The organism is Staphylococcus piscifermentans, assembly GCF_900186985.1.
GTDB classification, from domain to species: Bacteria; Bacillota; Bacilli; order Staphylococcales; family Staphylococcaceae; genus Staphylococcus; species Staphylococcus piscifermentans.
In genome coordinates this window covers 980415-1095757 of the sequence record NZ_LT906447.1, presented here as the reverse complement: position 1 = coordinate 1095757, position 115343 = coordinate 980415, and the positions used below count along the sequence as shown (strand labels likewise).

Here is a 115343-nt window from a genome sequence, read left to right as displayed (position 1 = left end):
TAAGTATTAAGCGCCTCTCCACCATCTGTATACAGCAGAGTAAGCTCTGTTATAATAATCTTGAATCATATCCATCACCTCTGAACGTTTGCTTCGCGTTTCAAGTGACATTTGTGCTTTCTATCTACTGACTATATTGTAATACACAATTATTTCTAGAGTCTATTAATAAAAAATTACATTATTGTAACATTTGTAAATACAAAAAATTAAGGGGATATTACAATGCAAAAAGTTTACTCAGATATCATGACTTTTCGAGGATCACATTTTGATTTAGGAGTAGAAACAGGTAAATGGATGAAACAAACCCGCTTACTTCAAAATCGAGAAAAAGAATGGAAAAAACGTCTGCCACGTTTTGATATAGATGTTAACGAAACATATGAGATATTCCAAACTTACGCTCCACAAATATGGGAGGAATTAATTGGTATGCGTGAAGTGCTTGAAATACCTATAAGACAAATTGTTTTCAATTTTGCGCACTATCGATTTACGCCGATTAAAAAAGATAGCGGATGCACAGTATTTTTAGGAAATGATTATCTTGTCAGGAATTATGACTATCATCCTGCTACTTATGACGGCCGCTATTTACTGTATCAACCTTATGATGGCGGTTTAGCCCAAATCGGACCTACTTCAAGAATTACAGGAAGAATGGATGGACTGAATTCTGCTGGTTTAGCTATGGGATATAATTTCATGCATCGCAAAAAGCCCTCGAACGGGTTTGTGTGTTATATGATTGGAAGACTGATTTTAGAACTATGCAAAGATACAGATGAAGCCATACGATTATTGAAAGAACTTCCACACCGCAGTTCGTTTAGTTATATCGTGATGGATAAAAACTTGAATCACGCAATTGTCGAAGTCTCTCCCCGTGATATCAGTGTACGATATGATCGCACTTGTACTAATCATTTTAAATTATTAACTCATGAAAATAGAAATTATACTAAAGAATCTAAAGAGCGACTCGGTCGTACTTTAAAGCAGACAAATATCCACATGGATAAAGCAAAAGCTTTTGAATTATTTAATAACCCATCTTATGAAATTTATAGCAAATTATTCAGTAGTTGGTCTGGAACAATTCATACCAGCTTGTACCAACCTGAAACTATGCAAGCTTGGTTAGCTTTAGGGGAAAATGGTGTTCCTATCCAAATTGACTTTGCTAGATGGTTAGAAGGTAATGAACTTGATATGACAACAATTGAAGGTGTTATCGACACTGATATACAATTTGCCTCTAAATAATAATAAGGGACAAGACGAACCTTAAATAAGGCTTTATCATCTTGTCCCTACTCTATTAATTAATTTTTATATCACCGTGATTAGTGTAAAACTCAAGAACGTTCTCGCCATTGCCGACCTTCTCATCCTTAAAGTACGGGTTATTAATGACCTTTTTCCCATCGGATGGATTTAATTTTAATAACGTATCTTTAGGCACATTTTTATACGAGAAGCTGATACTTCCTTTTTTGGCAAATGATTTTAAATCACACGCATCAGCCATCTTGTTTAAAGTGATGTTTCCGTTCTCAATTATAAATACACTGTCTTGTACTATTGATTGCGTACCTGCAATTGAACCATTTTGAATTTTGACATTACCATTTTTTAACGTCGTTCGATCAAAGTCTAAATCCGTAGACTCTGCTTTGACCTCTATGTTGTCAAAGCGACTTTTAATAAAATTAATATTAGAAACATTATTCCAAATTGTAACTGTCTCAGCTGTTAATTTATCTGTTACAATATTTCCAGTATCCGTCGAAATATTAATATCTTGCAGTTTTTTCTTTGGCACTTCAATAATCATATTTTGCTTATTCTGCTTAAAGGGATTGATAGTAGGCGCAATATCATTCTTTTGTTTCTCAGAAATTTTTAAAATACCATTGTGAATTGAATAGTTAATTGGCTTTTCACCATTGTAATTCAATTTCAACTTATCCCCTTGAACAATTTTAATATTCGCCTTTTTACCACTTATCGTAATATCTTGAACTTTTTCATCAGTAAAAGTTTTATGTACTTTTTCATTAGGTAAGATATTTTTGTCATGCACAAACCAAACCAGAGAGCCGAGTGAAAAGAAAGTAATAAATATGACAATTCCGATTATCAATAATTTCTTCATCCTTGCATGCTCCCTTTTATTAGTTTTAAGTTCCATCGTAAATATTTTAAAATTAATTTATACAGAATTTCAGCTAATTTAAATATTAAAACAATAAATATAATACCTAGGCCCAAATAACCAATCGAGAATAAGAAGTCACTAAATAGAAAATGTGAAAAGCCATCTAAAATGTTTGCAAATGCCATAATAATCGGTGATAACAGCAAGACAAGTGAAATAAGCAGCATAGCAAGCATAATAATTACTACAAAAATCAAAGGAATTAATATAATCACTAAAGTCAGCAATCCTATACCCACAGTTGCTAATACTGCTTTGGTAACATTTTGAGCATTAGGAGCGCTTTCTGCATTATCAATTGCATGCTGAGCATAAATCTCTTTAGCGATTTTTTTAGGAGATTCCATACTTTCTAAAATTTCAACTTCAGAACGTCCTTTTCGTTCTCCTTCATAAAATATATCTTCATAATGAAACATAATTCGATCTTGTTCTTTTCTGGGCAACCATCTCAATTCGCTTTCTAAGTCATTTAAAAATGTAATTTTGTTCAATTGGTCCACCTCCCAGATTTCCCTATATTATACTTTAAACTCACAAAGCTTTAAAATATTTAAACTTTAAAAACATATAAAATGTTTATGGTCTATGTACTAAATAATAAATTTTTCTAACAAAAAAAGATGACGCCTTGGATTATCGAAGTACGCCACCTTCAAAAATAAATTTACCATTTATAAAATTCAATTCGGCGAATTTCATCATTTTGATATAAAACTTTCAAATTAAGATGGTTATCTTTATCTGAGTAAGTTAAAGTTTTATAATCATTTTTTCCCTTACTCAATTGATAGCCGCTTCCTAATGCTTGTATTACATCATCGATAGAATCCCCTACTGTGAAATTTTGATTTGTTCCAATTTTATTATCTTTAATCAGCATAATCCCTTTAATGCGTTGTGATTTTTTATCCACTTTCACCATAAAATCAGGGTGCTTTTCATTATAATAAAATTTGTAGCGATCGACTTGAATCTCGTGATTCACTTTAAATCCTTTTTCATTAAATTTTTCATTTACTTTTAAATTATCAATTTTCAGTTCAGATAAGTCGACTGATTTTGTATTATTAATATACCCTGATATTAATAGAGTTACTACACTGATTACTATAAATACAGTCATTGCAACCAGCTTATTTCTCATAGAATTCACCACTTTCTTTAATTTAATTAAGTTTGTTCTATTTTCCTCTCTATCATACTACTTTTTTATTATTTACTCTCTAAATTGTGCTATGTAATCATTTTTTTCACAAATAATGAGGGTTTTAACCACAAACTTTAAATATTTGAATTTTCTAAACTTTTCCTTTTTATTCCTTATTAAAAATTGCTATAATATTTATAATATACGAAGGGGGTATGAGCATGGCAAATTTAGAAACGTACTATAAAAACAGCCAAGATCTAAGCACGTACATTGAGCAAATGAACGAAAATAAGGAAGCATTGTTAAAAATTTACAATGATTTTTCAGTACCGCAAGATGATGAACGTATCAATAAAATTAAACATAAAGATTATAACAAAGTACTTGTAATTTCAGAAGATTGGTGTGGGGATGCCATGATGAATATTGCAATTTTGAAGCACATCAGTGAATTATTAAATTTAGAAGTCCATGTCTTTCACAGAGACCAAGACACTGATTTAATTGATCAATATTTAACTAATGGCAAATCACGCTCAATTCCAATCTTTATATTCTTAAACGATAACTTTGAGCAAGAAAATGTTTGGGGACCACGCGCAACTTCTGTTCAATCTTTTGTAGAAAAAACACGTAAAGATTACTTACCAAGCAAAGAAGATCCTGATTATGAGGAAAAAGCACAGCAAGTACACACGGTAATTGCTAATCGTTTCAAAACAGATTCTAATCTTTGGAAAGATGTGTATAATTCAATCATTGATAAGTTACTCAACCCTTAAAGCATAGATAAAGCCGGAATGCAGCATAGCTGATTTATTCCGGCTCTTCCAATTATATATCTTTGCGTGAGATGTACAATGCATTTGCGATAAAGAATACCACAATCGATGCTGAAGAGATAAACCATTGCCAATGTGAAAATGTATAACTGCCAGAGGTTGTTTTGCTGGTTAAGTAACTAAACGGAATATATTTTAAAGATTTTTGAATATCATCTCCGATTTTTGGAATCATAGGTATGAAAGGTTCTGCAAATGGCACAATTAATATTAAGAAAATACCAAGTGCATAAATAAGTGCTGGTTTAGGTACAATTAAAGAAATCAAGAACAGCAACAAACCAAAGAATAAGAAGAAAATCAAATAGAACCATAAAATTTGTATAAACTTCTCATCCTTGAGATCCGGCCCTTTCGTAACACTTTGGACAATATATACAAACAAATCAAGTATACCTGTCATTAATAAAGCGATAAACATAATTGAAATTACTTTAGCAATAAAGTATTTAACACGACTGCTGACTTTATTCAAATAAAGCTGAATCGTACCTTGTCCAATATCTCTCGTAATTGTTTTAATCACAAAGAGTAATCCTACTATAGAGAAGAACCAACTACCCGCTGACATAATCGTATTAGCATTAACTTTATGCATTTGTTGATTAATCAAAGCTGTAATACCGATTAACGGTAAGAGAGTTAAAATGAATGCCAAATAAGTGAGCGGACTTTTTAAAATACTAATTATGTCAAATTTTACTAATTGAAAGATTTTCACTTTTTCTCACCTCTTTGATTAATATTAAAGTAAGTATCTCTTAATGAAGTTTTACGTGTCTCGATATATTCAGGGAATATTTCTAAACCTGCCAAACCTTTTAATAAAGGCTTATAGTCTTTTATAGCTTTAAGAGATATTTCTCCTGATTCTTTGTGACTCTGTAGAATTTTAAAGTGCACAGTTAAGAAATCTAATACTTGTTTGAACTGTTCATTTGTCAAATCATGGCCTAACATTAAAACAGTTGTATCTTGAGGTGTGCCTTGTGACATATCAACATCTTGAACAAAATGACCGTCACTTAGAAAAACAGCTCTATCACAAATCAATTCAATATCTTCCAGTTTATGACTTGAAATTAAGATATGCATATTTAATTCTTTTACAAGCTTTTGAATTGTTTCTAATACGTCTATTGAACCATCAGGATCCATACCATTTGTAGGCTCATCCAAGATTAAATATTTCGGTTTGTTCATTAATGAAACTGCAATTGCTAACTTTTGTTTCATCCCCATTGAGTACTTTTTAACTTTCTTTTTGATATAAGGTGCCATACCGAATGCATCGATAATCTTTTGAGCATAGGCCTTATCAAAGCCTTTACCTAAAACTTGTGCAAATATTTTCAAGTTATACAATCCCGTTTTATTGTCATAAAGTTTAGGATGTTCAATTAAATAACCTACTCTATCCTCAGGAGATAAATCTACCTTTCCTTTATAATTAATAATATTGCCATTCATAATTTTCATTAAAGTTGTTTTACCAACACCATTCTTACCAATTAATCCAACAATACGACTGTCGTCAAAGTTAAAATCAATATCATTCAATACTTTGTTATCGCCATATTGCTTGGTGATATGTTCTAATTTCATTAAAATTACCTCCTTTAATGTAGTTGTTTCGCTTTTTTAATTCGTTTCAACTGCTTTAAATAAGTAAAACTAAAGAAAGCTAAACTTAGAATCAATAACAAAATACCCGAGCCATTTATAAAGTTATTGATAAAACTATCTGTCATTTTCGCAGGTTTTGTAATACGGACTACACCAAACATTACAAAGGTAATTACAAACGGCATAATAAGATTCATCACAACTACAAATCCCCAATAGGGTATAAAATCTCTTCTGATTTCAGAACACTTAGGAAACGCAATCGCGTGTCCTATTAAATTTATTGCAATGAAAAATAAAGGAGTAGTCATATTTACACCATTAATTTCCCCGCTTGCCGGAATATCATAATAGCAAAGTAAAATTAGAGCGCCAGCTAGAGACATAATAACAGTGGTTAAATAATGCGCATCGGTTTGTTCTTTAGCGCTAAAGGGCAAGCTGTGATTAAAATAATAAGATTTGTTTCCGCCCAATTTAAATTGCAACCTAAAGGCGTTCCCGCAATCAAAAAGAGAAATAAACATTATAATTACAGCAATAATTGAATAAAAAAAGCCTCCAATCATTGTATTTTTATCAATAAACAAGTGATATATAGGCGAGATTACCAGTAAAATCAAATAGAGTATCAATGATGATTGCCTTAGTTTTAAATTACGTATAATGAGTTTTTTCATAGAATATCACCTAATTTAATCGTATCTAATCCACTTTGTTCGATATTCACCATTAATTCTTCAATGCTAGGTTGCTTAATTACTACTCGATTACCGAATAATTCTTTAAATGCTTCTGCTTCTCTAGTTAAACCTTCATAACCTGTTTGCTTTATTTTCAAATTGATAATATAACTCATTAGTTCTTCATCAAGGTCTTCGATATTCCCACGTATAACTTGATATTTATTCAATAAAATATGTTTTTGTTCATCAAAGATAATTTCACCGTTCTTAAGATAAACAAGATGATCTGCTATTTTTTCAATATCTGAGATAATATGTGTAGAAAAGAAAACCGATTTTTTCTCATTTATTAATTCATCTTGAATAATTTCAAGCACTTCATTACGAGTTACTGGATCTAAACCCGCTGTCGGTTCATCTAGTATATAGAGTTCTGCATGATGACTGAAAGCAATCGCAAATGAGAGTTTCATCTTCATTCCTGTAGAAAAAGTCTTGATTTTCTTATTTAAAGGTAGTTGAAATTTTGCGATATATTTTTCAAATAATGCTTTATCCCAAGTGCTGTACATCAGACTAAAGATTTTTTCGCACTTCGTAATATTCCATTTTTCATTTAAATATAACTCTGAATAGATAAAGCCTATTTTTTCTTTGATTTCTTTTTCAAAGTTCGGCATTTTTGCGCCCAGCATATGAATAGTACCGGAGTCAGGTGAAAGAAGATTCATAATCAAACGAATCAATGTTGTCTTCCCTGCACCATTTGAACCAATAAAACCAGTGACATAACCTTTTGGCACGTGAAATGAAATATCACTAAGTTCAAAGTTGCTAGTCTGATATGTAAGATGCTTTACGTCAATGGCGTTTTGATTCATTCTCTTTCCTCCTCATAAATCAGCGATAAAATTTCAGTCAGTTCATCAAGCGACATGCCAATTGTCTTTGCTTCTTTGACTAATGACTTAGTCAAATCTTCAATCACTATAAATTGTTTTTCCTTCAATATCGCGTTATCTTGTTCTTTGACAAAAGTGCCTCTCCCTCTCACAGTGGTCACAAATCCATCTTTTTCCAGATCTTCGTAAGCACGTTTAGTTGTAATTAAACTCACACTTAAATCCTTTGCCAGTTCTCTCATAGATGGAAGATGTTCGCCAGGTGAAATGTAGCCTTTAAGAATATTCTCTTTGATTTGCTGCTTGATTTGTTCATAAATCGGATATTCACTATTATTATTAAGCAGTATTTTCATATAACTCCTCCATAACTGTATATACACAGTATACACACATATATACACGATGTCTACAATTTATAATGCTTTTAATGCTAATTTAGTAAAATCACCTCTCAAAGTGTGTATAAATAATATATACACTAATAAAAAAAGTAACCGCATTTAAAATATAAATGCAGTTACTTTTTATTGAACTTATCTCTTTCCCTTTTTCTTCTATCGTTATTGCGACTAATAAAAGCGCAAATCATAAACATAATTGCTGCAAGCATTAATTTGATGCCCGAACCTTCCTGATGGGCCGTTTGAAAATAGATACTTACCGCAAAACATAGCAACGCAATAACAACGAAGATTTTTGTTAAATGTTTCATTTTTTCACCTCAAACAAGTTGATTATAACAAATATTTTCTGTACGTACATATCTTGCAACAATTCATGAAAGCTATTTCATTTTCTTCTTTAGATAAAAAAATGTGTCAATTTGGCAGAAATTTCTATAACTATACTTTATATTTCTACGTATTCAAGATAAGATAGTAATAAATTAAGACTTAAAAAGTGAGGCTGAATTTATTATGAACCCATTAGCACTAGACTTAAATGAGCAACTGACTCAATCCAATCCTGTCATTTTGGATATGCTTTCTGATTTAGGAAAACACATGTTTTATCCCAAAGGTATTTTATCTCAATCAGCAGAAGCAAAAACTACTAAGTACAATGCGACAATTGGTATGGCTACCGATGATAACGGAAAACTTTATTCTCAAACTATCTATGATTTATATCAACATCTTGATCCAGATGAAATTTTTCCATATGCACCGCCTCAAGGTATTGAAGAATTACGTGGTCTTTGGGAAGAGAAGATTCTACAAGAGAATACTGATTTAACACAAAAGCAGATTTCCAGACCTGTCGTAACTAATGCATTAACACATGGATTATCTTTATTAGCAGATTTATTTGTTAATTCAGGAGACACTGTATTATTACCTAAACAAAATTGGGGAAACTATAAATTAATTTTCAATACACGTCACGGTGCCGAATTACAAACTTATTCAATTTTCGATGAAGATAATCATTATACGACTGATGGGTTCGTAAATGCACTTAAGAACTACAAAAATGATAAAGTGATTTTATTATTAAATTATCCTAACAACCCAACTGGATATACACCTACTGCTGAAGAAGTTAAGTCACTCACTGAAGCAATTAAAGAGCTTGCAGAACGCGGAACTAAAGTTATTGCTATTATAGATGATGCATATTTCGGTCTTTTCTATGAAGATGTTTATACTCAATCTATTTTCTCGGCTTTAACACAAATCGACTCACCTAATATCTTGCCTGCTAGATTAGATGGAGCCACTAAAGAGTTCTTCGCATGGGGATTACGTGTCGGCTTTATCACTTTCGGAATTCAAGATGAGATGACGAAAGCGGTACTTGAAGCTAAAGTGAAAGGTTTAATTCGTAGCAATATTTCTAGCGGACCAATGCCTTCACAAAGTGCTGTCAAATATGTGTTGCAACCTGAACATCGCGAACAATTTGATAAAGATGTCCAAAAACACATAAATACACTTAAAGAACGTTATGAAGTTACTAAATCAGTTGTGTATGATGAAAAATACAAAGATGCTTGGAAAACGTATGATTTCAATTCTGGCTATTTTATGGCCATTCAAGTTAATGGCGTCAATGCCGAAACATTACGTAAGCACCTTATTGAAAAATACTCAATTGGTACAATTGCTTTAAATGATACTGACATCCGCGTCGCATTCAGCTGTATCGAAAAAGATGATATCCCACATGTTTTCGATTCAATTGCCAAAGGTATTGCGGACTTGAAAGCTTAATATTTAAAATTACTGATTGTATTAAATAGCAAACTCCCTATAAAGCTTTAACTGCTTTATAGGGAGTTTTTTAGTTCTTATAAAATATTCTTACTACTAACTTACTTCCATTCTTTCGGCACAATAAAACCTTTATATTTATTTTGTTTCTCATACCCATTTTAAAATTCTTTAAATTTCAAGTTATACTTGCCAGGTTTCACTCTATTTTGATTTAAATTAACAGTTCCTGCATCTTTATCGATTTTTACCCAGCCTTCATTTTTCAAAATAAACAATATGCCTTTCTAAACTGTTCTTTATGAGTTCCGACACCAAAGCAATCGCGAAGATTTGTCTAGTACAAATTTCTGAATATTTACAAAATTTTCTTGGTAGACGAGACAGAACCTGTTAAAATATATAAATATTACTAAATTGCAATGCAATATATAATGGAGGATGAACATATGATTTCATTTGAGAATGACTATTTAGAAGGCGCACATGAAAAGGTTTTAGAAAAAATTGTCGAAACGAACTACATACAAGAACCAGGCTACGGTAACGATTCATTCAGTAAAGAAGCTATTGCAAAAATTAAAGAAGTAATTGATCAACCAGATGCATCTGTGTATTTTTTAAGCGGCGGCACACAAACAAACCAAGTAGTTATCGATGCGGTTTTAAAGAAATATGAGGGTGTAATCGGAGCAGATACAAGCCATATCAATGTACATGAGGCAGGTGCAATTGAGTTTTCAGGACATAAAGTACTTACACTCCCATCTAAAAAAGGAAAAATCACGGCAGCTCAAGTACAAAAATATATCAACGACTTGTATGAAGACTCTAACTACACACATATGGTCACGCCGGGGATGGTTTACATTACTTATCCAACAGAATACGGCACACTCTATACAAAATCAGAACTTGAGGCATTATCTCGCATTTGTAAGAGCTTCAACATTCCTCTTTATATCGATGGTGCACGTTTAGGTTATGGTTTGGTAAGTGCTGACGCTGATATAGATATTAAAGATATAGCTCGCTTAGCAGATATATTTTACATAGGCGGCACTAAAATTGGGGCATTGTGCGGAGAAGCCATTGTATTTTCTCATCAATACAAACCTCAACATTTCAATACTGTTATCAAACAACATGGTGCACTATTGGCAAAAAGCAGACTTGTGGGTGTGCAGTTTTCAACTTTATTTACGAACAACTTATACTTTGATATCAGCATTCATGCTGTAAAAATGGCGATGAAGATTAAAAAGGCTTTTGTAAATAAGGGTTATCAATTATATATAGATTCCCCTACTAATCAACAGTTTTTCTTAATTGATAATCATACAATTACTGAACTCAGCAAAAAAGTAAAATTTACGTGCTGGGAAAAATATGATGAGGAGCACAAAATTGTACGCTTCGCTACAAGTTGGGCTACACGTGAAAAAGATATAGATTTTCTTATAGAACAGATTTAAAGATATTTTTTGTTGGAGAGCGGGATAGTTATAATATTAAATGTAAATTATTTCTGTCCCAGCCCGCCATCTCCTACTAGGATAAAGAAAAACGTGAAGCAAGCTCTCATTATCTATTCATTTACCAGCATCCGTTCCAAATCTAAAATATAAACAAAGTGCTATTATCGGAATCAGGAAAAACCTTTTAAATATTATATAACTCAAAATCAATATTATGAAGTAAGCTATAAGAGTAAAGATTATAGTACTCACTAGACCAATAAATTGATTTCCATCCTCTGATCTAGAAATGTGAAGCGAATATATAAACTCTCCTACATAATTGAGGGAAATTAAAAATAAGTTTTTACAAATATAAAAGGTACATCCTATTGATATAAAAAGTGCTAAAAGTTCCACATTCTTTATCTCCTTTTTCTCTTTATATATCTTAAATTATACATTATAATTTAAGTCTAGCCACGCATATTATCAAAAAATAAATTATTTAAAACCACTAGAGTTAGTAATAAAAAAGGCGTTTCTCAAAAGATTTGCTAATCTTATGAGAAACGCCTTAAAAAATTATTCACATAGTTATACCATTGTTAAACGTAAACGTTATAATACCAATACTTTAGCATCTATTTTACATCATACCAGGCATTCCGCCCATTGCTGGGCCGCCTGCATCATTATTTTCTTCAGGAAGTTTTGCTACTACTGCTTCTGTAGTTAAGAACATTGCGGCTACACTTGCTGCGTTTTGCAATGCTGAGCGTGTTACTTTAGTAGGATCTACGATACCTGCATCTAACATATTTACCCATTCATTTGTTGCGGCATTATAGCCTACACCTGGATCAGCATGTTTAAGTTTTTCAACAATAATTGAACCTTCTAAACCAGCATTTTCAGCAATTTGACGAACTGGTGCTTCAAGAGCTTTCAATACGATATTGATACCTGTTTCAACATCGCCTTCCGCTTCAATGTCAGCTACTTGTTTATAAACATTCACTAATGCAGTACCGCCTCCAGCTACGATACCTTCTTCAACAGCTGCACGTGTTGAGTTTAATGCATCTTCTATACGAAGTTTACGTTCTTTCAATTCTGTCTCACTAGCAGCCCCTACTTTGATTACAGCAACACCGCCTGTTAATTTAGCTAAACGTTCTTGTAATTTTTCACGGTCGAAATCAGAGTTAGTTTCTTCAATTTGTGATTTTAATTGTGATACTCGTGCATCAATTGAATTTTTGTCTCCGTCACCGTTAACAATTGTAGTGTTATCTTTAGTAACCTCAACTTTGTTAGCAGTACCTAACATATCAACAGTTGCATCTTTCAAGTCATAGCCTAAATCATCAGTAATAAATTGTGCACCTGTTAAGATAGCAATATCTTCAAGCATAGATTTACGACGGTCGCCGAAACCTGGTGCTTTGACTGCTACTGCAGTGAATGTACCGCGCATACGGTTTAACACGATATTTGTTAAAGCGTCACCTTCAACTTCGTCCGCAATAATTAAAATAGGACGATTAGATTGAACAATTTGTTCTAATAAAGGAAGAATATCTTGGAATGAACTAATTTTCTTATCTGTAACCAAAATATAAGGACGTTCTAAATCTGCTTCCATTTTTTCAGAATCTGTCACCATATAAGGTGATTGATAGCCACGGTCAAATTGCATACCTTCTACCACTTCTAATTCTGTATTGAAACCATTAGATTCCTCAATACTGATAACGCCATCATTGCCTACTTTATCCATAGCTTCAGAAATGTATTGACCGATTTCTTCATCTGCAGCTGAGATTGCACCAACTTGCGCAATTTCATTTTTATTTTCAACTTTTTGAGATTGATCATGTAAAGCTTTAACCGCTTCTGTTACTGCTTTATCAATACCTTTACGTAAACCTACCGGATTAGCTCCGCTTGTTACGTTTTTTAAACCTTCTTGAATCATAGCTTGTGCTAATACCGTTGCTGTAGTTGTACCGTCACCAGCAATTTCATTTGTTTTATTTGCAACTTCTTGAACTAATTTAGCTCCCATATTTTCATATGGATCTTCAAGTTCGATTTCTTTAGCAATAGTGACACCGTCATTTGTAATTAAAGGTGCGCCGTATTCTTTGTCTAGAACGACATTGCGTCCTTTAGGTCCGATTGTAACTTTAACCGCATTCGCAAGTTGATCTACTCCGCGAAGCATTGATTGACGTGCGTCTTCAGAAAATTTGATTTCTTTAGCCATATATTGTAGCCTCCTGTGTAAGTGTGATTGATATTATTTTTATTGAACGATTGCAAGAACTTCTTCTTCGTTAATTACAAGATATTTCTCTTCTCCTACTTGCACTTCACTGCCAGCGTATTGTTCAAACACTACTATGTCTCCTTCTTTGACCTCTGGAGTTACTCGCTCACCATTATCTAATAATCTACCTGGTCCAACAGAGATTACTTTACCTTCATTTGATTTCTCTTTAGCTTTATCAGTTAATACAATACCGCTCTTAGTTGTTTGTTCACTTTCGACTCTTTTAATAATCACGCGATTTCCTAATGGTTTTAGCATGAAACGTTCCTCCTCTGATATGTTGCATATTGCATTTCAAATCTTTAATTTTATTGTTTATTAATCAGTTGCTTTAGCACTCTCAATTCAAGAGTGCTAATTCACTTCTTATATTAATCAACATTGGTCAAAACATCAAGCATTAAGAATTATATTTTCGTCTATCCTTCTTTTAGTATAGAATAGAAGTAATTATAAATTTGGAGGCTTGAAACTTATGTCACGATTATGGTTTTCAATACTTACCCTAATCGTATATGCTTGTGCATTATTCGGAGTTCAAGGTTTTTACAGTGCAGGTGTATACAAGGGACTGCAAGGCAAATCCTTAATGCTTGCTACATCCTATACGCAAGTTGGTTTAATGGTTGTCGCCGCAATTTTAATATTATGGATGAATAACCACGTAAAAAATCCTACACATCTCGATTTGGCCAACGATAAAGTAAAGAAACGTTTCGTTATACCGTGGGCCCTCGTAGGATTAATCGTCGTATTGGTTTATCAAGTGATTGCATCATTGATTAACCAATTTGTTTTTAAAGTGGATCAACCGAGTCCCAATACTACTGGCATCATGAAAATGATTCAAGAAGCTCCGATTTTCATTATTCTAGTGACTATTGCAGGTCCTCTTCTAGAAGAATTCGTTTTCCGAAAAGTTATTTTCGGAAATATCTACGAAATACTGAAAGGTAATAAAGTGGTTCGTTTTATCATTGCCGCTACGGTAAGTTCGGCCTTATTTGCTACGGCGCATAACGATCCGTCATTTATTATTGTTTACTTCGGTATGGGCTTTATTTTATCCGGATTTTATATTTATACTAAACGCATTGCTGTGCCAATATGTATTCACATTCTGATGAACAGCTATGTTGTGATTATACAATTCTTGTTTGCCGATAAAATAAAAGAAATGCAAGAATCTATGCAGATGATTCTACATATTTTTCTTACTTAATATTATCACCTGATATACAATTCAAACGTATATCAGGTCTTTTATATAGAAAAAAACTGCCAAAGTTATCAACTTTGACAGTCCTCATCAATTTAATCTTCTTTTTCTTGATTATCATCATTTCTGCGATGAATAAACATTAAAATAATAAACCATATAAACGCTGCTCCGAATGTTGCTAACAATGTAGCGATTAGACGAGGGTGACTTTTTTCAGTATTTTCACTTTCTGTTTTAGTTTCTTTTTCCTCTTTTTGAGTGTTATCAATTTTTTCTGAGTAATCTTTAGCATTGTTAGTTGACCCTACTTCGAAATTAGCACTTTTCTTAGTACGTTTTAAATCAGGCATTGAACCAATATCTCCAGTAATCAAGCCTAATACTTGCACATCTAGATTATCGTAATATTGTTGGGCATCTGCAGGATTGAAAAATTGATATTTAAAATAACCAGTACTTTCTTGAAGGTTATTTAAATCCCTATTACTCGCAAAATTTTGATGTTCTAAAGCACTATGAATATCGCCTTCAGTGGTTTTACTATCTTCACTCATGCGGCTCACTTGATTGATTACAAACGGATTATATTTAAAGGATCCCGTTACGATATGTCCAAAGCGATTGCCTGCTAAGTTCATAGTGGTAAAAGGCACTAGATATTGACTGGCCTTATGGATTCTCTCATCAGATGCTTTTTGCTGAGTTGGAGACTGAGTCAAGTTATTATATAAGTTGCCTTTCCATGAATTGCGACTCGTACTCTTTTCATTTTGCTGTTCAGTTGTTCCGCTCGTTTTTGGAAAAGGATAGCTATCCCAATTTCTAGTTGGAATTTTATTAGAATTATTCGGTGATTTTGCATTTCCACCCTTTTCTTTATATTGATTGTTTTCTTTTCTGCCAGTTGTATTTGTAGTTTGCTGGCTATTCTTATTCCAGTCAGGTTGAGGACGAGGCGTTGGTGTTTGATGATTCTGAGATGGTACTTTCGGATTTTGATTCCCTTTTGGTGGGTGGGGTTGTTTAGGCTTGTTCGGTGATTCTGGTTGTTCAGTACCTTTATTTGGTTGGGCAGTTCCTGTGCCCTCTTTTTCAGAACCATCATTCTTAACATGCGTTGAGTGACTGCCGCTACCACCTTTACCGTCATTCGGGTCTACATTGGATGAATTCCCCTCACTTTTGCCCGGCTGTTGATTCGGTTTTGTGGTTTCATTGTGTTCTCCAGTGTTTGTAGGATGCGTATTTCCATTTCCTTGTCCATTGGAAGACGCATTCGGGTGATTAGGTTCTCCAGCATTTTCATCTTTAGTATTATTTGCAGGAGATTTTGATTCATCAGGTTGATGCCCTTCAGAACTTTTACCTGCACTATTGTTCTCGTTATTAGTTGATGCATTATTCGTATTGGTATTAGGTTTTGGACCTGCTGCATTCTCATCTGTTTTTTCAGAAGGGTTATTAGAATTTTGTGTTTGATTTCCGTTTGTTTCGTTATTTGATGTTTCTTGAGCACCTGAAGAATTTGGATGTGACGCTTCCTCTTTGTTTGGAGTACGATCATCATCGGCTGTGCTTGCTGGGTTATTATTTTCGTCTTGTTTTGGTACATTAGTTGCTGGATCAGATGCGTCATTATTTATTTCTGGCTTGTTTGGAGGTTGAACATCTTGATTCTGTGTATGTTGGCTATTTTGACTCGAATTTTGTCGTGATACATCATTATTATCCTCTGTCGTCATATTAACTTGCGGAACTTCATTATTATTTTGAGCTTCTGCAGCTGAAGCATTAAGATGTGCAAATGGGAAAAGAAATCCAATTGCTGCTACTGAAATTGATAGATTTTTTATAATTTTATTTTTCATCACAAAAAGCACCTCCCTTCTTACAAAAATATAGTAATCAATTTAAGTATATAAGAAGATGAAGATAAATTCTATAAGTTGGATTGATTGAAATGAACTATTAATATTATTAATAGTTTGTAATATTTACTATTGTATGCAAGAGTAATTTGAATATTTGCAACATTGGAATTTCAGTCTGTAATTTAGTAAAGTGAATATAAAAGTGAGGGAGATGACGCAAAATGAAAATTCAACTTTTCCAATTCAATATTCAACCTGCAGAGACAAAAGCCAATCAGAAAAAAATTGAAGCTCTGTTTTCAGAGCAATTAGACTCAGATACAGAAATCGCAGTCATACCCGAAATGTGGAATAACAGTTACGCTTTAGATAAATTGGAACAATTAGCAGATCAAGATTTACAAGAGAACTTTCCTTTTATCCAGAAATTAAGTCAGCAATACAATGTCACAATTGTTGCGGGATCAGTTTCAAATAGCAGAAACCAACAAGTCTATAACACCGCATTTACAGTCAGTAATACAGGAGAACTTCTTTATCAATATGATAAAATTCATCTTGTGCCGATGCTAGATGAACATCTTTTCTTAAACGGCGGACAAGAAGTCCCCTATGCTTTTCAGCTGACTCCAAATGTCAAAGCATCTCAAATTATTTGTTACGATTTAAGATTTCCTGAAATCGCGAGACATCCCGCAGTTAATGGAGCGGATATTCTCTTCTATGTAGCAGAGTGGCCTAAAGCTCGTTTAAATCATTGGAGAACGTTATTACAAAGTAGAGCCATTGAGAATGACAGCTTCGTCGTTGCTTGCAATAGTTGTGGGTTTGAAAAAGACGGCGGAACAGAATATGCAGGTCATTCTATGGTAATCACTCCGAATGGTGAAATACTAGCAGAGGCTGGCGAACAAGAAGAAACTTTAACAGTGGATATTAATCTAGCTGAAGTAACAAAACAACGTGAAAATATTCCAGTGTTCGAAAATCGTAAGCCTTCCCTTTATAAATATGATAATTAAACGCAAAAAATGCCCGTGAGTTTGGGAGGAACTCACGGGCTATTAAACTTATTATTAAGGGAATGTTTACAGTTATTTTTCTATCTATTTTTGGGGATGTTATTAATTATGAAAAATTTTAGTGAATTTACCGATATATGATAAATTTAATGATGCTCACGATAATTTTTAATATAACGTCTCTATTAAAATTTCTATCCAATAGATGCGTTATTAGGAATAGGAAGGAAATGCAAGGACAAACATCCCTTCCTACTAATAATTAAACAATTTAGTGCTTATACTCAAAGGACAATAAATAAAAGGGATTATTTTTTAGTGAATTTGTTTACTGTTTCGATAATTAATTTTACGAAATCACCGATTGTACCTACGATATCGCCTGCCATGTGACATACCTCCTTTAAATATTTTTTAATGGTCAGTCAGTTGGGCATCCCGTTTTTTCTTTGCGAAGAATATCAAACGAGAATGCTGAAACTATGTTACTTTACATACAATCAATCTTGAGATAACGCATTACTTAGCGTATTTTTTTACAGTGTCTAGAATCAAGTTAACAAAGCTTTTAACTGTGTCTACAATGTTGCCTGTCATCTCGACGCCTCCTCTCAAATTTGAGGTTAAGACATATACGAGATATGTCTTTAAGTAAATTCTTCCTTCACTTCTTATCACATCTCTGTGATACATCTTTATTAAAACATCTTGTTTATATTTTTTGTTAAAAATTCCCTAAATAACTGTTTTTCCTACAAAACTGTATGGAAAATTATGTTAAAATATCGATATTAGCAATAATAATACAGTTAGGAATTATAAATGAACAGTTAGGCAATAAATGAAAATTATATACGTTAAAATTGTATAATGTAAGCGAGGAGAGTGAGGCTATGCAAAAGGCTTTAGAAAGACGTATAGATGCTTGGGCGCAAGCCTTGCAAAAAAGAAATAATTTAGATCGAATTGCTTACTTAAAAATCAAATTAGGTCTTGAAGTTTTCTTTAATAATCTTTTTAAAACGATAGTTGTTTATGGACTTGCTCTTCTATTCCATGTTTTCTTATACACTTTAACTGTTCATTTAAGCTATTTCATTATTAGGCACTATGCACATGGCGCGCATGCGAAATCAAAACTTGCATGTTATATAGAAAGTATTATCTTATTTGTAATTTTTCCGTGGATATTGATTTCTATCGATATACCACCAATTTTTATGACAGTAATGGCAGCGGTTGCATTTATATTGATATGTATCTATGCTCCATCTGCGACGCTTAAACAGCCTATTCCAGATCACATGAAGAAAAAGAAAAAAATTATGGCTATTAGTATAACTGTTATTTTGCTCATTGGTTCGTTCTTTATCCCACAACCTTTTAATGAGCTTGTACAGTTAGGTATCGTTTTAATTGGTGCTGCACAATTGCCTATCTTTTTTCCAAAACAATCGAAAGGATGAATTTTATTATGGATATTTTAAATGGTATTTTTAAACTTTTCGCTTTTATCTTTGAACAAATTGGCAACATTGCTAAATATAATCCTTGTGTTGGATTTTTTGATGAACCAGAAGTACCTAGCGAATTATTAGATGAACAAAAATAAGTTTTTTCTTATTTAGAAAGTGTGAAAAAACATGGAGCTTTTAAACGGCTTATTTATAGCGGTTTTTCAAGAAGTTATGCTTTTCATAATTGCCAAAATAATTTTAAACATGAAATATGCAGCTAAGGATATATTATATATCTTGCTTATCATTTTAATTGGTAGTTTTTGTTACTACTTTTTTAATCGATTTGCTTTATTTATAGTAATCATAGCTGCTATTTTGTATTTTTATAAAAAAGTAAAACTATACTCTTTTCTTACTATAATTGGAAGTATATTAATTTTATATCTCAGTAGTATGTCTACTCTATTGATATTTTTATTATTTGATATACGTAGTTTAAATATAATTATAGTTAATTTAATCTATATATTAATTTTTGTATCTGTATCAATAGTTTGTTCTTTTTCACTGAGATATCTTATTAAAATTTTGAGACAATCTTATTTATCGACCAATAAAATCTACATAACACTTGTAGCATTATTTCTATTCTTTACATTTGTGATGCTTTTTACTTTTATGCCATCAAGTATTGATAAATCAAGTACATTTAAACTTGTAATTATAGTATATGTGGCATTTATTTTAGCAATAGTTATACTGGTTATTGTCATATCTATCTCATTACTCCGTGAAATGCGTTACAAACGTCAAATGCAAGAAATTGATAATTATTACAAATATACAGTACGCATTGAAAAAATTAATAATGATATGCGTAAATTCAGACACGACTATGTCAATATTCTATTATCTATGTCCGAATTTATCCGAGATGATGATATGGAAGGTTTGAAAACTTATTTTGATAATAATATCACGCCTTTGAAAGATAATATTCAAACTAAATCATTTAAGATAAATGGTATTGAACATTTACAAATACGTGAACTTAAAGGCTTACTAACCAGCAAGATTATTCAAGCTCAAGAAAATAATATTCAAGTAAGCGTAGAAGTACCAGACGAAATTAATGAGATTTCATTAAATATGATTGATTTATCAAGATTGGTTGGAATTATATTAGATAATGCTATTGAAGCTTCTTTAGAAATTGATAATCCTTTAATTCAAATTGGTTTTATGAAAGAAGAAAACTCAGTAATTATTATTATTATGAACAAATGTGCGAAAGATATTCCTAAAGTGCATGAACTTTTTCAAGAAGGTTTTTCAACTAAAGGAAATAATAGAGGATTAGGATTATCTACATTAAAAGAAATATCCGAAAGTAAGGAAAATGTCTTATTGGACACAATCATTGAAAACGATTACTTTGTTCAAAAACTAGAGATTATCAATACGAAACGTAAGGAGTGAGAGAATGAAAATTATTATCTGTGAAGACGATCTGCAACAACGTTCTCATATCGAAGAGATTATCAATAATTATATTATGATTGAAGAAAAACCATTAGAAATTGTTCTATCAACTGCAGATCCTTATGAAGTGCTGGAATATGCAAAAGAAACAAACGAAATTTGTTGTTATTTCTTGGATATCCAATTAGATGCAGATATTAATGGTATTAAACTCGGTAGTGAGTTGAGACAATATGATACGATGGGCAGCATCATATTTATTACAAGTCACAGCGAACTCACTTATCTTACTTTTGTTTATAAAGTGGCTGCCATGGACTTTATTTTCAAAGATGATCCAAGTGAAATGAAATCACGTATTATCGATTGTCTTGAGACTTCTTTGACACGTTTGCAACTTCTCTCCAAAGAAAACAACGTAGAGACTATTGAATTAAAGAGAGGCAGCAATTCAGTATATGTGAATTATGATGATGTCATGTTCTTTGAATCTTCTTCTAAATCGCACCGGTTAATTGCACATTTGGATAATCGGCAAATTGAATTCTATGGCAGTTTAAAGGAACTGAGCAACATAGATGACCGCTTCTTCCGTTGCCATAACAGCTTCGTGATTAACCGCAACAATATTGAAGAAGTGATTTCTAAAGAACGCGAAATCCACTTCAAAAATGGTGAGCATTGTTATGTATCAGTACGTAACCTTAAAAAAATATAAATTTAAAAGCCGGTTGAGTCCTAAAATAAATGTCTCAGCCGGCTTTATGTTTGTGCAGTAAGGTTCAAACCATATTTTTTTATCCAAAAATCGATTTTAAGTTATATTTTGTAAACTTCAAATACACTTGGCCAGATTCAGTTCCCGCTTTAATGCCAGTACTATTTTTATCAGGGAATATACGGGAAGACATTACTCTTTCTCCGTTGTTGCAAAAGATTTCGATACTAGAAGAATCCACGAATATTCTCAACTGTTCAAGCGGCTTTGCAAGCTGAGCTGAACACTTTGTTCCATAAGCTTCATTCGGTAACGCCCCACTCTCACTGCAGTCTAAAGTGACTAATCTAGAATGTGTATTATAAGTAATGAGCGTAGAATTTTTTTTAGAAGTTCTAAGTTCAAAATATATTTCTGTCGCTTCATTTTCCAATATATCAATCAACATTTCGAACTGCTCGCCCTCATATGGATGCAATTGTTTCGTGAATTTATTCGCATAACCTAAAGCAGTTTCTTCATTATATCTGAGTGCTGTATAGGCTGGATGTGGACATTGATATAATTTGCCTTGTTCGATGGAGAGCGTTCTCGGTATGGATAAACAAGGTGCTGTATTAGCTTGGTTCAGTTCTTCGATTTCACCATGTGCTTTGAGTAAGCCGATCAAGACTCTGTTACCCGCTTCATCTTCAAAAGTTTGAGGAGCAGTGAAACCAAATCCATCATCCAATAATTTATAGTCACCATGATTCATGGTTAATCTTTCAAAATCCAAATGTCCTAATAAGAAACCTGAATGGATTTGCTTATCTTCATGATGCACAGTAAACATCAATATATCATAGCCGCTTAGTGTAAAATAGTCTGGTGAAGTCCAAGCTTGTCCAAAATCTGCTAGTTTTGTTTTAATAGGCTTTACATATTTCCAACTCAAAGGATTTTCAGCGTTGTAAACTAATATTCTCCCTTGCTTTTCTTCAGTTTGTGCACCAAATAACGCATAAAATTGGTTATCTTTTGAAAAAACTTTCGGATCTTGCAAGGTAGGCAAGAATCTTTCAGGTGGATTTTCAATAACTGGTTTTGGAAATTTATTAGCTTGGTGATGGTTATTAATAAATGCTAATAATTGATATGGAACAATCGCTTTATCCCCACTAGTACCTTCACCCGTATAAAGGTAGTGCAAGTTATCTTGATATACAAAAATACTGCCTCCTTTAATTCCATATTCATCAAAACGATTATCTGGTTGTAATACACTGCCATCCGCTTCAAAATGCACTAAATCAGTTGATTCATATTGAAATCCATAACTTAAGCCTTCTTGAGAATAAAATGGATACCACTCATGAGAAATATAATATTTACCATTGTGATATAGCATTCCATTAGGTTTACCTGCTGCTCCGAATGGAGGTTGCAGATGAAATGTTTGTGTATAGGAAGATTGACTGACTTGCTGCTTCATTTCTGTCAGTGCTTCCGTAGAGGTTTGTTCTATACGTTGTAATGATGTTTCATTTGTCCATGGTTGCATGAAGGTAATCCTCCTGTTTCGTACGATATTAGTTATTATCCATATTTTAGCATATTTCACTGTTAGCTTATATGTCATTTTTAACCTTAAATATTAAAACTATATGCTCTTAATAAATTTAAATATGCAAATAGAAAAAACTCCCCTTGCAAATGATAACATTCTTTATTATTATAAAGCTTATTAACATTATCGGAAATGAGGGGATTTAATGCTATGGATGATTATTAGTGGACTTCTGGTCGGAAGTTTACTCGGATTTGTTATGCAGCGTACACGTTTCTGCTTAGCTGGAGGCTTCCGTGATATGTACGTTCAAAAAAATAATAAAATGTTTTATGCTTTATTGATAGCGATATCAGTTCAAGCAATCGGTTTACTTGTCTTTACAGCTATTATCGGCAAACCTTTAGATAACGGTACCTTTCCTATCGCAGGGACAATCGTCGGTTCATTTATCTTCGGTGTAGGGATTGTACTTGCTGGCGGTTGCGCTACTGGAACTTATTATAGAGCTGGCGAAGGATTAATCGGCAGCTGGCTGGCATTATTTTCATATGCTGTCTTTTCAGCAATTACTAAAGCTGGTGTGCTAAAACCAGTCATGGAAAAATTAAATTCTAAAACGAACGTGAATGCAGATATGTCTACAAGCACTGGTATTCCTGCTTGGATTTGGGTAATTGCAATCGTCGCTATAACTGGTTACCTGGTAGTCAGAACTTTACGTAAGCCTAAACCTAAAATTGCAGTTCCAAAATTAAAACAACGCTATACAGGCGGGCGTCACTTCTTCTTTGAGAAGAAATTCCATCCTTTCATTGCTGCCATTGCAGTCGGATTAATAGCTTTACTTGCATGGCCGATGAGTTACTCAACTGGACGTGAAGGCGGATTAGGTATTACAACACCTTCTTCTAACCTTGTACAATTTATTTTGTCAGGTAAAACTTCTTTCTTAGACTGGGGAGTGTTCTTAGTACTTGGTATTTTCATCGGCTCATATATCGCAGCCAAAGGATCCAGAGAATTCGCTTGGAGACTTCCAGATAAGAAAACATTGCGTAACAGCGTTATCGGCGGTGCCTTTATGGGATTCGGCGCTTCTGTAGCTGGCGGATGCTCAATCGGAAATGGTTTAGTAGCTACAGCAGCTCTATCATGGCAAGGCTGGATTGCTTTAGCTGCTATGATTTTGGGTACATGGTTTATGAGTTACTTCTTATTCGTCAAACCTATGAAGGCCGCACAAAAGTCTTCTCATCAAAATGCAGCACGTCCTGCAGCACAATCATAATTTGAAACTTATTAAGGAGTGTTTACATGTTATACGAACTCGGTACAGTAGGAATGGTTTGTCCTTTCCCGCTAATTGAAGCACAAAAGAAAATGGAAGAGTTGCAAATCGGTGATGAGTTGAAAATTGACTTCGACTGCACACAAGCAACAGAAGCGATTCCGAATTGGGCAGCTGAAAAGAATTATCCAGTAACCAATTATGAACAACTTGGAGATGCTTCTTGGACAATTACAGTTCAAAAAGCTTAAAAATTTATTAAAATAGAGAATGGATATCATTCCACACTCAAATAAAATGAGCTGGGACTTCGTATGAGGTCCCAGCTCTATTTTTAATAACAATAGCTTTGCCGAGGAGAATTGACCGAATAATTTTTGTTAACATTATTTCCGTCTCGATACTCCTCTTTTTTAGCTATTATTTCGTAAATTATTCATAAAGAACAACAAGGATTGTAATTCAATCCCTAAATCTATTTGATGAACTGATACATCATCTGGGACATCAATACGTACGGGTGTGAAATTCATGATTCCTTTGACATCACTCTGCACGAGTTGGTCAGCAGCCTCTTGTGCTGCGGGCCCTGGTGTTGTAAGTATGACGACATCCAAATCAGCCTTTTTCAAGACTTTTTGAAGATCTTGCATATCATTCACAATAACATTGCCGATTTGTTGGCCTATCACCTCATCACGAACATCAAATGCCTCAGTAATTAGCATTTCATCATGAATAGAGAAATTATATGAGAGCAAGGCCTTACCTAAGTTCCCTACTCCCACCAAACCAATTTTAATGGTGTCTCGCTCACTAATTTTACTCTTGAAAAATTCTAACAAACTTTCAACATTATAACCGTAACCTTTCTTACCTAGTTCTCCAAAGTAAGAAAAGTCTCTTCTGATCGAAGCAGAATCGATATCTAAGGCCTCGCTGATTGTCTTAGAATTAACACGGTCAATGCCTTTTTCATGAAGTTGATTGACAAGTCTGTAATAAAGCGGCAAACGTTTTAAAGTCGCACGAGGAATATTATTTTTTTGATTACTCATCTATGTTTACCCCCACATCTTTTGAACTATTTCTCAATTTTCCGAGGATACTGCCCAGAAATAGCTGTTCTTTAATACGTTCTCAACGGACAAATTGATATATGCAAATAGTTTTTGTTTTATATTGTTATTACATTAATCTTCCTAAACAAGAAGGAATAAAGCATTTTTATTAACTAAGTATACCTTATATACCTCCTAAAATAAATGACTGTAAAAGTAACTTTCTATGAACAATTTAATCAATAACCATATAAATTACAGTTAAATTTGTCACTTATTTTTCAGCAATGTAGTTATCATTATACGATTAAATATATAATTTGAACACATGATATCCTAAGAAATTTAATACAATTGAATATTCACTTTCGATTTCAATGCAAATACGTATTATTTTCCTATCCAGAAAATCAAGAAGATTTGATAGGCATATTCAAGTTTAGCACTTATAATGGAGAGTAAGTGATTAAAAGAGCCAAGAAAGGAGGACTACGAGATATTCTACATATACTTTATCTCGTAAATAATACGGCATGATATTACTACAGTTAAATGATGTCTCTAAATCTTTTGATGGAGAAGAAATCTTTAGTGATGTCCATTTCGAAGTGAAGAGTCATGAGAAAATCGGTATTGTCGGTCGCAATGGTGCCGGCAAATCTACCTTAATGAAAATCATTGCTGGTGTGGATAATTATGATGAAGGTCATATTTCAAAAATCAAAAATTTAAAAGTAGGTTATTTAACACAACAAATGACTTTAGATACAAATCATACTGTTTGGGAAGAAATGTCTAAACCATTTGCGAAACTTAAGCAAATGGAATCAGATATGCAAGCAGAAACAAATTGGTTAGCTGAACATGCGGATGCCTATGAAACTGAGACATTTAAAGAACATATGGCTAAATATGAATCCCTCTCTAACCAATTCGAACGCCTAGAGGGTTATCAATATGAAAGCAAGATCAAAACTGTGTTACACGGTTTAGATTTTACAGAAGAGGACTTCCATCGACCAGTCAATGACTTCAGCGGTGGGCAAAAAACACGTTTATCTTTAGCTCAAATGTTATTAAGTGAACCTGATTTATTATTACTAGATGAACCAACTAACCATTTAGATATGGAAACGACACAATGGTTAGAAGATTACTTAAATTACTTTAAAGGCGCTATCGTGATTATCAGTCACGATCGCTTCTTCCTCGATAAAACAGTCAACCAAATCTATGACGTAGCTTTAGGAGCCGTCCAACATTATGTTGGTAACTACAGTAAATTCATTACACAACGTGACCAATATTATGAAAAACGCATGCAAGAATATGAGCGGCAACAAGCTGAAATCAAACGTCTTGAAACGTTCGTGGAAAAGAATATTACACGTGCTTCGACTAGCGGAATGGCAAAAAGCCGACGTAAAGTATTAGAAAAAATCGAACGTATAGACAAACCCATGTTAGATGCACGAAGCGCTAATATTCAATTTGCTTTCGATCGCAATACCGGCAACGATGTCTATCATATTCGCAACTTAGAAATCGGTTATGACCATCATCCTGTGACTTCCCCTATAACACTTGAAGTCACAAAAGGCGACCATATTGCAGTCATCGGACCCAATGGTATAGGTAAGTCTACTTTTATCAAAACAATTGCTGAGCGTCTTCCTAAAATCAGTGGCGAAATCAGTCATGGTGCCAATTTACGAGTCGGTTATTATGATCAAAAACAAGCTGAATTCAAATCAAACAAAACCATTCTGGATTATGTATGGGATCAATACCCTACTATGCCAGAAAAAGATGTACGAGCAGTACTCGGTCGTTTCTTATTTGTGCAAGATGATGTAAAAAAAGTGATTAATGATTTATCAGGTGGCGAGAAAGCACGTCTTCAACTTGCCCTACTTATGTTAGAAAGAAATAATGTACTTATCTTGGATGAGCCTACAAACCATTTAGATATAGATTCTAAAGAAATGCTAGAACAGGCACTGCAAGATTTTGAAGGGACACTGATTTTCGTTTCGCATGATAGATACTTTATTAATCAACTTGCAAATAAAATTTTCGATATGGATGAAACTGGTGGCACAATGTATGCGGGAGATTATCAATATTACTTAGATAAAACTGAAGAGAAAGCTGCTTTACAAGCAAAGGCTGCAGCTGAACAAGCTGAAGAGAAAACATCTAATAATACTACCAACTCTTATTCAGAACAGAAAGCCCAAAAACGAGAGCAGCGTCAAATTGAACGTCAAATCGAAAATTGTGAAGCAGAAATTGAAGCCTGCGAACAAAAAATCGCAGAAATTGATGAGCAATTGACCCAGCCCGAAATCTTCAGCAATCCTGAAAAAGCTGGACAAATGGCTGAAGAGAAAAACCATACCGAACAACAGCTCGAACAAATTATGAAGCGATGGGAAGAATTACAAGAAAAAATAATTTAATCTATAAAGGTTACCAAGGACTAAAAATGATTACTTCATTTTAGTCCTTTTTTATTACAATTCCTTAACAAAATTATCAACATTAAAAATCCCTTAACATCAACTATCCACAGAGTTATCCTAGTTATCCACAAGTAATAAGTTACTTATTCCTCATCTATTCACACTGCTTGTTACGCTTATACACACTCATTACCATACTTATCCACACTTTATGCACTGTTTGTTGATAAGTACGCATGTTCGCTATTGACAATTGTAAAAGCTTTATTAAATTAGTTAAAACTGTAAATACTTAAAAAAGCGGAAGCTTGAACCAATTAATGGCCCAACTCCCGCTTTATCAATAATCATTATTTTTTATACTAGTCTTTATGACTGGTTAAATGAAAAATCTTCAATATCCAGACTGCTATGTCCGTTCAATTGCATATCGCTTCTCATGCCAGCTTTATATAGATAATGACCTGCTGCACCTATCATTGCTGCATTATCTGTACATAACTTAGGGTTCGGTATCGATAATTTGATTCCATGGTCAGCACATGCTTTTTTCAATTCAGTGCGCAACCCTTTATTACTTGCTACTCCGCCTGCTACAATCAATTGCTTAACATGATAGGTTTCACAAGCTTTTATAGCCTTTCCAACTAAAACTTCTACGACACTGTTTTGGAAACTTGCCGCTACGTTTTCAGGAATAATATCTTCGTTTTTCTGTCTTAAATTATGCAATTTATTAATCACTGCACTTTTCAAACCGCTGAAACTGAAATCAAAGCTCTCAGGTTCCAACCATACACGAGGGAAATCATAAGTATCTTCGCCCTCAGCAGCCAATTTGTCTACTTGTGGGCCGCCAGGATAAGACAATCCAATTGTACGTGCTACTTTGTCATAGGCTTCACCTACTGCGTCATCTCGTGTTTCTCCAATGACTTCGAAGCTCAAATGATCTTTCATATAAACCAACTCAGTGTGCCCGCCTGATACAATTAAAGCCATTAAAGGAAATTCAAAGGGTTCCTCTAAATTATTGGCATAGATATGGCCAGCAATATGGTGCACAGGAACTAGAGGTTTGTCATATGCAAAAGCGAGTGCTTTAGCTGCATTGATTCCAATTAATAAAGCACCGATTAATCCAGGACCTTCTGTCACTGCTACCGCATCAATTTCCTCCATAGTTACCTCTGCTGTTTGCAACGCATCTTCAATCGTAGCGGTTATGCCTTCCACATGGTGACGACTTGCCACTTCTGGTACCACACCGCCAAAACGTTTATGACTTTCAATTTGACTTAAAACTGTGTTGCTTAAAATTTCTTTACCATTCTTTATAACACTGGCACTTGTTTCGTCACAACTAGATTCAATCGCTAATATTAATGTTTCTTTATTCATTTTAAATCCACCCACATCACGAGTGCGTCCTCACCTTCTCCATAATAATTCTTACGCTTGCCGCCATAATTAAATCCTAAATTTTCATATACATGCCGTGCCGTACCATTTTCAACTCTCACTTCTAAACTCATTACGTTGCAAGTTTGTCGTGCATAGCTCATCGCATACTTGACAATTAATTGACCTAAACCGTATCCTCTCATGCCTTCTGCAATCGCTACTGTCGTAATTTGTGCTTGGTCTACCACCGTCCACATTCCTATATAACCGATGATTTTATGGTCAAATTCCATCACAAAATAACGCGCAAATTTATTACGTTCCACTTCATGATAGAAAGCATCAATCGTCCACGAACTATCATCAAAACACATACGTTCTAAATCATAAACTTGCGGCACATCTTCCAAAGACATCAAACGAATATTTAAATGGTCTAAGACTTCTGATTGTTCAGCCAATTGCGCTCTGCCTCTGATAGTTTTAAATAATCCGGATGGAATGTGTGAATATTTTCAGGCTCATGAATCAAATCTATCATCTTAGAAGCTTGGGGAAGTGTTTCAACCAGTTTGCCATCAAGCAATGGTTTTATTTTTTCCAAATCATTTCCTGTAAAAATAAAGTCTTTCTGACTTTCAATCAAGTAAGTATTTAAATCTTCAATAGTCATATATTGATCTTCCAGTACAGTTTCCAATTGCCCGTTTCGATAGCAATACACACCAGTATAGACCGCTTCACGTCTCGCATCCATTACTGGTACAATCAACAATCCTGGTTGCAGATCCGGCAACGTGGCAGCCAGCGCTTCCAATGAAGAAACGCCGTATAACTTCGTTTGCAATGCATAAGCCAATGTCTTAGCCGTGGTTACTCCAATGCGCAAACCCGTGTAAGAACCCGGTCCTTTAGCTGCGACAATAGCATCTAGTGCTCGTTTGTCGATTCCTGCCTCCTGCAAAATACTTTGTATAGCGGGCATCAACTGAATAGAATGATTGCGCTTTAAATTCGTTGTATGTTCAACCAGAACATTATCATCTTGCATCACAGCAAGCGACATCGGTTTATTCGATGTATCCAGCAGCAAATAATTCACGTTCCACTTCCTCCTTCATCTTGTCATATCGTTTACCACTCGCCTCAATTGAAATTACACGTGCCGTTTCATCCAGCGTTTCAATATTTATGCATAAGAAATCTTCAGGCAGAAAGTCAGCAATAAATTCACTCCACTCAACAACCGTCAAAGCATGATCATTGAAGTATTCATCAAATCCAAGATCCTCTTCAGCATCTTCCAAACGATAACAATCCATATGATGAAATTTCATATTCGTGCCTTTATAAGATTTTATAATATTGAAGGTCGGAGAATTGATAGTACGTTTCACACCCAAATGCTTACCGATAAATTGACTTAAAGTCGTCTTACCCGCACCTAGGTTGCCTTCTAATAAAATTAAATCCCCTGGTTCAACAAACGACACCAAGATTTCAGCAAAACGATTCATTTGATCAATAGTGTTGATTTTAATCATCTTAAATCTCCTATAAATCTGTATGATACAGAAAATTTTTATCCCCTATATTGTAACACGTCAGGCAACACCCACTGAATAATTTAAACCATTTTCACTTCGTAAAAGAAACCTTTTGAAGAGATGGATTGAATTTGAAAGTTAACCTAATTTTGAAAAAATTCTCACAAAAGTATTGACATCATATCTCACATGTAGTAAATTAAATTTATCAAATTTTTAGACAATTCAAATTAATGATATAAACCATTCGAAAGGAGCAAATTAAAATGACTAATACCACATCAGTAAATACGCGACCAACAACAACAAATATTTTAGTCATTTTAATTATTTGCTAGGACTCGAACTTTAGTAATTGTAACTACTAAATGTTTAAGTCCTATTTCCGATTGAATGGGACTTATGAACGTCCCAATTATTGTTGGGACGTTTTTTTATTTGAATCTACGGGGGGAATCTTTGTGAGAAGCGACCAAATCAAAAAAGGAGATCAACAAGCTCCAGCAAGAAGTTTACTTCATGCTACAGGACAAATTAAAGAACCAACAGATATGAATAAACCATTCGTTGCAATTTGCAACTCTTATATCGATATCGTTCCAGGACATGTTCATCTCAGAGAATTAGCGGATATCGCTAAGGAAGCCATTAGAGAAGCGGGTGCTATCCCCTTTGAATTCAATACAATCGGCGTAGATGACGGTATCGCTATGGGACACATCGGAATGCGTTATTCATTACCATCCAGAGAAATCATTGCAGATGCAGCTGAAACTGTCATCAATGCACACTGGTTCGACGGTGTCTTTTACATTCCGAACTGCGACAAAATCACACCGGGCATGTTAATGGCAGCAGTCAGAACAAACGTCCCTGCTATCTTCTGCTCAGGCGGACCCATGAAAGCAGGTTTATCTACACAAGGTAAAGCACTCACACTTTCATCCATGTTTGAAGCAGTCGGCGCATTTAAAGGCGGTTCTATGACACAGGAAGAGTTCTTGGATATGGAACAAAATGCCTGTCCGACTTGCGGGTCATGTGCCGGAATGTTTACCGCTAATTCAATGAACTGTTTAATGGAAGTGCTTGGACTAGCCTTACCATATAACGGTACAGCATTAGCAGTTTCAGACCAAAGACGTGAAATGATTCGACAAGCTGCTTTCCAATTAGTAGACAATATCAAGAATGACTTGAAACCAAGAGATATCGTCACTAGAGAAGCATTAGATGACGCCTTTGCTTTAGATATGGCGATGGGTGGTTCAACGAATACAGTATTGCATACTTTAGCCATCGCAAATGAAGCGGGTGTCGATTATGATTTGCAACGTATTAATGAAATCGCAAAACGTACACCTTATCTTTCTAAAATAGCCCCAAGCTCATCTTATTCGATGCATGATGTGCATGAAGCTGGCGGTGTACCTGCTATCATTAATGAATTAATGAAAAAAGAAGGCACATTACATCCAGATAGAATCACAGCTACAGGAAAAACTTTACGAGAGAACAATGAAGGTAAAGAAATTAAAAATGAGGACGTTATCCATCCATTAGATAATCCTTATGACAAAGAAGGCGGACTATCAATCTTATACGGTAACTTAGCACCTAAAGGCGCAGTCATTAAAGTCGGCGGCGTTGACCCTGAAATCAAAGTCTTCAGAGGCAAAGCAATATGTTTCGATTCACATGATGAAGCAGTTGAAGCTATCGATAATCACACTGTAAGAGAAGGACATGTCGTAGTTATCCGTTACGAAGGTCCTAAAGGCGGACCAGGAATGCCGGAGATGCTCGCACCTACTTCATCTATTGTAGGACGCGGTCTAGGCAAAGATGTTGCTTTAATTACAGACGGCCGCTTCTCAGGTGCTACTCGCGGTATCGCTGTAGGACATGTTTCACCTGAAGCTGCTTCAGGAGGTCCAATCGGATTAATTCATGATGGTGATGATATTACTATCGACTTAACAAATAGAACATTAGATGTTGAAGTTTCAGATGAAGTATTAGAACAACGCAAAGCAGAAAGAAAACCATTTAAAGCGAAAGTTAAAACAGGTTATCTTGCACGTTACACAGCACTTGTAACCAGCGCCAATACAGGAGGCGTTATGAAAGTACCAGATTATTTAATCGAGGAGTGATGCTTTATGTCTAACCCACAAATGACAGAACATACAAATGTTGCACAAAGCACTCAAGCAGAACGACTGAACGCTGAAACCGCACCTACTAAAAGAAGCGGTTCAGAGTTGTTAGTCGAAGCATTATTGAAGGAAGGAACTGAACAAATCTTCGGTTATCCAGGTGGTGCTGTACTTCCTTTATACGATACATTTTACGACGGCAAAATCAGACATATCTTAACAAGACATGAGCAAGGCGCAGTTCACGCTGCTGAAGGTTATGCACGTGTTTCTGGCAAACCTGGTGTTGTGGTAGTAACCAGCGGTCCTGGTTCTACCAACGTTATCACTGGAATTGCGGATGCGTACAGCGATTCATTACCACTCGTAGTCTTTACCGGTCAAGTTGCTACACCAGGTATCGGTAAAGATGCGTTCCAAGAAGCGGATTTACTTTCCATGACTACACCGATTACCAAACACAATTTCCAAGTGAAACATCCTGATGAAATTCCAAGTGTAGTCCATCAAGCATTTCATATTGCGAACACAGGTCGTAAAGGCCCTGTAGTAATTGATTTCCCTAAAGATGTAGGCATTTTGAAATCAGAAGCTGAGGTCACTGATGAACTTGATTTACCAGGCTATCATTTAGCAGATACACCTGAACCTTCAGATATCGATTATGTATTAGCAAAATTAAAAGATGCTAAGAAACCAGTACTATTAGTCGGCGCTGGTGTCAGACATTCTCAATCAGGGCCGCAACTTACTGAATTTGCTGAAAGGCATCAAATCCCTGTAGTAACAACTTTACATGGTTTAGGTACAATTCCTTTTGAAAATCCCCTATTCTTGGGAATGGGTGGTATGCATGGATCTTATGCAGCCAACATGGCATTGTCAGATTGCGATTTATTGATTAACTTGGGCAGCCGTTTCGATGACAGACTAGCAAGTAACCCAAACGAATTCGCGAAACATGCAACTATTGTACATGTAGATATCGATTCTTCTGAAATTGATAAAATCATCAAAACAGACTTAGGTATTGTAGCTGATTGCAAACTTGTTCTTGAATCATTCTTACAGGGCAGCAATCATTATACAGACCACGAAGCTTGGGTTGATTATTGCTTGAAAAATAAAAAAGATCATCCTTTCGCTTATACAGATGAAGAAGCTGATGTCTTCAATAAACCTCAAAAGGCGATTGAATATATCGGCGAACTCACAAATGGTGAAGCCATTGTGACAACAGATGTAGGTCAACATCAAATGTGGGCAGCTCAGTTCTATCCATTTAAAGATCATAACCAATTTGTAACCAGCGGCGGATTAGGTACTATGGGATTCGGTATTCCGTCAGCAATCGGTGCAAAACTAGCATCACCAGATAAAACGGTTGTTTGCTTTGTCGGTGACGGCGGTTTCCAAATGACTAATCAAGAAATGGCCATCCTTAATGAATACGGTTTAGACATCAAGATTGTACTAATCAACAACGGTACGCTCGGTATGGTAAAACAATGGCAAGATAAATTCTTTAATCAACGCTTTTCACATTCGGTATTCAACGGACAGCCAGATTTCCAAAAATTATCTGAAGCCTATGGCGTTAAAAGTTTCTTAATTGATGATCCGTCACAATTAGAGTCAGAACTCGATGCGGCATTCTCCTACAAAGGACCCGCTCTAATTGAAGTCAGAATTTCACCAAAAGAACCTGTATTGCCTATGGTTCCTAGTGGAAAAGCTAACCACGAAATGGAGGGTGTACTATGAGACGCACATTCAAAACACAAGTATTAGATAAATCAGGTACTTTAAATCGTTTAACCAGTACGTTTTTACGTAGACAATTCAATATTGTAACGCTGAGTGTAACACCAAGTACACAACCTGGTATTTCAGATTTAACTTTTGTAGCTGAACTTGATGAAGTCAATCATGTTCAATCTCTAATCCGTCATTTAGAGAAACAAGTGAATGTTTTAACTGTACAAGATGTTACAGATACAAGCACTTACAGCGTAGAACTATTATTAGTCAAAGTAGCAACACCTTCTGATAACGAAGTTTTATATGATTTAATCCAACAAAATGATGCGCTAGTGTCAGTATTGAAAGAAGAAGATGGTTTTACCTACTTGCAAGCGGCAGGCAACGAAGCTTCTTTAAATCAATTGCTCGAACAACTATCATCATTAGAAATAGCACAAGTTTCTCGCACAGGAACAGCAGCTTTATTATAATTTGAATATTTAGAATATTCAAATTGAAAAACAACAAAATTTGGAGGAATTTATTATGACAAAAGTTTATTATGATGAAACAGTAAAAGAAGATGCTTTAAAAGGCAAAAAAATTGCAGTAGTTGGTTATGGTTCACAAGGCCATGCCCATGCACAGAACTTAAAAGACAATGGTTATGACGTTGTAATCGGTATCCGTCCAGGACACTCTTTCGATCGTGCTAAAAAAGACGGCTTTGACGTTTATCCTGTTGCTGAAGCAGTAAAACAAGCAGACGTTGTAATGGTTTTATTACCAGATGAAATTCAAGGTAAAGTTTATGAAGAGGAAATTGCTCCTAACTTAGAAGCTGGTAACGCATTAGCCTTTGCCCATGGATTTAATATCCATTTCGATGTAATCAAACCACCTAAAGATGTAGATGTATTCTTAGTAGCTCCTAAAGGACCAGGACATTTAGTAAGACGTACTTTTGTTGAAGGAAGCTCTGTACCTGCCCTATTTGGTGTCGGACAAGATGCAACTGGCAATGCTTTCAATTTAGCCTTAAGCTATGCTAAAGGAATTGGCGCAACTAAAGCCGGTGTTATCGAAACTACATTCAAAGAAGAAACAGAAACTGATTTATTCGGTGAACAAGCTGTTCTTTGCGGCGGTGTTACTCAATTGATTCAAAATGGTTTTGAAACTCTTGTTGAAGCAGGCTATCAACCTGAACTTGCTTATTTTGAAGTATTACATGAAATGAAATTAATTGCTGACTTGATGTATGAAGGCGGTATGGAAACAATGCGTTATTCAATTTCAAACACAGCTGAATATGGTGACTATGTTTCAGGTCCACGTGTTATCACTCCAGATGTAAAAGAAAATATGAAAGCAGTATTGACTGATATCCAAAATGGTACATTTGCTAATAACTTTATCAAAGATAATGAAAATGGATTTAAAGAATTCTATAAACTACGTAAAGCAGCTCAAGGTCACCAAATTCAAGGCGTTGGTAAAAAACTTCGCGAAATGATGCCTTTTGTTGAAAACAAAACTATTGAAGAATAATTAAAAAATCAGGAGGTTGTTTATTATGAGTCATATTCAAGTATTTGATACAACACTAAGAGATGGAGAACAAACACCAGGGGTCAGCTTTTCGTTCGATGAAAGATTAACAATTGCTAAACAATTAGAAAAATGGGGAGTCGATGTAATCGAAGCAGGCTTTCCTGCATCGAGTCAAGGAAGTTTCGACTCGGTCAAAGCTATATCTGAAACCTTAACTAAAACAGCAGTTGTCGGCTTAGCTCGATGTAAAAAAAGCGATATTGATGCAGTATACGAAGCAACAAAAAATGCTAAGTACCCACAATTACACGTATTCATAGCATCTAGCCCTATCCACTTAGAGCATAAACTTAAAATGACTCAAGAAGAGTTGCTAGAAGCAATTACAGAAAATGTAAGTTACGGCAAATCTTTATTCGATGTAGTACAATTCTCTCCTGAAGATGCCACACGTACTGATTTAGATTTCTTAGTCAAATGTGTGCAAACTGCTGTAGATGCAGGTGCATCAATAATCAACATCCCTGATACAGTCGGGTACAGTTATCCTTCTGAATTTGGAAATATTTTTAAAGTACTTAATGAAAAAATCAAAGCTGAACACGAAGTTATTTACAGTGCTCACTGTCATGATGATTTAGGTTTAGCTGTAGCAAATAGTATGGCTGCAATTGAAAACGGAGCAATGCGTATTGAAGGTACTATAAATGGTATTGGCGAACGTGCTGGTAATACTGCCCTAGAGGAAGTCGCTCTTGGTTTGTATGTGCGTAAAGATCATTATGGCATTGAAACTAATTTGAAATTAGATGAAACCAAAGCAACGTCTGATCTAGTTGCAAGCTTTGCAGGTATTCGTGTTCCTCGTAATAAAGCAGTTGTCGGTCAAAATGCTTTCAGTCATGAATCTGGAATCCATCAAGATGGTTTCTTAAAACATCCTGAAACTTACGAAATCATGACACCTCAACTTGTAGGTATTAAATCATCTGAATTACCGCTAGGCAAATTGTCAGGTAAACATGCCTTTGCAGAGAAATTGAAACAATTAGGTTATGATATTTCTCCTGAAAAACAAGTGGAATTATTTAAACAGTTCAAATCAATTGCTGATAAGAAGAAAAATGTTTCAGACCACGATGTACATGCTCTTGTTCAAGGTCACACTCATGAAACAAATGCTGCTTATCAAGTAGAAACTTTGCAACTCCAATTTGTTTCTGAGGGCGTGCAAAGTGCTGTGGTTGTATTGAAAGATCACGAAGGTAAAGAATACCCTTCGGCAGCTATCGGCACAGGTTCAATCGTAGCAGTTTACAATGCTGTTGACCAAATTTTCAAAGCGCCATCTGAATTGTTAAATTATCAAATCACTTCAGTAACTGAAGGTTCAGATGCTCAAGCACAAGTAAACGTTGAAATTCGTATTGATGGCCGTATTTATTATGGTATCGGTGTCGATCACGATGTCTTGTTAGCATCATGTAAAGCCTATGTAGAAGCTAATTCAAATCATCTAGCTGAGACAGCGAGAGAGGACGGCGTTGTTTCATGAGTTATCGCGTAACAGCTTTGCCCGGCGATGGTATTGGTCCTGAAATTTTATCAGGTACTTTAAAAATTTTAGAAAAACTCAGTAATAAATACAATATTGATTATCAAATAGAAACACATGATTTTGGAGGAGCCGCCATAGATAACTATGGCGATCCTCTTCCAAAAACTACTTTAGAAGCCTGTGAGAAATCTGATGCTATTCTGTTAGGGGCGATTGGCGGTCCGAAATGGGATCAACATCCTAAACGTCCAGAATCTGGCTTACTTGCACTACGTAAAAATTTGGAACTCTTTGCTAATTTACGTCCTACTAAGGTTGTTGAAGGTGCAACTCGCTTTTCACCTTTAAAAGAGGAACGGGTAGCTGGAACAGATTTTGTCATTGTACGTGAATTAACTGGCGGTCTTTACTTCGGAGAACCTAAGCAATTAGAAGAACAGCAAGCAATTGATTCCTTAACTTATACCAAAGCAGAAATTGAACGTATTGCTCATGCTGCCTTTCAATTAGCTGAAAGCAGAAATAATAAATTAACTTCTGTCGATAAGGAAAATGTCTTAGCCTCTAGTAAATTATGGCGTCAAACTATTAATGAAGTTGCTGAAAATTATCCTAACGTAACTGTTGAACATTTACTAGTGGATGCATGCAGCATGCATCTCATCACACGACCTACGCAATTTGATGTCATTGTGACTGAAAATTTATTTGGAGACATTCTCAGTGACGAAGCTTCAGTAATTCCTGGATCTCTAGGCCTCTCACCTTCTGTCAGCTATGGACAAAGAGGCACTAAACTTTATGAACCCATTCATGGTTCAGCTCCAGATATTGCAAATCAAGATATTGCAAACCCGACAGGTATGATTTTGTCATTAGCAATGTGCTGTCGAGAAACATTTGAAAATAATGCAGCGGCTGAAGAATTAGAAAACATTGTATATCAACTTATTAAAGATGGCGTGACCACTCCTGATTTAGGTGGAACAGCGCATACATCTGAAATTTTCAATCAAATATTACAACAACTTTAAAGGAAGTGATTAAGATGGGAGAAACTCTATTTGATAAAATCTGGAATAGACATGTGCTCACTGGCAAAGAAGGTGAACCACAATTATTATATATCGATCTGCATCTTATTCATGAGGTTACTTCGCCACAAGCCTTTGAAGGATTAAGAATTCAGAAGCGGCCACTGCGCCGTCCTGATTTAACTTTTGCTACAATCGATCATAATGTACCTACTGAAGATATTTTCAACATTAGAGATGAAATTGCTGCAACTCAAATTAAAACATTGCAAAATAATTGCGCTGAATTTGATGTAAAGCTCTTTGATAACGGGACTGATCAACAAGGAATCGTACATATGGTAGGCCCAGAAATGGGTTTAACTCAGCCAGGAAAAACAATTGTTTGCGGTGATTCTCATACTGCTACACATGGTGCCTTTGGTGCGATTGCTTTCGGTATTGGTACTAGTGAAGTAGAGCATGTGTTTGCTACACAATCGTTATGGCAGACTAAACCTAAAAATTTACTCATTGATATCAATGGAGAATTGCCTCAAGGTGTCTATGCTAAAGATATTATTTTATATCTGATTAACCAATATGGCGTTGATTTCGGTGCTGGATATGCACTGGAATTCGGTGGTTCTACAATGCGCAACCTTTCAATGGACGCAAGAATGACCATTTGCAATATGGCAATAGAAGCAGGTGCTAAGTATGGTCTCGTTCAACCTGATGAAACAACTTTTGAATATGTTAAAGATAGACCTTATGCTGATCTGACACCAGAAAAATTGGAATATTGGAAAACGCTGTATAGCGATGAAGATGCGCAATTTGATCGTGTCATCAAATTAGATGTTACCAATCTTGAACCGCAAGTAACTTGGGGAACAAGTCCAGAAATGGGCGTAAGTTTCAATACTCCCTTCCCTACAATTGAAAATATAAATGATGAGCGTGCTTATCAATATATGGGACTAAAGCCAGGCGAAAAAGCTGAAGATATCGAATTAGGATATGTTTTCTTAGGTTCATGTACGAATGCGCGTTTGTCAGATTTGGTCGAAGCAAGTAAGTTTGTTGAAGGTCGCCATGTACATCCTAATATCACTGCTATAGTCGTACCAGGATCTAGAAGCGTAAAACATCAAGCTGAATCACTAGGACTTGATAAAATCTTTAAAGAGGCCGGTTTCCAATGGCGCGAACCTGGATGTTCTATGTGTCTTGGAATGAATCCGGACCAAGTGCCAGCCGGAGTACATTGTGCCTCAACGAGCAACCGTAATTTTGAAGGGCGTCAAGGTAAAGGTGCAAGAACACATTTAGTGTCTCCTGCTATGGCAGCAGCCGCTGCAATTGAAGGACGCTTTGTTGATGTCAGAAAATGGGAGGCGGTCGCACATGCTTAAAATTGAACCTATTACAGAATTTAAAGGCAAAGTCGGCGTATTATTTAATGACAATATTGATACAGACCAGATTATCCCTAAAGTCCATTTAAAAGGCGTTTCTAAAACGGGTTTAGGGCCCTTTGCCTTTGATGAATGGCGTTATTTAGAAGATGGAAGTGAGAATCCAGATTTTGAATTGAACCGACCTCAATACCGTGGTTCATCAATTTTAATTACCGGTGATAACTTTGGATGCGGTTCGAGCCGTGAACACGCTGCTTGGGCTCTAAAAGACTATGGTATCCAAATTATTATTGCTGGCAGCTTCAGTGATATTTTCTATATGAATTGTACTAAAAACGCAATTTTACCTATTGCTTTAGATCGAAACGAAAGAGAATATCTCTCTGAGTTTAAAGAACTAGAAATAGATTTACCTAATCAAAAAGTAATAACACCAGATAAAGAAATTCATTTTGATATTGATTCTACTTGGAAAAACAAACTTGTCCAAGGCTTAGATGATATTGCAGTTACATTGCAGTATGATGATGAGATTAAAAAATACGAAGAATCATATCAATAATTACAAGGAGTGAGCGGAAATGACTGTACAAACTGCTGTATCAGCAAAAGATATAGAAGACGCTTTTTTAACATTACAGCCGATTGTAAAACAAACACCTTTAGAAAGAGATCATTATTTATCTTTAAAATATGATTGTAATGTTTATTTGAAAAGAGAAGACTTGCAATGGGTAAGATCATTTAAATTGAGAGGCGCATATAATGCTATAGAAGCATTGACAGACAACGAGAAAGCGAAAGGAATTACATGTGCAAGTGCAGGAAACCATGCACAGGGAGTTGCATTTACAGCGAAAAAGCTTAATTTAAATGCCGTTATCTTTATGCCTGTCACTACTCCTCTTCAAAAAATTAATCAAGTTAAATTTTTCGGTGGAGAGAATGTTGAGATTATCCTTGTTGGTGATACATTTGATGATTGCTTGAAAGAAGCTTTAGAGTACACTGATGAGCATAAAATGAACTTTATCGATCCTTTTGACAATGTTAATACCATTGCTGGTCAAGGTACAATTGCAGCTGAAATTTTAGATCAAGCTGAAGAAGAAAATATAGACATTGATTATCTTTATGCAGCTATCGGAGGTGGCGGTTTAATTTCAGGTGTAGGCACCTATTTTAAAGCAGAATCTCCACACACTAAAATCGTCGGCGTAGAACCGCTAGGAGCAGCAAGTATGTTTACATCGGTAGTATTAGAAAAACATCGTGTTAAATTACCAGCAATTGACAAATTTGTAGACGGAGCTTCTGTTGCTCAAGTAGGCAGAATCACTTATGATATTGCCCAACAAGTTGTAGATGAGTATCTGCAAATTGATGAAGGTGCAGTTTGTTCTACTATCTTAGATATGTACTCCAAGCAAGCAATTATTGCAGAACCTGCTGGTGCACTAAGTGTAGCTGCTTTAGAAGCTCATAAAAATGAAATTAAAGGTAAAACAGTAGTTTGTATTATTAGCGGCGGTAATAATGATATCAACCGTATGAAAGAAATCGAAGAACGTTCTCTTCTATACGAAGAAATGAAACATTATTTTATTTTTAACTTCCCTCAAAGACCTGGTGCTTTAAAAGAATTCGTTAATGAAGTGTTAGGACCTAATGATGATATTACTAAATTCGAATATCTGAAAAAATCCTCCCAGAATACTGGTACCGTAATTATTGGTATTCAATTAAAAAATCACAACGACTTAACGAGATTAAAGGAAAAAGTTAAAGAGTTCGATCCCTCAAATATTTACATCAATGAAAATAAAATGCTTTATTCCTTACTGATATAATTATAATTGACCATAAAGTATTGAAGCTGTATATCTTATACTATTCTTCTTGTAGTGTAAGATATACAGCTTTCTCTATGATAAATACAAAAAAGGCAATAAAAAAAAGACCTCGAACTCGAGATCTCAATGCGGCTCATCGCATCCATTAAATATATAACTTACGATTATACATTCAAAACTAGATAGTAAGTAAAATCAATCTACCAATCAAAACTTGAAATTGGATTAAGTCTTCGATCGATTAGTATTCGTCAGCTCCACATATCGCTATGCTTCCACCCCGAACCTATTAACCTCATCATCTTTGAGGGATCTTATAACCGAAGTTGGGAAATCTCATCTTGAGGGGGGCTTCATGCTTAGATGCTTTCAGCACTTATCCCGTCCATACATAGCTACCCAGCGATGCCGTTGGCACGACAACTGGTACACCAGAGGTATGTCCATCCCGGTCCTCTCGTACTAAGGACAGCTCCTCTCAAATTTCCTGCGCCCACGACGGATAGGGACCGAACTGTCTCACGACGTTCTGAACCCAGCTCGCGTACCGCTTTAATGGGCGAACAGCCCAACCCTTGGGACCGACTACAGCCCCAGGATGCGATGAGCCGACATCGAGGTGCCAAACCTCCCCGTCGATGTGAACTCTTGGGGGAGATAAGCCTGTTATCCCCGGGGTAGCTTTTATCCGTTGAGCGATGGCCCTTCCATGCGGAACCACCGGATCACTAAGTCCGTCTTTCGACCCTGCTCGACTTGTAGGTCTCGCAGTCAAGCTCCCTTATGCCTTTACACTCTATGAATGATTTCCAACCATTCTGAGGGAACCTTTGAGCGCCTCCGTTACACTTTAGGAGGCGACCGCCCCAGTCAAACTGCCCGCCTGACACTGTCTCCCGCCATGATCAATGGCGCGGGTTAGAAATCCAACACAGCTAGGGTAGTATCCCACCAACGCCTCCACGTAAGCTGGCGCTCACGTTTCCAAGGCTCCTACCTATCCTGTACAAGCTGTGCCGAATTTCAATATCAGGCTACAGTAAAGCTCCACGGGGTCTTTCCGTCCTGTCGCGGGTAACCTGCATCTTCACAGGTACTATGATTTCACCGAGTCTCTCGTTGAGACAGTGCCCAAATCGTTACGCCTTTCGTGCGGGTCGGAACTTACCCGACAAGGAATTTCGCTACCTTAGGACCGTTATAGTTACGGCCGCCGTTTACTGGGGCTTCGATTCGTAGCTTCGCAGAAGCTAACCACTCCTCTTAACCTTCCAGCACCGGGCAGGCGTCAGCCCCTATACATCACCTTACGGTTTAGCAGAGACCTGTGTTTTTGATAAACAGTCGCTTGGGCCTATTCACTGCGGCTCTTCAGAGCGTGAACCCTAAAGAGCACCCCTTCTCCCGAAGTTACGGGGTCATTTTGCCGAGTTCCTTAACGAGAGTTCTCTCGCTCACCTTAGAATTCTCATCTTGACTACCTGTGTCGGTTTGCGGTACGGGCGCCAAATCTCTAGCTAGAGGCTTTTCTCGACAGTGTGAAATCAACGACTCGAGGAAAACATGCTTCCTCTCCCCATCACAGCTTGACCTTATGAATGGCGGATTTGCCTACCATTCAGTCTTACTGCTTGGACGTGCACTCCAACAGCACGCTTCGCCTATCCTACTGTGTCCCCCCATCGCTTAAAACGATTATTGGCGGTACAGGAATATCAACCTGTTATCCATCGCCTACGCCTGTCGGCCTCGGCTTAGGACCCGACTAACCCAGAGCGGACGAGCCTTCCTCTGGAAACCTTAGTCAATCGGTGGATGGGATTCTCACCCATCTTTCGCTACTCACACCGGCATTCTCACTTCTAAGCGCTCCACATGTCCTTGCGATCATGCTTCGACGCCCTTAGAACGCTCTCCTACCACTGTCCGAAGGACAGTCCACAGCTTCGGTAATATGTTTAGCCCCGGTACATTTTCGGCGCAGTGTCACTCGACTAGTGAGCTATTACGCACTCTTTAAATGATGGCTGCTTCTAAGCCAACATCCTAGTTGTCTGGGCAATACCACATCCTTTGCCACTTAACATATATTTTGGGACCTTAGCTGGTGGTCTGGGCTGTTTCCCTTTCGAACATGGACCTTATCACCCACGTTCTGACTCCCAAGTTAAATTGATTGGCATTCGGAGTTTGTCTGAATTCGGTAACCCGAGAGGGGCCCCTCGTCCAAACAGTGCTCTACCTCCAACAATCATCACTTGAGGCTAGCCCTAAAGCTATTTCGGAGAGAACCAGCTATCTCCAGGTTCGATTGGAATTTCTCCGCTACCCTCAGTTCATCCGCTCACTTTTCAACGTAAGTCGGTTCGGTCCTCCATTCAGTGTTACCTGAACTTCAACCTGACCAAGGGTAGATCACCTGGTTTCGGGTCTACGACCAAATACTCAACGCCCTGTTCAGACTCGCTTTCGCTGCGGCTCCGCATTCACTGCTTAACCTTGCATCAGATCGTAACTCGCCGGTTCATTCTACAAAAGGCACGCCATCACCCATTAACGGGCTCTGACTACTTGTAAGCACACGGTTTCAAGTTCTCTTTCACTCCCCTTCCGGGGTACTTTTCACCTTTCCCTCACGGTACTGGTTCACTATCGGTCACTAGAGAGTATTTAGCCTTGGGAGATGGTCCTCCCGGATTCCGACGGAATTTCACGTGCTCCGTCGTACTCAGGATCCACTCAGGAGAGAATTGACTTTCGACTACAGGACTCTTACCTTCTCTGGTTCGACTTTCCAGTACGATTCGTCTAATCAATTCTTTTGTAACTCCGTGTAGAGTGTCCTACAACCCCAATGAGCAAGCTCATTGGTTTGGGCTCTTCCCGTTTCGCTCGCCGCTACTCAGGGAATCGAGTTTTCTTTCTCTTCCTGCGGGTACTAAGATGTTTCAGTTCTCCGCGTCTGCCTTCGGACATGCTATGTATTCACATGTCGATAACACAACATAACTTGTGCTGGGTTCCCCCATTCGGAAATCTCTGGATCAACGCTTACTTACAGCTACCCAAAGCATATCGTCGTTAGTAACGTCCTTCATCAGCTTCTAGTGCCAAGGCATCCACCGTGCGCCCTTAATAACTTAATCACGTTATTAATTATGTGAGTAATCTTCTTTGCCGTAGGCAAATCGATTACTAGCGATTCATTTAAATGAATAAAGCTTTTAAAACTCTAATTCACTCGGTTTTGCTTGGTAAAATCTATTTTTACTTACTTATCTAGTTTTCAATGTACAATCATGAATACTCGGATGAGCATTCAAAACTGAATACAATATGTCACGTTATTCCGTCAGTTTCTAATGAAACTGTTCCGTATATATCCTTAGAAAGGAGGTGATCCAGCCGCACCTTCCGATACGGCTACCTTGTTACGACTTCACCCCAATCATTCGTCCCACCTTCGACGGCTAGCTCCTAAAAGGTTACTCCACCGGCTTCGGGTGTTACGAACTCTCGTGGTGTGACGGGCGGTGTGTACAAGACCCGGGAACGTATTCACCGTAGCATGCTGATCTACGATTACTAGCGATTCCAGCTTCATGTAGTCGAGTTGCAGACTACAATCCGAACTGAGAACAGCTTTATGGGATTTGCTTGACCTCGCGGTTTCGCTGCCCTTTGTACTGTCCATTGTAGCACGTGTGTAGCCCAAATCATAAGGGGCATGATGATTTGACGTCATCCCCACCTTCCTCCGGTTTGTCACCGGCAGTCAACTTAGAGTACCCAACTTAATGCTGGCAACTAAGCTTAAGGGTTGCGCTCGTTGCGGGACTTAACCCAACATCTCACGACACGAGCTGACGACAACCATGCACCACCTGTCACTTTGTCCCCCGAAGAGGAAGACTCTATCTCTAGAGCGGTCAAAGGATGTCAAGATTTGGTAAGGTTCTTCGCGTTGCTTCGAATTAAACCACATGCTCCACCGCTTGTGCGGGTCCCCGTCAATTCCTTTGAGTTTCAGCCTTGCGGCCGTACTCCCCAGGCGGAGTGCTTAATGCGTTAGCTGCAGCACTAAGGGGCGGAAACCCCCTAACACTTAGCACTCATCGTTTACGGCGTGGACTACCAGGGTATCTAATCCTGTTTGATCCCCACGCTTTCGCACATCAGCGTCAGTTGCAGACCAGAAAGTCGCCTTCGCCACTGGTGTTCCTCCATATCTCTGCGCATTTCACCGCTACACATGGAATTCCACTTTCCTCTTCTACACTCAAGTTTTCCAGTTTCCAATGACCCTCCACGGTTGAGCCGTGGGCTTTCACATCAGACTTAAAAAACCGCCTACGCGCGCTTTACGCCCAATAATTCCGGATAACGCTTGCCACCTACGTATTACCGCGGCTGCTGGCACGTAGTTAGCCGTGGCTTTCTGATTAGGTACCGTCAAGGTGCGCATAGTTACCTACGCACTTGTTCTTCCCTAATAACAGAGTTTTACGATCCGAAGACCTTCATCACTCACGCGGCGTTGCTCCGTCAGGCTTTCGCCCATTGCGGAAGATTCCCTACTGCTGCCTCCCGTAGGAGTCTGGACCGTATCTCAGTTCCAGTGTGGCCGATCACCCTCTCAGGTCGGCTACGTATCGTTGCCTTGGTAAGCCGTTACCTTACCAACTAGCTAATACGGCGCGGGTCCATCTATAAGTGACAGCAAAACCGTCTTTCATTGCGGAACCATGCGGTTCCGCATATTATCCGGCATTAGCCCCGGTTTCCCGGAGTTATTCCAGTCTTATAGGTAGGTTACCCACGTGTTACTCACCCGTCCGCCGCTAACGTCAGAGGAGCAAGCTCCTCGTCTGTTCGCTCGACTTGCATGTATTAGGCACGCCGCCAGCGTTCATCCTGAGCCAGGATCAAACTCTCCATAAAAGTTTATGATTTGTTTGACTAGCTCATAAAAAAACTAATTTGTTTTAAAACGTCTTAAGACGTTTGTTAATTGGAATTAACGTTGACATATTGTCATTCAGTTTTCAATGTTCATTTAAAATATTCAATGGAGCGGGTGATGGGAATCGAACCCACAACATCAGCTTGGAAGGCTGAGGTTTTGCCATTAAACTACACCCGCAAATGCGTCTTCCTTAATGATATTTGATGCGGCCGAGAGGACTTGAACCTCCACGGGATCTCTCCCACTAGGCCCTCAACCTAGCGCGTCTGCCATTCCGCCACGACCGCTTTGGTTTACTAATCATTAAGTGATTTTATTTTTACAACGTATTTTATTGTAACATCTTTGTAATACGTTGTCAATACTTTTTTAAAACTTTTTATAAGTATTTAAAATTTGTTTCAAAATCTTAATCCCTTTTTTTAGGACATTGACTATCTTATAACATATAACATTCAATGTCAATACTTTTACTGAATTTTTTTAGAGTATTATCAAAAGTTGTTTCTAGTAAGATAAACAAAGAAAAAAAGAATCTGTAATACTTGATTAACTCTTATATCACAGATTCATTATTATATACTATTTGATATATTGATGCAAGCGCAATTTACCTTTACACTTTCCACACACCATTTTCCTAGTATTCACTTTTTTAATTCTCTTAAATGTTGAACCACAACCAAGACACTTATATATATAGTTAGCGCGTTCATCATAACTTTCTACAGCTTTACAAAATCTTGGTGCTCCTACTTTTTCACTTAACATTTTAAAATCATAATCTTTGTGCTGATAGCCTTTTCTTTGAAGGTGAAGATGATAATGGCATAACTCATGTCTGATAATGTCCTCTAATGCTGCTTTGCCGAATTTTTCAAATTGTTTCGGATTTATTTCTATATCATGGGACTTTAATAAATATCTGCCCCCTGTTGTTCTCAATCTTGGGTTAAAATAGGCAGTATGTTTAAATAGCATTCCAAATTCATTTTTTGAAATGCTTTCAGTCATTATTTGCAACTTAGCATTATTCATCGTCTCCTTATTGTTCATTTGGATTTATCATTGTCAATGAAACTTTATGTTTTTCTGCATCTGCACTCAATACCCAAACATCGACAATATCTCCTACATTCACAATGTCCATCGGATTTTTAACAAAACGCTTAGATAGTTGCGAAACATGAACAAGACCATCTTGTTTTACGCCAATGTCTACGAAAGCACCAAAATCAACAACGTTTCTTACCGTACCGCTTAATTTCATACCTTTTGTTAAATCTTCAATTGAAAGAACATTCGATTTAAGAATCGGTGTTTCGTATTCATCACGCGGATCTCTGTTAGGTGCTACTAGAGCAGCAACAATATCTTCTAAAGTCGGCACTCCAACATTCAATTTTTCCGCAGTAGCTTGTATATCTATACCACTCAGTTTATCTTTCAATGCTTTACTGCCAATATCCGCCTCTGTCAGTCCTTCTTCTTCCAACAACTGATATGCAACTTGATAGCTTTCTGGATGAATTGCTGTGTTATCAAGCGGTTCCTTACCATTTACAATTCTAAGAAATCCTATACTTTGCTCAAATGTCTTCGGACCTAGTCTTTTAACTTTGCTGATTTGTTTATGATGCGTTAAAGCTCCGTTTTCTTCTCGATAGTTTATAATATTTTGAGCGATTTGAGGAGATAGACCTGCGACATGCTGTAAAAGAGATTGAGAAGCAGTATTCACATCAACGCCCACTTGGTTTACAGCTGTCTCAACCACGAAATTCAAAGCGTTTTCAAGAGCCTTCTGATTAACATCATGTTGATATTGTCCAACGCCAATTGATTTAGGATCAATTTTCACCAGTTCACTTAACGGATCTTGAACTCGACGACCAATAGAGACAGCACTTCTTTCTTCAACTTGAAAATCAGGGAATTCATTACGCGCTACTTCTGACGCAGAGTATACTGATGCACCTGCTTCATTCACAATAATGAATTGGACATCCAGTTTATGTTTTTGAATTAAATCGGCAATAAATTGTTCTGTTTCACGACTTGCCGTACCATTGCCAATTGCAATCAAGCTTACATCATAATCATTGATAAATTGCAGTAAAATCTGTTCTGCTTCTTTTGTTTTTGATACTGGCGAATGAGGATACATCACACCTTTAGCAACAAATGAACCAAAAGGATTTATGACCGCAAGTTTACAACCTGTTCGAAAGGCAGGGTCTACTCCTAGAATTTGTTTTCCTTTTAATGGGGGTTGGAGTAATAGATGTTTTAAATTTACGCTGAAAACTTCAATCGCATGTGTTTCTGCTTGCTCAGTTAAGTCTGAACGTATTTCTCTTTCAATAGATGGCATAATTAGACGTTTTAAGCTATCTTTTATTGCTTCTTTGATATAACCTGTACCAGCATGATGTCCTTTCACTTCTTGTTGTTCAATTTGTTTTTCAAGTCTATCGGTGTCTATTTCAATTTTAATAGTTAAAACTTTTTCTTTTTCACCACGGTTCATAGCTAAAATTCTATGGTTCGCAACCTTTTTGATTGGTTCTGAAAAATCATAATACATTTCAAAGATATGTTTTTCATCTTCTGCTTTTTTCTTTTTCTGTGTCGTAATAAGTCCCCTTTTTAATGTCTCACTCAATATTTTATTGCGATATTGCGGGTTGTCTGAGATCCACTCAGCAATAATATCTTGCGCACCTACTAATGCTTCTTGGACTGTTTCAACTTCTTCATTAAGAAATTGTGCAGCATAGTCTTCAGGTAGTGCATCAATTTTTTCTTGTTTCAACCACTTAGCTAACGGTTCAAGTCCTTTTCTTTTAGCTTCCGTTGCACGTGTTTTCTTTTTCTGTTTATAAGGTCTATATAAATCTTCCACCCGTTGTAATTTTGTTTGTTTCAAAATATCGGATTTCAGTTCATCTGTCAGCATGCCTTGTTGTTCAATATTATGTATCACTTCTTCTTTTCTTTTTTGCAACTGTTCCATGTAGTGATACTCATCAGCAATCTTTTTAATTTCGACTTCGTCTAATCCGCCAGTGCGTTCTTTACGGTAACGTGCAATAAAAGGCACTGTGTTATTTTCTTCTAATAAAGAAAGTACGGCTGTAATTTGTTTCTTTGAAAAATCGTATTGTTGTTCTATCGTCTGAATTAATTGTGAATCCAATTTGCACTCTCCTAATTTTTGATTACCTTAATTTTATCACAAAAACAAATTGGGACTGAAATACCTTAATTGTATTTCAATCCCAATTGATTTAGTTGATTTAACTCACTTTTTTGCCGCTTGCTGCAGCTTTTTAATTGCATTACGTTGCAATCGAGACACATGCATTTGACTTAAACCGATACGTTCTCCTGTTTCTTTCTGACTTAACCCTTCTATAAATGTACATTGAATGATTTCTCTTTCTCTGTCAGTCAAAATAGGTAAGATTCTTTCTAGAATCATACGTTTCTCAGTTAAATCGTAACCGCCTTCTTGTTCGCCCATTATATCTAATAATGTTACGGTTGAACCATCTTTATCCGCTTCAATAGAGTGATCTACACTCAAGGCATTATAACTTTGCCCCATTTCCATCGCTTCTAATACTTCTTCGTCCGTTACTTCTAATCTTTCAGCAATTTCACTAATTGATGGCGAACGTTCAAGTTCGTTGGTTAATTCATCTGTCGTTTTCTTAATTCTTGGTCCAATTTCTTTAATTCTTCTTGGAACATGAACACTCCAAGTCTTATCTCTTAAATATCGTTTTATTTCACCTATTACAGTCGGCACCAAGAACGCTTCGAACTTTCTTCCGAAGTTAATGTCAAAACGATTAATTGCTCCGATTAACCCTACCATGCCGACTTGTACTAAATCTTCATGATGTGATTGCCCCTTGGAATATTTAAATGCTAAAGATTCAATCAGCTTTTGATAATGTTTAACGAGCTTATCTTGGGCGCCTGTATTTTCATCATTTTGATGTTGTCTGATCCACTCATTGATTTGTTCAGGTGAAATATCGTTAACTGATTTCGACTCTTTCGCCATTATTTCGCACCTGCTCTTTTTTTATATACTTAATCATACTTATCGTTACGCCATTATCTTTGTTGACTTTAACTTCATCCATTAATGATTCAATTAAGAATAATCCTAAGCCGCCTTCTCTTAAGAAATCGATATTCTCGTTTTCTTGGTAAGGGCCTAATTCTTTTTTCTTCTCTTCGTAGTCGAAACTTTGACCTTGATCTGAAACAACTACTCTAATTTTATCCTCAAAAATTTCAAAACACAAATAAATAGAAGCGTCGACATCTTCGCCTTTATAAGCATGTTTGACAGCGTTAGTTACTGCTTCGCTTACAGCAATCTTTGCATCTTCAATATCATCGTATGAAGCACCTGCGCGAGAGAATACACCGGATAAGGTTAAACGAATCAAACTGACATATTCCGCCTCTGCCGGCAGCTTCATTTCAATTACATTCCGCTTGGCTTGCATGTCATTCTACCTCCGTTCCTTCGTTTACGTGCATCAAATCACTTAAACCAGTGATTTCGAATAATCGGCCGATACGATCTGAAGCGCCTATAATATATAATTCTTTATCGTTTTGATTCAAGGCTTTCAATGTACCTACAAACAAACCTAATCCTGTAGAATCCATATAACTTACATTTGCTAAATTAACGTGGACATCATGTGTGCCCTCTTGTTTAATTGGAGTTAATACTTTTTCCAAATCTGGAACCGTATATACATCTAATTCTCCTCCAACTTTGATTTCATAGTAGTCATTATGTTTTTGTGTCTCTATATTTAAGTTCATTAAGTGTTACACTCCAGTCTGTTCATATTTCAATCACTCTTATACCCGTTCGAGTAAAGTGTTAATCATAAATTATTAATTTACACGCTTAATAATTAATATCGTCAAGTCATCACGTTTCCCAGATTTCTGAATACCTAACAATTCTTCATACAAGAGTTGCACAATATCTTGAGGATGAAGATCTTTATATTTATGTATGAAATCTAACAGATAATTTATATCAATAAACTTCCCGTTTTCATCGCGAATTTCAGTAACTCCATCTGTAAAAATAATAATTAAGTCATTTAAATAAATAGGAATTTCTTGTTGTTTATAACGCTCGAGCTGTTTGACGCCAAGTACACGGCCTCTAACAGTTATTTCTTCAAATTCATCTTGTTCGGCACGAAAAACAAAGCCAGGTTCGTGGCCTGCCGAACTGCAATATAACAAATGATTCATTTCTTCATAAAGACCATAGAACATCGTTACAAACATATCTTGGTTTACGTTTTTTTCAACTACGCGGTTCAATCGCTTCAACCCATCGCTTGGTAATTGAGAGTGTCCATATGAATCCATCCCGAATTTAATCATACTCATAGCCAAAGCTGCAGGGATACCTTTTCCGATAACATCTGCTACCGCAAAACTCATCGTTCCGTCTTTATGGTCGATTAAATTAAAGTAATCTCCGCTTACCTTTTGAGCGGCTACAGAAATTACACCAATTTGAATACTATCAAACTGCGGTATTTCTGTTTGGAGCATTGTTTGTTGTAAGCGAGAAGCTAAATCCATTTCTTTGTCATGATAATAAAGCTTATCAACTAATTCTTGATAGTCCTCGTAACTATATCCGTAAGTCTGTGCAATTACCTTTAAAATTTCTAGCGACATCAGTACTTGATCTCTTGTTAATTCTAATTCTACGGCGCATTCTTTATGAATATCTAGCACATCTTCAGCATGAATGTTCTTTTCGAGGATTTCTTCTCCGAAATCTTTGAATTGATTAAGCACAGCTTGCTTGTTGTAGGACTCTACATATAATTGCATCATTCGCAAATATTTACCTTTAAATTCTTCCATCTGTATCGTCCTTCTTTCTATTCCTTTTTAACTTAATAAAGAGCGTAGAGGCCGTGACCACCTATCCATTTGCTGAAAAATGTACGGCTTCTTTTTTTCTATGTAAAAAGAGGCAGAAATCAATCTCAGCATTTCAAGGAACGCAATATTACACTATATGAATAGTCGAGCAATAAAGCTATACGTATACCCTAAGCTGATTTTATTTCTTAGCCTCTTTAAACGTTAAATTCACTTGTGCAATTTTAAAAATTTGAACAAGATTCTAAACCACTATTTTGAATTTATTAAAATCATTTACACTCTTTAACTTTTAATTGCGATGTGTCAAGCCTAAGCTGATTTGAATCGCATTATCAATTTCTTTCATCTTTTCGTCTGATAAATATGTCAGTTTTTCCTTTAGACGTTTCTTGTCGACTGTTCTAATTTGTTCAAGTAAAATAACTGAATCTTTGTCCAGTTTGTATTTACTTTTCTCGATTTCAACATGAGTTGGAATTTTCGCTTTATTAATCCGACCCGTTATTGCAGCTACAATAACAGTCGGGCTATACTTATTTCCAGTGTCATTTTGTATAATTACAACAGGTCTAACTCCCCCTTGTTCAGAACCTTGCACTGGTGATAAATCAGCTAAGTAAACATCGCCTCTCCTCATCATTCATCCTTGTCGAAAGCTAGGTATGATTCGTTGCAATCACAGGCTTCACATTCTACTGAAAATGCCTCCGTTGCGAGGGAGAGATTTAAGTCAGCCATCTGTGCGTAGCCTTCTTTCAGTGACTGTTCTAAACTATAACTTCTATTCTGATTAAAAGTTGACATCGGTAAGACCTCCAAGAATTAAAGAAATACTAAATTAATATTTAAGCTTATAATAACAAATTTCAAAATTCTTGACTATACTATTTTTGTAATTCGTTGACAATATCAAATTCTTTTTCTGGTTCGTAAATTCTCGGAACTCGTCTTCCGATACGGCATAACACTTCATAATTAATCGTTTGCTGTTGTTTTGCAAATGAATTTAAGGATTGGGGACCGTTATGATTTCGGTTCAATAAAGTCACTTTATCTCCAATATTAAAGTTTTCATCCTCAGGTAATGCAATCATCATTTGATCCATACATACTCGTCCAATTATCGTACATTGATGACCATTTACTTCTACCGGCATACCTTGCATCATTCTTGGGAATCCGTCAGCATAACCTATAGGCAAAATGGCAATCTTTTCCTCTTGAGTGGCAGTATAAGTGGAGCCATAACTTACAGTATCGCCTACGTTTAATTGCTTGATATCCATGATTTCAGTTTCCCACTCGGCACATGGATAGAGTTCAGCATTGGTTTGTTCCTCAACATATTTAGACGGATAGTATCCATATAATGAAATCCCTGGACGGACCATATTGCAAATTGGAGCATCGAACAAGATAGTAGCCGCCGAGTTCTGTGAATGAATGTAAGGAGGATGCGGAATTGAGTTCACCCATTTTTCAAAAATTGCATATTGTTCTGCCGTGTGAGGACTCTCTTCATCTGCTTGCGCAAAATGGGTGAATACACCTTCAAAAATTAAATGACGATGCGCTTTAATCATCTCTACTACTTTTTGGTAATCTTCCGCTGATTTCACGCCTAAACGTCCCATACCTGTATCTAATTTCACATGCAGCCATAAATCTTTTTCTAAATCTTCATCAAGAGATTTAATAGCTTCTTCTAACCATGCTAAAGAAGGCACTGTGAGTGCGACACGGTGTTGAATTGCCTTATTGATATCTTTAGGCAATACAACTCCTAAAATTAATATTTTAGTATCAATACCATGCATTCTTAATTCTATAGCTTCATCTAATGTAGCTACTGCAAAAAATTCCGCGCCATTCTTTCTTAAAAAATGACCTACATTTACACTGCCCATTCCATAGGCATTTGCTTTAATTACTGGCATTACTATTTTATTTGGTTGTAGTTTGCCTAGCACTTGATAGTTTTTTAAAATTGCATCTAAATCTACCTTAAGATACGTAGGCCGATAAAATTTATCCGCCATTATTACAACACCTCGTATAATTAATTTATCTTTCAATTTAATTCAACAGTACTGCTATTATATTACATTTTTTCAAGTATGACTTGACTCGTAGCATAATTTTCAGTGTGCGAGATACTTACATGGACTTTAAATCCTTCAAATTTTATAAATGGTCGACCAAACTCGTCATTTAGGCAATTAATATCTTGAAAACTGATTCGTTTTCCTAGACCTGTGCCGAGTGCTTTGCTGAATGCTTCTTTGCAAGCAAAGCGTCCGGCTAAGAACTCAGCACGGCGTTGTTCATGAGAAAAACCGTCAAATTTAATGCGTTCATCATCACTCAAAATTCGTTCTGGCAATTTTGGTTGCCTTTGCAGTAAGGATTTGATTCTATCAATTTCAATCAAATCTATTCCAATTCCATATATCAATCTATTCACCTGATTCCATTTCTTCACTGATTTGTTGAGAACTATGTTTGATATGCTCCATAATTTCTCGTGCTTTTATTTTATCAATTAATATAATCTCAGAATTACCTCCGGCAGTAGAAAGCTTCAAAGTCGCAAGTTCTACTTTACGCATAAGCCAACCTTCTTCTATATCTACATTTTGTATGCGAAACAATGGAATTTGCAAATGTTTTACAAACCACATGCCTTCTTGCACAGTAATAAAATGTGAATGCAGGAGATAACCATGTTGTCGATACATTAACCAAGGACGCAGAATACAATCTATTATAATTAATATTCCTACTAACATCACTGCAATCGCACAGATAATTTTGAAGGCTGTCCCCTCCTGCCAATGAAGCCAGATATAGTTGATGATTAAAGCGGCTGCTAAACATAAAGCAATAATGACGGTACGGATGATTCCTTCAATAAGCAGAACTTTCTTCCCATTAGAGGACATACGATTAAGCTTCATGGTGTTCCTCCTTCAAATACCATATTTTTAATTCCTCAGCTGTCTCAGCTTTTACAAACCGCAAACCTATATTTAAGCTCCCTGCACCTTTTGCAGTAGAAAAATTAAAATGGGCCAACCCCGCTTTTCTCAAAAAGGGATTTTGTCTTTTTTCAAAGCCGATCAATTTATCTTTCATGGCATAGTAATATCTAGTGCGGATTAATTGAGAATATTTAACTACTAACTCATCTGAAGAAAGCAGCATCCCTGAATTTCTGACCATAATCACACTGTTAATGACTGTAAGAATAATTAACAATGTAGCAGGTACAAGCGCCCACATATTCCACAAATAACCTCCTATGATACCACCCGCAAGAAATATTCCGGCTAGAATTTGAGCATTACGTCTGATTCCGCCTTTAGGCAGACCTGTTTCAACTGTAGGGAATTTTAAAGACGGTACTAAATAGTCCAGCATTTCATAGGCTTTATCCCGCTTCATAAAAGGCAGTATCACGACCACTCCTGATGCCGACTCACTTTCTGCAGCACTAGCGCCATCACTTGTGATAACAAAATATATAGATGTATATCCTAGCAGCCGTCGAATGAATGACTGCTTTTCAATCACTGCTTGAATGCGTTTAGTCGGCACAGTCAAACTCTTTACATTCAGTAAACCATGTTTTATTTTCAATTGATGCTTTTCTTCTGCTAACGTATAACCAAAGTATCTTGTAAATTCAATTATAACGCCGATTATATATGCAATAATTAAAATTGAAATAATTATCATTGCAGTAACTAAATAAGCAGCTTTAGCAATATTTTGAAATTGATGAAAGATACTATCCCAAGGAATGACGCTTTGAAGACTGCCAAGAATAGGAGATAGCGTTAAAATTGCAAGCACAATTGACCCGCTAGTAAACGACATAAGCATCAGTTCTTTTAGATTCAACTTAAAAATAGTTTGTTGAGACGTCATTTCTGTTTGTACCTCTTGATCAGAAGCTTCTGTCGTTTCATCAGTCAAATCAACAGAATTTTGGACTTGTTTAATCGATTGTTCAATCCACTGACTTTGTTTCTTAGATACAATTTCGAGTTTAACACTATTACTAGGTACTTTGATTTCAAGAATAACGCCACCAAATAATCTGTTCACCACATCTTGCGACGTATCAATTGATTGAATGCGTTGAATATCTATTTCTTTACGTTTTTTATTGAAGAATCCATAAGTAATAATAAAATGATGCCCTTCTATCCAGTACCTTGTAGTAAACACCTTTGTTGCATTAATAATAAAAGAAAATAAAAAGAGGATTAGCAAAAAAGCAGGCCAAATATATTGTTTGCTATCTGTATAATCAAAGTCTTGGATATTGAAGAAAAATAAAATGATAACAATGAAATTTTGCTTAATTGTTTTAATTAAGCCTGATATGTAGGAAATCGGATGTAATTTTTGTGCCTCAAACATCTGTATCCACCTTTTCTAGAAAATTCATACAATGTCTTTCTAATTCTTTGGTCTTATCTATATGCATTAATGGAAGTTCAATTACCTCTCCTGCTGTTACAATTGAATTTCTACATAATCCGAATCGATTAAGTAATGGTCCTGTTTTTCTTTTTAAAAACTGAATACGCTCTAATTTTACAATTACTTCCTTTTGGAAAAAGAAAGTATGCAGCTTCGTCACATAATTATCTGCAATAATATAATATCTATATTTCAGCAAGATCCAAGGCTGCACTACATAAAATAACAGCTGTACAGCTAGGAGTGCTCCTACAGTTAACACCGTCCATATTGGCCAAGCAAGATAATTCGCGATAACAATGATGCCCGAAGCAATCATTAGCTCTATTACAAACGCTATAGAAAATCTTATGTAATAATAAATCAATACATTTCTAGGACTTTGTTGCCGAAGTTCCATCAAGTTGTTCTCTCCTTACTTTCAATAATCAAGTCTCATCTCGCTATATAACTATAAGAATACCAGATATAATGCTTTTTATAAATTTATTTAAATATAAAAAAACACTGTTTCAATATTATGAAACAGTGTGCGTCGCTTAAACCTGATTATTTTTGCATGTCTGCGAATGTACGGCCTTTAATCGGTTTTTTGTCATTTTTAAATTTCTTGTTATTGTTGTGTTTACCGCCTTTATTTCCTTTACCGCGGCGGTTTTTATTATCAAATTTATTATTTGAACGTTTATTTGGTTTGCCGCCTCTGCGTGGGCCTTTAGAATTATGACGGCCACCTTTACGCGCAAGTGGTTTTTCAAATGTTAATTGAACTTCTACTTCGTCATTTGCTTCTACTAATTCTTGCAATAAAGCAGATACAAGTTCAACATCGTTATATTCATTCAATAATTGAGATGAAATATTTTGTAAGCGTTCTGAATGTTCTTGAGACATCCATTTTTCAACTTTTTCTTTAATATCGTTTTCACGCGCTCTTAAAACTTCTTTGCGGTGTGGCGGGCGCAACGCTCTCATACGACGGTCATTTGTTTGTTCGATCTGACGGATATAATCCATTTCAATCGGATTAACGAAAGTGACTGCGATACCTTTTTTGCCTGCACGGCCTGTACGTCCGATACGGTGAGTATAACTTTCAGTATCTTGAGGAATATCAAAGTTATAAACATGACTGACACCTGAAATATCTAATCCACGTGCTGCCACATCAGTAGCAACTAAAATATCGATTTGATCATTTTTAAATTTCTTCAATACTTCTAAACGTTTCGCTTGTGTGATATCACCATGCAAGCCCTCTGCTTTATAACCTTTAGAAATGAGTGCACTTGTCAACTCATCTACACGGCGTTTTGTACGACCGAAGACAATCGCCAATTCAGGTTGATGTACATCTAAGAAATTAGTAAATGTCTCAAATTTTTCAAGTTCTTTCACAATTGTATAATACTCATCAATTTGAGGATCTGACATTTCGTTATTCATTGTTTTTACAATTTTAGGTGATTTCATAAATTGTTGTACTAAAGTTTGGATCGCTTTAGGCATTGTAGCTGAGAACAACATTGTTTGACGTTGTTCTGATGGAAGATGATCCATGATGAATCTCATATCATCGATGAATCCCATATTCATCATTTCGTCCGCTTCATCAATAATCAATGTTTTAATATCATTGGTTTTCAATGTACGACGATTTAAGTGGTCGATTACACGTCCTGGAGTACCAACCACGATTTGAGGTCCTTTTTTCAAGGCTTTGATTTGACGTCCAATCGGCATTCCCCCGAATACTGTTGCCACTTGAACGCGTTGACCGCGACTAAATGCTCTCAATTGTTCAGCAACTTGCATTGCTAGTTCACGAGTCGGTGCTAAGATTAAGGCTTGAACGCCTTCTTTATCTACTACTTTTTCTATTAATGGGATACCAAATGCTCCAGTTTTACCAGTACCAGTTTGTGCTTGTCCCAAAATGTCTAATCCGTTTAATGCAAAAGGAATACTGTCATTTTGGATTGGAGTCGGTTCTGCGAAACCCATATTACCAAGCGTTTCAGCTGTTTTATCTGAAACACCTAAATCTTTAAATTTTTGCAAATTAATTCTCCTTTATATATGGTCGAGACGACTTTGATGATTGTGTGCTCTCTCATTCGGTCGATATACATCATCTATACGCTTATTTTCATCTAAAAAAATGATAAAAAATGAGCAGGTAAATTTCAAATATTTTCGTTACTTTAATGAGACTTCTCGTAACGACGAGCACCCGCCCCCACCTTGTCTTTAATTTTCATCAACTTCTATATAATACCACCTAGCGCCTATTATAGCAACGAAGCAATTTTCAGTGTTAATATAAAAAAGTTAGTAAAATGATAAGAATTCTTGTAGTTAAGGTCATTATCATCTTACTAACTTATATTTATAAATATATTATTTATTGTTAATTAAAGCATCAGCAATATCTTCTAATTTCATGCCTCGTGATCCTTTAATCAAGATTTTATCTTCAGGTTGAGCTTTTTCGATAATAAAGTGAATCAAATCCTCTTTATCATCAAAATGCTGTGCTTCATTCACATTGGCTTTACCCGCTTCATAAATATGAGCAGCCTCTTTACCATAAGTCAACAGAATATCGATACCCTTATTTTCTAAATATGTTCCAACAGATGCATGCATCTCGGCACTATTTTCACCTAATTCTAAAACATCTGCCAGGATTAGAATTTTACGTCCTTCCATGGCTGCTAAAGTATCTATCGCTGCTTTCATACTAGTAGGACTAGCATTATAGGCATCGTTAATCACTGATATGTCAGAGTCTGTACGATGCAGTTCCATACGCATGCCTGTTAATTTTACTTTTGCAATATTATCTTGAATTTCAGTATATGATAAACCTAATAACTTTCCAATTGTAATAGCAATGGCTGCATTTCTCATGTTATGGGTACCTAAAATCGGTATTTGATAGTGTTCGCTGGCGTTTAAACTAAAAGCAATACCCATAGCATCATGCTGCTCTACACTGCATACTACATCATTGTCCTGAGCTAAACCTATACTGATAACTTCAGTATCTTTTAAAGTTTCGACATGCGGTTTTAATAACGGTTCATCACCATCATAAATAAAGACACCATCGGGCTGTAATCCTGATACAATTTCAAATTTCGCACGGGCTATTCCTTCTCTTGAGCCTAAATCTTGCATATGTGATTCACCAATATTTGTAATCACTGCAATATCTGGTTGCGCAATCTCTGAAAGCAATTCAATTTCATGAAAACCTGACATTCCCATTTCTAAAATTGAAATATCCGTATCTTCATCTAATTGTAAAATTGTCAACGGCATACCTATTTCATTATTATAGTTGCCTTGTGTTTTCTTTACTTTAAAAGCAGGTTTCAAAACACTTTCAATCATATCTTTAGTAGTCGTTTTACCATTTGAACCCGTAACTGCAATGACTTTGGGATTAACATGTTTTAAATAAGCTTTTGCTAATTCCTGTAAAGCTAACATAGTGTCATTCACCCAAATGATAGGACCTTCAACTTCGTGGTCCGGCTTTGCGTTATATTGGTAAAAAGCTGCACCTGCCCCATCTTTCAATGCCTGTACAACAAAGCGATGGCCATCCGTATTTTCACCTTTAAAAGGTACAAATAAATTATTGTCATCGATTTCTCTAGAATCAATCGACACACCGTGTATACTGCGGTCTAAATAACGTTCATCGATTTCACAAGGAATCCATTCTTTGATTTGTTTTAAAGTTACCTCAATCATAACAGCACTACCTTAATCAATTTTATATTTGTTCTTTTGTTTTTCAGCATGTTTTTCTTTAGCTAGATTTATCAATTTAGTAATTAAATCTGCATATGATAAACCCATGTTTTCCCATAAACTTGGATACATACTATATTGCGTGAAACCAGGCATAGCATTCGTTTCATTAATAAAGATTTGATTGTCTTCAGTCACAAAGAAATCAGCACGTAGTAACCCCGCACAATCGGTAGCCTTAAATGCTTCTGCAGCCATATTACGTAAAGTTGTCTGCACTTCAGAATCCAATTCTGCAGGAATAGATAATCTTACTTTGCCATCTAAATATTTCGATTTGTAGTCATAGAAAGCTACATCTTTCACTACTTCTCCTGGTTGAGTTGTTTCAGGATAATCATTTCCAAGCACTGCAACTTCTATTTCTCTCGCTTCAATACCTTGTTCGATTACGAGTTTTCTATCAAACTGGAATGCTTCCTCAATACCAGCTTTCAATTCTTCTTCATCGTTACATTTACTGATACCCACACTAGATCCTAAATTGGCAGGTTTCACGAAAACTGGAAATTCCAATTTATCTTTAACAAGCTTTAAGATATTGCTTTGATATTTTTCATATTCACTACGTAAAAAGCTGACATAAGGGAGTTGAGGCAATCCTCTGTGAGCAAATAACTGTTTCATTACGAGTTTATCCATCGTGCTAGATGCTGCTAATACACCATTGCCGACGTAAGGCAAATCTAAAACTTCAAACAATCCTTGAATTGTTCCATCCTCACCATTCGGACCGTGTAATAATGGGAATACTGCTGCATATGGCTGACCAGAACTGCTGTTAGTAAGTAAATTAGAAATTTCGCCTTCTTCCACTTCAGCAAGACGCAAACTCTCTATATCTTTTACTTCCTCAGTAATGTCTTCTTTTTTCTTCCAAGCACCATCATTTGTAATATAGATGATGTCGACTTGGTAATCATCTTTATTAATTGCATTTAATACATTTTGCGCAGTTAAAATAGACACATCGTGTTCTGCGCTCTTTCCACCATAAATGATGCATATATTTTCTTTAGCCATATTCTTTCCTCCAAACGCATTATTAAACTTTATTTTATCACGATTTTAAGTCAGATTGCATGTGATAGCTGAGTAAATTCTAACTCTGTCTATTTTAAATCTAAGCGAATGATATATAGTACAGCTTAAATAACAAATATGCTATAGTTTGAATTACAGTGATTTTTTAAATTTTTTCACAGTGATGATACTATCTTTTTAAATAAAGGTATATACTAAAGAAAAAAGAAATAGCAATATAAAAGGGGAACTTATCGATGAAAGCTCAACGTCAAAAACCCAGCAAATCATGGCTGCGGCGTATCGATTGGGTACTGATTATCATTTTAGCTATAATGGCCTCTATCAGTGTTTTGTTTATTCAATCTGCTATGGGTGGCGGCCAATACAGCTCTAATTTCAGCATCCGTCAAATTCTATATTACATACTAGGCGGCATCATAGCTTTAGCAATCATGTTGATTTCACCAAAACGTATTATGAAATATACTTACACATTGTATTTTATTGTGTGTATCTTATTGGTAGGTTTACTGATTATTCCGGAAACACCTATTACACCTATTATTAACGGTGCAAAAAGTTGGTACAGCTTCGGCCCTATCAGTATACAACCTTCTGAATTCATGAAAATCATCTTGATCTTAGCATTAGCTAAAATCGTCTCTAAACACAATAAATATACTTTCAATAAGTCATTAGAATCAGACTTTAAGCTCTTTATGAAAATCTTACTAGTTTCAGCATTACCGATGGGTCTTATCTTATTGCAAAATGACTTAGGAACTACATTAGTGTGCTTAGCAATTATCGTAGGAATTTTGATTGTCAGCGGTATCACTTGGAAGATATTAGCACCTATTTTCTTGACGATTATGTTTGTAGGCGGTTTCTTTATTTTATCAATTATTTATAAACCTTCTTTGATAGAAAGTGGCTTTGGTATTAAGACTTACCAATTAGGACGTATTGCTTCTTGGCTTGATCCTTATGCTTACAGCTCTGGAGACGGTTATCACTTAACTGAATCGTTAAAAGCAATTGGTTCAGGACAATTATTCGGCAAAGGTTTGAATCACGGTGAAGTTTATATTCCAGAAAACCACACTGACTTTATTTTCTCAGTGATTGGAGAAGAGTTCGGCTTTCTTGGTGCCGTACTCATTATCATTATTTTCTTAGTTTTACTTTTCCATCTCGTAAGATTAGCAAGTAAAACAGACAACATTTATAACAAAACTTATATTATCGGATTTGTATCCTTGATTTTATTCCATGCAGTACAAAATATAGGGATGACTATTCAGTTGTTACCTATTACAGGTATCCCGCTTCCATTCATCAGTTACGGAGGAAGTTCGTTATGGAGTTTGATGGTGGGTATCGGAATCGTCCTTTCTATTTATTATCATCAACCGACTCCTTATCAACCTGATCTCTTACGATCAAAACCTGCTAAATCTCATAGCAACTAAAAAAACAGGTTATCGGAAAAACACTCATTAGAATGTTTTCTGATAACCTGTTTTGCATTTGTTGAAATAACTTTATTTCAACTTTGATGTTGCCACGGATGTGTTGGGTAATGTATGCATGATCTCTAAGCGTGATTTGGTTTTCTTAATGTTGACACCGAGCGAAGACAATAATTGAACGACATTACGTAATTTATCTGTATTCTTATTCATTATGTTCACCCCATCTTCAAATTACTTATATATAAGTTACTTTTATTCTACCCTAAAAAATATTCATTTACTACATTATTTTTGTAAATTTTTCTGGTATTTAACTTTTTGAAGACGTAAAGCATTGAGTACTACAGATACTGAACTGAATGCCATAGCTGTTCCTGCAATCCAAGGCGCGAGCAAACCAAATGCTGCTACTGGAATGCCAATTGCATTATAGCAGAATGCAAAGAATAGATTTTCTTTAATATTTTTCAATGTTTTCTTACTCATATCTAGCGCTGTATCTACTTTCTGAATATCTCCGCCGACAATCATAATGTCGCCCGCTTCTATCGCAATATCTGATCCCGTACCCATAGCGACCCCGATATTACTTTTAGCTAACGCTGGGGCATCATTAATACCATCACCTACCATCATGACGTTCTTACCTTCATCTTGTAATTGGCCAATTTGGTTAGATTTATCATCTGGTTTAACGCCGGCAATAACATGTGATATTCCTAATTCTTTCGCAATTGATTCAGCTGTTGTCTGTGTATCTCCGCTCAACATAATGATTTCGTATTCATCACGCAAACGATAAATTAATTCTTTGGCTGCTGCTTTAGGTTCATCGCGTAATGTAACCATACCCGCAAACTGCTTGTCTATTGCCGCTAATACAACAGTAGCACCTTGATGCTGGATGGTTTGAATATCTTGTTCAAGCGCATCGTCCCATTCTTCTAACACCGGTTTAATAAAGCTAATAGAGCCGATTTTAATACTTTGTCCATTAATTTCCCCGCTGATACCGTTACCTGCGTGAGTTTGATAATTCTCTACAGGAAGTGCAGCTGTATCTGCATAGTATTCAGTAACAGCTTGTGAAAGCGGATGTTCTGATTGCTGTTCTAAGCTCTTCATCAATACACCAAGTTGCTGGTTATCTGTATTATCTATCACTTTATAAACGCTTGGATGACCTTCTGTTAAAGTGCCTGTCTTATCAAATACAATCGTATCGACGTTTTGCGTTTGTTCTAATGCTTCAGATGATTTAAATAATACACCAAGCTCAGCTGCACGTCCTGAACCTGCCATTATTGAAGTAGGCGTCGCTAAACCGAGTGCACATGGACAAGCAATAACAATTACTGCGATGAAAACTTCCAGACTTGATTGGAAATTAAGTGGTGTTACTAAACCGAACCAAATAATAAATACAACTAACGCAATCATTAAAACGGTCGGCACAAATATTCCTGATATCTTATCTGCTAAGCGTTGAATATTAGGTTTTTCGCCTTGGGCCTCTTCCACAATGCGAATAATTTGATTTAATACCAAATCATCTCCTGTTTCTGTCACTTTTACTTTAATAAAGTTGCCGTGATTCAACGTAGCACCGATGACCTTATCTCCTTCTTCTTTATCAACCGGAATACTTTCTCCTGTTAACATCGATTCATCTACACTGGTTTCACCTGCTATGATTTCGCCATCTAACGGAATATATTCGCCACTTTTAACGAGCAAGATATCTCCTTTTTTCACTTGGTCAACAGGTATTTCAACTGTTTCGCCATTCTTCTCTACACGTGCTTCTTTCACTTGCAATGATAATAATTTATTAATTGCATCACTCGCATGACCTTTAGCTTTAGCTTCAAAATATTTACCTAATAATATGAGCGTAATGAGCACTGCACTCGTTTCAAAATAAAGAGGAATATGATGTTCTCCATAATGAACTATAGCTAAATAAATACTATAGAAGTAAGCAGCTGAAGTACCTAATGCAACAAGTACATCCATATTTGCACTTTTATTTCTTAAAGCACCATAAGCACCTTTATAGAACTGCCAGCCCAAAATAAATTGGACAGGTGTCGCTAAAATAAATTGAAATATTGGATGCATCATGAAATGAGGAAGCGGCAGAAAACTCAAAAAGCTGAAATGGCCTACCATGGTATAAATCAACGGCAAGGATAAAATTAATGCAATAATAAATTTATATTTCTGCTTATCTAATTCCTTTTTCTTTCTCTGTTGGGTTTCTTCAGGCGTTTCAATCGCAATTGGTTCATAACCCAAATTCTTTACTTTTTCAAAAATTTCATTAAGATCAATATCTTGATTGTCAAAGTCCACTGCTGCTTTTTCAGTTACTAGATTAACGTTTGCACTTTCTACGCCTTCCGTTCTATTCAACACACGTTCAATTCTTGCTGAACATGCAGCACAAGTCATGCCTGAAATTTTAAATTCAGCCTTTTCCATATATTTCACTCCTATACCCTATTAAGGTATATTTTTTCTAAAAATAAGGGAGTGGTCAGAAATAAAAAATTTATTTCGGCATCCACTCCAGCTAAGCTATCTGAAATAGAAAACGTATTAGACAAATACATTTCCTAATTCAAATTATTTTACAACATCGTAACCTGCATCATAAATTGCTTTTTCAACTTCGGATAATACTTGGTCTTCATCATTGAATTTCACATCAACAGTATCATTATCAGGAGTAGCATTGACGCTTTCTACCCCATCGATTTTACCGACTGCTGATTCTACCGCTGCTTTACAATGTTCACAACTCATACCTTCAACTTTTAATTGTTTCTCTTCCATTTATAAACACTCCTTTAATTTAATATTTGATAGCCTGCATCATAAATTTCTTTTTCAAGATTATTTAAATTGACAGGTGTTTCATAACTAATACGGATTTCATTGGAATCCATATCTACTTGTACCGCAGAAACGCCAGTCATTTCACTAAGATGTTGATGTAATTTATGTTGTGCTTCTTCAGTTTCTAAACCATCAATTTTTATCACACTATTTTGCATGACAACCTCCATCTAATCTTTAATCAATTTTTGTACGGTTACTAATAATTCTTCCATCGCTTCCTCTGCATGTCCATCATCTACTTTATGCATAATACAGCCTTTCATATGATGATCGAGCAGCTTAACTGCCACACTATTCAATGCTGAACGTGTAGCACGTATTTGCGTGAGTACATCATCACAATAAACATCTTCGTCAATCATCCGATTAATTGCTCTTACTTGTCCTTCAATACGATTGAGACGTGCTTTTAAGTTAGATTTAATTTGTTCAGAATGATGCGCTTTATCATTTTCAGTCATCTTTAAACCTCCGTCCCGATTACTTTCAATACTATAATATACCCTACCGAGGTATACGTCAAACTATACCTATTCCGATTTAGCTGTGTTACAATTAAAAGCATTAATACCAATATTAACCGGGTAGAAACTCGTTGTTGATGGACAATATGGAGGTTCAGAACATGTATTATCTCGACATGCTGTTACAGCAAACTAACCTGGTTTTCAATATTATATTAATTGCATTATTTATTTTGAACTTATTTTTCAGTTTTACAATTGTGTTTTTAGAACGCAGATCACCTGGGTCTATATGGGCTTGGTTGCTCGTTTTAGCATTTCTGCCTATTATAGGCTTCATCGTTTATCTTCTTTTTGGCCGACAAATCCAACGAGAACATATATTCAAAGTCAATGAAGAAGATAAAACAGGTTTAGAAATGATTGTGCAAGAACAAGCTGAAGCATTAAAAAATGATGAATTTTCAAAAGGGAATCATGTCATTGTAAAATATAAATCCATGGTTCAGATGTTGCTTTACAATAACTCAGCTTTCTTAACAACTGATAATGCACTGACCATTTATAACGATGGCAAGGAAAAGTTCGATGCTTTAATTCAAGATATTGAAAACGCTCAAGATTATATTCATATTGAATATTACATTTTTCGTAACGACACCTTAGGCAAACGCATACTGCAAGCACTTGAAGATAAGTTAGAAGAAGGACTCGAAGTCAAAATGCTCTATGACGACATGGGATCCAGAAGTTTAACTTTAAAGGATTTTGATGACTTCAGAAAAAAAGGCGGGCAAGTAGAATCCTTCTTTCCTTCTAAGTTACCTTTGATCAACTTTCGGCTTAATTACCGTAACCACCGGAAAATCGTAGTGATTGATGGAGTAATCGGTTATGTCGGCGGTTTCAATGTCGGAAATGAATATTTAGGCTTATCTAAAAAGTTCGGCTATTGGCGAGATACACATCTGCGTATTGTCGGAGATGCCGTAAATGCCTTACAACTTCGTTTCATTTTAGACTGGAATTCTCAAGCCAAACGACATAATATTGCTTATTCTGATCGTTATTTCCCTGATATCGATACTGGAGAATCTACAGGGATACAAATTGCATCCAGTGGTCCTGATGAGGATTGGGAACAAATTAAATATGGCTATTTAAAAATGATTACTTCAGCTAAAAGATATATTAAAATCCAAACACCTTATTTTATTCCTGACCAAGCATTCTTAGATGCTGTATCAATTGCTGCATTAGGCGGCGTAGATGTTACGATTATGGTTCCTTGTAAACCGGATCATCCATTTGTTTATTGGGCAACGCAAAAGAATGTGGCATCATTACTCGCATCAGGCGTTAAAATTTATCACTATGAAAACGGCTTCTTACATTCTAAGATGATGGTCATTGATGATGAAGTCGCAAGTGTCGGAACTACAAATATGGATCATCGTAGTTTCACGTTGAATTTTGAAGTGAATGCTTTTATCTATGATCAATCTACAGCAATACAATTGAGCGAGCAATTTAACGAAGATTTGAAACTAAGCAATGAATTTACTAAGGAAAAATATAAAAAACGCAGTTTATGGATAAAATTCAAAGAAGGTATTTCTTATCTGATTTCCCCTATTCTGTAAGTATATTAAGGAGTATGAGTTTTAGTGAATCAATATCAGCATATAAAAGAAGCAGAAAAATATATGAAAGCCCACCATAGCGAAGATGCTACAGGCCACGATATTCAACATGTCATGCGTGTGTTAAAAATGGCTTTATTTATTGCAGAGCAAGAAGGAAGCGGTAATCCGTATATCATTCAAATGGCCGCTCTATTACATGACACAGTAGACTCTAAACTGACAGATGAAGATAAAGCTTATGAGAAGCTCGACCATTTCTTAGATCAGATAGATGTAGATAACCAAATGAAACATAAAATTTTAGAAATCATAAAATATATGAGTTATCGTAATGGTGCTAATAATGATAGAACTATGTCTCAAGAAGGATACATTGTGAGAGACGCTGACCGCTTAGATGCTATCGGAGCTATTGGTATCGCAAGAACGTTCCAATTTTCCGGCCATTTTAATGAGCCGATGTGGTCAGGAGAAATTCCAGATAGTCTTTCAAGCGATTGTGATTTAGAGGATCACTCTCCTTCGGCTATTAAACATTTCTATGACAAGCTATTTAAATTAAAAGATTTAATGCACACTGAAACAGCGCAATCCATTGCTCAAGAACGTCATCAATTTATGGAATATTTCGTAGCACAATTCTTTAAAGAATGGGATTTTATGAATTAAAAAAAGACTGGAAACTTAGTCGTCTATAGCGATTTAGCTATGATGACAGGTTTCCAGTCTTTTTATTATTACTTTAAGTTTTGGGCCATAATAATATCTGTTTGAATTTCGTCTCCCATTTTAAATTCGTGCTCTGTAACTTTTTTAAATCCGAAGTGTTCATAGAATTTGATTGCATTTTCATTTTTCTCCCAAACTCCAAGCCAAATGCTTTGTTTTCCTTCTTCCACAGCAAAGTTAATTGCAAAGTTCATGAGCTTTTTACCATAACCGTGATGTTGGTAATTCTTTAAAATATATAACCTTTCAACTTCTAATGCGTCAGAGGCAATATCTTCAGTTTGAGCTGCTCCAACATTTAATTTCAGATAGCCCACAATCTTATCATTATCATACAAAAAATAAAAATATGAATTAGGATGTTCGAGTTCACGTTGTAACTTATCATAGGTAAAAGCATTATTAAGATAATCTTTTAAATTATCCGGATGGTTCATTTCTCTAAATGTATCATCAAATGTTCTAAAGCTGATTGTCTGTAATTCTTTAATATCATCAGTTGTCACTCTTACAATTTTCATTTTCTGGACCCTCCTATATAAATTACCCTTTGATTTCTTATTCCCTGTTTTCAATTTAAATAAAGAAAAAACAGTCGCAACTTTTCGATTACAACTGATTTTCTTTACTCATATTTATTTTTTCTTTTTATTTTTCTTAGAAACGACTTGGGTATTTTTCGTTTTACCACTACCCGATTTGCCATGTTCTTTCTCATAAGCCGCAATCATTGGAGCAACTTCTTCCTTTGCCTTCTTAGAGTAATAACTATTTGCAATATATGTTTGAACTACTAAGAATGCGGCGCTGACTGACCAATATAGACCAAGTGCAGCAGCTGAACTTAATGAAACCCAAATAATCATGATTGGCGAAATAATCATCATCATGTAACTCATTTGTTTTTGCTCAGGCGGCATACTGAAAGTCGAAACATAAGCTTGTATAAAATAAAGCACACCGGCAATAACCGTAATCCAAATATCTGGTTTGGATAAATTGAACCATAAGAAATGAGAATGCTCTGTGATTCCTCCTGGTGAAGGATATTTCAATACAAAGAATAGGCCCATAATAATCGGCATTTGAATCAACATCGGCAAGCAGCCTAACATGCTCTGCATCGGATTCATATCATATTTCTTGTAAACTTCCATCATTTCTTGGTTAGCTGCCATTTTATCTTCTTGTGTACGCGCGCGTTGCACTTTCTCTTTAACCGCATCCATATCCGGTTTGGCGATAATCATTTTTTCACGCATCATGTGGCTATTCTTGTAGTTTGATAACATAAACGGCAATACTATGATACGAATAGCAAGTACTAACACAATAATCGCTAATCCATAATCATTATTAAAATGAGACCCTAGCCAATGAATTATGTTATCCATGTTTTTTACAAACGTATTATAAAAGAAGCCTGTTCGATTCTCAGGTTTAGAGTAATCACAACCAGCAAGAAAAACCATAATCCCTAAAAGCAAAGGCAATAATGCTTTTTTCTTCATTTTTCCACCTCTATTGGTATTATTCACATAAAGATAATTTTACCATATCCCAATAGCAGTAGAAAACAAAAAATATGTGAAATCCTTAACTATTTAAAATATTGTAAGAAATTTTGTACGGTTTCTGTAACGTTAGAACTTCTTGCAATGGCTGAAATGACAGACACCCCATTAGCGGAAGTATCAGCAACTTCTTGTACATTATCTAAAGAAATGCCACCGATAGCTACAATCGGTAAAGCGCCGACTTTACTACGCAGCGTTTCAATCATTCCGGGACCTACAGGTGCACTGGCATCGTTTTTAGAAGGCGTGCTGAAAATTGGACCTACACCTATATAGTCCACATGTGTCAGATCCGATTGTTCTAATTCTTCTAAGTTGCCGACACTTAAACCAATTATTTTACCATTAAAGCGCTTAATGAAAGCGTCTACCGCTTCATCATCTTGTCCTACATGCACGCCATCTGCATTGATTGCTTCAGCTAATTCAACATCGTCATTCACAATAAAGGGTACATCATAAGCTCTGCACAGTTCTTGCAGTTCTTCAGCCAAAGCTACTTTCTCTTTTCCAGTTTTTGCACCTGGGCCTTTTTCACGAAATTGAAATAGCGTAATACCGCCCTCAAGTGCTTCTGTCAAAACTTCTTTAATTGTTCGTCCCTCAGGTATATCTTGAGTTCCGCAAATAAAATAGACCTTTAAATCATCTGCTTTAAACACTTATTCCACCTCTTCAACATGACGGTTTTCGTTCACAGCATCTGCGTCAATACGATAAAGCGCGTCAATAAAGTGCGTTAAGAAAGTACCTGGACCTTTACTGTCACTTAATTGTTCTGCACGTTCAGCCGCAATATTATATACAGAGACCGCTTCAACCAACGTTTCAATTGAAGGATGTGTGTCACGGAACAAGAAGGCACCTACAACTGCACCTAATAAGCAGCCTGCCCCTGTAGTCTTAGCAAGAAAATGAGAACCATTTTCCAATTTAACAACCTTGTCATCTTGGACGATAACATCCGTTTCTCCAGTTAAGATAATCGCCGTTTGATATTCTTGATAAGCTTTCTTAGCAATTTCTACGATGTCGAGATTATCAGCGCTATCTGTACCTTTCATAGTTGCTGAATCATCAATTAATGCCAATATTTCTGAAGCATTTCCTTTTATAACAGTCGGTTTGACTTGCTTTAAAAAGTATTTACAGAAATCTTTACGATACTGTGACGCCCCTACTGCCACTGGGTCAAAAACTAAAGGTGTATCTGTTTCATTGGCAATCTTGCCGTTAGTCAACATCGCATGCTCATGATCTTTAGTTAAAGTACCAATATTGATTAAGACACTGCCTGCTACCGGGTAAAAATCCTTTGCCTCTTGAGGCGCTTCACTCATTGCGGGACTCGCACCTAAACTTAATAAACCATTAGCTGAAAAGTTCTTAACGACATCATTGGTATAACAAATTACTAACGGGTGTTCTGATCTGATTTGATTTAATACATTACTCATCATCTAGTCCTACTTTCTTCATATACGCGAAATGGTTCACAGGTCCTCTGCCTTGGCCGATTTCCGGTGTATATTTAATACTTAAAGCAATAAAATCTTTAGCCTTTTTAACTGCTTCATAAATTGTTTTGCCTTTTGCTAATTCAGCTGTAATAACCGCTGAGAAGGTACAACCAGTTCCATGTGTGTGTTTAGTCTCATAACGTTCACTTTCGAAAACTTCTAACCCCTCTTTTGTAAAAAGGTAATCCTTCGCAATGGCTTTATCCTCAATGTGTCCGCCTTTAATAACTACACCTTTACAGCCGATATCGTTAATAAAGATATCTCCAGCTTTTTTAATTGCATCTTCAGTATCTAGTTTGAAACCTACTATTTCTTCAGCTTCTGGTAAATTCGGTGTAGCCACATCAGCTAACGGCAACAAGATTTCTTGCAATGCATGTTTACCTGCATCATCCATTAAAGAATCGCCGCTTTTAGCAAGCATAACTGGATCGATAACATAAGGAATTTCTGGATGCTTTTTTAAATACTCTCGAATCAATTCCATCATTTCTTTTGTTGCAATCATTCCTGTCTTAATTGCTTGAGGTAATTCATCATCAAACACACTATCTAGCTGTTCTTTAATCCATGATACCTCTAAATTATGAATATGTTGAACGCCTTTGGTATTTTGCGCCACAATACTGGTAATTGCGGCCATTCCATATACACCACATGCATGAAATGATTTCAAATCGGCCATTACTCCTGCGCCGCCTGTAGGATCTGTACCTGCAATCGTTAAAGCTATTTTAGGTTTATTCATACTCTTTCTCCTCCAAATTGCCATTTTTCACTTGTATAAGCCATATTGAAAAAGTTCAATTCGTGAACTGTACTTTGTAAATAATTTTCTCTTACTTCGTTTTTCTCTGCTTCTGACATATGAGCAATGAGTTGGTTCATTAAATCATCTAATACTTCTATTAATGGGTCCATTTCGGTATTATAAAACTCAAACCATTTTGCTAAAATGGAATCTTTATTTAGTTCTGGATCTTTCATAGCACGTTTGGCAATCATTGCGTATACGTAAGGACAAGGTGCCATTGCGGCAATCGCGTACGCAGCATTTTCATGCGCATAAACGTTATAGTACATATGCTTAATATAATGATCACCACTTGGAGGCCAAACCTTTTTTTGAACGATTTCGTTGTAATTCTCACCAATATAATCAGCCATAAATTCATGTGCTTCTACTTCGCCATTCACAATAAATTGAATTTGATCAACTAGAAAGCGTACGCTGCTTAAATCTGGCATTTTAGGGATTAATAGTGCGTAGATATTCGCAAACTCTCTTAAATAAGACGCATCAGCACGTAAATATTGACGTAATGCTTCTTTCTCAATATTTCCTTTTAATAATTCTTGAATGAAATGGTCTTGATAAATTTCATCAATAATAGGTTGTGCGTCTCTTTCTAATGATTCAGCAAAATTCATTTCTAAATCCTCCCAATAAAAAACTGCAAACCTTCGCAGGAATGCAGTAAAATATTTAGAATCTTTATTCTTAATATACTACTTTCCTACGTTGGTACGAACCAAATCAGGTTATAAGGGTCTAGTACAACTATCTCAGCCATAAGGCGCCCCTAGCAGTTTTATATAATTTAATGTTTAATACAGTTTAAATGTATCAAACCCCTTAGTGTTATGCAATATTAAAGAATTGAAAAAGAAAAAGCCGAGACAAAAGTCCCGACTGTAGTTTAAATATTAATATGCCCAGTGGCCTGCACCGTTACCATTATCCCATAAAGTTAACGCTGCTTGGTCTTGAATATGTTCTGGAGCACTAGCTGGGTTAACACCTCTCCAACCTGCTGGCGCTACTGCATCCCATGTAGTTTGTAAGAATTGATATTTACCTGCTGCGCCTGAATAAGGGTTAACAGCATGGATATCACCACGTGATTCACGGTATACAATTGATTGTAATGCTGCAGGAATGTTGCTAGATCCGCCTGAATATGATTGAGTTGGTGCACTATAACTTGTTGATTGTGTGTTATAGCTGTAATTTGAATTATTGTTATAAGATTGTGATTGTTGATTTGTTACCGGAGCTGCTTGTTGTTGAACTGGTGCTGCTTGACTAGTAGTTACGTGATTTGGTTGCTGAACAGTTCCAGCTGCTGCATAACTCCATTCCCAGTGTGTACCATTTGATTCAAAATGGAAGTCATAACCTTTGTATTCGAAATTAAATTCATAAGCACCCGCTTGTACTGGATGTTGATTTAATTCTGCAGGATTATTTAATGCAGTTTCCGCTAATTTAGTTTGTTCTGTTGTATTTAACTCAGCTGCATCAGCGTTATGTGATGCTACTCCTGTTGCTAAAAATGCCGCTGCCGCTACTGATGATGTTACTAATAGTTTCTTCATTTAATAAAAATCCTCCTATAAGGTAAAAACTTTATATGATTAATTTGCTATATTTATAATACCATCTAATAGGATAACATAGGTTACAACAATATAAATAGTTTGTTTCATAAGTTACATATGTATTACAAAAAAGCGGATTCTGTCCTTAAAATAAGAACGGAGTCCGCTTTTTGGATGTAAATTATTTAATTAAATTTATTGATTACAGCGTTATCGGCTTACCACCAACCATGAGATGCACGGAAAGCAGTCGCACTTGCAAGAGAACCATAACGAGAGTTTGCATAGTTAATCATGCCTTTAGTTTGAGCTGCTACTGATCCAGTTCCCCAACCTTCTTTAGTTTGACCTAAGCCTCGATATCCTAATTCGTTTACTGCATTAGGGTTACCGCCTGATTCAGGCATTACAATTGTATTCCACATATCTTCAGTTCCACCTGCAGCTAAGAATTGAGCTTTAGTTGATCCGCCAGTTGAAACTGCTGAAGTGTTATAGCTGCGAGCTGGTGCACTGTAGCTTTGTTGTACAGGAGCACTGTAATTGCTGTAGCTAGTAGTTGATTGAGTTTGGTATGTTTGTTGTGCTACTGGAGCTGATTGTTGTTGAACTGGTGCTGCTTGTGTAGTTGTTGCTTGAGTTGGTTGTGCTGATCCACCATTTGATCCAGTATAACTCCAGCTGAAGTTTGATCCATCTGATTCAAAGTGGAATTCGTTACCATTATATACGAAGTCTATGTTATAAGCGCCTGCTTGTACTGGTGCTTGGTTTAATTGTTGTGGGTTATTTAAAGCTGTTTCAGCTAATTGTTGTTCTGATTGGCTTACTTCTGCTGCATGAGCGTTATGTGAAGCTGCTCCTGTTGCTAAGAATGCGGCAGTGGCTACTGATGATGCTACTAATAATTTTTTCATTTTGAAATAAATCCTCCTATAAGGTAAAAAGTTTATATGATTAATTTGCTGTATTCATAATAGCACCAAAAAACTTATCATAGGTTACAACAATATAAATAGTATGTATCAAATTTTACATGAATATTACAATGAAAAAGCGGACTACCATTCATAGAATGATAATCCGCTAACAAATTTATTGGTATTTCAAAATATAAATATCTCTAAATTATGCAGTTACCCATTGGCTTGGACCAGCTGTGTCATATAATTTTTGAGCTGCTGCATCTTGTACTGCTTCTGGAGCTTCAGCTGCTGGTCTACCTTGATATTCTGCAGGAGCTACTGAATCCCAAGTAGTTTGTAAGAATTGGAATTTACCTGAAGCGCCTGATGATGGATTAGTTGCATGAATGTCGCCACCTGATTCACGTTGAGCAATTGCTTGTAAGTGGCTGTTGATACTGCTTGAACCAGAATCAGCTGATTGTTGCGCTGGAGCTGATTGTTGTGCTGGTTGTTGAGTTTGTGCTTGAGCTGGTTGTTGAGTTTGCTCTTGTGCTGGTGCTTGTTGTTGTGTAGTTTCTTGAGCTGGTTGTTGTTGAGTTGATTGTTGTGCTGGTTGTTGAGTTTGTTCTTGTGCTGGTGCTTGTTGAGCTGCTGGCGCTTGTTGTTGTGTAGTTTGTTGTGCTGGCGCTTGTTGAGCTGCACCGTTTGCATTATAACTCCAGCTCCAGTTAGTACCATCTGAGTTAAAGTTGAAATTGTAACCAGAGTTGTCAAAACCGATATTATAAGCGCCTTCTTGTACAGGTGCTTGGTTTAATTGTTGTGGATTGTTTAAAGCTGTTTGAGCTAAGTGATCTTGATTTACATTGTTATCTTCGGCTGCATGTGCGTTCGCGCCTACTCCTACTGCAAATAATGCTGCTGATGCTGATGAAGCTACTAATAATTTTTTCATTTCAAAAAATCCTCCTATAAGGTAATTGTTTTTTCGTGTGATTAATATCATCAATTTGCAGTTATAACTATATCATCTGAAAACAGGGTGCAGGTTACAGCGAAATAAAAAAAACAGGTGCTCTTTTACGCTTAAATTACGCATTTCTAATTTAATTAGGTAGCTAACGGTATGTATATAGACTTTCATGACAGTGTTCAATAGCAGAAATAACTTTGTAACTATGTAATATACATGTAATTATTCAGATAATTGAATTGTGATTTAGATTAATTTTACACCCAAAATCCCTTCTCGATTTATTGGATTTGCTATGTCAATTCCTAAATAATTACGAAATGAGGCTAAGACATAATATAATTGTCTCAACCTCACTATAAAGGGACAGCTATTAGAATATAAAATAGCTTTAGTGGGGTGTAAGGGGCTAAGAAAAAATAGTTTCACTAAAAAATTATTTCTGTTCCGCTCCCTCACCCTAAATGAGTATTTTTTATAAATTGAGAATTAGAAAGAATGAATGATTGTAATTGAAAATATCTACAATGAGATTTAGAAAGAACTACACATGAATAAGTGAATATGTTTAGAGTTTGTGCTTAAGAATTTGGGATAATTCATTTAGATAGGATGGTGCTATTGGTTTTGTGTATGAGGATTTTGAGTGGCAGTGGATAACTGATTTTCTTGTAAGGCAGGGCTTCCTTCTAAGTTATCAGCTATGTTTGAGTAATTTGAAGTGGAATTTTCATTAGAGTTGGGACTCGATATGAACTTAATAGTTTCAACCACAAGTTCAGTCATAAAATGAGTTTGCTTATCTTTTTCATATTTATATGAACGCATATGTCCTGTTATTCCTACTAGCGATCCTTTTTTAGTGTATTTAGCTATATTTTTTGCTGTTTTACCGAAAGCTTTACAAAAGATATAGTCAACTGCTTGTTGATTCTGACCTTGGTAACTATAATTTCTTTCAGTTGCTACACTAAAACTGGCAATATCACTATCCTCCTTTTCTGCTAGTTGAGGATTACGGGTTAGACGTCCAACAATGACGATTTTGTTTAACAAAGTTTCACCTCCTATGCTTAATATCATATTCACTTTCCTTTAAATAGTCAAAGCACGAAAATTAAATAATTAAAGGGTATTAATACTCATTTTTTACATATCGACTGAAATTTTTGGAGTTTTTGAGCTATACTAGTATTAGTATTTTAATTTTTTGCAGAATTTAAAAAAGATTGGAGTGACTTCCTAATGAAAACATTTAAAGCAGTCAGATTCCAAATTGTCACTGAAAATGGCGGAGTAATTGAATACGAGCTCTATGATGGTGTAATTATTAATAAAGAACAAAGTGGCACTGGCTGGTTATTAGAAATCGTTATTTCTGATAACCACTACGACATGATGAAAGAATATATGGACAATGAAGCTTTACTTGATATTCGTGTAGTCATTACCCGACCATCTAATGATCCTGCACTCTTTGATGCCACAATTAAAAATATCTCTTTATATGAAAATGAAAAAATGTCCGTCATCTTTGATTGTCATGTCTATACACTCAGACAAGTCTATGCTGAAAATTTGTTAGCACAACTTGTAGATGAAGGCTTAGAAGGCGAAGAATTGAAAAAATCATTTAATAGAATGATGCAATCTAAACCGCGCCTTAAAGACGAACGTAAAGAAGAATAGAAAAAGAGCGTTATACTTATCATTTTTTAATGAAAGTATAACGCTCTTTTTTATACGTCTTGAATTGCAAAAGTTAATTCACAACTACAAGCAAGTTGGCCATCAACTGTGGCTTTAGCTGTTCCTTTGCCGATTGGTCCACGCATTTTAGTGATTTCTACTTCTAAAGTTAATGTATCACCAGGTGTCACTTGTCTCTTAAAGCGACATTTGTCAATTCCTGCAAATAAAGCAATTTTACCTTTATTCTGTTCACTGTTCAATAATGCAACAGCACCTGTTTGTGCAAGTGCTTCTGTAATTAAAACACCAGGCATTACTGCATAATCAGGAAAATGACCTTGGAAAAATGGTTCATTCCCAGAAACTTGTTTGATTGCAACGCAACGTTGTCCTTCTTCATATTCAACTACTCTATCAATGAGTAAAAATGGTTGTCTATGAGGGATAATTTCTTTAATTTGATTATAGTCAAAAATAGTTTCCATGTCTTAACCTGCTACTAAAAACATATTCAAATGTTATTAGAGAATTTCTCTTTTCAATGAGGTTGATTTCATTTGAAATCAGGTCTATGAACCTCTCCCAGAGCGTTACTTCCGATGTATCCCACCGTAGTTTGAAACTTTATCCATACATTTAAATTGTGTGATAACCTTTTAGCAGTTTTCCTTTCATTGTTTTATTACACTATCACGGTGTAATCTGCTGCTTGTTTCAAATTAATACTGGCATTGATATCTCTGTCTTTAATCATTCCGCAATGATTACAATGATACGTTCTTTGATTCAAAGGCATAGGTTGTATGTGACCGCAATCAGAACATATTCGGCTGGATGGATAAAATCTGTCGACTTGGCGTAATTCAATGCCGTAATCTCGACATTTGATTTTCAACCATTCAACAATGTAACCGAGTCCGATCTGTTGAAAACTGTTGGCCAATCTTTTGTTTCTCATCATGCCCTTGATGTTTAAATTTTCAATCGTAATAAATTGCGGATTTGTACGGAGAATAGAGAATATGCCTTTGCGTTTGATATCTTTTTTAATATTTTTAATACGTCGGTATAATTTTTGCACTTTCAACAACTGTTTATACCAATTATGAGAACCTTTTTTCTTTCTGGATAATTTTCGCTGCTGTCTTTTCAAAGATTTATCAAGTTTGATGATAGTTTGATTCGTCTTGAAGCTTCTGATTTTTACACCGGAGGGTGTGAATACAGCTTCTTTCAATCCTAGATCAATACCGATTCCGTCTGTCTGTTTCGGTTTAAAAATAGGGAGAGGCGGTTGATCAACTAATACCGACACATAATATCTGTCATATTCTTTAACAATGGTGGCAGATTTTATATTATTTGTGGGGATGTAACCTCTTTCTTTTAATTTAATCCATCCCAGCTTTGGCAATTGGATGCGATGTCGTTGTACATGAATGGTACCAATCAAATAATAGCTTCCGATACCTGATTTCTTTTTGAACTTCGGATAACCTTGCTTATTTTTGAAAAATGTCTGATAAGCACGATGTGCATTCATAATGGATTGTTTGACAGCTTTGCTGGCACTTTGTTTAACCCAATGTTTATCCGGATGGCTTGGAAGATATACATTGTTCATCCATTTGCTGAAGGCAAAACCATTCATATATGATTGCCCGATTTTATATAAATTTTGATTAGTCTCGATAAATTTGTTGTAAATCCAACGGCATGTGCCGATGGTTCGGTTTATGGTCTGACGTTGTTCAAAAGAAGGATTGATTTCGGTTTTATACGCTCTCAGCATATTCTGCCACCTTCTTTTTTCAATCGACCAAAATCATAGATACAACCGCTAAAAACATGGACAGTTACGGTGATGCATTAAAAATTCAAATTGATTTTGTAATGCATCAAGTTGTGATGGGTTTGTAATCCGAATGTATGCTGTATATTTACGATTAGATGGGTTGGAAATAGTACTCCCTAATTTTCCAATAATTTCTCTAGTCTTATTCATTATTGTTACCTCAATTCAATTATAACTATATTCAGAGATATTTACTGCCTTTTAATTACACTTTAGTAACTGTTCTATTCCCCAAAAAGCTGCTTAAAATGCTTCCATGTATGAAAATCAAAAAATTCTAAAGGGTTTTGATGATTGAGCAGATAACCAATTAAAATTCCAATTAAGAACATTACTATCATCAATATAACGATAATTATTATACCAAATCCTAAAGGAATTCGTATCAATTTATAATGTATCGGCTTCTTCATCAAGTGTCTCCTATTCTGATATGCGTTCTATATCCGCACCGAGTGATTTTAATTTACCATTAAAGTCTACATATCCTCGATCCAAGTGTTTTAATTCTGAAACTTCTGTTGTACCTTCAGCAACTAATCCAGCTAAGATTAATGCAGCTCCGGCACGTAAATCAGTAGCTTTTACTTGTGCTCCTTGCAGATTACTTTTACCTGTAATTTTAGCATTTCTGCCTTCTACATTAATTTGAGCATTCATACGTTTGAACTCAGCAACGTGCATAAAACGATTTTCGAAGACTGTTTCTGTTATCACTTTGTGACCTTCTGCGGTTAAGAGTAAAGCCATAATTTGTGATTGCATATCTGTTGGGAAACCAGGATGCGGTAAAGTTTTTACATCTACAGGTTTCAATTCACCTTCTGCAGAAACACGAATGCCTTCTTCTTTATATTCCAAATTAACGCCCATTTCTTCTAATTTATACAGAAGACTTGTCATATGTTCTTTGATTGCACCTCGTACAAACACATCTCCACGAGTAATAGCACCAGCAATAATTAATGTTCCTGCTTCAATACGATCAGGAATAATTGAATGTTCTACACCGTGAAGTTCCTTTACACCATTAATAGTAATCGTGTCTGTACCTGCACCCGTAACATTACCGCCCATTTCATTAATATAATTAGCAAGGTCTACAATTTCTGGCTCACGTGCTACATTTTCCAGCACAGTTTTCCCATCAGCTAAAGCAGCTGCCATAATTATATTTTGAGTAGCGCCCACACTTGGGAAATCTAAATGAATATTTGTGCCTTTTAATCCGTTTTCTGTATCAGCAAAAATGAAACCATTCTCTAAATGAATATCGGCTCCAAGCGCTTCAAAACCTTTAATATGTTGTTCAATAGGTCTGCTTCCAATTGCACAACCACCTGGTAAAGCAACTTTAGCATGGCCTAGACGTGCTAATAATGGACCCATTACTAAAATGCTTGCACGCATCTTACTTACATACTCATAAGGGGCCTCAAAGTTTAATTGGTTTGTAGCATCTACTGTCACACTATTATTTTCTTTGTTGTACTTGATATCAGCATTTAGTGTAGATAATACATTATTAATTGTCACTACGTCGCTTAATTCTGGAACGTTATGTAAGGTACTAGTTCCTTTTGAAGCTAGTAACGATGCAGTCAAAACTGGCAATACTGCATTTTTTGCTCCTTCGACTTGAACTTCTCCTTCAAGACGATTGCCGCCTTTAATTACAATTCTGTCTCTAGTCATTATTACTCCTCCACTTTTTAACTCCTCTGAACATCCTCAATTCAGTCATATTTCTCTCATTATTAATATACTTACATTATATATGGAATTACTTTAGTTTTACACTTAAGCGCTTATTTTCCCAAATACTTCAATTGTGTTGAAAATTGCAACAAGTCGATTATAAAGTTGCTGACCCCTGCCCCGATTACAATAGCAAGAAAGATAAGTAAAACTTGTACTTGTGCAGGGTAGCCTTTTTTAAAAAATTGATCTAACCTCAATGCGTTGAGCGCCCAAAAAGCTACACATATACAAACAACGTGTAATATTAAGTGCGCTATCGCAAACTGCCCTAAATAATCCATAAATTTTGTTCTCCTCAAATGTTTACTGACTAACATTGTACATTATATTGACTCGAATTCATACAATCTTGAATATAATAACTGAATTTCTACAATTCTTTTTCAAATGCCAATTAATTGCAGAAATTAAAAAATAGGATATACCTCAAAATGAGATATATCCTATATTTAATGGTGAGTTATTATTTTAATTCCGAAACTTTAAGACGGTTTTCAGCTCGTTCTAAAGCTCGTTTTGCTCTGTTAATGTCAGTATCTTCGTCATTGTTATTCAAATGTGATTCTGCTCGTTCTTTAGCCGATTCAGCACGTCTGACATCAATATCTTCAGCTTTTTCTGCTGTTTGTACAATTATTGACGTTTTTTCTTGTCTGATTTCTACGAATCCATCACTTACAGCGATGTATTCAATTCCATCTGTATAATGTACTTTAACATAACCTGTTTGAATTGCTGTTACAGTCGGGATATGTCCGTACATAACACCCATGTCGCCGCCGACTGTTTGTAGAACAGTAATTTCAACATTATCTTGGTTATAAACAGAACCATTAGGAGTAACAATATTAACGTTCATTGTGTTCATTAAACTTTACCTCCTAATTTTTAAACTTCAACACCCATGTCTTTAGCTTTCTCTAATACATCGTCCATGCTGCCGACTAAACGGAATGCATCTTCAGGAATATGATCATATTTACCTTCTAAGATATCTTTGAAGTCTTCAACTGTACGTTTAACAGATACATAAGAACCTTTTTGACCAGTAAATTGTTCTGCTACGTGGAAGTTTTGAGATAAGAAGAATTGAATACGTCTTGCGCGTTCAACTGTGCTCTTATCTTCATCAGACAATTCATCCATACCTAAGATCGCGATGATATCTTGTAATTCTCTGTATTTTTGTAATGTAGCTTGTACACGACGAGCAACATCGTAGTGTTCTTGTCCAACAATTGATGGTTCAAGTGCTCTTGAAGTAGATGCCAATGGATCCACAGCTGGATAAATACCCATTTCTGTTAATTTACGTTCCAAGTTAGTTGTTGAATCTAAGTGAGCAAATGCTGTTGCTGGCGCTGGGTCAGTATAGTCATCGGCAGGTACGAATACTGCTTGGATTGACGTGATAGAACCTTTCATAGTTGATGTGATTCTTTCTTGCAATTGACCCATTTCAGTAGCAAGTGTTGGTTGGTAACCAACAGCTGAAGGCATACGGCCAAGCAATGCAGATACTTCTGAACCTGCTTGAGTGAAACGGAAGATGTTATCGATGAATAATAATACATCTTGACCTTTCGCATCACGGAAATATTCAGCCATTGTCAAACCAGATAAAGCTACACGCATACGTGCACCAGGCGGCTCGTTCATTTGACCAAATACCATTGCTGTTTTCTTAATTACGCCACTATCGCTCATTTCAAAGTACAAGTCATTACCTTCACGTGTACGTTCACCAACACCGGCGAATACTGAAATACCACCGTGTTCTTGAGCAATGTTATTAATTAATTCTTGGATTAATACAGTTTTACCAACACCGGCACCACCAAATAGTCCAACTTTACCACCTTTGATATATGGTGCTAATAAGTCTACAACTTTGATACCAGTTTCTAAAATTTCAACTTTAGTTGATAATTCATCAAATGGTGGCGGTTGTCTATGAATTGGTTCACGCGGTACTGATTCAGGAATTGGACCTGCATTATCAATAGGATCACCCAATACATTAAATACTCTTCCTAATGTGTCATCTCCGACAGGAACACTGATTGGACGACCTGTATCCTTAACATCGTCACCACGTTTGATTCCGTCAGTTGAGTCCATAGCGATTGTTCTAACAACATCATCGCCTAATTCAAGTGCTACTTCTAATGTAAGAGATTCAGTAGTGCCATCTTTTTTAGGTACTTCTAGCACTAATGCGTTATTAATCTTAGGAAGTTCGTCATGATTAAATCTTACATCGATTACTGGACCCATGATTTGTGTTACGCGGCCTACACCCATTCTTTTTTTCCTCCTTTAAATACTATTCAAGAGCAGTTGCGCCACCGACAATCTCAGTAATTTGTTGAGTGATTGCAGCTTGACGTGCTCGGTTATATTGTAATGATAAATCGTCAATAAGGTCGCTCGCATTGTCAGAAGCATTTTTCATAGCAGTCATACGCATTGCATGTTCACTTGCTTTAGCGTTTAAGATTGTGCCATAGATCAAGCCTTCTACATATTGCGGCAAAATAATATTTAAGATTGATTCTTTATCAGGTTCAAATTCGTATGAAGACATTTGTCCATGACCTGAACTTGCATCTTCTTTACTTAATGGTAATACTCTTTTTGCAGTCGGTTTGCTTTCAAGAACATTGACGAATTTATTATAGTAAATATTCAATTCATCAATATCGCCGTTTTCATATAAGTCAATTGCTTTCTTAGTCACAGGTTCAATTGATTTAAAACTTGGCTGATCTGGTACATCAGGCAATGCATATTCTACCTCAATACTTCTATTCTTAAAGAAGTCGATACCTACTTTACCTAATACTAACAATTTGTAATCACCTGGATTTTCGCCGCGCTCTTGAATATCTTGCAACACTTTACGTAAGATATTCGCGTTGTATGCCCCTGCTAATCCACGGTCACTAGAAATAACTAAGTAACCGCGTTTCTTCACAGGACGCTCAACTAACATCGGATGATTGGAAGTTGTTTGGCCTGCTACAGCAGTAATTGCATTTTGCAATTTATCCATATAAGGCTTGAACTGATTAGTATTACGTTGTGCTTTGTTCAATTTTGAACTCGCAACCATGTTCATTGCCTTAGTGATTTGATTCATTTTTTTCGTCGATTTAATTCTTGAATCAATATCCTTTAGAGATCCCATTATTTCACCACCTTATTTAATACTTCGCTTCTTTATTATTCAGATACGCTAAAGCTACGTTTGAAGTTTTCAATTGCTTCGTTCATTGCTTCTTTATCAGGCAATGTACCTTTGTCTTTGATTTCATCTAATAATTCTGATGCATTATTCTTAGCCCAGTTGAATAATTCATTTTCAAAACGAATAACATCTTCAACAGGAATATCATCTAAGAATCCATTAACCAATGCATAGATGATTAATACTTCATTTTCGACTGGAAGCGGTGCACCTTGAGGTTGTTTTAATACTTCTACTGTACGTTTACCGCGTTCAAGTTTTTTAGCTGTAAATTCATCTAAATCAGAACCGAATTGAGCAAATGATTCTAATTCACGATAAGAAGCTAAGTCTAAACGTAATGTACCTGCAACTTTTTTCATTGCTTTGATTTGAGCTGAACCACCAACACGTGATACAGAGAAACCAGCGTTGATTGCTGGACGAACACCTGAGAAGAACAAGTCTGATTCTAAGAAGATTTGTCCGTCAGTAATTGAGATAACGTTTGTAGGTACATAAGCTGAGATATCTCCTGCTTGAGTTTCGATAATAGGCAATGCAGTAATTGAGCCGCCGCCTAATTCATCGTTAAGTTTTGCAGCACGTTCTAATAATCTACTATGTAGATAGAAAACGTCACCAGGATATGCTTCACGGCCTGGAGGTCTGCGAAGTAATAATGAAAGTTCACGGTAAGCCGCAGCTTGTTTTGTTAAATCATCATATACGATTAAAACTTGTTTACCGTTGAACATGAATTCTTCACCCATTGATACACCTGCATATGGTGCGATGTACAATAATGGTGCTGGGTCAGCTGCTGATGCAGTTACTACGATTGTGTAGTCTAATGCACCGCTTTGTCTTAATTTTTCAACAGTTGCACGAACTGTTGATTCTTTTTGACCAATTGCTACATAGATACAAATCATATCTTGATCTGCTTGGTTTAAAATTGTATCAATAGCGATAGTAGTTTTACCTGTTTGACGGTCACCGATGATTAACTCACGTTGACCACGTCCGATTGGAACTAATGCATCAATGGCTTTAATACCAGTTTGTAATGGTTCATCTACTGATTGTCTCGCCATAACACCAGTTGCTTTTTCTTCAACTGGGCGTGTTTTATCAGTTTTAATCGGACCTTGTCCATCTAGTGGTTGACCTAATGGGTTAACGACACGTCCGATAAGTTCATCTCCTACAGGTACTTCCATGATACGACCTGTACGTTTAACTTCGTCGCCCTCTTTAATATCTGTATATGGTCCTAAAATAACGATACCAACGTTTGATTCTTCTAGGTTTTGAGCTAAGCCAAGCACACCATTGTGGAACTCTACTAACTCACCAGCCATAACGTCGTTTAATCCGTGAACTAATGCAATACCATCACCAATCTGAATTACAGTACCGACATCAGTTACAGACATCTCTGACTCATAATTTTCGATTTGTGAGCGAAGTAATGCACTAATTTCTTCAGCTTTTATGGCCATCTATGTCACTCCTCTTTAATAAATTATTTCGTTCTGATAAATTTTCTTTCAATTTGAGCAAGATCATTTTGAATGCTTCCATCAAAGACTTTTGTGCCTACTTTAGCTCGTAAGCCACCAATTAGAGATTGATTAATTACATTTGTAATAATTAATTTTGACAACCCTGTTCGTTGAATTAATGCTTCACCGACTTTATCCAATTCTTCTTGAGATAGTTCGTGTACAGATTCAACTGTGGCAAAGTCTTGATTATAATATTGATTGTAAAGACCTTCAAATGCTTTGAACACTTCCGGCAAAATAGATAAATGACGATTTTCAGCCATAACATATAGCGTATTCATCAAATATTGATTTACACCTTTGAAAGATGTTTCTACTAAGCCTTTACGGCTGGCAGCAATATTTTTAGGGTCTGAATCAAAAGCTTTCAATTTATCTTGATTAGGAACTGCTGCTTCATCAACTGCAGCAAATTCTTCGTACATTAAATCTAAAACATCTTTGTCGAGTGACGTTTCATACAGCGCTTGGGCATATTTTTTAGCAACAATTGCCATTATTTATCCCCTACCTCTTTAATGTACTTGTCGATCAATTCTTTTTGATCTTTCTCTGAAATGTCTTTTTGTAAAATTTTAGACGCAATCAGAACTGACAACTTAGAAACTTCGTCGTTGATTTCAGAGATTGCACGTTCTTTTTGGCTGTTGATTTCACTTTGTGCAGTTTCAATCATGCCATTAGCACGTTGATTAGCTTCATGGATAATTTGTTCATGTTGATCACGTGCTTGCACTTTTGCTTCTTCTAAGATTTTTTGAACCTCGTTTTGAGTTTCTCTTAGAGTTTGTCTGTTTTCTTCTTCAAGTTTTTGAGCGTTTATTTTAGCTTGTTCTGCATCATCGATATCTTTGTTGATATCTTGTTCACGTTTATCCATCACAGATTTCAATGGACCCCATGCGAACTTTTTAAGCAATGCTAATAGGATTAAGAAAGTTATTAAAGTTACTAAAGCTGAACCCCATTCAACACCGCCGCCTGCAGCACCAAGAACTAAATTATTTGTAGTCGCAGTCACAGTACTTGGACACTCCTTTCATTCAAAGTCCTCTATTGGCATATAGTGTTAATCTATTACGAAAGAAATGGCGAAAGCCGATTGTTGACTTCGCCGCTTGCCTTGATTGTATTTATTACTGGAATAAAACAATGAATGAAATTACAAGACCAAGGATAGGTAATGCCTCAACTAAACCGATACCGATGAACATGATTGACATTAATTGTCCACGTGCTTCTGGTTGACGTGCTACACCTTCAACTGTTCTAGATACAATAAGACCGTTACCAATACCTGCACCAAGTGCTGATAAACCAATTGCGATTGCCGCTGCGATTAAATTCATATTAAAAAATCCTCCTAAATGTGTTTAAAATATTTAAATAAAACTAGTGATCGTCCGCAATTTTATGGGACATATAAACCATGGACAGCATGATAAAGATATATGCTTGGATTGTACCGATAAAGATAGAGAATCCTTGCCAAGCGATTAAGCCAGGCACACCGATAATCCAACCCCATGCTGCATGACCGATTATCAAGGATGATAATAAGCCGATTAAAATCTCACCTGCATAAATGTTACCGTATAACCGTAAGCCGAGTGTCAATGTATTTGTAAATTCTTCAAATATATTGACAGGTGTTAATGCAAGGAATGGTTGGCCATAGCCTTTGAAGTAGTTTCCAGCTCCACGCATTTTAATACCATAATAATGCGTCAACAGAATAATCATAACCGCTAAAGTTAATGTAACAGTAGCGTCTGCTGTCGGAGATTTCCACCACAATGTATGGTCAATAACAATTGCGAAAGGCAATCCGAGCATGTTACCGATGAAGATAAACATAATCAACGTAACTGCTAAGAAATGGAATTGTCCACCCTTTTTCCAAGCTAAGTTACTTTCGATAATGCCTCTAACAAAGTCAAAAATCCACTCGATAAAGTTTTGTTTGCCGGTCGGACGTTTCTGCAAGTTACGAGTACAAGCTATAGCTATCACTAAAACAATAAGCGAAGTAATGATTACCATTAATATACTTGCTAAGTTGAATTTAATATCCAAACCGAACAAATCCCAAGTAACTACAGGGCTTTTATGTTGCATATAATACTCACCTCTTTCATCCGTTGATTTGTATTACATTTTGTGAAGAAATGGTCGTAAGATGATCAAAATATATGAAATCATCAAACCAATCATTACACCAATAATATTCACTTGGTTTTTAAAGAAAAGCCAGGTGCAGCAGGCTAGAAAAGCAACAAGATATCGCCAAAAACCACCTGTTGATACCTGAGACGTCTCCTCTTTCTGCGCCTTAGATAAATATAATTCAAAGATGTATGTATTGATTAAAGAACCAAATGAACCGATAATAAGGCCAATAATGAAAGGCTTTGGTATTATTAGTGCAATAATAACCAACACTGACAACCAATAAATGTAATATTGAAGATACTTCTTGAAAATAATGTTGAACTGCTTCATTTATTGTGCCTCATTTCACATGGAAATACGAATCATCTGAAAACCATTTCATCCATACAGTTTTAATCATAATATAGCACTCTTGTGCGTGTCAATTACATTCAAAATAAGCAATTCTTATGTTTAATAATTGTCACAAATTAGACACAAAATCCATCTTTTATTCAAAATTGTCTTTATTTTCGCCAAAATCATTCGGTTTCTTATCGGTGAGACCAAAATAGTACTTAATATTGTCACAAATACGTTCAGATGCATGACCATCACCATATGGATTGGCCTTCTCGCTCATTTCTCGATATTTCATACCATCTTTCAACAATAAATCAGTTGTTTGGAAGATATCCGCTTCTTCTGTTCCTACTAATTTAAGGGTTCCTGCTTTGACTCCTTCAGGTCTTTCAGTTGTATCTCGTAATACGAGTACAGGTTTACCTAGTGAAGGTGCTTCTTCTTGAATGCCTCCAGAGTCAGTAAGAATTAAATAAGATTGATGTGCAAAATTATGAAAATCAATGACTTCCAATGGTTCGATCAACTCAATACGTTCATGATTGCCTAGATATTTGCATGCAATTTCTCTGACTTTAGGGTTCTTGTGCATCGGATATACAACGACGACATCGTTATGTTGTTCAACGATTTCTCTCACTGCTTTAAAAATATGTTCCATGGGTATACCGATATTTTCACGTCGATGTGCGGTCAGCAGTATTATTTTCTTCCCTAGATGCTTGGCGATAATGTCAGACTGATAATCCTCTTTAATCGTGGTAGACATCGCATCTATTGCTGTATTGCCAGTAATTGCTATCGTATCAGCCGGATGATTTTCGGCTAATAAATTATCAGCTGCTTGTTGCGTAGGAGCAAAATGAATATCTGCTAAATCACTGACCATTTGACGATTCATTTCTTCAGGGTACGGCGAATATTTATTCCAAGTCCTTAACCCAGCTTCTACATGCCCTATTGCCACTTGATTATAAAAGGCCGCTAAGGCGCTTGCAAAAGTTGTCATGGTATCACCATGGACGAGAATCATATCAGGTTTTTCCTTTTTAATCACCGCTTCTAATCCTTTCAATACCTTCGAAGTAATATCAGAAAGTGTTTGACCTGCTTGCATGATATTCAAATCATAATCTGGACGAATATCAAACGTATCTAATACAGAGTCAAGCATTTCACGATGTTGTGCGGTTACGGCTACAACTGCTTCTAACGTCTCTTCTTTTTTTAATTGTGCGACTAAAGGAGCCATTTTGATAGCTTCTGGTCTCGTTCCGAATACAGTCATAATCTTCTTCATAAAAAAACTACTCCTTAAATATAAAAAGTATGCAGTACTGTTTAACATGCTAATGTCTCCGTCTATAAATGGGCACGATGTTAATAACCTGCATACTTTTTAAGTATTCAACATATTATATTATAAAGACACTAGTTACACCGTTAATATAAAAGAAACGGGAGCGCCTTGCTGTGTCCCAATTATTTTGTACCGAATAAACGGTCGCCAGCGTCGCCTAAACCTGGTGTGATATATGCTTTATCATTCAACTTTTCATCAAGAGCTGCAATAAAGATATCTACATCTGGATGTGCTTCTTGTAATTTTTCTACACCTTCAGGCGCAGCAATCAGGCACATAAAGCGAATATTTTTCGCACCGCGTGTTTTCAAAGAATTAATAGCTTCAATCGCAGAAGCACCTGTTGCTAACATAGGGTCTACTACTACGATTTCACGTTCTTCAATATCTTGTGGCAATTTCACAAAATATTCTACTGCTTTCAATGTTTCAGGATCACGGTACAATCCTACGTGCCCTACTCTGGCAGCTGGAATCAAACTTAAGATACCTTGAGTCATTCCTAAACCAGCTCTTAAAATAGGTACAAATGCTAATTTCTTTCCTGACAATCTTTTCGCAGTTGTTTTGGTAACAGGCGTTTCAATTTCAACGTCTTGAAGTTCTAAATCTCTGGTTACTTCGTAAGCCATCAACATACCGACTTCATCAACTAGTTCTCTGAATTCTTTAGTGCCCGTGTTTGCATCACGGATATAACTCATTTTATGTTGAATAAGCGGATGGTCAAATACATGTACTTTACCCATAACGGTGTTGCCTCCTAGTTTATCTTATTTATATAATGGATGTTTTGAAGTCAAAGCTGCTACACGATCACTTGCTTCTTTTAATTTCGCTTCATTTTTAGGATTTTGAACAACTAAGCTAATAATTTTAGCTACTTCTTCAAAATCTGCCTCTTGGAATCCCCGTGTTGTAGCTGCTGGTGTACCTAAGCGCAAACCACTTGTAACGAAAGGTTTTTCTTGATCGAAAGGAATGGTGTTCTTATTACAAGTGATACCTACTTCATCAAGAGCTTCTTCCGCTTCTTTCCCTGTAATACCGAATGAACCTTTAACATCAACAGCTACTAAGTGGTTATCAGTTCCACCTGAAACAACTCTGAAGCCTTCTTTAACCAATGTTTCAGCTAAGACTTTCGCATTCTTAATCACTTGTTCTTGATAATCTTTGAAATCAGGATTCAATGCTTCACCAAATGCTACTGCTTTTGCAGCGATTACGTGCTCTAACGGACCGCCTTGAATACCTGGGAAGATCGTTTTATCAATTTGTTTAGCATATTCTTCTTTAGTAAGAATCATTCCGCCACGAGGGCCTCTTAGAGTCTTATGTGTTGTTGTAGTAACAAAGTCTGCATAATCAACAGGATTTTGATGCAATCCGGCTGCCACAAGACCAGCGATATGTGCCATATCTACCATTAGTTTAGCACCGACTTCGTCAGCAATTTCTTTGAATTTCTTGAAGTCGATTTCACGAGGATAAGCAGATGCGCCTGCAACAATTAACTTAGGTTTGTTTTCTTGAGCAAGACGACGTACTTCTTCATAGTCAATACGTTCTGTTTCTTTATCTACTCCATATTCAACAAAGTTGTAGAACTTACCGCTGAAATTCACTTTGGCACCATGAGTTAAATGGCCTCCATGGCTTAAATTCATACCTAATACAGTATCGCCGTAATCTAATGCTACTAAGTAAACTGCCATATTGGCTTGAGAACCTGAGTGCGGTTGAACGTTTACATGTTCAGCACCGAATAGTTCTTTCGCACGTTCAATTGCTAATGTTTCAGTAACATCGACATATTGGCAACCACCATAATAGCGGCGACCAGGATAACCTTCAGCATACTTATTCGTTAATACTGAGCCTTGTGCTTCCATAACTGCTTCAGATACAAAGTTTTCAGATGCAATAAGTTCAATGTTGTTATTCTGGCGGTTGTATTCATTTTGAATTGCTTCAAATACTGCTTTGTCTTCCTTTTCGATAAATGACATGACATCATTCCCCCAATTCGATTAGTTATAAAGTATAGTGAGCACGTTCGCCGCCAATCAATTTCGGTCTGGAAGAAGCAATCGTGACAACTGCATCTCCGACTGTTTTGACTGAAGTTCGAACAGGAATGGCAACATGTTTAATGTGCATCCCAATCATAGTTTGTCCAATATCGATTCCACGTGTTGCTGTAATCGCTTCGACTACCATGGGATCTTTCATATGACGATAAGCATATGTGGACATACTGCCTCCAGCATGGACAGCGGGTACAACTGTGACTTCTTCCATTGTAAGTGGATTGAAATGTTCACGTTCGATTGTAATTGCCCTATTAATGTGCTCACATCCCTGAAAAGCGAAAATAACGCCAGTATCATTACTTACTTTCATTAAAGCGTCAAAGATTTGCTGTGCGACATCAATTGAACCAACAGAACCGATTCTTTCTCCAAGCACTTCAGATGTAGAACAGCCGATAACGCAAATTTCACCAGCTTTAAAGAAATCTTGTTCTTGTAATTCATCTAGCAACAACTTCAAATTTTCCATTTAATTCCACCCCTTTGTTTATTGATAATATTGAAATCAAGTAAACAGAGAATATATTTTTCTTGTTAACTTAACTTTAATACAAGCAAACGATGCTTTATGGAATTATTATAACGCATTTGTATCTTAACTTATACTAATTATTCATAGAAAGTCGATGCGATGTTGCAATTCCGTAATCAAATAATAGAGCTCTTTATAAATATTTTGATAGTCGGAATAACTGCCACCGTAAGGATCTGAAACTTCTCCTGGCTGTTCGATATATTCATAAAGCGTATAAACCGGTAATGGTTGCGCATACATCATTTGTATTTGTTGTTTATGATCTGCAGTCATCGTTAAGATTAAATCTGCATCCAAATCTACTTTTCTTAACTGCTGTGCATGTGTCGGAGATGTGAAATTTTCTTCCTTTAAAATTTGTGCAGCATATACAGACAGTGGCTGACTATCCATAGCGAATAATCCTCGAGACATAATCTCATGCTGTGGCATCAACTTTTTTGCAATACTTTCAGCTATAGGGCTTCTGCAAGTATTACCTGTACACACAAAAATTATTTTCATAGTTGAGCAGCTCCTATTTCTTGATTTCCAGTAGCTTTTGCTAAGCGGTTTAAGAAAGCTTGACTTTCATCATTTTCAGGAAATTTAAAAATATAACCTTGTTCAATATTTGTCTCGGTATCTAACTCATGCAGAATTTGATATAAATTATGATTAGCATTTTTCAAATCCAACTCGTCTACACTTAATTCTCTATATATTGCAGTCTTTGGAACATAGTGTTTAAGAGAAGCGGGTACAGCAAATAATGTATTTTCCCAATCCTTATCAGGTGTAATTACTGTATTTAAGTCTGTCAGCATCATAACAGGAGTATCTGGTGAATAATGTTTATATTTCATACCTGGTGCAATGGGTTTTTCAGTATTGAGAATAGTTGTAGTATCGACACTTCCAGGAATAACTTGTTCAATCATTTCCACTGTTATTGCACCGGGTCTGGCTATTCTAAATGGATACTGCGTACAATCTAAGACTGTGCTTTCTAAGCCTTCTTCGCTCTGATCGCCGTTTACAATTCCATCTACCTTGCCATTCAAATCATAAAAGACATGGTCAAAGGTTGTAGGAGATGGACGACCGCTCAAATTAGCACTTGGTGCAGCAATCGGAAGTCTTGTTTCTTTCAATATTACACGTCCGACTGGGTGGCTCGGCATTCTGACAGCAATTGAGGACAAACCGCCAGAAACTCTTTCGCATAAATAACCTTCTTTTAAAGGTAAGATAAAGGAAATAGGTCCGGGCCAGAATACATTCATCAACCGTTGTGCCTTCTCAGGAATTTCAGCAATAAAATCATCCATTTGTGCTGCTTCGTATATATGGACGATTAATGGATTATCTGATGGTCGTCCTTTTGCTTCGTAAATCTTTTTCACAGCCGCATCATCTTTAGCATTAGCACCGAGACCATACACAGTTTCAGTAGGTATTGCGACTAAACCGCCTTTTTTATAAATTTCAGCAATTTCCTTTATTGCTGTTTCAGCTTTTGACGAATCAATATTTTTACTTAAATCCCATATTTTTGTCTGCATCTTTTGACACGTCCTTTCATAATCAGTTTAATGCATAATAAAAAGTTATGCGAGAATCAGGAATTCCAACGTTTTCCCAATCTCCATAACTTTTCTACTTTGATGTCCAATAAAAAGAGACAATTCGATCATTATTATTAATATCTGCAATGACTTCCACATTAAGGTGCGGATATTTATCTTCGATAATTGCTTTTAATACTGTTCCTTGTTCGTATCCGATTTCAAATACCACCAAACTCTTCTCATTCATAACAAATGGCAGCTGTTCAATGATTGCTATATAAACTGCTAAACCTTGGTTATCAGCAAACAAAGCTTGATGCGGTTCGAAGTCTAAAACTGTTTCGGTCATATCAGCAGCTTCAGCAAAGTCAATATAAGGTGGATTTGAAATGAGTCCATCCAAACGAATGTTGCGTTCTACAATCGGCTCTAGTGCATTCCCTTTTAAGAAAGTAACATTTGTATGATGGGCTTTCGCATTTTGCTGTGCTATTTCTAGCGGTCCATCATACAAATCTGTGGCATAAACTTCCAAGTCAGGGCGTAATAGCTTCAGCATCACTGCAAGAATTCCGCTTCCTGTCCCGATATCCGCTACTACTGCATTTTGTTTGCAATGTGTTTGAAAATGCATGAATACTTCTTCGGTTTCAGGACGCGGAATTAAACACCGCTCATCTACTTGGAATTTTTCGCCTAAGAAACTTTGAGTTCCCGTAATATATTGAATCGGTTCTCCCTTCAGCATTCTTTGAACGGCAGATTGGAAAAGTGCATACTTATCATCAGGAATTTGTTCATTCATATGCATCACATAATCAGTGAATGACCACTCAAATAAATCAGTCAGCAGCCATTCTGCACGTTTTGATTCAAACCCTCTTGCTGTCGCTTGTTGTGAAGCTTGCAGCACAGCCTCTCTATAGGTCAACGTTATTCAATTCTTTCAATTTCTCAGTCTGTTCAGACATTGTTAAAGCGTCAATGATTTCCTCTAATTTACCTTCAACAATTTGATCTAATTTTTGAATCGTCAAACCAATACGATGATCGGTTACACGGTTTTGCGGATAGTTATACGTACGAATACGTTCTGAACGGTCTCCTGTACCAACAGCTGATTTACGTTCTGAATCATATTTTTCTTGTTCTTCTTGTAATTTCATATCATAAACACGTGCTTTTAATACTTTTAAAGCTTTCTCACGGTTTTGAATTTGAGATTTTTCTGATGAAGTCGCAATAATTCCTGTTGGCAAGTGTGTAATACGTACTGCTGAGTCAGTCGTATTGACGTGTTGTCCACCTGCACCGCTTGAACGGTAAGTTTCAATTTTCAAATCAGCATCTTTAATATCTACTTCTACATCTTCCGCTTCAGGCAATACAGCCACTGTAGCCGTAGAAGTATGGATACGCCCGCCTGATTCAGTTTCTGGTACACGTTGTACACGGTGAGCACCGTTTTCATATTTCAATTTAGAATAAGCACCTTGTCCATTAATAGTGAAACTGATTTCTTTAAAACCACCGTGGTCACTATCATTCATTTCAATCACTTCTGTTTTATATCCAAGTGATTCACTGTAGCGTGTGTACATACGATATAAATCGCCTGCAAATATAGCCGCTTCATCGCCGCCTGCAGCTGCTCTGATTTCAACTACAACGTTTTTGTCATCATTCGGATCTTTAGGAATCAACAACATTTTCAATTCTTCTTCTAAACCAGGAAGTGTATCTTTCAATTCACTCATATCTGCTTTCAACATATCTACTTCTTCTTTATCAGATGTTTCAGAGAGCATTTCTACAATTTCGTCAATATCTTCTTTATTTTGTTTATATTGACGATATACATCTACAGTCTTTTGAAGATCCGATTGTTCTTTAGAATACTCTCTCAGCTTATTGGAATCGCTGACAACATCTGGATCACTCAGTAATTCATTTAATTGCTCATAACGTTCTTCAACTATATCTAACTGGTCAAACACTATAATTCCTCCTTCTCAGATTCACTCGGCGCAACAATATGATGTGCGCGACATCTTGGTTCGTAACTTTCGTCTGCTCCGACCATGATAACCGGATCATCCGCTTTAGCTGGTCTGCCATTAATGAGACGTTGTGTTCTGCTGGCAGGCGCTCCGCATACTGCACATACAGCTTGTAACTTTGTAACAAGTTCACTCACCGCCAACAATTGCGGCATAGGTTCGAAAGGTCGTCCTCTAAAGTCCATGTCTAAACCCGCAACGATGACACGATGACCTTGTTCAGCTAAATCTTGTGCAATATCTACAATATTATTTTCAAAAAATTGAACTTCATCTATACCTATAACATCAACTTCAGATAAGTCATGTTCTAAAATCTCTTCGGCGCATTGTATATTAATGGCCTCAATTGCATTGCCATTATGAGATACCACTTTTTCTTTGTGATAGCGGTCATCTATTGTCGGTTTGAATACCACTACTTTTTGTTTAGCAAAAATACCACGTTTTAATCGACGAATTAATTCTTCAGATTTCCCGCTGAACATACTGCCAGTGATACATTCAATCCATCCGGAATGATAAGTTTCGTACATTATGCTTTTCCATCCTTTTCAAATCAAAATCATCTCATTATATCATATTTTTAATTTTGATAGCGCACTAATTCCTAATTTAAAAACCGATATAATAAAAAAACTCCCGCCTAAGCGAGAGTTGCGTATAATCGAAATTATTCGTTATTATTTGATGATTTGAAACCAAATTTTTTGTTGAAACGTTCGATACGGCCATCCGCAGCAGCGAATTTTTGACGACCAGTATAGAACGGATGTGAATCAGAAGAGATGTCCAAACGAATTACTGGATATTCGTTGCCGTCTTCCCATTCCATAGTTTCTGATGATGTTTTAGTTGAACCACTTAAAAATTTAAAGTTAGTTGTTGTATCTAAGAAAATAACTTTGTGGTATTCAGGATGAATTCCTTGTCTCATTATTATTTCAGCTCCTTTGCCCTGAACCATCTGGAACAGAGTTATTTGTGAGTTTTTACCCAATACTTAGTAATTATAATTGGTAGCAGTATAAATTGCAACCCATTCTAGAATTCTTCTTTGAGAAATTATTAGATTATCGGTTTGCCTGTCTTTTGACTTTCAACTGCAGCAGCTTGAAGTTGTTCAAAAAATTCTTTGTTCGTTTTAGATCTTTTCAGCTTGCGAATAAAGCGTTCTGTAAAATCTGTCGTATCGCGGAACATATTACGCAGTTGCCATAAGCTGTCTAGTTCTTTTTGATCCACTAACAATTCTTCTTTACGTGTTGAACTTCTCGCGATATCAATAGCTGGGAAAATACGACGTTCTGAAAGTTTGCGATCCAGATGTAATTCCATATTACCTGTTCCTTTGAATTCTTCATAGATAACATCATCCATACGAGAACCTGTGTCTACTAAGGCAGTAGCTAAGATGGTCAAACTACCACCAGCTTCAATATTTCTGGCTGCACCGAAGAAATTCTTAGGTTTATATAAAGAAGCAGGATCTAAACCACCTGATAAAGTACGGCCACTTGGTGGAATGACTAAGTTATATGCACGCGCAAGTCGTGTAATGGAATCCATCAAAATGATAACATCCTCACCGATTTCAACAAGGCGTTTCGCACGTTCTAACAGTAACTCTGCAACTTTCACATGGTGTTGAGGCGGTTCGTCAAATGTAGAGTGTACAACCTCAGCGTCTTCGCTTGAGCGTTCTATATCTGTTACCTCTTCAGGTCTTTCACCCACTAAGAGGATAAATAATTTAGCATCAGGTTTGTTTGTTGATATTGCATTGGCTATTTCTTTTAATAAAGAAGTCTTTCCTGCTTTAGGTGGTGCTACAATTAATCCACGTTGTCCTAAACCGATAGGCACAACTAAATCCATAATTCTAGTCGAATAGTTAGTGGGTACTGTTTCTAATTTGATTCTTTCTTCGGGATAAAGTGGAGTTAAAGCTTGGAAGTGGGGTCTTTTCTTTACTTCCTCTGCGTTATGATCGTTGACGAAATCAACTTGGAGCAAACCATAGTATTTTTCATTATCTTTTGGTTTTCTTACTTTACCAGTTACTTTGTCGCCGAGTTTAATTTCGAAACGACGAATTTGGCTGGCAGAGATATAAATATCTTTTTCACCTTTTGAATAGTTGACCGTTCGTAAAAAGCCATATCCATCCGGCTGGATATCATCTAAGATGCCTTCCATGTAGTAATTCCCATCTTTTTCCATCTGTGCTTCCATAATGGCAAGTACTAATTCTTTCTTATTGAGTTTGCTGTAATTAGTTAGTTTTAATGCTTTAGCTTTCTCAGTGAGAACTTTTGTTGTATTGTTCTTGTACAGCTCATGAAAGGACTCATATTGAGGAGATGTACGCACTCTTTCAGTCATGATTGACACTCATTTCATTATAGATTCTTTATAAATCACTTTTTAACAAGTAATTATACTAGACTTATAATAGCAAATTTTGTTTTTAATTACAAAATCATTCTAGCTGAAAATTAAACTCTTTGGGTAAATTGGACAAAATTTGTCTTATTCTTGCATTTAACATTAAAAAACCGAGGAATTAACCCCGGTTTAATAATCATATTTGCTTAAAGATTTATAATAAACTTATTCATAATAGCCAGCGATTGATTTTACTTCTAGGAATTCTTCGATACCATAATCGCCCCATTCACGGCCAAGACCTGATTGTTTATAGCCGCCGAATGGTAAGTCTGGTTTACGGCCCGCTTCATTAATTTCAATTGTACCTGCTTCAATCTCACGTGCAACTTTTCTTAATGTGTTTAAGTCTTTGCCATATACATAACCAGCTAAGCCATATTTAGTGTCGTTGGCTATTTTAATTGCTTCGTTTAAGTCTTTATAAGTGATGATAGACATTACAGGACCAAAGATTTCTTCTTGTGCAATCGTCATATCATTTTTTACATTCGCAAAGATAGTTGGTTTTGCGAAATATCCTTTATCTAAGCCTTCTGGTTTGCCGACACCGCCAAGTACCAGTTCAGCACCTTCATCGATACCTTTTTGGATATAATTTTCTACTTGATCGAATTGTTTTTTACTGATGATTGGACCCATTTGTACGCCTTTTTCTCTTGGGTCGCCCACTTTAACTGCACTCATTTTTTCTTTCGCAGCTTTAATAAAGTCATCTTTCATTGATTCTGGCACGATTGTACGTGTACCTGCTGTACAAACTTGACCAGTGTTATTATAAACTTTGCCTACTGCCGCTTCTGCAGCGCCTTCAATATCTGAATCATCAAGGATAATATAAGGTGATTTACCACCTAATTCTAATGAAACTTTCTTGAAGTCTTCTGCTGCTTTTTGCATAATCTTAGCACCAGTAGGACCAGAACCAGTAAATGACATCATACGTACTTTAGGATTTTCACTTAACGGGTTGCCGACGCCTTCACCGTCGCCATTTACTAAGTTGAATACACCTTTAGGTACGCCTACTTTATCAAAGATTTCTGCTAAAATGATTGCAGCAAATGGTGTCATTTCAGAAGGTTTTAAGACCACTGGACTACCTGCTGCGAAAGCTGCAGCTAATTTTAATGATGTTTGGTTAGTAGGGAAATTCCATGGTGTAATTAATCCTGCGACACCGATTGCTTCTTTGACTACTAAATCTTCACCGCGTTTTTCTTCAAATTTAAAGTTGTCTAGTGCATCTCGTGCTTCTGTAAAGTGTTCAAGACCCATTTGATAATGAACATTCTCTGAAACTTCAAGAGGTGAACCTAGTTCATCTGTAATTACTTCGATAATATCTTGTTTTCTATTCTTATATTCTTTTACAATTTTATCTAGTAAATCTCTTCTATATTCTACACTGCTGTGACGGAATTCAAGATAAACATTGTTTGCAGCATCTACTGCTTTATCTACGTCTTCTTTATTGCCTTTTGCAATTTGACCTAGAACTTCTTCATTTGCTGGGTTAATCACATCAAGCGTTTCACCACTTGCACTGTCTACCCATTCGCCATTGATATATTGTTTAGTTTGAATTCTCAATTATAGTCACTCCTTAGAAATTACGACTTATATTTATATTCTTTCCATTCTGAATATATTTTAAACGTGTTTCTTATTCAGATAACTATTGCCAGTTCAAAAAGATAAGCCAGGACATCATTATGTCCCGGCTTTAAAATTTATACTTGTGTTTGATTATTTTCGAGTTCTACATATTTTTGAGCCCATTCTTCCATCGGTTTCAGAGCTTCAGCTAAAGCTTCGCCTTTATCTGTAAGTTGATACACAATAGAAAGCGGCGCTTTGGAAACGATATTTTTATCTACTAAATCCCAATCCATTAATTCAGTCAATTTTAAACTTAATGCACGTGGCGTTATCGGTTTCAAATCTTTTTTCATATCACTGAAGTGAGCTGAACTTTCTGGACATCTTGAGAGATAATTAATAATTAAACCATTCCAACTTCTGCCGATAATTTTAAATGTCTCTTCTAGATATGGACATACTTCCATTTAAATCACCTCTTCATGATATGCAATCATGCTTAGTTAGTATATAAAGTATATCACATTTTTTAAAGTGTTTCAGCCCAAATATCTGCGCCTAAGGATTTTAAATTTTCTACTATATTAGCATACCCTCTGTAAATATGGTTGACATTATAAATAGTAGTTATGCCTTCTGCAATTAAACCGGCAATAATCAAACTTGCTCCGGCACGTAAATCGCTCGCATATACAGCTGCACCATGCAATTGAGAAGGTTTGATTGTTGCAGTACCTTGATCGACGTGAATATTTCCTCCCATTTTTTGAAGTTCATCAACGTGTTTAAAACGTTCAGGATAGATTGTATCTGTGACAAACGAAGGACCATCTGCTAAGAATAATAAAGGCGTAATCGGTTGTTGCAAGTCTGTTGCGAATCCTGGGTAAACTAGCGTTTTAATATTTACACTCTCATAAGGAATTTTACTTTTGATTATCACAGAATCATCATGCATATCGATTTCCGCACCTAATTCACGTAGTTTAACTGTTAGAGGTTCAATATGTTTAGGAATGATATTTTCCAATTCCACCTCTGTTCCGCAAGCTGCAGCCATACACATGTATGTACCGGCTTCAATGCGATCTGGGATAATTTGGTGTGCAACTCCATGCAAATGGTCCACACCTGTAATTTTAATAGTACTTGTACCAGCACCTTTAATATGAGCACCCATTCCAGTTAAGAAAGTCGCCACATCTACTACTTCAGGTTCTTTTGCTGCATTTTCAATAACAGTTTGTCCTTTCGCTCTTACGGCCGCCAGCATAATATTAATAGTCGCACCGACGCTTACCATATCAAGGAAAATATTTGCACCTTTTAATTCCTCTGCTTCAATTTTCATAGAAGTCGGGCTGGACTCATCAATCTTGGCACCTAAAGCTTTGAAACCTTTAATATGTTGATCAATCGGACGTGGTCCTAATGGACAACCGCCTGGCAATCCAATCACACATTTTTTAAAGCGGCCGAGCATTGCCCCCATCATATAATATGACGCTCTTAAAGACTCTACTTTATGATTAGGCAAAGATGCATTTTGGATTTCTGTAGGGTCGATGCGTAAATCTGTATCTTCTAAATCAGTTTTAATATTCAAATCACCTAACAAGCTTACTAACGTCTCAACATCTGAAATTTGCGGCAAGCCTTCTAATGTCACTACATCTTCTGCTAATAATGCAGCAGGAATAATAGCAACTGCGCTATTTTTAGCACCGTTAATTTTAACTTTTCCGCTTAATGGCTGCCCGCCTCTAATTTTTATTACTTCTTGAGCCATCCTTTTGTTCTCCTTTTTCATTCAATCTTTATTCCTTCATAAATCAAACTGTTCAACTTCTATCTATAACAGTTTCCCACTCCAAATGATGATTATTCAATTGTCATCAGTCAGTTTATTTAATCCAATCATTTTCCCTATTGGTAATCACTCTAATTGATTATAATATAAAAATAGTAATCATAGTATTATCTTCCCTTATAAATATTAGCTTCTAAGTTGAATATAACACTTACTATTTATATAAAATATTAACCTATAATGCAGCTTATGTACCCTATAATGAATAGGTTGGAATATAATGAAACTCTTCCATTGTTAATTGCTTAAATCACTTTAGATATTATAGCATAAAGGATAATAAAACTGTAAAATTATTTCACTACTGAGGTATTGATTTTATTTTTTAAAATTAAGCTTAATCAATTTATTTCTCTCTTTAAATTGATACGTTTCTGCCTCTGTAAACACTCAATGAAAATAGCGACGCACGAAAAAAGAGCACCATAAAAGATGCTCTTCTTGAATGCTAAATGTTGAATCTGATTATGCGCGGTTTGAAGTACCGAACTCTTTAATTTTACCCGTTACTGTAGCTTTGATAGCTTCACGAGCTGGTCCTAAATATTTACGTGGATCGTAAACATCTTTATCATTATCTAATACTTCACGAACTGCTTTAGCAGAAGCAATTTGGTTTTCAGTATTAACATTGATTTTTGCTGTACCTAAAGAAATTGATTTTTGGATATCTTTAGTTGGGATACCAGTACCACCGTGTAATACTAATGGTAAACCTGTAGATTCTCCAATTTCTTCCATTTCTTTGAAACCTAAGTTAGGTTCGCCTTTGTAAGGACCATGTACAGAACCTAAAGCTGGTGCTAAAGTATCAATTCCAGTTTTTTCAACTAATTCTTGACACTCTTTAGGGTCTGCATAGATAACGCCGTCTGCTACTACATCGTCTTCTTGTCCGCCTACAGTACCTAATTCAGCTTCTACAGAAACACCGCGTTCATGTGCGTAGTCTACAACTTTTTTAGTGATTTCAATGTTTTCTTCAAATGGACTATGTGAAGCGTCAATCATAACTGATGTAAAACCAGCGTCGATTGCTTCTTTACATTTTTCGAAACTTGAACCATGGTCTAAATGAATTGCAACCGGTACTGTGATTTTAAGGTCGTGTAATAAACCTTCAACCATTTTAACTACAGTGTAGAAACCGCTCATATAACGAGCTGCACCTTCTGATACACCCAAAATAACTGGTGCATTTTGTTCTTGTGAAGCTTCTAGAATTGCTTGAGTGAATTCTAGATTGTTAAGGTTATATTGACCTACTGCATAACCTTTTTCTTTCGCATCGATTAACATTTCTTTCATTGAAACTAAAGGCATGAAAGTTCCTCCTTGAGTGCGTCGCGCACGTGATTTTTACACTTTAAGTATATCAAAATCACCCCTTAAATGCATTGTAAAAAACAATGTAAGCGGTTTTAATTGATAAATTTGTGTGAATTTTCAAATGAAAACGTATTCAAATTTTATATCGTCCTCATTCTTTAACCATTACTTTTCTTAAAGCAATGTGTTGTTATACACTACCCTGTTTGCTTGGTACTTTATACATCGATTAGAAAATTGAATTACATTATTTTCTCCCTTAAAATAATGTATATATATTAAATTTATGGAGGCAAACATGGCAAATATATTGCAGACCCAACTTACAGGCATTTTTAATCGTTTAAATGACCAATCTTTAGATATACAAATGGCTGCACAATGCTTAATTCAAGCAATCGGCGGTGAAGGAAATGTGTATATCAAAGGCTATGATGATTTAAAATTCTTCGAAACTTATATTACAGACAGTCATGAAAAATTAGAGTCTAGTCGTTTGTTAACTGATTTAGAAAGTTTAGAAGCGATAGATTCTACAGACCGTGTACTCCTCTTTGCGCCATTTTATACTGAAGAAGTTCAAAGAGATACACAAGCATTAATTGATTTAGATGTTGATTTCGTACTGATTTGTAATAAAAATAAAGAAGTCGACATTCCTGATCATCTCTTGCATTATATTAATTTAAGTACACCTCGTCCAATTGTATATACAGAGGATTATGACAAAGTGGTTCAACCACATCCTATGGCTTTGAATTATATTTATTATGAGATTTATACACAGATGATTGAAATGATTCGCGACTTAGATTTAGATCCTGAATCATAAAATAAACGCATCTCCCATAATCAACGGAGATGCGTTTTATATTACTTATTTAGTTTCTTTAGCTTCTCTGTATTTGTTAGCCGCTTCAATAAATGCTTTGAAGATAGGTTGAGGACGATTAGGACGTGATAAGAACTCTGGGTGGAATTGACATGCAAAGAAGAAATCATTTTGCGGTAATTCTACCATTTCAATACGGCGGCCATCTGGACTTACACCTGAGAATACAAGTCCATTCTCTTCCATCTGTTCACGATAGTTGTTATTAAACTCATAACGATGACGATGTCTTTCTTCTATTTCTTTTTTACCATAAATGTCGTACGCCAAAGTACCTTCTTTGACTTCACTTGGATATAGACCCAATCTTAAAGTGCCTCCCAAATCTTCAATATCTTTCTGTTCAGGAAGTAAATCAATCACTGGATAAGGAGTATCGGGATCAAGTTCAGCTGAATGTGCACCTTCTAAGCCAAGTACGTTACGTGCAAATTCTACTGTCGCTAATTGCATACCTAAGCAGATGCCGAAGTATGGTACGTTGTTTTCGCGTGCATAACGGATGGCTGAAATTTTACCTTCACTTGCACGGAAACCGAAGCCGCCTGGTACTAAAATTCCGTCCACGTCTTTCAAGTAGTCTGCAGCATTGTCATCTGTTAATTCGCTTGAGTCGATCCATTTAACGTTGATATCTTTGTGAAGCGGATAGCCAGCGTGTTTCAATGCTTCCACTACTGATAAATAAGCATCTTGAAGGCTCACATATTTACCGACTAAACCAATTGTGATTTCACCATCTAGGTTATTTACGATATCTAATAAATGTTTCCAGTCATCTAATTGTGTAGCATATTTCGCATTTAAATCTAAACGTTTAATTACTAAGTCATCCATATGTTGTTTGCTTAATTGTAATGGAATTTCATATAAAGATTCTGCATCGCGGCATTCGATAACGTTTTGTTCTGGGATATCGCAGAATAATGCAATTTTATCTTTTAAATCTTGTGTCATTTCATATTCTGTTCTGACTACGATTAAATCAGGTTGAATACCTAAGCCGCGCAATTCTTTAACACTGTGTTGCGTAGGTTTTGTTTTCATTTCACCTGCTGCTTTGATGTAAGGTAATAAAGTACAGTGGATATACATTACATTTTCTCGACCTAAGTCACTGCGGATTTGGCGGATGGCTTCGATAAATGGTAATGATTCGATATCACCTGTTGTGCCGCCGATTTCTGTAATAACAACGTCCGCATTCGTACTTTCGCCTGCTAATAATAAACGTTCTTTGATTTCATTTGTAATATGTGGAATAACTTGTACAGTACCACCTAAGTAGTCGCCGCGACGTTCTTTTTTCAAAACGTGAGAATAGACTTTACCGGCAGTGACGTTTGAATATTTATTTAAGTTAATATCTATAAAACGTTCATAGTGGCCTAAATCTAAATCTGTTTCTGCTCCATCATCTGTTACAAACACTTCCCCATGTTGGTAAGGACTCATTGTACCTGGATCCACATTCAAATATGGATCGAATTTTTGAATTGTGACAGAAAGGCCTCTATCTTTTAATAGTCTTCCTAAAGATGCTGCAGTAATCCCTTTACCTAATGAGGAAACAACCCCACCAGTTACAAAAATGAACTTAGTCATGTTTTATATCCTCCTACTATTAATTACAAATTAATTTACTTATACATATCATGTCTTTACTTCTTTTTATCTTAAGACAATATCGCTATGAGATATTTCTGTCTTAACTGCGAAGTTACTTGTTATAAAAATAAAAAAACGCTCCCTCTCACATCACATGTAAAGGGGGAGCGTATGATTTATACACGTTGTCCTAATTAAAGGAGCCCGAATAAAATTCTATCATTTTCCCGAGAAAAGTCAATTAAATTTTATCATCATCTGGATCGTCATTGAAGTCTGATTCTTCTTCAAACAACTCTTCAGCTTCATCCATTTCATCTTTATCTTCTTCAATAACGATATCTGAATCATTAATTTCTTCCTCGTCTTGAGGGTCATCTAAATCTTCTTCATCTTCGTCTGAATCTGTAGGTTCTGCTTGTTCCTCTTCTTCTTCGTCTTCATCTTCACCAAGAAGTTTAAGGTTTTTATCTTCTTCATCATCTTCATCTAAAATATCGAATTTTTGGATAGTTGGGGCAATTTTTTCTTCAATATCGTCTACTGAGTACCAGTCACGCAATCCCCAGTTATTTTCTCCGACATTAAGGAAGCGGCCATCAGTGTTCAAGTCAGTATAGAATTGAACGATACGGTTTTCTAAATGTTCATTATCTTCGTAGTGGCCTAAAGATTTGAACTCATCAATAATATCGTACAAATTCATTGTAGTGCCTTTTTCTTCCAATAATGTGTGGGCCATATCGATAAATGATTTTTCGTCTACCATTTCTTTAGTGTAGTCTTGGATTTTCATTATTTTATAACTTCCTTTCAAAGGCTTTCTTTATCAGGTTATTCACAAATTTTCTTAATATCCATGTTAACAAAATTAAATTATAAATGACAATATCGCTTTTCGCAATGCCATTGTCTTACTTTCTCTTAATAGACAATGTATTTTTCGTATTTCACATAGTCGTCTGTCTGCAAGGTTTCCACGAAATTACTATTCTTGCATAAAGGCTTTAATTCATTATGTTCCCCAAATAATACGATATCTAATGCATTAATCGTAGGATAATTTTTTCTGACATAGGTTGCGAGTTGACGTAACGCACTTTCAGCAATACCTTGATTGCGATGAGTTTCGTAAACTTCAATTCCTCGTATATGCATGCGTTGATTAGTAGCTTGCAATGCAATAAAGCCCACTTTATTTCCATCGAGCATTAAATCTACGGTATCTATTTCTTTGTCAGGCTGCTCTTTTGGCGCTGTAAGCTTTAAAGAAGAAACATAATTAGAGTCTAAGTCTAAATAATAAAGTCGTTCTTTGCCAATCGGGCCCTCTTCTTTGGTCGCTGCATGCATAAAGCCTGCACGTTCATAGACATTCCAGGCGGCTTGGTTTTCAGCATCTACAACTAAATAGAGATGATTGAAATCGCTATAGAGTGACTGCACATAATCTGGAAGGTTCATCATTATCTTAGTGCCATATCCATTCCCTTGAAACTTTTCATTAATCGATAAGGACCGGATGTAAACGACATGGTCTGGTGTATCGTAGCCCTCATGTTGGTAAAATTGATGCAGTACAAAGAAACCGACGACTTCTTTATCTTTATTAATCGCAATATTAGCAATGCGATTTTCATCTCCCAATGCATCTTCTAATACTTGGATAGGCAGTGATGAATAAATTTGTTGTCGCTCTGACAGCTCAAACTCTAAAATATTATGATAATACTTTTGTTCGTATGGCTTGATAGTAATATCGTCATATTGTTTGCTGTGTTTCATTTAATTATCCCCTAGTCATTTCGTTTAGTCTTCGGCATTTGTTAATCTGTTTGTGTTGAAAGTACCCTATTTTCATTTTAAGAAACAGTTCATCAGCCAGTTAATACCAAATTGATCTTTAACTTGACCGTGCATCGAATTGAAGAATGTTTTAGCAAGTGGCATATGCGGATTCCCATTTTCACTTAAAGCATCATACACACGTTGCTCTTCTTCTAAATTATCAAAAGTCAGAATTAAATTTACGTTATCATTACTGAATGGTTTTCCATAGCTACTCGACAGATGTATAACAGTGCTTTCATTAATTTGAACTTCAGCATGCAAAATTTTATCTTTTTGCTGATTGAGTATAATTATTTTTCCGCCAAATATTGAGTTATAAAAATCCGCAGCTTTTTTAACATCATTTACGATAATATAAGGACTTAATTGCATTATTTCTCCTCCTTAACTTTGTTTTTTCTTTTCCTTTTGATTATACTATTAATGATTATGAGTTATACATATTTACGAGGTGAAATCTATGAAAATCGGTATCGATGCTGGCGGAACTTTAATTAAAATTGTAGAAATCAATGATGGTGAACGTACATTCCGCACTGAACTTTCTTCTAATCTAGATAAAGTGATAGCATGGTTGAATAGCCAACCGTGTAAAAACGTTACTTTAACAGGTGGTAAGGCAAAATTAATTCAAAGTCAATTAAACTTTCCTGCCAAAGAATTTGTAGAATTCGATGCATCTTCTAAAGGATTAGAAGTACTTTTAGAGGAACAAGGCCATCATCTAGACAATTATATTTTTGCGAATGTCGGAACAGGAACATCACTTCACTTTTCAGATGGTAAATCACAAAAACGTGTAGGCGGAATTGGTGCCGGTGGTGGTATGATTCAAGGGCTGGGCTATTTATTGTCAGGCCTTTCAAACTATACAGAACTTACTGATACCGCTCAAAAAGGAGATCGAGAATTTATCGATTTGAAAGTAAAACATATTTATAAAAATAGTGAGCCCCCTATTCCGGGCGATTTAACTGCAGCCAACTTCGGCCATGTCTTGCATAATTTGGATAAAGAATTATCTGCAGCAGACAAACTTGCTTCAGTTATGGGAGTAGTTGGCGAAGTAGTAACTACTATGGCTATTACACTGGCCAGAGAATTCAATACAGAAAATGTCGTTTATATTGGTTCTTCCTTTAATAATAATCCGCTTCTTCGCAAAGTTGTCGAAGATTATACCGTACTTCGAGGTTTCAAACCTTTTTATATTGAACACGGAGCTTTCTCAGGGGCATTAGGCAGTATTTATCTTGGTGCTGAGTAGGGAGCAGAACAGAAATAATATTAGTTCAAATTATTTCGTCGTTCTGCCCCGGCAAGGCTAGCTACTGCCAGTTCAAAAAAATGGAGGATTGGGCAAAATTATGTCCAATCCCCCTTCTTTATTATTAATACGATAATTCATTCTTTAAAGTTTGTGCAGAAACGATTGTTCCTACTACACCAGGCTTGAGATTAATGCCTACACCTTCATCGTTGTCACGTAATTTTTCAAGCCAATCACTGAAAACTTCTCCTTCAACTTCTTGAACTTCACATTCCTCGAAATCTTCATCACGAACTTTTTCAGCGGATTTAAAATCACTCCATACCGGCATCATGTTAGGTTTGCTTTCCCCATTTTCACTAATGATAATAAATTGTTTACTCCCTTTATCAGTCAAACCGAATACTTCATCAGTGCGTGCTGTGATACGTGAGAATTCTACAGTACGAATGCGATCCAGCTCACTCATGAGTGCTTTTGTGAAATCATAAATATCAATGAAATGTCCTTGAACTGTGTCAGTGACATTGACTAAAACTTCATCACCTTTATCAAACAAATCATCCATCTCACATGTTACGAAGCGATCAATATCTCTGGAAATGATTTTATCGTAACTCTGGTGGTTGTCTTTGAAATAAGCTTCTGCTATTTCTTTCTCTGTCCAAAAGCATGGATAATACTTGTTATCTACTTCTTTTCTTACTATTTTCTTATCTTTGACTGCAATATAATAAGTTTCATTCACAAGTAAATCCTTAAAAAATGATTCTTGTTTATAATCCATTACAAACCCACTTTCTCTTATGTCGTTTATCATTTCAAATATATGATAACATCGTATATCAGTCAATGGAATATTACTACATACATGAAAGTGGAGCTGAGATACTTTTATCTCAACTCCACTAAATATTATTTATTCAAGTTCTTTCAAGAAAGCACGTTCGTTTTGTTCTACTTCCTCGCGAGTACTACCATGCCAAATACAAGCGAAGCGGGAATTCACTTTATCTTTACCATACCAATCTCCATCGTAGTAGGATAAAGGGTAGATTTTACCTTGACGTACATATTTCATAATCGTTCTGAAAAACTTAGTATTGTCGCCATTTGCAAAGTAGCTGTAGAATTTATGGTTCGCACCGGATAACTCATCATCTAACAGCAGCATACTTGTCGATCCGTTTTGACGGAAATTCAAATCAATGGCATAAACGTCTCCATATTTGTCATAGAGCAAATCAAAGCCACCGACGCCATAGAATCCTTTTTCCACACCGATTTCCATAATTTCACGACCTGCTTCAATGACTGCTTGTGGTACTTCTTCCACAGGTACACTTTGGTTACCGTTATAGAAACCATATTTATTAGTAAGCTGTTCTGTCGTACCGAGATATTTTAATCCGAGCTGCTCTGAATATGCAAATTGCACGCAATAATTGGCGATTGCCTCGATTTTTTGTTCAATTATGATAGTATCTGTTTCTTCCACTGCTTTATTAATACGTTGAATAGCTTGATCTAAATCTTCTTGGTTGTAGCAAATCATAACACCATAACCACCTGCAGTCGGTAAATCATCACCCGGTTTCAAGACAAAAGGAAAATCCCAATCTCGCACGGCAGCTTCAAATTCTTCTACTTCGACAATTTGGCGTTTCGGCAAGTATTTGCCATTCGTCCATTCTGGAATACGTGCTTTATTGTTCAAAGCCACAAAGACATCTTTATTGAGTGCGTAATCTTCTTTGCTGACTAAATCTTCACTATGCACATATTGGAAATAAATTTTCTTATTTTCCTCTTTAGTTAAAGATTGAAGCAAATGTTCATAACTTGCTTGGTTATGGAATTTGTAGACATTCTTCGGTACTTCTTTGCCGACTTCGTCAAATAATTGTTTCAATTTATTCGACACGCTGGCCTCGTGCACAATCACCGGCATCTTATTTGCAATCAGCAATTCACGGCCAGTTAAGAAGTTGGACTGATGTTCATCAGGTTCTAACCAAGGATTGGATACATAAGAAGGTCTTGACGTATAGACAATATCGTCTTCGTATAAATCACTTAAAGTCACTTTTGGTTGTTCAGAGTGTTTACGGAATTCCCTTAAAGAAGCTTGTTTGACTTTACGAACATGCTGTTCTTTAATTTCGCGTAATAACTCATTATTAGAAATTAAATCTAAAGCCATCCGTGTCAAAATAGTAGCACCTTTGATTAATGCACTATCACCTTGTTCGCTTGCTGCCGCTTCTTTGAATTTATAAGTGTGACCTACTAAATTGCTTGGTCCAATTTTAATATGAGCGTGCAATGTCGGCACTACATGGCTGACATTACCTGTATCTGTCGAACCATAACCGAAATCATCTTCACTAACTTCTTCGCCATATTGTTTGGCATAATGGGCAAATAACTCATCTAAAGTCGGTGTTAAGATAAACTCGTTTACGCCATTTTGTATAGGTTTGCATTCATAGTCGCAACCTGTTTGTATTGCTGCACCTTGTGCAATTTGACCTACTCTTTTCGTTAAAAAATCTAAATCTTTGCGTGTTCTTGAACGTGTATAGAAACGCGCATGTGTGAAATCCGGAATAATGTTGGCTGCCTCGCCTCCATTTAAAATCACACCATGGACACGCTCTCCTTTTTTAATTTGCTGTCTGAGTTGTGCGATCCCATTAAAAAAGCTGATCATCGCATCTAAAGCATTAATCGCTTCATTTGCATTTTCAGAGGCATGCGCACTGCGTCCATAAAATTTAATATCTAAAACATCCACTGCTAAAGTATGGATGGTTTTATAAGTTTCATTACCTGGATGCAACATTAAAGCTACGTCTAATTGATCAATGACTCCACCTTTAACATAACTTGCTTTCGCACTGCCGTTTTCTCCGCCTTCTTCTGCTGGACAGCCGAGAACGACAACTTTGCCGCCCACCTCATCAATGACTTCTTTTAAAGCAATACCGGCCAGAACGCTTGTGGTACCAATGATATTATGGCCGCATGCGTGTCCGAGACCAGGAAGTGCGTCGTATTCAGCAAGGAAGCCGATTGTGGGACCTGGTTTATTGCTATGGTATTCCGCGATAAATCCTGTTTGGTGTCCTGCAATATCTTGCTCAATTTCAAATCCGTATTTTGTGAGTTCTTGCATCAATAATCCAGAGGCAAACACTTCTTGGTTTCCGAGTTCTGGACGTTCATGTATTCTATGACTAATTTCAATAAATTCTGACTCTTTATTTTTAATAAATTGTTCTACTTGTGTTTCAACTGACATTCCACATGCTCCCTTTATTCAAAAGTTATAATCTGATGATGGACGAAAGGCTTTGGGAACTCTCGTTTATCGTTTTCATCCTCATGACTATATCTTTATCAGTAAAATCGATTACTAAACATTTTAATGGTTTTTGAACGCTTTGTCATTACTTTTTCGAAAATTTAATAAACTTATCCCGAGTATTCCTATCAACTTTTACCCTAAAATGAAGACTTTCAAATTGTAAAACCCATCTTTGCTTGTTACAATTGACTCAAAGAAACTAGAGGAGGATTTAGGTTATGCCAAAAATGAACGTTGAAAGTTTCAATTTAGACCACACAAAAGTTGTTGCTCCGTTTGTACGTTTAGCCGGAACAGTTGAAGGAGCGAATGGTGATGTGATTAAGAAATATGACATTCGCTTCAAACAACCAAATAAAGAACACATGAAAATGCCAGGTTTGCATTCATTAGAACACTTAATGGCTGAAAATATCAGAAATCATACAGATAAAGTAGTGGATTTAAGTCCAATGGGTTGCCAAACTGGATTTTATGTTTCTTTCATTAACCATGATGACTATGAAGATGTGTTGAATATTATCGAAGCTACTTTAAATGATGTTCTTGCAGCAGACGAAGTACCGGCATGCAACGAAGTTCAATGTGGTTGGGCAGCAAGTCACTCACTAGAAGGCGCGAAAGAAATTGCTCAAGAGTTCTTAGATAAAAGAGATCAATGGGATAAAATTTTTAGTGAATAATGTTTAATTTAATATTAAGTAAAAGAAAGAACGGGAGCAATAATCAAGAAGCTGCTACCCATTCACGAAGAGGCTGAGACACTTTTTATGTCCCAGCCTCTTCATTTTGTTGTCATCTCATTTAACAACTTATATTATTGTTGCATCCCGTTTTGTTCCTCACGTAACGCAAGTTCTTTATATTTCTTAATGATAATCGGGTGAATGAAAATAGAAATAATAAATATTGGATAAAGTAAGAAAGCTAAGAAGAATTTAACGACGACATTAATCGCTATAGAGAAAAAAGTTCTTTTGACATAAGTCATATTATCTTCTCTTACTCTGTTACCTTCTATTTTAAAAACTCTATCTTGCTTATTTGCCGTATGTGTATTTTTCACGACATTACCGAAGTCGCGTCTGAAAATCATGCTCTTCATAAATATATAACGTACAAAACCATTTTGACTGGTATAGAGCATGTAATCACTTAACCAAGCATATGTGTAACTGCCAAGTAAGAATGTTAAAATCGTCCAGATCCATTTAAATGCGCTTGCATTATCGTTCACTAAAGTAATAAACATTACTACATGAACGGCTACATAAGGCGTGTAGTAAAAGGCTAATGGCATCTTTGGGGTATCAAAGTATTGCTTTAATAAATTCATGAAATCCTCCATTCGGATAACAACTTATTAAAGATACACTATTTCTGACTTTGCTATAGTTGTATGGAATGTAATGAAGGGAGAGATAGAATGAATGTCATTCTGCTCTCACTCCTTTAGCGATACCCCAATCGTTCTATTTATTTATTGAAGATCATTAACGCTATATAAGCAGCAATTTTCTCTCTATTTGAGCTAACTTGTATGTTTCATGACACTATAATATAAGAAAGTGCACTTTACATCAATTGCTATTCTTTGATTTTGTTTTAAGAATATTTTATCATATTTTCAGTTAAATTAAAGAGTTTTACGAAATAAAGTTGTGTTAAATTTTAGAAACACCTTATGTCCTTGCTTCACTGTTTTGGGTGTTGGGAATATTTTGGGCAGTATTTTAGATTTATTGGACATGTTGCATCGAATCTTGGCCAATATATCTATTTATTGGACACGTTCACCGCCATCTTGGCCAATATATCCGTTTATTGGACACGTTCACCGCCATCTTGGCCGATATATTCCATTCAGCTCGGCTAAATTATACTCTAATAATTCACCACTCCAAACACAAAGAAGATAGAACATTCTTGTATGTTCTACCTCCTATTTTGTGGTGCTCCTCATATATCTTACATTTATTTTAGTGCTTTCTTGATTTTTCAGTGAATTGATATAGTTTGTATAGAAGCGGATGAATAGGTTTAATAAAATCTCCGATATACTCTTCTACATGTGCATTGAAGCCCTCTTTAAATTTCTGAACGCCAAAGTCTTCTGCATCATCTGTAAAATCGCCAGTGATACCGTAGAAATTATAACGATCAATATTTTTCTTTTTAGCAAATTTAATC

116 protein-coding genes, 2 tRNA genes, 2 rRNA genes, 1 pseudogene and 1 riboswitch (1 of these 122 only partly in view) are annotated in these 115343 nt (G+C 36.0%); of the genes and pseudogenes, 29 read left to right on the top strand and 92 right to left on the bottom strand.

The features are described 5' to 3' along the window. Nucleotides 1-225: 225 nt before the first annotated feature. Nucleotides 226-1269 (top strand): C45 family autoproteolytic acyltransferase/hydrolase, encoded by a 1044-nt coding sequence (locus CKV71_RS04930; RefSeq protein WP_095104433.1) that lies wholly within the window; start codon nucleotides 226-228, stop codon nucleotides 1267-1269. A 55-nt stretch (nucleotides 1270-1324) separates the two neighbouring features. Here the strand turns inward: CKV71_RS04930 and CKV71_RS04925 are convergent, their stop codons facing one another. From CKV71_RS04925 to CKV71_RS04915, 3 genes are all read right to left on the bottom strand, one after another. Continuing rightward, the gene (locus CKV71_RS04925) at nucleotides 1325-2161 is read right to left on the bottom strand and encodes a DUF4097 family beta strand repeat-containing protein (RefSeq protein WP_157738590.1); all 837 of its coding nucleotides are present in this window, start codon (nucleotides 2159-2161) and stop codon (nucleotides 1325-1327) included. Continuing rightward, nucleotides 2158-2727, bottom strand: coding sequence for an HAAS signaling domain-containing protein (locus tag CKV71_RS04920; RefSeq protein ID WP_231917550.1), 570 nt, complete (start codon nucleotides 2725-2727; stop codon nucleotides 2158-2160). Before CKV71_RS04920 ends, CKV71_RS04925 begins: the two co-directional genes overlap by 4 nt. Before the next feature lie 164 nt (nucleotides 2728-2891). Continuing rightward, nucleotides 2892-3371, bottom strand: coding sequence for a hypothetical protein (locus CKV71_RS04915; protein ID WP_095104427.1), 480 nt, complete (start codon nucleotides 3369-3371; stop codon nucleotides 2892-2894). Between the two features lie 224 nt (nucleotides 3372-3595). Here CKV71_RS04915 and CKV71_RS04910 point away from each other — a divergent pair, with 224 nt between their 5' ends. Beyond that, entirely contained in the window at nucleotides 3596-4159 is a 564-nt protein-coding gene (locus CKV71_RS04910; protein ID WP_095104425.1) for a thioredoxin family protein, read from the top strand. Between the two features lie 52 nt (nucleotides 4160-4211). Here the strand turns inward: CKV71_RS04910 and pmtD are convergent, their stop codons facing one another. The 6 genes from pmtD to CKV71_RS04880 all read right to left on the bottom strand — a co-directional run bounded on the left by pmtD (nucleotide 4212) and on the right by CKV71_RS04880 (nucleotide 8148). Further along, nucleotides 4212-4940, bottom strand: a complete 729-nt coding sequence (gene pmtD, locus CKV71_RS04905) for a phenol-soluble modulin export ABC transporter permease subunit PmtD (RefSeq protein WP_095104423.1) — start codon at nucleotides 4938-4940, stop codon at nucleotides 4212-4214. Next, nucleotides 4937-5824, bottom strand: a complete 888-nt coding sequence (gene pmtC / locus CKV71_RS04900) for a phenol-soluble modulin export ABC transporter ATP-binding protein PmtC (RefSeq protein ID WP_095104421.1) — start codon at nucleotides 5822-5824, stop codon at nucleotides 4937-4939. Before pmtC ends, pmtD begins: the two co-directional genes overlap by 4 nt. Before the next feature lie 14 nt (nucleotides 5825-5838). After that, nucleotides 5839-6525: a phenol-soluble modulin export ABC transporter permease subunit PmtB gene (pmtB, locus tag CKV71_RS04895; RefSeq protein ID WP_095104419.1), complete on the bottom strand. Its 687-nt coding sequence runs from the start codon at nucleotides 6523-6525 to the stop codon at nucleotides 5839-5841. Beyond that, entirely contained in the window at nucleotides 6522-7412 is an 891-nt protein-coding gene (gene pmtA / locus CKV71_RS04890; protein ID WP_095104417.1) for a phenol-soluble modulin export ABC transporter ATP-binding protein PmtA, read from the bottom strand. The genes pmtB and pmtA overlap by 4 nt, the downstream gene beginning before the upstream one ends. After that, nucleotides 7409-7789: a PSM export ABC transporter transcriptional regulator PmtR gene (gene pmtR / locus CKV71_RS04885; protein WP_095104415.1), complete on the bottom strand. Its 381-nt coding sequence runs from the start codon at nucleotides 7787-7789 to the stop codon at nucleotides 7409-7411. Before pmtR ends, pmtA begins: the two co-directional genes overlap by 4 nt. A 164-nt stretch (nucleotides 7790-7953) precedes the next feature. After that, nucleotides 7954-8148: an SE1626 family protein gene (locus CKV71_RS04880; RefSeq protein ID WP_095104413.1), complete on the bottom strand. Its 195-nt coding sequence runs from the start codon at nucleotides 8146-8148 to the stop codon at nucleotides 7954-7956. Between the two features lie 205 nt (nucleotides 8149-8353). Between CKV71_RS04880 and CKV71_RS04875 the strand changes: the two genes are divergently transcribed. Next, nucleotides 8354-9649, top strand: a complete 1296-nt coding sequence (locus CKV71_RS04875; RefSeq protein ID WP_095104411.1) for an aminotransferase class I/II-fold pyridoxal phosphate-dependent enzyme — start codon at nucleotides 8354-8356, stop codon at nucleotides 9647-9649. Nucleotides 9650-10098: 449 nt separating this feature from the next. Then, entirely contained in the window at nucleotides 10099-11124 is a 1026-nt protein-coding gene (locus CKV71_RS04870) for a threonine aldolase family protein (RefSeq protein WP_095104409.1), read from the top strand. A gap of 631 nt (nucleotides 11125-11755) precedes the next feature. On the opposite strand, the gene groL is transcribed toward CKV71_RS04870, so the two are convergent. Continuing rightward, a complete protein-coding gene (groL, locus tag CKV71_RS04860) occupies nucleotides 11756-13378 on the bottom strand; it encodes a chaperonin GroEL (protein ID WP_095104405.1) in 1623 nt (540 codons plus the stop codon). Between the two features lie 39 nt (nucleotides 13379-13417). Then, nucleotides 13418-13702 (bottom strand): co-chaperone GroES, encoded by a 285-nt coding sequence (gene groES / locus CKV71_RS04855; protein WP_095104403.1) that lies wholly within the window; start codon nucleotides 13700-13702, stop codon nucleotides 13418-13420. A gap of 217 nt (nucleotides 13703-13919) precedes the next feature. Here groES and mroQ point away from each other — a divergent pair, with 217 nt between their 5' ends. Then, complete coding sequence (gene mroQ / locus CKV71_RS04850) at nucleotides 13920-14666, top strand: intramembrane glutamic endopeptidase MroQ (RefSeq protein ID WP_095104401.1); 747 nt, start codon at nucleotides 13920-13922, stop codon at nucleotides 14664-14666. A 92-nt stretch (nucleotides 14667-14758) separates the two neighbouring features. On the opposite strand, the gene CKV71_RS04845 is transcribed toward mroQ, so the two are convergent. Continuing rightward, nucleotides 14759-16534, bottom strand: coding sequence for an SdrH family protein (locus tag CKV71_RS04845; RefSeq protein WP_231917566.1), 1776 nt, complete (start codon nucleotides 16532-16534; stop codon nucleotides 14759-14761). 224 nt (nucleotides 16535-16758) lie between these two features. On the opposite strand from CKV71_RS04845, the gene CKV71_RS04840 reads away from it, so the two are divergent. After that, nucleotides 16759-17559, top strand: coding sequence for a carbon-nitrogen family hydrolase (locus CKV71_RS04840; RefSeq protein ID WP_095104397.1), 801 nt, complete (start codon nucleotides 16759-16761; stop codon nucleotides 17557-17559). A gap of 308 nt (nucleotides 17560-17867) precedes the next feature. Here the strand turns inward: CKV71_RS04840 and CKV71_RS12785 are convergent, their stop codons facing one another. Continuing rightward, the gene (locus tag CKV71_RS12785) at nucleotides 17868-17948 is read right to left on the bottom strand and encodes a delta-lysin family phenol-soluble modulin (protein ID WP_047132799.1); all 81 of its coding nucleotides are present in this window, start codon (nucleotides 17946-17948) and stop codon (nucleotides 17868-17870) included. Between the two features lie 504 nt (nucleotides 17949-18452). On the opposite strand from CKV71_RS12785, the gene CKV71_RS04830 reads away from it, so the two are divergent. The 4 genes from CKV71_RS04830 to agrA are packed head-to-tail and all read left to right on the top strand — an operon-like array spanning nucleotide 18453 to nucleotide 21219. After that, entirely contained in the window at nucleotides 18453-19025 is a 573-nt protein-coding gene (locus CKV71_RS04830) for an accessory gene regulator AgrB (RefSeq protein WP_095104395.1), read from the top strand. Between the two features lie 8 nt (nucleotides 19026-19033). Continuing rightward, nucleotides 19034-19171 carry a cyclic lactone autoinducer peptide AgrD gene (gene agrD / locus CKV71_RS04825; protein ID WP_095104393.1) on the top strand — a complete coding sequence of 46 codons (138 nt, stop codon included), beginning with the start codon at nucleotides 19034-19036 and terminating at the stop codon, nucleotides 19169-19171. Between the two features lie 31 nt (nucleotides 19172-19202). After that, nucleotides 19203-20498, top strand: coding sequence for a quorum-sensing sensor histidine kinase AgrC (gene agrC, locus CKV71_RS12780; protein ID WP_095104391.1), 1296 nt, complete (start codon nucleotides 19203-19205; stop codon nucleotides 20496-20498). A 4-nt stretch (nucleotides 20499-20502) separates the two neighbouring features. Then, on the top strand, nucleotides 20503-21219 hold the full coding sequence (gene agrA / locus CKV71_RS04815; protein WP_095104389.1) for a quorum-sensing response regulator AgrA: 717 nt from the start codon (nucleotides 20503-20505) through the stop codon (nucleotides 21217-21219). Nucleotides 21220-21298: 79 nt separating this feature from the next. On the opposite strand, the gene CKV71_RS04810 is transcribed toward agrA, so the two are convergent. Further along, entirely contained in the window at nucleotides 21299-22762 is a 1464-nt protein-coding gene (locus CKV71_RS04810; protein ID WP_095104387.1) for a GH32 C-terminal domain-containing protein, read from the bottom strand. Nucleotides 22763-22973: 211 nt separating this feature from the next. Between CKV71_RS04810 and CKV71_RS04805 the strand changes: the two genes are divergently transcribed. Both CKV71_RS04805 and CKV71_RS04800 read left to right on the top strand, forming a co-directional pair. Beyond that, nucleotides 22974-24059, top strand: a complete 1086-nt coding sequence (locus CKV71_RS04805) for a YeeE/YedE family protein (RefSeq protein WP_095104385.1) — start codon at nucleotides 22974-22976, stop codon at nucleotides 24057-24059. Nucleotides 24060-24085: 26 nt separating this feature from the next. Beyond that, nucleotides 24086-24310 (top strand): sulfurtransferase TusA family protein, encoded by a 225-nt coding sequence (locus tag CKV71_RS04800; RefSeq protein ID WP_095104383.1) that lies wholly within the window; start codon nucleotides 24086-24088, stop codon nucleotides 24308-24310. Nucleotides 24311-24472: 162 nt separating this feature from the next. On the opposite strand, the gene CKV71_RS04795 is transcribed toward CKV71_RS04800, so the two are convergent. Further along, nucleotides 24473-25117, bottom strand: a complete 645-nt coding sequence (locus CKV71_RS04795; protein ID WP_095104381.1) for a redox-sensing transcriptional repressor Rex — start codon at nucleotides 25115-25117, stop codon at nucleotides 24473-24475. A gap of 536 nt (nucleotides 25118-25653) precedes the next feature. Between CKV71_RS04795 and CKV71_RS04790 the strand changes: the two genes are divergently transcribed. Then, complete coding sequence (locus tag CKV71_RS04790) at nucleotides 25654-27582, top strand: ABC-F family ATP-binding cassette domain-containing protein (RefSeq protein WP_095104379.1); 1929 nt, start codon at nucleotides 25654-25656, stop codon at nucleotides 27580-27582. Nucleotides 27583-27954: 372 nt separating this feature from the next. Here the strand turns inward: CKV71_RS04790 and tsaD are convergent, their stop codons facing one another. The 4 genes from tsaD to tsaE are packed head-to-tail and all read right to left on the bottom strand — an operon-like array spanning nucleotide 27955 to nucleotide 30533. Next, entirely contained in the window at nucleotides 27955-28986 is a 1032-nt protein-coding gene (tsaD, locus tag CKV71_RS04785) for a tRNA (adenosine(37)-N6)-threonylcarbamoyltransferase complex transferase subunit TsaD (RefSeq protein WP_095104377.1), read from the bottom strand. Next, the gene (gene rimI, locus CKV71_RS04780) at nucleotides 28983-29450 is read right to left on the bottom strand and encodes a ribosomal protein S18-alanine N-acetyltransferase (protein ID WP_167376364.1); all 468 of its coding nucleotides are present in this window, start codon (nucleotides 29448-29450) and stop codon (nucleotides 28983-28985) included. Before rimI ends, tsaD begins: the two co-directional genes overlap by 4 nt. Next, nucleotides 29426-30091 carry a tRNA (adenosine(37)-N6)-threonylcarbamoyltransferase complex dimerization subunit type 1 TsaB gene (gene tsaB, locus CKV71_RS04775; protein ID WP_095104375.1) on the bottom strand — a complete coding sequence of 222 codons (666 nt, stop codon included), beginning with the start codon at nucleotides 30089-30091 and terminating at the stop codon, nucleotides 29426-29428. The genes rimI and tsaB overlap by 25 nt, the downstream gene beginning before the upstream one ends. Beyond that, complete coding sequence (gene tsaE / locus CKV71_RS04770; protein WP_095104373.1) at nucleotides 30060-30533, bottom strand: tRNA (adenosine(37)-N6)-threonylcarbamoyltransferase complex ATPase subunit type 1 TsaE; 474 nt, start codon at nucleotides 30531-30533, stop codon at nucleotides 30060-30062. Before tsaE ends, tsaB begins: the two co-directional genes overlap by 32 nt. A gap of 464 nt (nucleotides 30534-30997) precedes the next feature. Between tsaE and ilvD the strand changes: the two genes are divergently transcribed. From ilvD to ilvA, 9 genes are read left to right on the top strand one after another with little or no spacing between them, the layout of a single operon-like run. Beyond that, nucleotides 30998-32692 (top strand): dihydroxy-acid dehydratase, encoded by a 1695-nt coding sequence (ilvD, locus tag CKV71_RS04765; RefSeq protein ID WP_095104371.1) that lies wholly within the window; start codon nucleotides 30998-31000, stop codon nucleotides 32690-32692. A gap of 6 nt (nucleotides 32693-32698) precedes the next feature. Next, nucleotides 32699-34459 (top strand): biosynthetic-type acetolactate synthase large subunit, encoded by a 1761-nt coding sequence (gene ilvB / locus CKV71_RS04760; RefSeq protein WP_095104369.1) that lies wholly within the window; start codon nucleotides 32699-32701, stop codon nucleotides 34457-34459. Beyond that, nucleotides 34456-34929, top strand: coding sequence for an acetolactate synthase small subunit (gene ilvN / locus CKV71_RS04755; protein WP_095104367.1), 474 nt, complete (start codon nucleotides 34456-34458; stop codon nucleotides 34927-34929). The genes ilvB and ilvN overlap by 4 nt, the downstream gene beginning before the upstream one ends. A gap of 55 nt (nucleotides 34930-34984) precedes the next feature. Beyond that, nucleotides 34985-35989, top strand: coding sequence for a ketol-acid reductoisomerase (gene ilvC, locus CKV71_RS04750; RefSeq protein WP_095104365.1), 1005 nt, complete (start codon nucleotides 34985-34987; stop codon nucleotides 35987-35989). A gap of 22 nt (nucleotides 35990-36011) precedes the next feature. Then, the gene (locus CKV71_RS04745) at nucleotides 36012-37547 is read left to right on the top strand and encodes a 2-isopropylmalate synthase (protein WP_095107240.1); all 1536 of its coding nucleotides are present in this window, start codon (nucleotides 36012-36014) and stop codon (nucleotides 37545-37547) included. Then, nucleotides 37544-38584, top strand: coding sequence for a 3-isopropylmalate dehydrogenase (leuB, locus tag CKV71_RS04740; RefSeq protein WP_095104363.1), 1041 nt, complete (start codon nucleotides 37544-37546; stop codon nucleotides 38582-38584). Before CKV71_RS04745 ends, leuB begins: the two co-directional genes overlap by 4 nt. A 14-nt stretch (nucleotides 38585-38598) precedes the next feature. After that, a complete protein-coding gene (leuC, locus tag CKV71_RS04735) occupies nucleotides 38599-39981 on the top strand; it encodes a 3-isopropylmalate dehydratase large subunit (RefSeq protein WP_095104361.1) in 1383 nt (460 codons plus the stop codon). After that, on the top strand, nucleotides 39974-40549 hold the full coding sequence (leuD, locus tag CKV71_RS04730; protein ID WP_095104359.1) for a 3-isopropylmalate dehydratase small subunit: 576 nt from the start codon (nucleotides 39974-39976) through the stop codon (nucleotides 40547-40549). Before leuC ends, leuD begins: the two co-directional genes overlap by 8 nt. A gap of 19 nt (nucleotides 40550-40568) precedes the next feature. Then, nucleotides 40569-41837: a threonine ammonia-lyase IlvA gene (gene ilvA, locus CKV71_RS04725; RefSeq protein WP_095104357.1), complete on the top strand. Its 1269-nt coding sequence runs from the start codon at nucleotides 40569-40571 to the stop codon at nucleotides 41835-41837. A 224-nt stretch (nucleotides 41838-42061) separates the two neighbouring features. On the opposite strand, the gene CKV71_RS04720 is transcribed toward ilvA, so the two are convergent. The 20 genes from CKV71_RS04720 to CKV71_RS04625 form a co-directional block, all read right to left on the bottom strand. Continuing rightward, nucleotides 42062-44986: ribosomal RNA gene (locus CKV71_RS04720) — 23S ribosomal RNA — on the bottom strand. A gap of 243 nt (nucleotides 44987-45229) precedes the next feature. Further along, nucleotides 45230-46781 (bottom strand): 16S ribosomal RNA (locus CKV71_RS04715). Together the 16S and 23S rRNA genes with 2 tRNA genes alongside form the textbook arrangement of a ribosomal RNA operon. A 128-nt stretch (nucleotides 46782-46909) precedes the next feature. Beyond that, a tRNA-Gly gene (locus CKV71_RS04710) sits at nucleotides 46910-46983 on the bottom strand. A gap of 27 nt (nucleotides 46984-47010) precedes the next feature. After that, a tRNA-Leu gene (locus tag CKV71_RS04705) sits at nucleotides 47011-47093 on the bottom strand. Between the two features lie 295 nt (nucleotides 47094-47388). Further along, nucleotides 47389-47844 carry a SprT family protein gene (locus tag CKV71_RS04700; protein WP_095104355.1) on the bottom strand — a complete coding sequence of 152 codons (456 nt, stop codon included), beginning with the start codon at nucleotides 47842-47844 and terminating at the stop codon, nucleotides 47389-47391. 7 nt (nucleotides 47845-47851) lie between these two features. Continuing rightward, nucleotides 47852-50005 (bottom strand): Tex family protein, encoded by a 2154-nt coding sequence (locus tag CKV71_RS04695; protein WP_095104354.1) that lies wholly within the window; start codon nucleotides 50003-50005, stop codon nucleotides 47852-47854. Nucleotides 50006-50110: 105 nt separating this feature from the next. Next, the gene (sigB, locus tag CKV71_RS04690; protein WP_047133044.1) at nucleotides 50111-50881 is read right to left on the bottom strand and encodes an RNA polymerase sigma factor SigB; all 771 of its coding nucleotides are present in this window, start codon (nucleotides 50879-50881) and stop codon (nucleotides 50111-50113) included. Beyond that, nucleotides 50856-51335, bottom strand: coding sequence for an anti-sigma B factor RsbW (rsbW, locus tag CKV71_RS04685; protein WP_095104352.1), 480 nt, complete (start codon nucleotides 51333-51335; stop codon nucleotides 50856-50858). The genes sigB and rsbW overlap by 26 nt, the downstream gene beginning before the upstream one ends. A 1-nt stretch (nucleotide 51336) precedes the next feature. Further along, nucleotides 51337-51663, bottom strand: coding sequence for an anti-sigma factor antagonist (locus CKV71_RS04680; protein ID WP_095104350.1), 327 nt, complete (start codon nucleotides 51661-51663; stop codon nucleotides 51337-51339). 75 nt (nucleotides 51664-51738) lie between these two features. Next, nucleotides 51739-52740 carry a PP2C family protein-serine/threonine phosphatase gene (locus CKV71_RS04675; protein WP_095104348.1) on the bottom strand — a complete coding sequence of 334 codons (1002 nt, stop codon included), beginning with the start codon at nucleotides 52738-52740 and terminating at the stop codon, nucleotides 51739-51741. A gap of 313 nt (nucleotides 52741-53053) precedes the next feature. Next, the gene (locus CKV71_RS04670; protein WP_075140914.1) at nucleotides 53054-53404 is read right to left on the bottom strand and encodes a type II toxin-antitoxin system PemK/MazF family toxin; all 351 of its coding nucleotides are present in this window, start codon (nucleotides 53402-53404) and stop codon (nucleotides 53054-53056) included. Beyond that, nucleotides 53401-53568, bottom strand: coding sequence for a type II toxin-antitoxin system antitoxin MazE (gene mazE / locus CKV71_RS04665; RefSeq protein ID WP_015900820.1), 168 nt, complete (start codon nucleotides 53566-53568; stop codon nucleotides 53401-53403). The genes CKV71_RS04670 and mazE overlap by 4 nt, the downstream gene beginning before the upstream one ends. 80 nt (nucleotides 53569-53648) lie before the next feature. Beyond that, a complete protein-coding gene (gene alr / locus CKV71_RS04660) occupies nucleotides 53649-54803 on the bottom strand; it encodes an alanine racemase (RefSeq protein ID WP_095104346.1) in 1155 nt (384 codons plus the stop codon). Between the two features lie 62 nt (nucleotides 54804-54865). Next, complete coding sequence (gene acpS, locus CKV71_RS04655; RefSeq protein WP_095104344.1) at nucleotides 54866-55219, bottom strand: holo-ACP synthase; 354 nt, start codon at nucleotides 55217-55219, stop codon at nucleotides 54866-54868. Between the two features lies 1 nt (nucleotide 55220). Beyond that, nucleotides 55221-55721: a PH domain-containing protein gene (locus CKV71_RS04650; protein ID WP_231917548.1), complete on the bottom strand. Its 501-nt coding sequence runs from the start codon at nucleotides 55719-55721 to the stop codon at nucleotides 55221-55223. Continuing rightward, nucleotides 55711-57192, bottom strand: a complete 1482-nt coding sequence (locus CKV71_RS04645) for a PH domain-containing protein (protein ID WP_095104342.1) — start codon at nucleotides 57190-57192, stop codon at nucleotides 55711-55713. Before CKV71_RS04645 ends, CKV71_RS04650 begins: the two co-directional genes overlap by 11 nt. Next, the gene (locus tag CKV71_RS04640; protein WP_167376363.1) at nucleotides 57185-57574 is read right to left on the bottom strand and encodes a PH domain-containing protein; all 390 of its coding nucleotides are present in this window, start codon (nucleotides 57572-57574) and stop codon (nucleotides 57185-57187) included. Before CKV71_RS04640 ends, CKV71_RS04645 begins: the two co-directional genes overlap by 8 nt. Nucleotides 57575-57804: 230 nt before the next feature. After that, entirely contained in the window at nucleotides 57805-59316 is a 1512-nt protein-coding gene (gene cshA, locus CKV71_RS04635; RefSeq protein WP_095104338.1) for a degradosome RNA helicase CshA, read from the bottom strand. A gap of 339 nt (nucleotides 59317-59655) precedes the next feature. Continuing rightward, the gene (locus CKV71_RS04630) at nucleotides 59656-61020 is read right to left on the bottom strand and encodes a UDP-N-acetylmuramoyl-tripeptide--D-alanyl-D-alanine ligase (RefSeq protein WP_095104336.1); all 1365 of its coding nucleotides are present in this window, start codon (nucleotides 61018-61020) and stop codon (nucleotides 59656-59658) included. A gap of 12 nt (nucleotides 61021-61032) precedes the next feature. Beyond that, nucleotides 61033-62103 (bottom strand): D-alanine--D-alanine ligase, encoded by a 1071-nt coding sequence (locus CKV71_RS04625; RefSeq protein WP_095104334.1) that lies wholly within the window; start codon nucleotides 62101-62103, stop codon nucleotides 61033-61035. A 257-nt stretch (nucleotides 62104-62360) separates the two neighbouring features. Here CKV71_RS04625 and CKV71_RS04620 point away from each other — a divergent pair, with 257 nt between their 5' ends. After that, nucleotides 62361-63578, top strand: a complete 1218-nt coding sequence (locus tag CKV71_RS04620; protein ID WP_095104332.1) for an FtsW/RodA/SpoVE family cell cycle protein — start codon at nucleotides 62361-62363, stop codon at nucleotides 63576-63578. A 72-nt stretch (nucleotides 63579-63650) separates the two neighbouring features. Here CKV71_RS04620 and CKV71_RS12745 read toward each other — a convergent pair whose 3' ends face one another. The 5 genes from CKV71_RS12745 to csoR form a co-directional block, all read right to left on the bottom strand. Then, a complete protein-coding gene (locus CKV71_RS12745) occupies nucleotides 63651-63791 on the bottom strand; it encodes an Lmo0850 family protein (RefSeq protein WP_095104330.1) in 141 nt (46 codons plus the stop codon). Between the two features lie 75 nt (nucleotides 63792-63866). Further along, nucleotides 63867-66065 (bottom strand): heavy metal translocating P-type ATPase, encoded by a 2199-nt coding sequence (locus CKV71_RS04610; protein ID WP_095104328.1) that lies wholly within the window; start codon nucleotides 66063-66065, stop codon nucleotides 63867-63869. A 144-nt stretch (nucleotides 66066-66209) separates the two neighbouring features. Continuing rightward, a complete protein-coding gene (locus tag CKV71_RS04605; protein ID WP_095104326.1) occupies nucleotides 66210-66419 on the bottom strand; it encodes a copper ion binding protein in 210 nt (69 codons plus the stop codon). A 14-nt stretch (nucleotides 66420-66433) separates the two neighbouring features. After that, nucleotides 66434-66640 carry a putative copper chaperone CsoZ gene (gene csoZ / locus CKV71_RS04600; protein WP_095104324.1) on the bottom strand — a complete coding sequence of 69 codons (207 nt, stop codon included), beginning with the start codon at nucleotides 66638-66640 and terminating at the stop codon, nucleotides 66434-66436. 12 nt (nucleotides 66641-66652) lie between these two features. Continuing rightward, nucleotides 66653-66946, bottom strand: a complete 294-nt coding sequence (csoR, locus tag CKV71_RS04595; RefSeq protein ID WP_095104322.1) for a copper-sensing transcriptional repressor CsoR — start codon at nucleotides 66944-66946, stop codon at nucleotides 66653-66655. 164 nt (nucleotides 66947-67110) lie between these two features. Here csoR and cls point away from each other — a divergent pair, with 164 nt between their 5' ends. Next, a complete protein-coding gene (cls, locus tag CKV71_RS04590; protein ID WP_095104320.1) occupies nucleotides 67111-68592 on the top strand; it encodes a cardiolipin synthase in 1482 nt (493 codons plus the stop codon). Nucleotides 68593-68616: 24 nt separating this feature from the next. Continuing rightward, nucleotides 68617-69264 carry an HD domain-containing protein gene (locus CKV71_RS04585; protein ID WP_095104314.1) on the top strand — a complete coding sequence of 216 codons (648 nt, stop codon included), beginning with the start codon at nucleotides 68617-68619 and terminating at the stop codon, nucleotides 69262-69264. Nucleotides 69265-69332: 68 nt separating this feature from the next. Here CKV71_RS04585 and CKV71_RS04580 read toward each other — a convergent pair whose 3' ends face one another. The 10 genes from CKV71_RS04580 to CKV71_RS04535 form a co-directional block, all read right to left on the bottom strand. After that, on the bottom strand, nucleotides 69333-69845 hold the full coding sequence (locus CKV71_RS04580) for a GNAT family N-acetyltransferase (RefSeq protein WP_095104310.1): 513 nt from the start codon (nucleotides 69843-69845) through the stop codon (nucleotides 69333-69335). A gap of 114 nt (nucleotides 69846-69959) precedes the next feature. Beyond that, nucleotides 69960-70835, bottom strand: coding sequence for a membrane protein insertase YidC (yidC, locus tag CKV71_RS04575; protein ID WP_095104308.1), 876 nt, complete (start codon nucleotides 70833-70835; stop codon nucleotides 69960-69962). Nucleotides 70836-70924: 89 nt separating this feature from the next. Beyond that, nucleotides 70925-71563, bottom strand: a complete 639-nt coding sequence (thiE, locus tag CKV71_RS04570) for a thiamine phosphate synthase (protein ID WP_095104307.1) — start codon at nucleotides 71561-71563, stop codon at nucleotides 70925-70927. Continuing rightward, entirely contained in the window at nucleotides 71564-72358 is a 795-nt protein-coding gene (gene thiM, locus CKV71_RS04565; protein WP_095104302.1) for a hydroxyethylthiazole kinase, read from the bottom strand. Next, nucleotides 72351-73172 carry a bifunctional hydroxymethylpyrimidine kinase/phosphomethylpyrimidine kinase gene (thiD, locus tag CKV71_RS04560; protein ID WP_095104298.1) on the bottom strand — a complete coding sequence of 274 codons (822 nt, stop codon included), beginning with the start codon at nucleotides 73170-73172 and terminating at the stop codon, nucleotides 72351-72353. The genes thiM and thiD overlap by 8 nt, the downstream gene beginning before the upstream one ends. After that, a complete protein-coding gene (gene tenA / locus CKV71_RS04555) occupies nucleotides 73169-73855 on the bottom strand; it encodes a thiaminase II (protein WP_095104295.1) in 687 nt (228 codons plus the stop codon). Before tenA ends, thiD begins: the two co-directional genes overlap by 4 nt. A gap of 66 nt (nucleotides 73856-73921) precedes the next feature. Further along, nucleotides 73922-74019, bottom strand: a riboswitch (TPP riboswitch). Nucleotides 74020-74131: 112 nt separating this feature from the next. Then, a complete protein-coding gene (locus CKV71_RS04550; protein WP_095104292.1) occupies nucleotides 74132-74803 on the bottom strand; it encodes a transglycosylase family protein in 672 nt (223 codons plus the stop codon). A gap of 221 nt (nucleotides 74804-75024) precedes the next feature. After that, nucleotides 75025-75723 carry an aggregation-promoting factor C-terminal-like domain-containing protein gene (locus CKV71_RS04545; protein ID WP_095104290.1) on the bottom strand — a complete coding sequence of 233 codons (699 nt, stop codon included), beginning with the start codon at nucleotides 75721-75723 and terminating at the stop codon, nucleotides 75025-75027. Nucleotides 75724-75934: 211 nt separating this feature from the next. Next, nucleotides 75935-76669, bottom strand: a complete 735-nt coding sequence (locus tag CKV71_RS04540; protein ID WP_095104288.1) for a transglycosylase family protein — start codon at nucleotides 76667-76669, stop codon at nucleotides 75935-75937. A 636-nt stretch (nucleotides 76670-77305) separates the two neighbouring features. Beyond that, nucleotides 77306-77743 carry a single-stranded DNA-binding protein gene (locus tag CKV71_RS04535; RefSeq protein WP_095104286.1) on the bottom strand — a complete coding sequence of 146 codons (438 nt, stop codon included), beginning with the start codon at nucleotides 77741-77743 and terminating at the stop codon, nucleotides 77306-77308. A gap of 189 nt (nucleotides 77744-77932) precedes the next feature. Here CKV71_RS04535 and CKV71_RS04530 point away from each other — a divergent pair, with 189 nt between their 5' ends. After that, a complete protein-coding gene (locus CKV71_RS04530; RefSeq protein WP_095104284.1) occupies nucleotides 77933-78376 on the top strand; it encodes a YwpF family protein in 444 nt (147 codons plus the stop codon). Between the two features lie 50 nt (nucleotides 78377-78426). Here CKV71_RS04530 and fabZ read toward each other — a convergent pair whose 3' ends face one another. The 29 genes from fabZ to fdaB all read right to left on the bottom strand — a co-directional run bounded on the left by fabZ (nucleotide 78427) and on the right by fdaB (nucleotide 104156). Further along, complete coding sequence (gene fabZ / locus CKV71_RS04525) at nucleotides 78427-78864, bottom strand: 3-hydroxyacyl-ACP dehydratase FabZ (RefSeq protein WP_095104282.1); 438 nt, start codon at nucleotides 78862-78864, stop codon at nucleotides 78427-78429. Between the two features lie 197 nt (nucleotides 78865-79061). Further along, entirely contained in the window at nucleotides 79062-80171 is a 1110-nt protein-coding gene (locus CKV71_RS04520; RefSeq protein WP_095104280.1) for an RNA-guided endonuclease InsQ/TnpB family protein, read from the bottom strand. Nucleotides 80172-80458: 287 nt separating this feature from the next. Then, nucleotides 80459-80647: a DNA-directed RNA polymerase subunit beta gene (locus CKV71_RS12775; RefSeq protein WP_095104278.1), complete on the bottom strand. Its 189-nt coding sequence runs from the start codon at nucleotides 80645-80647 to the stop codon at nucleotides 80459-80461. Nucleotides 80648-80657: 10 nt separating this feature from the next. After that, the gene (gene murA, locus CKV71_RS04510; protein ID WP_095104276.1) at nucleotides 80658-81929 is read right to left on the bottom strand and encodes a UDP-N-acetylglucosamine 1-carboxyvinyltransferase; all 1272 of its coding nucleotides are present in this window, start codon (nucleotides 81927-81929) and stop codon (nucleotides 80658-80660) included. A 113-nt stretch (nucleotides 81930-82042) separates the two neighbouring features. Beyond that, complete coding sequence (locus tag CKV71_RS04505; RefSeq protein WP_095104274.1) at nucleotides 82043-82276, bottom strand: DUF1146 family protein; 234 nt, start codon at nucleotides 82274-82276, stop codon at nucleotides 82043-82045. 182 nt (nucleotides 82277-82458) lie between these two features. Next, entirely contained in the window at nucleotides 82459-82863 is a 405-nt protein-coding gene (locus tag CKV71_RS04500) for a F0F1 ATP synthase subunit epsilon (protein WP_095104272.1), read from the bottom strand. A 20-nt stretch (nucleotides 82864-82883) separates the two neighbouring features. Next, the gene (atpD, locus tag CKV71_RS04495) at nucleotides 82884-84299 is read right to left on the bottom strand and encodes a F0F1 ATP synthase subunit beta (protein WP_095104270.1); all 1416 of its coding nucleotides are present in this window, start codon (nucleotides 84297-84299) and stop codon (nucleotides 82884-82886) included. A 22-nt stretch (nucleotides 84300-84321) separates the two neighbouring features. After that, entirely contained in the window at nucleotides 84322-85185 is an 864-nt protein-coding gene (gene atpG / locus CKV71_RS04490; RefSeq protein WP_095104268.1) for an ATP synthase F1 subunit gamma, read from the bottom strand. 35 nt (nucleotides 85186-85220) lie between these two features. Next, a complete protein-coding gene (gene atpA / locus CKV71_RS04485; RefSeq protein ID WP_095104266.1) occupies nucleotides 85221-86729 on the bottom strand; it encodes a F0F1 ATP synthase subunit alpha in 1509 nt (502 codons plus the stop codon). A gap of 23 nt (nucleotides 86730-86752) precedes the next feature. Continuing rightward, a complete protein-coding gene (locus CKV71_RS04480; RefSeq protein WP_095104264.1) occupies nucleotides 86753-87292 on the bottom strand; it encodes a F0F1 ATP synthase subunit delta in 540 nt (179 codons plus the stop codon). Next, the gene (locus CKV71_RS04475) at nucleotides 87292-87816 is read right to left on the bottom strand and encodes a F0F1 ATP synthase subunit B (protein ID WP_095104262.1); all 525 of its coding nucleotides are present in this window, start codon (nucleotides 87814-87816) and stop codon (nucleotides 87292-87294) included. Before CKV71_RS04475 ends, CKV71_RS04480 begins: the two co-directional genes overlap by 1 nt. A 115-nt stretch (nucleotides 87817-87931) precedes the next feature. Then, entirely contained in the window at nucleotides 87932-88144 is a 213-nt protein-coding gene (atpE, locus tag CKV71_RS04470) for a F0F1 ATP synthase subunit C (protein ID WP_015900858.1), read from the bottom strand. Nucleotides 88145-88187: 43 nt separating this feature from the next. Continuing rightward, nucleotides 88188-88913, bottom strand: a complete 726-nt coding sequence (gene atpB / locus CKV71_RS04465; protein ID WP_095104260.1) for a F0F1 ATP synthase subunit A — start codon at nucleotides 88911-88913, stop codon at nucleotides 88188-88190. A 33-nt stretch (nucleotides 88914-88946) separates the two neighbouring features. Continuing rightward, entirely contained in the window at nucleotides 88947-89297 is a 351-nt protein-coding gene (locus CKV71_RS04460) for an ATP synthase subunit I (RefSeq protein WP_095104258.1), read from the bottom strand. Nucleotides 89298-89457: 160 nt separating this feature from the next. Further along, on the bottom strand, nucleotides 89458-90609 hold the full coding sequence (gene wecB / locus CKV71_RS04455) for a non-hydrolyzing UDP-N-acetylglucosamine 2-epimerase (RefSeq protein ID WP_095104256.1): 1152 nt from the start codon (nucleotides 90607-90609) through the stop codon (nucleotides 89458-89460). 182 nt (nucleotides 90610-90791) lie between these two features. After that, entirely contained in the window at nucleotides 90792-91421 is a 630-nt protein-coding gene (gene upp / locus CKV71_RS04450; protein ID WP_095104254.1) for a uracil phosphoribosyltransferase, read from the bottom strand. A 24-nt stretch (nucleotides 91422-91445) separates the two neighbouring features. Then, on the bottom strand, nucleotides 91446-92684 hold the full coding sequence (gene glyA, locus CKV71_RS04445; RefSeq protein ID WP_095104252.1) for a serine hydroxymethyltransferase: 1239 nt from the start codon (nucleotides 92682-92684) through the stop codon (nucleotides 91446-91448). A gap of 25 nt (nucleotides 92685-92709) precedes the next feature. Then, entirely contained in the window at nucleotides 92710-93237 is a 528-nt protein-coding gene (locus tag CKV71_RS04440; RefSeq protein WP_095104250.1) for a TIGR01440 family protein, read from the bottom strand. Between the two features lie 144 nt (nucleotides 93238-93381). After that, nucleotides 93382-93807 carry a low molecular weight protein arginine phosphatase gene (locus CKV71_RS04435; protein WP_095104248.1) on the bottom strand — a complete coding sequence of 142 codons (426 nt, stop codon included), beginning with the start codon at nucleotides 93805-93807 and terminating at the stop codon, nucleotides 93382-93384. Continuing rightward, nucleotides 93804-94847 carry an L-threonylcarbamoyladenylate synthase gene (locus tag CKV71_RS04430; protein ID WP_095104246.1) on the bottom strand — a complete coding sequence of 348 codons (1044 nt, stop codon included), beginning with the start codon at nucleotides 94845-94847 and terminating at the stop codon, nucleotides 93804-93806. Before CKV71_RS04430 ends, CKV71_RS04435 begins: the two co-directional genes overlap by 4 nt. A gap of 94 nt (nucleotides 94848-94941) precedes the next feature. Beyond that, nucleotides 94942-95784: a peptide chain release factor N(5)-glutamine methyltransferase gene (gene prmC / locus CKV71_RS04425; protein WP_170168044.1), complete on the bottom strand. Its 843-nt coding sequence runs from the start codon at nucleotides 95782-95784 to the stop codon at nucleotides 94942-94944. Further along, nucleotides 95774-96850 (bottom strand): peptide chain release factor 1, encoded by a 1077-nt coding sequence (gene prfA / locus CKV71_RS04420; RefSeq protein WP_095104244.1) that lies wholly within the window; start codon nucleotides 96848-96850, stop codon nucleotides 95774-95776. Before prfA ends, prmC begins: the two co-directional genes overlap by 11 nt. Next, nucleotides 96850-97449, bottom strand: a complete 600-nt coding sequence (locus CKV71_RS04415; RefSeq protein ID WP_095104242.1) for a thymidine kinase — start codon at nucleotides 97447-97449, stop codon at nucleotides 96850-96852. The genes prfA and CKV71_RS04415 overlap by 1 nt, the downstream gene beginning before the upstream one ends. Before the next feature lie 137 nt (nucleotides 97450-97586). Further along, complete coding sequence (locus CKV71_RS04410) at nucleotides 97587-97850, bottom strand: type B 50S ribosomal protein L31 (RefSeq protein WP_095104240.1); 264 nt, start codon at nucleotides 97848-97850, stop codon at nucleotides 97587-97589. Between the two features lie 131 nt (nucleotides 97851-97981). Next, nucleotides 97982-99298: a transcription termination factor Rho gene (gene rho / locus CKV71_RS04405; protein WP_095104238.1), complete on the bottom strand. Its 1317-nt coding sequence runs from the start codon at nucleotides 99296-99298 to the stop codon at nucleotides 97982-97984. A gap of 228 nt (nucleotides 99299-99526) precedes the next feature. Continuing rightward, a complete protein-coding gene (locus CKV71_RS04400) occupies nucleotides 99527-100954 on the bottom strand; it encodes an aldehyde dehydrogenase family protein (RefSeq protein WP_095104236.1) in 1428 nt (475 codons plus the stop codon). Nucleotides 100955-101094: 140 nt separating this feature from the next. After that, on the bottom strand, nucleotides 101095-101430 hold the full coding sequence (locus tag CKV71_RS04395) for a winged helix-turn-helix transcriptional regulator (protein ID WP_095104234.1): 336 nt from the start codon (nucleotides 101428-101430) through the stop codon (nucleotides 101095-101097). A gap of 62 nt (nucleotides 101431-101492) precedes the next feature. Beyond that, the gene (locus CKV71_RS04390; protein ID WP_095104232.1) at nucleotides 101493-102752 is read right to left on the bottom strand and encodes a UDP-N-acetylglucosamine 1-carboxyvinyltransferase; all 1260 of its coding nucleotides are present in this window, start codon (nucleotides 102750-102752) and stop codon (nucleotides 101493-101495) included. 546 nt (nucleotides 102753-103298) lie between these two features. Further along, nucleotides 103299-104156 (bottom strand): class IIb fructose-bisphosphate aldolase FdaB, encoded by an 858-nt coding sequence (fdaB, locus tag CKV71_RS04385; protein ID WP_095104228.1) that lies wholly within the window; start codon nucleotides 104154-104156, stop codon nucleotides 103299-103301. A gap of 304 nt (nucleotides 104157-104460) precedes the next feature. Here fdaB and CKV71_RS04380 point away from each other — a divergent pair, with 304 nt between their 5' ends. Beyond that, nucleotides 104461-104994, top strand: a complete 534-nt coding sequence (locus CKV71_RS04380) for a DUF2529 family protein (RefSeq protein ID WP_095104223.1) — start codon at nucleotides 104461-104463, stop codon at nucleotides 104992-104994. Between the two features lie 45 nt (nucleotides 104995-105039). Here CKV71_RS04380 and CKV71_RS04375 read toward each other — a convergent pair whose 3' ends face one another. The 4 genes from CKV71_RS04375 to CKV71_RS04360 form a co-directional block, all read right to left on the bottom strand. Continuing rightward, nucleotides 105040-106659, bottom strand: a complete 1620-nt coding sequence (locus CKV71_RS04375) for a CTP synthase (RefSeq protein WP_095104218.1) — start codon at nucleotides 106657-106659, stop codon at nucleotides 105040-105042. A gap of 244 nt (nucleotides 106660-106903) precedes the next feature. Continuing rightward, complete coding sequence (rpoE, locus tag CKV71_RS04370; RefSeq protein WP_095104214.1) at nucleotides 106904-107458, bottom strand: DNA-directed RNA polymerase subunit delta; 555 nt, start codon at nucleotides 107456-107458, stop codon at nucleotides 106904-106906. 128 nt (nucleotides 107459-107586) lie between these two features. Next, the gene (locus tag CKV71_RS04365) at nucleotides 107587-108447 is read right to left on the bottom strand and encodes a GNAT family N-acetyltransferase (RefSeq protein ID WP_095104211.1); all 861 of its coding nucleotides are present in this window, start codon (nucleotides 108445-108447) and stop codon (nucleotides 107587-107589) included. 72 nt (nucleotides 108448-108519) lie between these two features. Further along, nucleotides 108520-108885, bottom strand: coding sequence for a VOC family protein (locus CKV71_RS04360; RefSeq protein WP_186824453.1), 366 nt, complete (start codon nucleotides 108883-108885; stop codon nucleotides 108520-108522). An 88-nt stretch (nucleotides 108886-108973) separates the two neighbouring features. Here CKV71_RS04360 and coaW point away from each other — a divergent pair, with 88 nt between their 5' ends. Next, on the top strand, nucleotides 108974-109780 hold the full coding sequence (gene coaW, locus CKV71_RS04355) for a type II pantothenate kinase (RefSeq protein ID WP_095104201.1): 807 nt from the start codon (nucleotides 108974-108976) through the stop codon (nucleotides 109778-109780). Between the two features lie 124 nt (nucleotides 109781-109904). On the opposite strand, the gene CKV71_RS04350 is transcribed toward coaW, so the two are convergent. From CKV71_RS04350 to CKV71_RS12650, 3 genes and pseudogenes are all read right to left on the bottom strand, one after another. Next, complete coding sequence (locus tag CKV71_RS04350; RefSeq protein WP_095104196.1) at nucleotides 109905-110570, bottom strand: DUF2750 domain-containing protein; 666 nt, start codon at nucleotides 110568-110570, stop codon at nucleotides 109905-109907. A gap of 132 nt (nucleotides 110571-110702) precedes the next feature. Beyond that, nucleotides 110703-111869 (bottom strand): L-aspartate--L-methionine ligase LdmS, encoded by a 1167-nt coding sequence (ldmS, locus tag CKV71_RS12655; protein WP_231917564.1) that lies wholly within the window; start codon nucleotides 111867-111869, stop codon nucleotides 110703-110705. Between the two features lie 60 nt (nucleotides 111870-111929). Next, a pseudogene (locus CKV71_RS12650) lies at nucleotides 111930-113087 on the bottom strand (M20 family metallopeptidase); the annotation flags it as partial. Nucleotides 113088-113371: 284 nt separating this feature from the next. Between CKV71_RS12650 and CKV71_RS04340 the strand changes: the two are divergent. Then, complete coding sequence (locus CKV71_RS04340; protein ID WP_095104187.1) at nucleotides 113372-113836, top strand: S-ribosylhomocysteine lyase; 465 nt, start codon at nucleotides 113372-113374, stop codon at nucleotides 113834-113836. 134 nt (nucleotides 113837-113970) lie between these two features. Here CKV71_RS04340 and CKV71_RS04335 read toward each other — a convergent pair whose 3' ends face one another. After that, nucleotides 113971-114489, bottom strand: coding sequence for a hypothetical protein (locus tag CKV71_RS04335; protein WP_095104182.1), 519 nt, complete (start codon nucleotides 114487-114489; stop codon nucleotides 113971-113973). Nucleotides 114490-115132: 643 nt separating this feature from the next. Continuing rightward, nucleotides 115133-115343, bottom strand: the 3' end of a protein-coding gene (locus CKV71_RS04330) for an aminoacyltransferase (RefSeq protein ID WP_095104181.1). It continues 1043 nt past the right edge of the window; the window shows 211 of its 1254 coding nt (coding positions 1044-1254); the start codon falls outside the window, past its right edge — the gene reads right to left on this strand; the stop codon is at nucleotides 115133-115135.

Excerpts from the sequence above, each read along its gene's own strand:
- CKV71_RS04930 (WP_095104433.1), top strand. The coding sequence starts at position 226 with ATGCAAAAAGTTTACTCAGATATCATGACTTTTCGAGGATCACATTTT.
- CKV71_RS04925 (WP_157738590.1), bottom strand. The coding sequence starts at position 2,161 with ATGAAGAAATTATTGATAATCGGAATTGTCATATTTATTACTTTCTTT.
- CKV71_RS04915 (WP_095104427.1), bottom strand. The coding sequence starts at position 3,371 with ATGAGAAATAAGCTGGTTGCAATGACTGTATTTATAGTAATCAGTGTA.
- CKV71_RS04910 (WP_095104425.1), top strand. The coding sequence starts at position 3,596 with ATGGCAAATTTAGAAACGTACTATAAAAACAGCCAAGATCTAAGCACG.
- pmtC (WP_095104421.1), bottom strand. The coding sequence starts at position 5,824 with ATGAAATTAGAACATATCACCAAGCAATATGGCGATAACAAAGTATTG.
- pmtB (WP_095104419.1), bottom strand. The coding sequence starts at position 6,525 with ATGAAAAAACTCATTATACGTAATTTAAAACTAAGGCAATCATCATTG.
- pmtA (WP_095104417.1), bottom strand. The coding sequence starts at position 7,412 with ATGAATCAAAACGCCATTGACGTAAAGCATCTTACATATCAGACTAGC.
- pmtR (WP_095104415.1), bottom strand. The coding sequence starts at position 7,789 with ATGAAAATACTGCTTAATAATAATAGTGAATATCCGATTTATGAACAA.
- CKV71_RS04880 (WP_095104413.1), bottom strand. The coding sequence starts at position 8,148 with ATGAAACATTTAACAAAAATCTTCGTTGTTATTGCGTTGCTATGTTTT.
- CKV71_RS04875 (WP_095104411.1), top strand. The coding sequence starts at position 8,354 with ATGAACCCATTAGCACTAGACTTAAATGAGCAACTGACTCAATCCAAT.
- CKV71_RS04870 (WP_095104409.1), top strand. The coding sequence starts at position 10,099 with ATGATTTCATTTGAGAATGACTATTTAGAAGGCGCACATGAAAAGGTT.
- groL (WP_095104405.1), bottom strand. The coding sequence starts at position 13,378 with ATGGCTAAAGAAATCAAATTTTCTGAAGACGCACGTCAATCAATGCTT.
- groES (WP_095104403.1), bottom strand. The coding sequence starts at position 13,702 with ATGCTAAAACCATTAGGAAATCGCGTGATTATTAAAAGAGTCGAAAGT.
- mroQ (WP_095104401.1), top strand. The coding sequence starts at position 13,920 with ATGTCACGATTATGGTTTTCAATACTTACCCTAATCGTATATGCTTGT.
- CKV71_RS04845 (WP_231917566.1), bottom strand. The coding sequence starts at position 16,534 with ATGAAAAATAAAATTATAAAAAATCTATCAATTTCAGTAGCAGCAATT.
- CKV71_RS04840 (WP_095104397.1), top strand. The coding sequence starts at position 16,759 with ATGAAAATTCAACTTTTCCAATTCAATATTCAACCTGCAGAGACAAAA.
- CKV71_RS12785 (WP_047132799.1), bottom strand. The coding sequence starts at position 17,948 with ATGGCAGGCGATATCGTAGGTACAATCGGTGATTTCGTAAAATTAATT.
- CKV71_RS04830 (WP_095104395.1), top strand. The coding sequence starts at position 18,453 with ATGCAAAAGGCTTTAGAAAGACGTATAGATGCTTGGGCGCAAGCCTTG.
- agrD (WP_095104393.1), top strand. The coding sequence starts at position 19,034 with ATGGATATTTTAAATGGTATTTTTAAACTTTTCGCTTTTATCTTTGAA.
- agrC (WP_095104391.1), top strand. The coding sequence starts at position 19,203 with ATGGAGCTTTTAAACGGCTTATTTATAGCGGTTTTTCAAGAAGTTATG.
- agrA (WP_095104389.1), top strand. The coding sequence starts at position 20,503 with ATGAAAATTATTATCTGTGAAGACGATCTGCAACAACGTTCTCATATC.
- CKV71_RS04810 (WP_095104387.1), bottom strand. The coding sequence starts at position 22,762 with ATGCAACCATGGACAAATGAAACATCATTACAACGTATAGAACAAACC.
- CKV71_RS04805 (WP_095104385.1), top strand. The coding sequence starts at position 22,974 with ATGCTATGGATGATTATTAGTGGACTTCTGGTCGGAAGTTTACTCGGA.
- CKV71_RS04800 (WP_095104383.1), top strand. The coding sequence starts at position 24,086 with ATGTTATACGAACTCGGTACAGTAGGAATGGTTTGTCCTTTCCCGCTA.
- CKV71_RS04795 (WP_095104381.1), bottom strand. The coding sequence starts at position 25,117 with ATGAGTAATCAAAAAAATAATATTCCTCGTGCGACTTTAAAACGTTTG.
- CKV71_RS04790 (WP_095104379.1), top strand. The coding sequence starts at position 25,654 with ATGATATTACTACAGTTAAATGATGTCTCTAAATCTTTTGATGGAGAA.
- tsaD (WP_095104377.1), bottom strand. The coding sequence starts at position 28,986 with ATGAATAAAGAAACATTAATATTAGCGATTGAATCTAGTTGTGACGAA.
- tsaE (WP_095104373.1), bottom strand. The coding sequence starts at position 30,533 with ATGATTAAAATCAACACTATTGATCAAATGAATCGTTTTGCTGAAATC.
- ilvB (WP_095104369.1), top strand. The coding sequence starts at position 32,699 with ATGTCTAACCCACAAATGACAGAACATACAAATGTTGCACAAAGCACT.
- ilvN (WP_095104367.1), top strand. The coding sequence starts at position 34,456 with ATGAGACGCACATTCAAAACACAAGTATTAGATAAATCAGGTACTTTA.
- ilvC (WP_095104365.1), top strand. The coding sequence starts at position 34,985 with ATGACAAAAGTTTATTATGATGAAACAGTAAAAGAAGATGCTTTAAAA.
- leuB (WP_095104363.1), top strand. The coding sequence starts at position 37,544 with ATGAGTTATCGCGTAACAGCTTTGCCCGGCGATGGTATTGGTCCTGAA.
- leuC (WP_095104361.1), top strand. The coding sequence starts at position 38,599 with ATGGGAGAAACTCTATTTGATAAAATCTGGAATAGACATGTGCTCACT.
- leuD (WP_095104359.1), top strand. The coding sequence starts at position 39,974 with ATGCTTAAAATTGAACCTATTACAGAATTTAAAGGCAAAGTCGGCGTA.
- ilvA (WP_095104357.1), top strand. The coding sequence starts at position 40,569 with ATGACTGTACAAACTGCTGTATCAGCAAAAGATATAGAAGACGCTTTT.
- CKV71_RS04700 (WP_095104355.1), bottom strand. The coding sequence starts at position 47,844 with ATGAATAATGCTAAGTTGCAAATAATGACTGAAAGCATTTCAAAAAAT.
- sigB (WP_047133044.1), bottom strand. The coding sequence starts at position 50,881 with ATGGCGAAAGAGTCGAAATCAGTTAACGATATTTCACCTGAACAAATC.
- rsbW (WP_095104352.1), bottom strand. The coding sequence starts at position 51,335 with ATGCAAGCCAAGCGGAATGTAATTGAAATGAAGCTGCCGGCAGAGGCG.
- CKV71_RS04680 (WP_095104350.1), bottom strand. The coding sequence starts at position 51,663 with ATGAACTTAAATATAGAGACACAAAAACATAATGACTACTATGAAATC.
- CKV71_RS04675 (WP_095104348.1), bottom strand. The coding sequence starts at position 52,740 with ATGGAAGAATTTAAAGGTAAATATTTGCGAATGATGCAATTATATGTA.
- CKV71_RS04670 (WP_075140914.1), bottom strand. The coding sequence starts at position 53,404 with ATGATGAGGAGAGGCGATGTTTACTTAGCTGATTTATCACCAGTGCAA.
- mazE (WP_015900820.1), bottom strand. The coding sequence starts at position 53,568 with ATGTCAACTTTTAATCAGAATAGAAGTTATAGTTTAGAACAGTCACTG.
- alr (WP_095104346.1), bottom strand. The coding sequence starts at position 54,803 with ATGGCGGATAAATTTTATCGGCCTACGTATCTTAAGGTAGATTTAGAT.
- CKV71_RS04650 (WP_231917548.1), bottom strand. The coding sequence starts at position 55,721 with ATGAAGCTTAATCGTATGTCCTCTAATGGGAAGAAAGTTCTGCTTATT.
- CKV71_RS04645 (WP_095104342.1), bottom strand. The coding sequence starts at position 57,192 with ATGTTTGAGGCACAAAAATTACATCCGATTTCCTACATATCAGGCTTA.
- CKV71_RS04640 (WP_167376363.1), bottom strand. The coding sequence starts at position 57,574 with ATGATTGCTTCGGGCATCATTGTTATCGCGAATTATCTTGCTTGGCCA.
- CKV71_RS04630 (WP_095104336.1), bottom strand. The coding sequence starts at position 61,020 with ATGATTGAGGTAACTTTAAAACAAATCAAAGAATGGATTCCTTGTGAA.
- CKV71_RS04625 (WP_095104334.1), bottom strand. The coding sequence starts at position 62,103 with ATGGCTAAAGAAAATATATGCATCATTTATGGTGGAAAGAGCGCAGAA.
- CKV71_RS04620 (WP_095104332.1), top strand. The coding sequence starts at position 62,361 with ATGAAAGCTCAACGTCAAAAACCCAGCAAATCATGGCTGCGGCGTATC.
- CKV71_RS12745 (WP_095104330.1), bottom strand. The coding sequence starts at position 63,791 with ATGAATAAGAATACAGATAAATTACGTAATGTCGTTCAATTATTGTCT.
- CKV71_RS04610 (WP_095104328.1), bottom strand. The coding sequence starts at position 66,065 with ATGGAAAAGGCTGAATTTAAAATTTCAGGCATGACTTGTGCTGCATGT.
- CKV71_RS04605 (WP_095104326.1), bottom strand. The coding sequence starts at position 66,419 with ATGGAAGAGAAACAATTAAAAGTTGAAGGTATGAGTTGTGAACATTGT.
- csoZ (WP_095104324.1), bottom strand. The coding sequence starts at position 66,640 with ATGCAAAATAGTGTGATAAAAATTGATGGTTTAGAAACTGAAGAAGCA.
- csoR (WP_095104322.1), bottom strand. The coding sequence starts at position 66,946 with ATGACTGAAAATGATAAAGCGCATCATTCTGAACAAATTAAATCTAAC.
- cls (WP_095104320.1), top strand. The coding sequence starts at position 67,111 with ATGTATTATCTCGACATGCTGTTACAGCAAACTAACCTGGTTTTCAAT.
- CKV71_RS04580 (WP_095104310.1), bottom strand. The coding sequence starts at position 69,845 with ATGAAAATTGTAAGAGTGACAACTGATGATATTAAAGAATTACAGACA.
- yidC (WP_095104308.1), bottom strand. The coding sequence starts at position 70,835 with ATGAAGAAAAAAGCATTATTGCCTTTGCTTTTAGGGATTATGGTTTTT.
- thiM (WP_095104302.1), bottom strand. The coding sequence starts at position 72,358 with ATGAGTAATGTATTAAATCAAATCAGATCAGAACACCCGTTAGTAATT.
- thiD (WP_095104298.1), bottom strand. The coding sequence starts at position 73,172 with ATGAATAAACCTAAAATAGCTTTAACGATTGCAGGTACAGATCCTACA.
- tenA (WP_095104295.1), bottom strand. The coding sequence starts at position 73,855 with ATGAATTTTGCTGAATCATTAGAAAGAGACGCACAACCTATTATTGAT.
- CKV71_RS04550 (WP_095104292.1), bottom strand. The coding sequence starts at position 74,803 with ATGAAGAAACTATTAGTAACATCATCAGTAGCGGCAGCGGCATTTTTA.
- CKV71_RS04545 (WP_095104290.1), bottom strand. The coding sequence starts at position 75,723 with ATGAAAAAATTATTAGTAGCATCATCAGTAGCCACTGCCGCATTCTTA.
- CKV71_RS04540 (WP_095104288.1), bottom strand. The coding sequence starts at position 76,669 with ATGAAAAAATTATTAGTAGCTTCATCAGCATCAGCAGCATTATTTGCA.
- CKV71_RS04530 (WP_095104284.1), top strand. The coding sequence starts at position 77,933 with ATGAAAACATTTAAAGCAGTCAGATTCCAAATTGTCACTGAAAATGGC.
- fabZ (WP_095104282.1), bottom strand. The coding sequence starts at position 78,864 with ATGGAAACTATTTTTGACTATAATCAAATTAAAGAAATTATCCCTCAT.
- CKV71_RS04520 (WP_095104280.1), bottom strand. The coding sequence starts at position 80,171 with ATGCTGAGAGCGTATAAAACCGAAATCAATCCTTCTTTTGAACAACGT.
- CKV71_RS12775 (WP_095104278.1), bottom strand. The coding sequence starts at position 80,647 with ATGAAGAAGCCGATACATTATAAATTGATACGAATTCCTTTAGGATTT.
- murA (WP_095104276.1), bottom strand. The coding sequence starts at position 81,929 with ATGACTAGAGACAGAATTGTAATTAAAGGCGGCAATCGTCTTGAAGGA.
- CKV71_RS04505 (WP_095104274.1), bottom strand. The coding sequence starts at position 82,276 with ATGGATTATTTAGGGCAGTTTGCGATAGCGCACTTAATATTACACGTT.
- CKV71_RS04500 (WP_095104272.1), bottom strand. The coding sequence starts at position 82,863 with ATGAACACAATGAACGTTAATATTGTTACTCCTAATGGTTCTGTTTAT.
- atpD (WP_095104270.1), bottom strand. The coding sequence starts at position 84,299 with ATGGGTGTAGGCCGCGTAACACAAATCATGGGTCCAGTAATCGATGTA.
- atpG (WP_095104268.1), bottom strand. The coding sequence starts at position 85,185 with ATGGGATCTCTAAAGGATATTGATTCAAGAATTAAATCGACGAAAAAA.
- atpA (WP_095104266.1), bottom strand. The coding sequence starts at position 86,729 with ATGGCCATAAAAGCTGAAGAAATTAGTGCATTACTTCGCTCACAAATC.
- CKV71_RS04480 (WP_095104264.1), bottom strand. The coding sequence starts at position 87,292 with ATGGCAATTGTTGCTAAAAAATATGCCCAAGCGCTGTATGAAACGTCA.
- atpE (WP_015900858.1), bottom strand. The coding sequence starts at position 88,144 with ATGAATTTAATCGCAGCGGCAATCGCAATTGGTTTATCAGCACTTGGT.
- atpB (WP_095104260.1), bottom strand. The coding sequence starts at position 88,913 with ATGCAACATAAAAGCCCTGTAGTTACTTGGGATTTGTTCGGTTTGGAT.
- CKV71_RS04460 (WP_095104258.1), bottom strand. The coding sequence starts at position 89,297 with ATGAAGCAGTTCAACATTATTTTCAAGAAGTATCTTCAATATTACATT.
- wecB (WP_095104256.1), bottom strand. The coding sequence starts at position 90,609 with ATGAAGAAGATTATGACTGTATTCGGAACGAGACCAGAAGCTATCAAA.
- upp (WP_095104254.1), bottom strand. The coding sequence starts at position 91,421 with ATGGGTAAAGTACATGTATTTGACCATCCGCTTATTCAACATAAAATG.
- glyA (WP_095104252.1), bottom strand. The coding sequence starts at position 92,684 with ATGTCATTTATCGAAAAGGAAGACAAAGCAGTATTTGAAGCAATTCAA.
- CKV71_RS04440 (WP_095104250.1), bottom strand. The coding sequence starts at position 93,237 with ATGGAAAATTTGAAGTTGTTGCTAGATGAATTACAAGAACAAGATTTC.
- CKV71_RS04435 (WP_095104248.1), bottom strand. The coding sequence starts at position 93,807 with ATGAAAATAATTTTTGTGTGTACAGGTAATACTTGCAGAAGCCCTATA.
- CKV71_RS04430 (WP_095104246.1), bottom strand. The coding sequence starts at position 94,847 with ATGCAGACAAAAATATGGGATTTAAGTAAAAATATTGATTCGTCAAAA.
- CKV71_RS04415 (WP_095104242.1), bottom strand. The coding sequence starts at position 97,449 with ATGTACGAAACTTATCATTCCGGATGGATTGAATGTATCACTGGCAGT.
- CKV71_RS04410 (WP_095104240.1), bottom strand. The coding sequence starts at position 97,850 with ATGAGACAAGGAATTCATCCTGAATACCACAAAGTTATTTTCTTAGAT.
- rho (WP_095104238.1), bottom strand. The coding sequence starts at position 99,298 with ATGACTGAAAGAGTGCGTACATCTCCTCAATATGAGTCCTTTCATGAG.
- CKV71_RS04395 (WP_095104234.1), bottom strand. The coding sequence starts at position 101,430 with ATGGAAGTATGTCCATATCTAGAAGAGACATTTAAAATTATCGGCAGA.
- CKV71_RS04390 (WP_095104232.1), bottom strand. The coding sequence starts at position 102,752 with ATGGCTCAAGAAGTAATAAAAATTAGAGGCGGGCAGCCATTAAGCGGA.
- fdaB (WP_095104228.1), bottom strand. The coding sequence starts at position 104,156 with ATGCCTTTAGTTTCAATGAAAGAAATGTTAATCGATGCGAAAGAAAAA.
- CKV71_RS04380 (WP_095104223.1), top strand. The coding sequence starts at position 104,461 with ATGGCAAATATATTGCAGACCCAACTTACAGGCATTTTTAATCGTTTA.
- CKV71_RS04375 (WP_095104218.1), bottom strand. The coding sequence starts at position 106,659 with ATGACTAAGTTCATTTTTGTAACTGGTGGGGTTGTTTCCTCATTAGGT.
- rpoE (WP_095104214.1), bottom strand. The coding sequence starts at position 107,458 with ATGAAAATCCAAGACTACACTAAAGAAATGGTAGACGAAAAATCATTT.
- CKV71_RS04365 (WP_095104211.1), bottom strand. The coding sequence starts at position 108,447 with ATGAAACACAGCAAACAATATGACGATATTACTATCAAGCCATACGAA.
- CKV71_RS04360 (WP_186824453.1), bottom strand. The coding sequence starts at position 108,885 with ATGCAATTAAGTCCTTATATTATCGTAAATGATGTTAAAAAAGCTGCG.
- coaW (WP_095104201.1), top strand. The coding sequence starts at position 108,974 with ATGAAAATCGGTATCGATGCTGGCGGAACTTTAATTAAAATTGTAGAA.
- CKV71_RS04350 (WP_095104196.1), bottom strand. The coding sequence starts at position 110,570 with ATGGATTATAAACAAGAATCATTTTTTAAGGATTTACTTGTGAATGAA.
- CKV71_RS04340 (WP_095104187.1), top strand. The coding sequence starts at position 113,372 with ATGCCAAAAATGAACGTTGAAAGTTTCAATTTAGACCACACAAAAGTT.
- CKV71_RS04335 (WP_095104182.1), bottom strand. The coding sequence starts at position 114,489 with ATGAATTTATTAAAGCAATACTTTGATACCCCAAAGATGCCATTAGCC.